The sequence below is a fragment of the Labilibaculum sp. DW002 genome (assembly GCF_029029525.1).
GTDB lineage: Bacteria > Bacteroidota > Bacteroidia > Bacteroidales > Marinifilaceae > Paralabilibaculum > Paralabilibaculum antarcticum.
Genome location: NZ_JAKJSC010000011.1, coordinates 1 through 115,343 on the forward strand (window position 1 = coordinate 1; position 115,343 = coordinate 115,343).

The following is a 115,343-nucleotide window of genomic DNA, read 5'->3' on the forward strand; positions in this document are numbered from 1 at the left end:
GATGGAGCTTCGTAATCCAATAAAGATCCATCTTTTACCAAGATCTTATCGCCTACAATTTCATATGCTGCATCAACTGGCATGCTGTAAGTAAAGACAGTTCCTGCATCAGCATCGGTTCCACTTAAAACGTAAGCTTCAGTGCCATTTGCTGAATTCTCTGGAATTGTATTGTTCCCATCAGCTAATGCTGGAGTATTATCATTTACTGGTGAAAGATTGATCGTAATGGTAGCATCACTTGAATTTGTTCCATCACTTACTGTTACCGTTAGAATTCTTGTTCCGTTAGCAGCTCCTTCGTAATCCAATAAAGATCCATCCTTTACAAGGATTTTATCTCCTAATATTTCATAAGCTGCATTAACTGGCATCGAATAAGTAAATACAGTACCAGCATCAGCATCTGTTCCACTTAAAACGTAAGCTTCAGTGCCATTTGCTGAATTCTCTGGAATTGTATTGTTCCCATCAGCTAATGCTGGAGTATTATCATTTACTGGTGAAAGATTGATCGTGATAGTCGCATCACTTGAATTTGTTCCATCACTTACTGTTACCGTTAGAATTCTTGTTCCGTTAGCAGCTCCTTCGTAATCCAATAAAGATCCATCTTTTACCAAGATCTTATCGCCTACAATTTCATATGCTGCATCAACTGGCATTGTATAAGTAAACACTGTACCCGCATCAGCATCGGCTCCACTTAAAACGTAAGCTTCAGTGCCATTTGCTGAATTCTCTGGAATCGTATTGTTTCCATCAGCTAATGCTGGAGCGTTATCATTTACCGCAGTGATTGTGATTGCTAAAGCTTGAACATCCGTATGGTTCACATCATCTTTAACAGTAACAATAACATCATATACATTATTAGCTCCAGTATCTTTTTTATCTTCAAAATCAGGACTTGATTTGAATACTAAAACACCAGTTGCTGTATTTAATGTAAATAATGAAGCATCCACACCTGTTAAAGCGTAAGTTAAACCGCCGCCATTTTCTGTTTCTCCATCTCCATCTGTTGCATTCCAATCAATAACATTTGCAGTTCCATTTTCCGCATAATTTATTGACGCAGTAGGATTACTTGAATGATTCGTGATTACCGGAGAATTGGTATTAACACTTGTTACTGTAATTGCTAAGGCTTGAACATCTGTTGCACTATTAGCATCTGAAACAGTTACAATAACGTCATAAACGTTATTTGCTCCAACATCTTTTTTATCTTCAAAATCAGGACTTGACTTGAACACCAAAATACCAGTTGCTGCATTTAATGTGAATAAAGAAGCATCTGCACCTGTTAAAGCGTAAGTTAAACCGCCGCCATTTTCTGTTTCTCCATCAGCATCTGTTGCGTTCCAGTCAATAACATCGGCCGTTCCGTTTTCCGCATAATTTATTGATGCAGTAGGATTACTTGAATGATTCGTGATTATTGGAGAATTAGTATTTACACTTGTTACAGTAATTGCTATAGCTTGAACATCAGTTGCACTGTTAGCATCTGAAACAGTTACAATAACGTCATAAACGTTATTTGCTCCAACATCTTTTTCATCTTCAAAATCAGGACTTGACTTGAACACCAAAACTCCAGTTGCTGAATCCAAAGTGAACAAGGCTGCATCAACTCCCGTTAAAGCATAAGTTAATCCACCGCCATTTTCTGTTTCTCCATCAGCATCTGTTGCGTTCCAGTCAATAACATCGGCCGTTCCGTTTTCCGCATAATTAATTGATGCGGTAGGATTACTTGAATGATTTGTAATTACTGGAGCATTATCATTTACCGCTGTAATAGTAATTGCCAAAGCCTGAACATCAGTTGCACTGTTAGCATCTGAAACAGTTACAATTACATCATATACGTTATTTGCTCCAGCATCTTTTTTGTCTTCAAAATCAGGACTTGATTTGAATACCAAAACACCAGTTGCTGGATCCAAAGTAAACAAGGCTGCATCAGCTCCAGTTAAAGCGTAAGTTAAACCGCCGCCATTTTCTGTTTCTCCATCAGCATCTGTTGCATTCCAATCAATAACATCTCCAGTTCCATTTTCTGCATAATTAATCGCTGCAGAAGCATCACTTGAGTGATTTGTAATTACTGGAGCATTATCATTTACTGCTGTTACTGTGACTGCCAAAGCTTGAACATCAGTTGCACTATTGGCATCAGAAACAGTTACAATTACATCGTATACATTATTGGCTCCTGCATCTTTCTTGTCTTCAAAATCAGGACTTGATTTGAATACCAAAACTCCAGTTGCTGTATCTAAAGTAAACAAGGCTGCATCAGCACCAGTTAAAGCGTAAGTTAAACCGCCGCCATTTTCTGTTTCTCCATCTGCATCTGTTCCGTTCCAGTCAATAACATCAGCCGTTCCGTTTTCTGCATAATTAATTGATGCAGTAGGATTACTTGAATGGTTAATAATTACTGGAGCATTATCATTTATCCCAACAACTGTTACTTTTATATCTTCAGAATCAAAATGTCCGACAGCATCTGTTACAGTTACAGTTAAATTATAATCATTATCTCCTCCATTATCTCCTGGAATCTCATAGTCTGGTCCAAGTTTAAAACTCAAATCTCCAGTCGATGGATCAATATTGAATAATAAGGCATCAACTCCGCTAATTGAAAATAATTTCGTATCACCTGAATCATCATCTGTTGCAGTTACCGTCTCAACAAAAGTTACACCTTCATTTATAGTTTTATCAACTGCTGTAATTACAGGCGTATAAATATTGGCAACAAGAGTTTTTTGATTTTGTGGATTCAAAGTTGCAACTGAGGTTAAATACAATTCCCCACTAGCACTATAATTGTACTCACAAACCATAAAACGATAATCCGTATCTGCTAATAAATTATTTACAACAACAGACGAGCCATTACCATTATATATGCAATACCATCCAGTAGAACCAATTTGATCTCCTAATTCAAAACCAAGATTAGCCGTGTATGTTATTCCATCGACAGCAAATGGCTGACCACTTGTTGTTTGTTTTGCAAATACAACTCTTTTCACACCATTACCATCCGTCCAATCTAATTTCATTTCAGAAGATGTAACATCTGAAAACAAAATATTTGTTGCTTGTACATCAGGTGTAACACCTAGTGTGGCTTGATTTAGTGGATTGGTTGCTACAGTTCCATCAATATATTCATGATCATTCACGTAATCCGCAACCATCACTCTATATTCTGTTGACGGATCTAAACCGTTTATACTCACAGAAGATCCCGATCCTTCATATACACAATACCAACCACTAGTTCCAATCTGAGCTCCTGATTCAAATGTAGAATTTGATGAGTAAGATACTCCATCAACTGGCATGGTAATATCCGTAGTTGAGCTCGTTTGCTTGACAAAAACCTGTCTTGCTGTACCATCACCATCTATCCACGCAATATCCATATCTGTGGTTCCAACATTACTGAACACAATATGATGAGCTGGACTTAAATTTGATGTTTTAACGGTATTTGGATTATTAGTATTTGTTACAGTTACGTAATTTTCATTTCCATCGGAACCAAAATATTCCAACACCATTACTTTATAATCTGTATCAGAAGCCAAATTGGAAACATCAACAGTAGTACCTGTTCCATTGTAAATGCAATACCATCCACTTGTTCCAATAGGATCACCTAAACCAAAAGAAGCATTAGCAGAATAAGTTACATTATTTACTGGAGTAGGAGTACCTGCAAGAGTTGGTTTTATGAATGCAAGTCTACGAGTACCCGTTCCATTTGTCCAATTAACTGTCATACTATTCGCAACAACATTAGAAAAACTAATATCTTTCGCTTGAACAACAGTAGCAGTTCTTTGGTTCATTGGATTATCTGTTGCTGTATCAGTATTGTAAATTTCTCCTGTACCACCAACATTATACTCACATACCATTACCTGATATTCAGTATCTTCGGTTAAACCAGTTACAACAACAGACGAAGATGACGCACCATTATACACACAATACCATCCTGTTGAACCTATTTGAGTTCCAGATTCAAATATCGTATTTGCGGTATAGCTTGCATTGTCAGCAGGTAAAGCAGAACCTGAATTTGCCTCTTTTACAAAAACAACTCTTTGAGATCCATTCCCATCGGTCCAATTAATTTTCATTGCGGATTGGCCAACTTCTGAAAACCTAATATTAGTAGCTTGTACTGTTGGTGCTGTTGCACTTAAGCCTGGTAAAGGAAGAGTTTTAGATCCGCCACTCACAACATTACAATACCACCATGTATTTATTGTTCTCTCATTTCCGTAAGATGCAGCATTCCAAGTATGTGCTGGAGACGAAGCACCATTGAGTTCTCGTTTTGTTGGATCACCCGTAAGATCGGAATCATCCCAAAATAACTTGACTATATAGCCATTAGAAGGACGAACTTGTGAGACAGTTAGTCCATTATATAGATATTCCGCATCAAATGTCGGAAAGTTACTTCCCCCATCTGTATAAGAAACCACAAAATTCAAATTATAACCATCAGGCAAATTAACATCGCTCCCTTGTCCATCTTTACCATCCCATGGAATAGCTCTTACATATGGAGCTGTTTCACCAGGTTGAGGAATTACATCGTAAACCAATAAACGATCCTTAGTACCACTGGCGTTATCAAACTGAGGAGTAACCGTAGAACCCTGAAGGTTTAATAAAATATTATAACTACCAGATTGAGTTGACTCCACGTTGAAACTAAACTTATTAGATCCAGATGCTGCAGTTCTTGTGATTGTTGGAACAGAAGCAAAATCACCAAATTCGGCACTTGGCATAATTTCTTGAGGTGGAGGATTTAAGAATACAGGAAAAGATGGTTCTCCCTGATCACCTGCAACAGATTTTCTATCTTCCTCTAAATTGCCTGATGTCCCAGGCCCTTTATCATTATAATAAACCGAAAACACATAAGGTCTAAAATCGGATCCACTATAATCCACTTTAGAAACAAAACCATCAGTTGAATAGGCATATAAAGTAGCTTCAAAAGAATCATTAGAATTCCAACCTCCCATATTAAACCACCATATCATCGACCAAACACGGCCTTTTTGAGCAATTCCAGGGCTCCCTGTTGTTGCAACAGTAATATCCCAATAATTTTGATTATTTCCATCATCAAACTCAAGGTAATAATTACCTGAAGGAGAACCTGCCGCAGGTACATATATCTGTTCCTGAGCTCCAGAACCTGTTGAATACCCGTCCGATGGATCATTTTGCGTTTGTTCAGGACCAGCTATTATCTCACTTCTAACAGTTCCATTAGCTATAGTTGTATTTGAATAAACTAAATTCCCATTAGGATCATATATTTTATAAGCCTCTCCAGCAGAACTCCATCCAAAATAAACAACTTCAATTGCAGGGTTTTTAATATAAATATTTAACCTTCTATTTTCAGGTCCACCTGCCCTAGCCCACTGATTTTTACCAAAATTAGTTTGGACATCATTTGGAGTATCATTAACTAACTCTCGGAACCCTTCAGCGTAAGAAGAGTTCAAATTACTTACTAGCAGAACAGCTACAAGGAATATGTAGGTAAATAGTCTTTTTATATCTAATTGTGAGTAAATTTTTCTCATAGTATATAGATTATTTTTCTATAGATTTTAATTCAAAGTCAACTCTACGATTGAACTTGTGCCATTCTTCTTCTGATTGAGAATCTATCTTGTTTAAAGGTTTTTCTTCACCAATCACTCCCATATCAATTCTATCTGCTGAAACTCCTAACTTAAGGAGTACTTTACGAGCACTTTTCGCACGATTTTTCGCCAATCTTTTATTGTATCGGTTCGATCCTCTAACATCAGTATTTGCCATAACAGTTACAGCCATATCTTCATGTTTTGATAATAATTCGAACAAATCAATAAGAATTTTATTAGCCTCACTTGTGATTTCATGTTTGTCGTAATCGAAGTAGATTGGAGGTAATGATTCTGGCAAAGCATCAACTATTTCCTCAACAACAGGAATCGAAGTCAAATAGTAAACATGCTTCTGTTTAGCATCAAAAAGATCACTATAAAAGCTTGTATCCTTACTCACAAAACCTTCTCTTGAAATATGCAGATCGTAATTCTCTTCTCGAGTAATTTCCTTAGTATAAGAAAACGTTTCTGAATTAAAGTCTAAAGATGAATCTACCTTATCATTAACAAGAATCTCATCTGCAGCAATTAGCTCATGAGTTTCTGCATTCAAAATCTGAATTTCAACGTCATTTGTTCCAGCAATTGCGAATTGATAAATATCATCATCCCCTTTACCGGTTCTTCTATTAGATGAAAAATATCCTTGATTACTATTGGCATGCATTACTAATGCAAAATCATCAGCCTCTGAATTTACAGGTGCTCCTAAATGCGTTAATTCCGTCTCATCCGAAATTAAATCGGCTACATAAATATCTAAACCACCCATTCCTGCGCGACCATTCGAGGCAAAGAACAAGGTATTTCCATTTACATGAGGAAACATTTCATTTTCAGATGTATTAATCTTTTTGCCTAAATTAATTGGCTTGGTCCATTTCCCATTTTTCAAAAGAGATTTATAAACATCCGTTCCTCCAATACCTCCTGGCATATCAGAAACGAAGTAAAGAGTGTTCCCATCTGCACTTAAGCTAGGATGACCAACCGAATATTTATCGCTATTAAAAGGAAATTCAGCAGCAATTTTCCAATTGTCATTTTCCTTTTCAGCAATGAAAATTTTCAAATTATTTACACCCTTTTCATCTCTATTCAGTTTTCCTTTGAAATAATTACTTCGGGTAAAGAACATCTGATTTAAATCTTTCGAAAAACAAACAACACCTTCGTGGTATCTAGATCCTATTCCTTTTGCAAATCGAATAATTTGCTCTTCTGCTATAGTATCCTTAGTAAATTGAAAAAGTTCAAGAAAATACTGACCATTCCAACCATATTTATCTGAACGGAAACTTTTACTCTTTCGTCCCGAGCTAAAAATTACTTTATTACCATATAAGGCAGGTGCAAAATCAGAGTAGCTTGAATTAAAATCAACTTCATTAATTGCACACTTCAATTCAGTCAAGTCAACTTTTTCAAGCATTTCCATCTGCTCAACAAGACTTTTTATTTCTTCTTTATCTGAATCTACCTTTAAATATTCTTGATAACATTTTTTTGCCAAACGATATTTTCCGTTTTCTCTTGACAAATCACCATATAAAATCCAATCAGAATTTTCATGACTAGAATTGTTAGTTAGTAATTCATAAAATTTAAAGGAGTTATCATTATCACCAATTTTGTGGTACGATTGAGCTAATCTTCTTTGCACATGTACAACAGAAGAATCTTTTTTTAATGCATGTTCATAATACTCGACAGCTTTTAAGTAATTAAACTGGTCGAACTCCTTATCGCCCATGAAAACTGATAACTTTTGAGAAAAAGCAGTATTTGAAGCAATGCAGATTAAAAGAATAAGTGTAAATCTTTTGATCATATATAATTCTATTTAGGTCGGGGATTAAAAATAACGTGGAGACTTCAACTTTTTAGAATTGAAGACAATATCATAACTCAAAGAAATCTCATGAGATCCATCACTACGACCAGACAATTTAGAAATTGCAAAATCGTAAGAATATCCTATTCGAAGTTGGTTGGTAACATTCACTTGAGCAATAGCTGCTACAGAATCTTCATTTCGGAATGAAGTTCCTAACCACAAACGATCAACAAATATTGCCATCAAAGAAATATCGTATGATAATCGTGATCCTTGGGTTGCTTTTACCAATATGGAAGGCTTCAATTTCATGAATGGGTTTATATCCATTAAATATCCAGCAGTTAAAAAATAATGTAATTTCCCTCTATCCAAAGTTGATTTGGCCAAATCGCCTCCTTCAACATCAGTTTGTATAAGTCTAGGAATAGAAAGACCTGCAAAAAAACGATCGGAATATAAAAAAGCTCCAACTCCAAAGTTTGGAATTACGTCTCCATCAATATTATTTAATAGTAAAGGGTCGTTTTGATCTACCGCTTTTGCATCCAACAAGTCCACTTTATAGTGTGCTAAACCAGCTTTTAAACCTAAATTTAAAAACAACGATTCACTCAACTGCAAACGATAAGATAAGTCAACTCCAACATCTGTGTTCTTTTCTGGACCCAACTTGTCACTTTCTACAGTTAGACCTACACCCATATTAAAAAATGTAATTGGACTATTAATTGAAACAGCAGAACTTTCAGGAGCTCCGGCAATTCCGACCCATTGTCGGCGAGCAATTCCAAGTATTTGTGTTGCTCCTCTAGAACCTGCATATGCAGGATTAATTGCTGAAGGATAGTTTAAGTATTGGGTGAACATTTTGTCCTGTTGCCCGTAACTCATACTAACACTCCCTAACAATAAGAACAAAAAGGGTAAAAGTTTTTTCATATAATAGATTTGTTTGGTTTTTCTTAATCAATTTTATGGATAAGGATCAGTTTAACCTCCTTTCCTTCTCTAAATATAACTCATAAGCTAAGTTGCTATTCTTACAAATTCTGCAGACATCACACAATAGTGATATTTTTTTGAGAAGCACAAATATACTCCCCAAAAACCTATGTATATAAGGCATTCAAAAGAATATGATTAATGTCATCTTAAACCTGATTAGATCACGTCCCAACTCAATAAACAGATTCAAAATCTTCCAATAACTACTCAAAATGTGAGTATTATATATCATAAGTTGTCAGCGATCATAAAACATAGACAAACAGAACACTTTATTTGACCAAAGCCACTTAAACTAACTACTGATGAGCTGTAAAAAATGCACTAAACAAAGACTGTGTCGTAAATAATTTTAACACTCTTTTTTTAACGAGTTCGAAAATACACTACATATTAAAAGAAAAGAAAACAATGTTCTGAAGGGAGTGATAGCTGTTATGAAATAACATTATTCTGTTCTTAATTTTTCTATAAAAAATAATCGTAATGGGAAAAACCTCATTATATTTTTCTTTTTTTTAAAACGAGACACAATGGCACAAAAAAAAGGAATGCCTTACTGACATTCCTTTTTTTTGATCTACCCATTAAGATTATCCAATATTTATTCGATTAATTAAATCATTTCGATAATTTTTTCCAATAGGAATGTCTTCTCCTTCAATTACCACACTCTGATTGTTGATACTATCTAAAAAATTCAAATTAACAACATAGCTACGATGTGTTCGAAAGAAATTTGAAGGCAACTTCTCCATTAAAGAGCTAATGCTTCCCCTGTGCACAAAGTGTTTCTCCTTTTTGTTATGAATCTCAACGTACACATGATCACTTTTCAAGTAGAGAATATCTTCAAACTTAATCTTATGGAAAATATTTTTAGTCTTAAAAAAGAGTGCATCCTTTACAATCACATTTTCCTCTTCTGCTTCTTTGCTCTTTTTACTGAAATTATAAAGAGCGATTTCGATGGAGGTGTACAAATCATCCTTATTGAAAGGCTTCACTAGGTAAGCTGGTGGTTCTGCCCTCTTGGCCTTTTCGATGGTAGCTGGATCAGCATTCGAAGTCAAGAATATGAATGGAATATCATATTCTTCTTTAATAGTCCAAGCCAAATCAACACCATCCTTTTTCCCTGCCAATTGAATATCCAAAATAGCTAAATCAGGTTTTTCGTTCTCTATCGTTTCAATAGCTTCGCTATAATTAATAGCTGGCTCTAAAACCTCATAGCCTAAATTTTCCAAAATATCGCAAATATTATCTGCAATAATTATCTCATCCTCAACTACTAGTATCTTTACTTTACTCATAATACACATTAATTAAGAAGTTTCTTTTCGAGTTGCAGTATCTTTAAAATAAATAGTAAATACAGAACCATTATCAAAAGTATATTCAGCTTTTCCATAAAGCTGTTTACTCAGGCGACGAACCAATTTTAAGCCTAACGATTTCGATTTTTCAAAGTTATAATCATCAGGCAATCCTAAGCCATTGTCTTTTATTGAGAGTTTATAATAATCCTGATTGTGTTCCAGTTTTATACTAAGCTGTCCAATATCCTGTTTTGTAAATGCATATTTAAAAGCATTGGTTAATAGTTCATTTACGATTAAACCTAAAGGCACTGCAGTATCAATATCGAAATTTACATCCTCCATCTCAATGCTATGCTCAACTTCTTGTTCTATTTGGTTACCACTACTAACTTGAACCACTAATTGTTCCAAATAATCTTTAAATGAAATGCTCTCTAAATGTTTATTCTGATATAGATTTTGATGAATCAAAGCCATGGCTTTCATTCTTGTTTGTCCATCGTTAATGGCAACAAGTGTGGCTTCATCATCAATACTATTAGATTGCAAATCGAGTAAACTGGAAACAATCTGAAGATTATTCTTTACCCTATGGTGGATTTCTTTTAGCAGAAGCTCCTTCTCAGAAAGTGATTCATTGATTATAATGTTCTTCTCGTCTAACTCCTTTGCTTGCTTTTTCCTTCTTCTAGCATAGATAAAAATAAAGATTGCAGACCCTAATAGAAAAACAGCAATGAATCCAATGATTATAAGCGCCCTATCTTGCTCTTGAATCTCTTGTTGATGTTTGTACTTTAATTCTAGATCCAATTGGACTCGAGCCAAGCTATCATTAAGCATTTGTTGATCGTATTTAAACTTTTCATCGAGCCTTGTAAATTCCTGAATCTTTTCTTCGCTCGAAATACTATCTCTAAAACGTATGTGTTTTTCCAAAGTTTCATAAGCCTTCTTGGTCATACCAAGCTTATTATAAACATCTGCTAATGGATATGTAATGTTTTTAATCTCTTGATAATAGCCTAGTTCTTCAGCGAAACCTAAGCCCTCTTCCAGTATTGTTTTAGCTTTTTCATACTGATTGGTTTGTAAATACGATCTGCCAAGAAAAAATATACCATCGGCATATTGAATATTTGATTTGAATTTTTCCGAAAGTGCAATTTTTTTAATGCTATATTCTATTGTTTTTTCGTAATTGGGAGTCTCCAAAGTAAAATGATAATATGCTAAAACAGAATAATATCCAATCATCCCTTTTTCATAATTGGCTTTCTCATAAATTGTTTTAGCCTTTTCTAACGTTTCTAAACCAAGCGCAACATTCCCCTCATCAAAGTACAACTCCGAAAGGTTATTATATAAGACTCCTAAATTCTTTGATCCATCAACTTTTTTGTAGGCTTCAATACCTTTTAAATACACCTCTTTTTCTTTTGGCTTATTATTGGTTTCTCTATATATTAAGCCCATAGAATTATATGTACTACCTATTCTTGAATGATCGTCAAGTAGTCTAAAAGCATTAATGGAGTTCTGCATATTTTTTAATGCATTTACATAATCCAGTCTATGGTAATATATCCTTCCTAATTTATTACTTACTATGCCATACCATAAAGTATCCTCATTAATTTGAAGTAAGCTTATAGATTTTTCGTAATACTTAATGGAAAGCTCAATTTCGCCAATACTTTTATATATCACAGCGATTTTAACATTCATTTTACCTTGCATCGAAAAATCTTCTTCTGATTCAAAGATTTTTTCTGCCAATTCAAAATGGTAAAGTGATGAATCTTTCTCTCCTTTTGTAGAATAATATTCACCATACAAACTTTCAGCTTTTCCAATATATAAAGGAAGCTTATTATCAGTTGAAATTTTATAAAACTTTTGAATTTCTAGATATGAGGAATCTAATTTTTTAGCGCGTATATCTCTTGATATATCAACATACGATGCTTCAACCAACTCTTCTACAGACTGATTTTGTGCGAACAGAGAAGTTGAAGATATATTCAGTATGAATAATAAGAAAGTTAAATAAACATTTATACTGTATTTCATAGAGTAGAATTCTTTGATTTAAATTTATTAAAAAGCAACACTAAGCATTAAGAAATCTCCTTACGTGTCTCAGTATCTTTAAAAAAGATTGTAAAAACAGAACCATTATCAAAAGTATATTCAGCTTTCCCATAAAGTTGCTTACTGAGGCGACGAACCAATTTTAAGCCAAGTGATTTCGATTTTTCAAAATTATAATCATCAGGCAATCCTAAGCCATTGTCTTTTATGGAGAGTTTATAATAATCCTGATTGTGTTCCAGTTTAATGCTAAGCTGTCCAATATCCTGTTTTGTAAATGCATATTTAAAAGCATTGGTTAATAGTTCATTTACAATTAAACCTAAAGGCACTGCAGTATCAATATCGAAATTTACATCCTCCATCTCGATGCTATGCTCAACTTCCTGTTCTATTTGGTTACCATCACTAACTTGAACCACTAATTGTTCTATGTAATCTTTAAATGAAATGCTCTCTATATGTTTGTTCTGATAAAGATTTTGATGAATCAAAGCCATGGCTTTCATTCTTGTTTGTCCATCGTTAATGGCAACAAGTGTCGATTCATCATCAATACTATTAGATTGCAAATCGAGCAAACTGGATACAATTTGCAAGTTGTTTTTTACACGATGATGAATCTCTTTTAGAAGAACTTCTTTTTGGCTATCGGTTTTCTTCTTCTGTAAATACAAACGATAAATGAAAAATAAACCTAAGAATACAACAACTAACAGACTAAGATAAAGTCGCGAAATCATTTTCTCTGATTTCAACTTTTCCTGATGAAGTTTCGCTTCATTCTCTTTCTCGATATTAATTATCTGGAGCTCTTTATCATGTTCGAATTTGGCTTCTAACTTGGCTACTTTTTCGATATTATCCTTATTAAGAATGCTATCTTTCAAAGTATAGTATTCATCTAGATGTTCATATGCTAACCTATAATGCTTTTTCCCTTTATAAGCTAGTGCTTTCAATGCTACAATATCTCTGTTAATTTGTAGGTCTTCATAATCCCTTATTAAATCACTTGCAATATTTAAGTATTTTAATGCACTATCCCATTGTTTAAGTTCTGTTTTTATTCGACCTAATGCAATATTAACTGCAACCTTTTCTCGAACATGATGAGTCGATTTAAGATTATTTAATGCAGTTATATAGGTTTTTTCTGCTTTTGAATATTCTTTTAATTTGGTATATGCTTCACCCATATTTAAATTCGCTAAAGCCAATGAGTTAACATCCTTTGTCGTTTTGTTGATTAACGCAATAGCTTTGCGCGAATAACTAATACACTCTTCATATCGCTTAAGATTTACAAGATCTTGTGCAATATTTATATAGCACTCCCACAAACCTACCAAATCATTATCCTTAGCTCTGTACTCAATTGCTTTTAGCTCCGACTCATACGATTTCTCATAACTACTTGTACTACCATATAAAAAAGCAGCATTATGATATGACAGACCAATCAACTCGTTATCCTTCAGTTTCAATGCAATTTCTAAAGTCTTATTTTGATAATCTATTGCTTTATCTGTATCTCCTTTATGATGACATATCACCACAATATTACCATAGAGTTTAGCTAACTGCCTCAGATTTTTTAGCTCTTTATACAATTCTATAGATTTCTCATAATACAACTGCCCTTTATCCAAATCTCCTCGATTCACATTCACGGCACCAACCGACATGTAGGATTGAGCAATATAACTTTTATCACCAATTTCCTTATTCAATTCTAAACAACGGTTCGCCATTATTAATGCACTGTCCAAATTCTGCGTCATAAAGTAATACCTGCCATAATTGCTAGTCGCTTTAGCCAAACCTCTTTTATAATTACATTTTTCTGCATACTGATGAGAAAGTTTAGTATGTAAAAATGCAGAGTCAGCATTTTGCTTAAAATACTCTTGTGCAATATTATAATGCAAGTCAGTTCTAACAGAATCTATTTTTGTTTGGCTCAACAACAAATACAAGCTGTCTATTTTATGATCTGATTGAGCTTTAATTGATGCAATATGGAGTAGAAATAGAAAAAGTATGAATTGTAATTTTTTCATAAATAGCGTGGATAGATCTGGTTACAATTAATTATGATTATTCTATTTCTCTAAGAGAATTGATAGTTTTACAATTATAATCCTCTGTTAAAGCTTTTTAATTGTTCTTAATAAAGAATTTATAACATTCCTGATTTTGCTCTTATTTTAAGTCGCCAAACATAGTGATAAAAATCAAGAGCTAAACACACATTTCCATTAAACAAACTATCCATTACACCAATGGCATTAGCAAAATTAAAATCTTATTCTCTCACTAAATAATACTTATATGCTAAGCGGTTATTTCAGCTTATTTAACGATCATACGAGGATGAAGTTTTTTTCATGAAAATCAAGTATACAACCCATTTCGATCTAACTTGAGTTAACAAAAAAAGCGCTAAGCTTTATAGGCTAGCACTTTAAATAACGTATTGAATATTACTATATATAAAGTTCAATCTTTTTCGTTTTTTCTGTTTCCGATACAAAATAAAACCAGTGATTAAAATCCATAAAATGCTAATCCCAGCCAACGGAACAAATAAGATATAAAACCTTCCAAAGATGTATTGATATATCCTTCCGGTATGAATTTCCAAGCAAAGATTCCATAAGGACATTGGAGAATCTTGTATCATCATTGGCATTTGTGAAAAACCACTATTACTGCTTAAATTTCCAGCTCCAAGATTGTAATCAAACAATATTTCATTCCCATTCGAATCTTTTAAATAACCCGCAATTGGATGCGCAGAAATTGGAGGTCCCATTGTTCTAACTGGCACATGTGGCTTCTTCGTTATATAATCAAACACAAGACCTTTTTCTGGTATCCAATAAAAAATACCACTAAAAGAACCAACTATGTAATTTCCTGTACTTGCTTTCTCGAAAACATTAACACCCATTACTGATATTGGAGGCTGAACTGCATAAGAAATCGGAGCACTTGCAAAATGATCATCTGTAAAATACACCCTCTCATTAGTAGCTAATAAAATTCGATCAAGCTCTTCATCGTACATTATTCTTCGCAACTGATCAAACCAAGGATTTGAGCTATCAAGATGTGTAAATGGTATTTTTGCAACACGATTAGTTGCGATAGCAATCAATAATGGTGGACGCAAAAACATCCCCGTAAGAGTGATTAACAGCAAAAAAACAATCAACCAATTTCCAAAATGATTGTGCCACTTTAAATTAAACTTTAAAAACTGCACTTTACCTTTCAAAGTTTTCCCTTTTTGCTTTAGAGATTTTATCCATTTCGGATAAAAAAAATAGACCAATCCGCTAAAACACAAAAAGATGAAAATTAAGCCAATAAAATCAACAAACAACTTTCCTACAACACCAAATGCTTCTCCACTATGAATCTCCCACAAAGTTTTAAACAGGCTTATCTTATTGTCGTAATCTTCTGAAGGTGGTAATTCTACAAGTTCAAAACCAAGTTCTGTCCTCTTTAATAAATGAGAACGAGTTAAAACGTATAATTGATTCTTAATTTCTACCAAATCAACCACACGTTGTTCTGATATAGGCAAGTCAATTTGTTCCCATTTTTCAGTTTCCGAATCTTGAAGAAATAAACCAAACAAACCTCCAGCAAATACTTCTCCGGATTTTAGTTTGATCAATTTTTCAATCTTACGATTATCAATCCCATCCTTAAAGCCCAGATTGTAATCCTGAAATGATTTGAAGTTATCTGTTGTTTTCCATACTCCAATATTACCATATATTAAGGCTGTATCTCCATTGATCTTAACAGCCGATTTAACGGCAGCCTTATTCCAATTCACATACTGATATTCACTTCCCAAATAGTCACGATCTACATCTACAGATGAGAACAGGCCTCTATGATTCATTACAATACCTGAAATTGCAAACAGAAAAACAAAAAAAGTAAGAGCCAAAGATGGCCACTTATGGTATTTTTTAAAAAATGAAATTGTCTTATTTCGACTCATATCAACAACTTAAAATAGAAATTCTAAGATACAAAAACTGCCTAACGTAGAATATATAGTATCCACATCAGGCAGTAATTATTCACTTAACCCTAAATTTTAATAAAACATTCCGATAGTTCTTCTCCTCTATCTCTCTTCACAATCGGAATGTTTTTACCTTTTATATTCTTAATTTAAAAACATTTTCATGTCCTCATCTACAGTACCAATTCCACCAATTCCGAATGTATCGATTAACACCTTAGCTACATTTGGAGAAAGGAAAGCTGGCAATGTTGGTCCCAGGTGAATGTTCTTAACACCCAGTGAAAGAAGAGCTAGCAATACAATAACAGCTTTTTGCTCGTACCATGCAATATTGTATGCAATTGGTAATTCGTTGATATCGTTTAGTTCAAATACTTCTTTCAATTTCAATGCGATAACAGCTAATGAATAAGAGTCGTTACACTGACCTGCATCTAATACTCTAGGAATACCTCCGATATCACCAAGCTCAAGCTTGTTGTAACGGTACTTAGCACAACCTGCAGTTAAAATTACAGTATCTTGTGGTAAAGCAGCAGCAAATTCTGTATAGTAATCACGCCCCTTCATGCGACCGTCACAACCTGCCATTACAAAGAACTTACGAATAGCTCCCGACTTAACAGCATCAACAACTTTGTCAGCCAATTGCATAACTTGGTTATGAGCAAAACCACCTACGATAGTTCCGTTCTCAATCTCTGTTGGTGCAGCACATTTCTTAGCTACTTCAATAATTTCAGAGAAATCTTTCTTTCCGTTCTCATCAGCATCAACGTGCTTGAATCCCGGGAAACCAGATGCTCCTGTAGTATATACTTTATCTTGGTATGTTGAGTTTGCTTTTGGAGGAACAATACAGTTAGTAGTAAACAAGATAGGTCCATTAAAAGTTTCAAACTCTTCGTTCTGCTTCCACCATGCATTTCCGTAGTTACCTACAAAGTGCTCATACTTTTTGAATGCTGGGTAGTAGTTAGCTGGTAACATCTCAGAGTGAGTGTAAACATCAACACCTGTTCCTTCAGTTTGCTTCAATAAATCTTCCATATCCTTAAGGTCGTGACCTGAAATTAGGATACCTGGCTTGTTAGAAACTCCGATATTTACCTCAGTAATTTCCGGGTTACCATAAGCAGTTGTATTTGCTTCGTCAAGAGTTGCCATAGCAGTAACACCATTAGCACCACACTCCATCACAAGAGCTACTAAATCGTCAGCACTTAATGTATCATTAGTAGTTGCTTGTAAAGCTTTTTGCATGAATGCATACATTTCAGCTTTCTCAAGACCTAAATTATATGCATGCTCAACGTATGCAGCAAAACCTTTTAATCCGTACATTAATAATTCTCTCAATGAACGAACATCTTCGTTTTCAGTAGAAAGAACACCAATAACACGAGCTTTTGCATCAAAATCATGCTCAGCATCAGCAGTCCAAGTTGCAGAATGATGTAGGTTATCAAACTTAACACCAGCAGCCTCAGCTTGAGTTTTAATCTCTTCACGTAGTTTTAAACCTTCGCGAATTGCAGCAACAAATTTTACTTTGTCGAAGTTGGCATTGGTAATAGTCATAAACAAACCTGTCATGATGAAGTTGTTTACTTTATCATTTTCAACACCAGCTTCGCGAGCTTTAGTACTGAAAACTGAAATTCCTTTCATCACATACATCAATAAATCTTGAATATTTGCAACCTCATCGGTTTTACCACAAACACCTTTTACTGTACATCCAGTTCCTTTTGCTGCCTCTTGGCACTGATAACAAAACATAGCCATAATTTATTTTTTTTATAGTGTTATTATTAGAGTTTTCAATTTACAAAATCAATGGGAAAAAGACTACTAATATTTGAAAGTATTATTCCCTTTCGACACTACAAATATGCGGTAAGATATTAGCAAAAAGTGTAACGAATGTTACAAAGCGAAAAGTTTTTAAGAGTTTTTTATCTTTTATTCTTAATTGTAAAAATAAAAGATCATCATAGATGATTAGTACAAAGAAAAAACCCAATCGAAATTCGATTGGGTTTATATTTTAAAGTAGTTCTTTACAATTACGTTTGAGTTCTTCTTTCAGCTCGCATTTACATTTGATATAACTGGCTAATTGTTTTTCAGATAAAACATCTTTCATTTCAACTTCCTTTCGCAACAAACTATCTCTTACTGCTTGCATACAAGTAAATCCTCGCTTCTCTATCGTTAACCGATCAATTTCTTTTTCGTATTTCAGATTTAAAATCTCAACCTTTGCAATCTGCTCTGCAGATAAATCTAACTTCTTCTCCATCCAAGATGTAATTAGATTCGCTCTTTTTACTGCAGCAGAATTATTTTTGGCACTCACCGTAAAACTCAACAACACCAATAGTAGAACTAAACTTCTAGCTATAATCTTCATACATTTATTTTTAATTTTCACTAAAATCAAGACATATATTAGAACGTCTAATTCTGCGAAAAGTTTTAAGAACACTGGAAATTTAAATATTTTTAACGACTTCTGCAACCATTCATCATTTTAACAAACTGCTATTCAACCAATAATAGCTTTTTTGTATTAATTAAAAATAAGGAAAATCATATCCTATTTTTTAAAATTTAATTAATAATTTAGACGTCCTTTTCACATCTAAAGCTATCATCAATAACAAATAGCTCTCAAAAGTGATTCAATCAACAATATATTTACATGAAATCAATTGATATTTACCCCAACACAGAAGCTTTCATTTTTGATTTAGATGGAACATTAGCTGACACTATGCCATTGCACTTTCAAGCATGGACAAAAACAGCAGAAATCATGAACTTAAAATTTAGCCTTGATTTTTTAAAGAGTTGCGCAGGAATGCCATCGGCAAAAATTATCAATTTGCTAAACGAGAAAAACAACCACAAGATTGATCCACAAGAATTCTCTAATCTGAAAGAAGAGTTTTTCACAAAGGATATGCATAAAATTAAAAAAATCTCAGCGGTTACAGATTTGGTGTACAAATACCATGGAAAAATACCAATGGCGGTTGGAACTGGTGGCAAACGAACCATTGCATCGGAAACATTACAAATCTTAGGGCTAGACAAGTACATCCCTATTTTGGTTAGTGCAGACGATGTTGAAAATCACAAACCAGAACCAGAAACTTTTTTAAAATGTGCAGAACTAATGGGCATCTCTCCTAGGAATTGTCAAGTGTTTGAAGATGCCAACTTAGGCTTTCAAGCTGCTAAGGCTGCAGGTATGATGCTAACAGATGTTACTCCTTTTTATTAGAATCAATTAAAACAAAAACATGTTCAAAAAATTACTGTTTGTTCTTATGGTGGCTCTCATCGCCATTTCTTGTTCTCAAGAAAAAAAAGAGTACACAATTGCCTTTTACAATGTCGAAAACCTATTCGATACAATTGACGACTCAAATACTTGGGATGAAGATTTTACGCCAAATGGAAAACTAAGCTATACTGCAGATCGATATCAAAAGAAACTTGATAATCTTTCTAGTGTAATTTCATCCATTAATACAAATACTCCTCCAGCAATCATTGGTCTTTGCGAAGTTGAAAATAGAGCAGTTCTAGAAGCCTTAACCAAGCAACCTAAGCTCGAAGGTGCTAATTACGGAATTGCACATACAGACAGCCCCGACGGACGAGGCATTGACTGCGCCCTTCTATACAATAAAGATGATTTCAACTATATTGGTCACGATGTAATTTCGATAAATTATACTTGGGAAGAGAAATACAAAACACGTGATATTCTTCATGTTAAAGGTACCCTTGCAAATAGCGACACATTACATTTTTTTGTAAACCACTGGCCTTCAAGAAGAGGTGGATTACAAGTGTCCGAGAAAAAACGTGTGTTTGTTGCTGAACAACTTCGATTAGCAGTAGATAGATTACAAGACAAAAATCCACAAGCAAAAATCATCATCATGGGTGACTTTAATGATGAACCAAACAACAAGTCTGTAACAGAAGCTCTTCTCGCAAACAACAATAAGAACACCGAAAATCCTAAAGCCCTTTACAACTTAATGTATGATCTTCAGCAACAAGGTAAAGGAACTTACAGCTATAAAAACAATTGGAATATGCTTGACAATTTAATTGTTTCAAACAGCCTTATCAACAATCCTGATGGTCTTCAAACGAATCATCAAGCTGGAAGAATCTTTACTGAAGAGTGGATTTGCTACGAACCTAGTGAAGGCGTTTTTCTTCCAAGCCGTTCGTATGCTGGTCCGAAATACTTTGGAGGTTACAGCGATCATTTCCCTGTCTATTTTCAGCTAAACAAGAAATAAAAAAACGAACTTTTAAAAACAGCTGATTACCATTCGTAATCAGCTGTTTTTATTTTAATAAGATCATGATTTCATCATTTTCAATTCAAAAATTACCATGGTTCATATTGTTTCTATACTTTAGCATTTCAGAGGAGAATTTATTCAAAAGTGCTGCATGGAATTTAAGATAGAATCTAAATTTCAACCTACAGGCGATCAACCAGAAGCTATCAAACAATTAGCAGAAGGATTGAACGATGGTCATCCATTTCAAACACTTCTTGGTGTTACCGGATCGGGTAAAACTTTTACTATCGCAAATGTAATTAAGGAAGTCCAGCGTCCCACTCTGGTTTTGAGTCATAACAAAACTTTAGCTGCTCAGTTGTATGGAGAGTTTAAAAACTTTTTCCCAAATAATGCAGTGGAGTATTTCGTCTCCTATTACGATTATTACCAACCTGAAGCATACCTTCCTGTTACCGGAACTTATATAGAAAAAGATCTTGCCATAAATGACGAGATTGAAAAACTAAGATTAAGTGCAACTTCTGCCCTACTTTCCGGGAGAAAAGATGTCATTGTTGTATCATCGGTCTCTTGTATTTATGGTATTGGTAATCCGGAAGATTTCCATGCCAATGTTCTTGAACTAAAACAAGGTCAGCGCGTTTCAAGAAACAAGCTTCTATTATCATTTGTTGATGCCCTTTATTCGAGGAATGAAGTAGAATTTGAGCGAGGTAACTTTAGAGTTAAAGGTGACACTATTGATATATTTCCCGCATATGCTGATTTTGCTTATCGCATCACATTTTGGGACGATGAAATCGATGAAATCTACTCATTTGATCCAATAAATGGACAGATGATTGATCGATATGATAGAATCACTATCTACCCGGCCAACATTTTTGTAACTAGTAAAGATAAGGTTCAGAATGCCATTAAGATGATTCAAGATGATATGGTTGCTCATGTTGAATACATGAAAAGCATAGGAAAACACCTTGAAGCCAAAAGAGTTGAAGACAAAGTTAATTTCGATCTGGAAATGATTCGAGAACTAGGATACTGCTCTGGTATTGAGAACTATTCTCGATATTTTGATGGCAGGAAAGCAGGAACACGTCCCTTTTGCCTTATGGATTATTTTGCTGATGATTTTCTTGTGGTAATCGACGAAAGTCATGTTACCATTCCACAAATTCGGGCAATGTATGGTGGTGACCATTCGAGAAAAGTTAATTTGGTTGATTATGGCTTCCGATTACCATCGGCTCTAGACAACCGCCCTCTAAAATTTGAAGAATTTGAAGCTTTAAGTTCTCAAACAATCTATGTTAGTGCAACTCCGGCTGATTACGAACTAGAAAAATCGGAAGGTGTTGTGGTGGAGCAAATTATTCGACCTACCGGACTTCTTGATCCACAAATTGACGTCCGCCCAAGTTTAAATCAAATTGACGATTTAGTTGCAGAGATTCACAAACGTAGTGAAATAGACGAACGTGTTTTAGTTACAACCTTAACTAAAAGGATGGCTGAAGAGCTTTCGCAATATTTTGCTGATTTAAACATCCGTTGTCGTTATATTCACTCTGATGTAGATACACTTGATCGAGTAAAAATCATGGAAGATCTTCGATTAGGACTCTTTGATGTTTTGATTGGTGTCAATTTGCTTCGTGAAGGGCTCGATTTACCCGAAGTTTCTCTGGTAGCCATATTGGATGCTGACAAGGAAGGTTTTTTACGATCTACCCGAGCTTTAATTCAAACCTCAGGTCGTGCAGCTCGTAATGTTAATGGTTTGGTTATTATGTATGCTGATAACATTACCAAATCGATGAAAGAAACAATCGATTCAACCAATTATAGAAGAGAAAAACAATTGGCATATAACGCCAAGCACAATATTACTCCAACTCAAATTAACAAAGCTCAGAAGAGTATCATGGATATAGCTGAGAAAAATGAGGAGCAAGTCGCCTATGCTGGTCCTGAGGCCATTGAAATCGCTGCTGATCCAGTGGTACAATACATGAGTAAAGAAAGTCTTGAAAAATCTATCGCGAGAACAAAGAAATCAATGCAGAAAGCTGCAAAAGAGCTAGATTTTCTTCAAGCAGCTCAATTTCGTGATGAAATGTACAAACTTCAAAAACAACTTGAAGAAAAGAAATAAAAAAAAAGCAGTTTCGAAAGAAACTGCTTTTTTTATATCGTAAAGGGAAATTGATTATCCCAAATAAGATTTCAATAATTTACTTCTTGAAGTATGTCTTAATCGTCTAATCGCTTTCTCCTTAATCTGACGAACACGCTCACGTGTTAAACCAAACTTCTCACCGATCTCTTCAAGAGTCATTTCCTGAATTCCGATTCCAAAGAATAATTTAATAATATCGCTCTCTCTTTCTGTTAGAGTAGCTAGTGCACGATCGATCTCTCTTGTAAGCGATTCGTTCAACAAACTACGGTCAGCGATTGGTGAGTCATCATTAATCAGTACGTCAAGTAAAGAATTATCTTCTCCATCAACAAAAGGTGCATCTACTGAGATGTGACGTCCTGATACACGAAGCGTATCAGCAACCTTATCAGCAGGAAGCTCAAGAGTATCAGCCAACTCTTCCGGAGATGGTTTTCTCTCATGCTCTTGTTCAAATTTAGAAAAAGCTTTGTTGATTTTATTCAAAGACCCTACTTGGTTCAATGGTAAACGAACAATACGAGATTGCTCAGCCAAAGCTTGCAAAATCGATTGACGGATCCACCATACCGCATAAGAAATGAATTTAAAACCACGAGTTTCATCGAATTTTTCAGCAGCCTTAATCAAACCTAAGTTACCTTCATTAATAAGGTCAGGTAGACTTAAACCTTGATTTTGGTATTGTTTAGCTACGGAAACAACAAAACGTAAATTGGCTCTAGTTAACTTTTCTAAGGCTCTTTGATCACCTTTTTTGATGCGTTGCGCCAATTCAACTTCTTCTTCTACAGTAATAAGATCTTCTTTACCAATCTCTTGCAGATACTTATCTAGTGAAGCACTTTCGCGATTAGTAATTGATTTTGTTATCTTTAATTGTCTCATAGTCCCTTTTTCAACTCGAAATATTGCGCAAAATTAGCTCTTTATTAATGAAAGTCAAATTTATTGTCTCTATTATTCGAATTTATATTAATTTCCCCATTTAAAACCCCCTATTCTTTACGATTCAAAGAAAATGCATAATACTTATGCGTTCCATTGGGATAAATACCCGAAATAAATACCCCCTCATCCTTCACAGATTGCAGAGCTTCTCTAACATCTGACACTTTATAAATTGGAGTTTCATTTATTTTATAAATAATAAAACCCTCCTTTATGTTTTCTTCCTTAAATTTACCGCTTCGCAGATTCTTCACCCTCACGCCTCTATTTATCTGAAGCTTATTTTTATCTTCTGATGAAATCGGCTCAAATTCAGCACCTAAAAAATCAAGGTCAGTTGCCTTTAATACCTCAGTATTACCAAGTCTATTACGTAAGATGATATCAATTTGTTTCTTTTCTCCGTCTCTTTTTATCAAAACACTGATTTCATCTCCTGGATGATACTTACTAACTTGTTCTTGTAGCTCAGCACTAGAATTTACGACTTTTCCAGCTACATCCAATATAATATCACCAGTTTCTATCCCTCCTTCTTCAGCAGCTCCATCAGCATTAACACCAGCAACATACACGCCTTCTATCTTTTCAATTTTAAATTCATCTGCCAAATTAGCATCAACAGTTCTTATCGAAACTCCAATAAATGCCCTTTGCACCTCACCATACTTCTTCAAATCGCCAATCACTTTTTCAACTATCGTAACTGGTATTGCAAAAGAATATCCCGAATATGATCCTGTTCTTGATTCTATAGCGGTATTGATACCTATTAACTGACCTTTTGAATTTACCAGGGCTCCTCCACTATTTCCCGGATTAACCGCTGCATCGGTTTGTAAGAATGATTCGATGCTCATTCTCCCTCCCATTATGCCAATATTTCGAGATTTAGCACTGATAATTCCAGCCGTAACAGTAGACGTTAGATTAAACGGATTCCCTACTGCGAGAACCCATTCTCCTAACTTCAAATCATCTGATTTCCCTATTTCCATTTCTGGAAACTCTTCACCTTCTATCTTCAACAAAGCCAAATCAGTAGAAACATCTTGCCCAATTAATTTAGCATTAAAAACCCTTTTATCATGCAATACAACTTCTATTTTATCCGATTGTTTCACCACATGATTATTGGTTACAATATAACCATCATCAGAAATAATTACACCCGATCCAGAACCTAAGCTTTGTTTTGGTTGGGTTCTTCGACCTTGTTCTCCAAATAAAAAATCGTAAAACTGGTTTCCCTGATAATTTTCACGAGAATATAATGTTTTAACATGCACTACTGACTTTACTGATAACTCTGCAGCATAAGTCAAATCAACTTGCTGTCCCGAACTTGTTGGCAAATTTGCCATCTGAACAGTTGGCGATTCTTGAACGGTTATAATTCTTTCTTTCTTATCAGTAAAAAAAACAAATAATAAAACGGCGATTGCTCCACCTAAAATAGCAGTGAATAATTTTCCCAAAAACGATTTTACCATCATCTTAAAACTTTATTTAATGAATAACTTATAAAACTCCACACCTCACTAATGTAACTAGAATACAAACTATTGCCTAAAAAAAATTACAAAACTCAAGAAGTCAGATTAAAAACAATCTCAAAGTCCTGCTCTTGATCCAATTATTTTTATTTTCTTAGTATGCCAAACTAGCAATTAAAATAAGGTGAGTACATTTATACAAGTGTAACGATATAACTTAACAAGTGTTTTACATTTTATTGGTATTTAACACTTCTTAACAAGAATTAAAATGAATATTAAGTTTTCTAAATACCAGGGAACTGGAAATGACTTTGTTCTAATCGATAATAGAGAACAACTTATATCTCCAGATAATTTTTTATTATTTGAGAAACTTTGCGATAGACGTTTTGGCATTGGTGCAGATGGATTGATGTTACTAGAGAATGCAGATGGTTTTGATTTCAGAATGAGGTACTACAACTCAAATGGAAAAGAAGGCAGTATGTGCGGCAACGGTGGAAGATGCATTATTGCATTTGCTCATCATCTTGGAGTTATTGCAGATAAAACCAAATTTATAGCCGTTGATGGAGAACATGAAGCGGAAGTTCATCAAAGCAATGAAGATATAAAAGTGAGCCTTAAAATGATCGATGTAAGCACAATTGAATTTGGAAAAGATTTTTATTTTTTAGATACTGGCTCACCTCACCTTGTCAAATTCATTGATCAACATGAACAATTCGATACTTTCACAGAAGGCAAAAACATAAGATACAACGATCGTTTTAAGGAAGTTGGTACGAATGTGAATTTCGTTTCCTTACATCAAGATCATATTCAAGTAAGCACCTATGAAAGAGGCGTTGAAGATGAAACTTATTCTTGTGGAACTGGTGTTGTTGCTTCGGCAATTAGCTCTAGCTTTAAAACGAATAGCGACAAGTTCAAAATCAAAACCAAAGGCGGAAATCTTGAAGTTCATTTTGATAAAATTAATGAACAAAGCATAGAAAACATTTGGTTAATAGGACCTGCTACCCATGTATTTGATGGTATTCTAAAAATATAAAAGGTGAACTCTCCCGTATGAAATTTATTCTTGTTAAACTCTTTGAAGACAAAAGTATTTCAAAAGTATTTTTAGTTTCTCTTTTGGGTATTTCCTTGCTCTCCATTTCCATACTCGGATTATTTTGGATTCAACAAGCCAATGAAAAGTTTAAACAAGAATCGAAACAAATTCAAGAAGATTTTTTCAAAACTCAAGAAAAAACACTTCTACAAGAAACTCAAACACTAATCAATTTCATTGAAAATGAGAGAGAACAAACCAGAAACTCATTAAAAGATCAAATCAGTAAAAAAGTTTACGAAGCTCATACGATCGCAACAAACATCTACAATAGTTGCAAAAATGAATTAAGTCAGCAACAAATTCAGAAATTAATTATTGACGCCTTACGACCAATAAAGGACAGCGAAGAAGATGGTTTTTTCTTTATCAACAATTTAAATGGAACCGTTTTAATGGATCCAGAGAAGCCAGATTGGGAAGGAAAGAATAAGAAATTAATACTTGACGTATACGGAGTTCCGATCATCAAGAAAGAAATTGAAATTGCCAAAAAATATGAACAAGGATTTACCAACTATTCTTGGCAAAACGAGAATGGAAATAAAATACATCCCAAAATTTCATTCATAAAAGTCTTCAAGCCTTTTAACTGGTATATTGGATACACCAAAAAAGTGGATAACCACCTTCAAAAAATAAAAGATCAAATCTTATCAAAGATCACAGAAATGAGATTTGATGAAAATTTCACGATTATAGTATTAAGCTTTGATGGTACTTGCCTAGCCCACACTCAAAAAGAAATTGTAGGTCAAGATCTATGGCGTATTAAGGATGAAAATGGAAAAAAAATTACGCAAGAATTTATCAGTCAAGGCACAAATGAGAAAGGTGGTTTTATTCGTTACCAGGATCCTTTTATAGCAGGGAATGAAGAAAGCAAATCAAAACTAATGTATACGAAATCCTATAAAGATTGGCAATGGGTCATAGGAAGTGGAATACATATAATGGAATTAAAAAATGCAATTCAAAAACAAAAAGATGAATTAAAAGCTAGTGTAAATAGCTATTTTATAAAAGCAATCTTAATCTTCCTATTATCTGGTCTTATAATAGTTGTAATCACGCGCTTTGTTGTGCAAACCAATAAATCAGGCTTGAAAATCTTAAGCCAATTTTACAAGGATGCCCTTACGGAATCTCAATTAATTGATACAAGTAAATTGCATTTTAAAGAGTACAAAACACTGGGTGAACATGCCAATCAGATGATTCTAAATAGAAAAAAAATAGAACATCAGCTAAACATTGAAACCGCTTACTTTGAACAACTCTTTGAAAATTCTCCTGAGGCAATCGCAATCACCGACCATGAGAGCAAAGGGATAAAAATAAACCGACAGTTCACCAAACTATTTGGATACACTACAGAAGATATTTACGGTATTGTTATCGACAACTTACTTGCTGACGAATCAAAACAAAGTGAAGCAAATAACATTAACGAAATCACGTCAAAAGGACAACTAATCGAAATAGAGACAGAAAGAAAATGTAAAGATGGAACTCTTATTGATGTTTCCATTATGGGCAACCCGATAGAAGTAGCAGGAGAGCAAATAGCAATATTCGGTATCTACAGAAATATTACAGACCGTAAACATTACGAAAAGCACCTTAAGGAAGCAAAAAGCAGAGCAGAAGAATCTGACAATCTAAAATCTGCTTTTTTGGCAAACATGTCGCATGAAATAAGAACACCAATGAATCACATTCTTGGCTTTACTGATATCATGAGTTCTACACAAATAGACGAATCTGACCGACAAGAATATGCTGGATTGATTAAGCAAAGTGGCACCAACCTACTGCAGCTTATTAATGATATGATTGACCTATCTAAAATCGAGTCTAAACAAATAAAACTTCACAAATCAGAGACTTCGGTTAACACATTACTAGCCTCTTTGTATGAAAAACACTACTCGTACAAGAACACAAATCAGAAGGAAAATTTAATTCTTCAGGTTCAAAAAACCTTGAGTGATGAAGATTCAATTATTTTTACCGATGCAGGTAGACTAGAACAACTTCTTTCAAACTTAATCGAAAATGCCATAAAATTTACGAAAACAGGAATTGTTGAGTTTGGCTATCATTTAAAGGACCGAACAAATATAGAATTCTATATAAAAGATACAGGCATTGGCATCCCTGAAAAATCACTTAAAGATATTTTCCAAAGCTTTAGACAGATAGATGATTCTGACACAAGAAAATATAGCGGAACGGGTTTAGGCCTAACCATAACTCATCGACTTACAGAAATTCTAGGAGGTAGCATAAGAGTTGAATCTGAGGTAGGTAAGGGAACCTGCTTTTTCATCACGCTTCCCTACATAAAAAACAATCAAGATCTAAGAAACACTGAGCTTATCTCGAAAGAGAATTACAATTGGAAAGGCAAAAATATTTTAGTGGTTGATGATGAAAAAAGCAATTTCACTTTCTACAAAGCAAGTTTAGCTAAAACAAATGCAGACGTTTTATGGGCCAAAAGTGGACATGAGGCTATTAATCTGTGTAATGAGAACAAAATTGATTTGGTTTTAATGGATATTCAAATGCCAGAAATGAACGGCTACGACGCAACGAAAAAATTAAAAAATATTCATTCACAGATTCCTATTATCGGCAACACAGCATTCTTTCAAAAAGAATACAAACAAAAAGTAATTGCCGCTGGATGTGACGATTACCTTACCAAACCAATAAAAATACCCAAGTTACTAGATTCTATCAATAAACAACTCATTAAGAACTAATCCCACTTGGTTTTTAACTGATCATGTTTATAATTCTGAATGTATTTTAATGCGTCTTTATAATTGTTTTCAAATCGATAAAACTCACGATAATCTTCTTTCGCAAAATTCTCCTGATAAGTTGTCTCAAATTGGTTTCTCAAACAATCATAAAATCCATCCGTATTGATAAATACAATTGGTAAATTATGATATCCCAATTGCTTCAAGGTGATGACCTCCAATATTTCTTCCAAAGTACCAAATCCACCTGGCAATGCAACAAAAGCATCCGACTTATCTCTAAGCACTTTTTTACGTTCAGCCATGTCTGGAGTAATGATTAATTCATCCAGAAAATCTGCAGAAATCCCATACTCCTCTATCAATTTAGGAATTACACCAATCACCTTTCCTCCAGCTGATTTTACAGCTACAGCAACTTCATTCATCAAGCCAACATTGGTTCCACCATACACCAAACCATTATGAGCTTCTCCAATTGATTTTCCCAAATCCCTAGCTTCCTGAAAAAACTTTTCATCCACTGAATTACTGGATGAACAAAACACACAAATATTCATTTAAATCGATTTTAATTAGCAATTAAATGTATTCAAAAATTACCTAATACAAAGACTAAATCGTCCTTAAATCTTAAGAAATAAAGCAAAAAAAAAGCCCTTAAGATAAACTTAAGGGCTTTCGTTTAGATATTATGAATTAAGCATCAATATTGGCATAAGTGGCGTTCTCTTCGATAAACTCACGACGAGGTGGTACCTCATCTCCCATTAACATAGAGAAAACACGATCTGTTTCAGCTGCATTCTCAATAGTTACCTGACGAAGCGTTCTAACTTCTGGATTCATTGTAGTTTCCCAAAGTTGCTCGGCACTCATCTCTCCAAGACCTTTGTAACGTTGAATATGCATAGAAGATTCTTTTCCTCCACCCCATTCTTCAATCAATCTTAAACGTTGATCCTCGTTCCAACAATATTGCTGATTCTTACCCTTCTTAACTAAATACAAAGGAGGAGTAGCAATATATAAGTATCCGTTCTCGATTAATGATTTCATGTAACGGAAGAAGAAGGTCATAATCAAAGTTGCAATGTGACTACCATCGACGTCGGCATCACACATGATTACAATCTTGTGGTATCTCAACTTTTCAACATTAGCTGCTTTGCTATCTTCTTCGGTACCTATAGTAACACCTAAAGCTGTAAAGATATTCTTAATCTCATCACTTTCGAAGACCTTATGCTGCATTGCCTTTTCAACATTCAAGATTTTACCTTTAAGTGGTAAAATAGCTTGAAATTGTCTGTCACGCCCTTGCTTAGCAGTTCCACCCGCCGAATCTCCCTCGACAAGGAAAACTTCACAGTTAGCAGGATCTTTATCAGAACAGTCAGAAAGTTTTCCCGGAAGACCAGAACCTCCTAGTACAGTTTTACGCTGAACAAGTTCTCTTGCCTTACGGGCTGCATGACGAGCCGTAGCCGCCATAATAACCTTCTGTACGATGGTTTTAGCATCCTTTGGATGTTCTTCAAGGTAATTGGTTAAAAGAGCACTCACAGCCTTATCAACTGCAATACTAACTTCTGAATTACCTAATTTAGTTTTCGTCTGTCCCTCAAATTGAGGTTCTGCAACTTTTACTGATACAACAGCAGTTAAACCTTCACGGAAATCATCACCTGAAATATCAAATTTCAGTTTTGATAGCATGCCTGATTTATCAGCAAAAGATTTAAGCGTTCTCGTTAAACCTCTACGGAAACCTGTTAGGTGAGTACCACCCTCAATCGTATTAATATTATTCACATACGAATGAATATTTTCCGAGAAAGAAGTATTGTACTGCAAGGCAATCTCAACCGGAACGTCATTATTATCTATAGAAACATGAACCGTATCTTCAATTAATCTCTCACGAGTATTATCCAGGTATTGAACAAATTCTTTTAAGCCTTCTTCTGAATAAAATGATTCAGAACGAAACTCTCCATTCTCATCAACATCTCGTTTATCTGTAAGATTCAATCGAATCTCTTTATTTAAGAAAGCAAGTTCTCTTAAACGTGCAGCTAAAATATCGTATTTATACTCTGTTACTAGGAAAATTGAATCATCTGGCTTGAAAGTAATGTTTGTACCAGTATGATCAGTTTCACCAATCACTTTAACATCAGCAAGAGGTTTACCTTTCGAGTACTCTTGCAAATATATTTTTCCATCACGATGAACTTCTGCTTGCAAAAGAGTAGATAGTGCATTTACACAAGAAACACCTACACCGTGCAAACCTCCAGAAACTTTATAAGAATCTTTATCAAACTTACCTCCGGCGTGCAATACAGTCATTACAACTTCTAAAGCCGATTTATTTTCCTTTTCATGAAGTGCTGTTGGAATACCACGCCCATCATCTTTTACAGTAATAGAATTGTCTTCATTAATGAAAACTTCAATATTGTCACAATGTCCAGCTAAAGCCTCGTCAATAGAGTTATCTACAACCTCATAAACCAAGTGATGTAGTCCTTTTACATTAACATCGCCAATATACATGGAAGGGCGCTTACGAACCGCCTCTAAACCTTCTAATACCTGAATACTATTTGCTGAATAGTCGGCATTTTTTTTATTCACATTTTCTAAATCACTCATTTATCAGATCTTTAGTTTCAATCAAAATACGAACCAGTAACTAAACAATGTAATGGTTCATTTTCAATCTTATATTCTAATATTTTTATTGTACAAAATTCTTTTTACTCCTAGGATTGTTTTTATTTCCCAAAGGCGATTAAAAAGAGCAACCACACAAAAGCCAAAAAGCTTTATTAATCAACATCTTACCACCAATAAAAAACCCAAAAGAAAAAGTTAAACAAAGATAATAAAAATGATGAAAATACGAGTAGGAAAATCTATAAAAATCGTGCATTTTATCATATTTTGACAAAGCGATTTTTCAGTAGTAATTAAAGTGAAAATAGCGACCCCTTATGTTTACAATTGAATCGAATTTCGTCTTCGCGGTCTTTTCATCTTAAAACGAATAATAAAATTCTTGACTTGAGCTCCCTCAGAAGTTGTTCCATATTCGTGAAGCTCAAATAATGTGGTTACATTTTTGAAATTTTTTGGCATGGCTTTCCACATTCGATAAAACACTACCTGAACATTTTCCATATCCACATCGTCAAGCTTAATTTTAAGCACTTCCTTGCCTTTTGGCAATGCAAATACACTTACACCATGTTTTTTCCAGCTAATGGACTCTTCAGCCGCAAAAGACATATTTAAAGTATCCCTAGTGATGTCAAATAAATAAGTAATTCCCATTTCAGAATCACCAAATTCCATCAAAATCTCAAGAGGCTTCTGATCGTTATTTACAGATAACTTCCAACGTTCATCTTCTTGCGCATTTATATTGCCAACAAATGCAATGAAAGCAAATGTAAATAGTAGTATATATTTAGTTTTATTGGTCAAATTTAAATTCATAAACTCCGTATGTATTTAATAATAATATTAAATGTAGCAAAAAGCGTGCAAAAAACAATTTGCAAAAATAGTTAAAATAAAAAAGGATGCTCTATTTAAAGAACATCCTTTACAATACGGTGATTTCTTTTTTTTAAAATACGACTTTAATTCCTAATAGGAAATTAAGTCTCTGAGAAGGATATCCATCCCATTGGTAATATTTATCAGCAAATAAGTTATTCACTTTCCCAAAAGCTGTAAAATGCTCGTTTAAACGATAATTTGCACCAATACTAAGGTCATATACAGCATCAAGATTTTTTGTTACGCGATCGACTATAACCGTACCTCCAAAATCATTTACTTCATAAGAAGCAACACTTCTCTCTCCCAATACACTAACCCCAGCTTGAAAACTTAATTCTTCGCTAAACAAATAAGAAGCATTTACATTCATTTCAAATTCAGGCTTGTACCAAGCTTCTTCTAGAGCATCCATGCTATAACTATTGTACCAAACAGAAGAGTTCAACTGTAACTTATCGGTCCAACCAATGGTTACTTCAGCTCCTAATCGAAGTAAACTGATATCATCCTGTTCAACAGCAAATTTATTCGTATTACGAACTGCAACTCCTCCAGATACTGCCATTAAATCTGCATACCTAGTAAAAAAGTATTGATTTTCAACATCACTGTATTCTGCAGATAACTTAAATGATGCATTGGACGAAAGACTTCCTTTCACTCCTCCAAACAGACGATATTTTGTATTCGTAGGACTAACATACAAACCAGAATAAACAAATGGATTTTCATCCGCAATATCGTTATACTTGTTCATATTTAAGCCTCCATCAAGACCTGCAAACAAGGTCAAAATTTCATCAACAGCCTCATAATCCATAGAAATATTAGGATACAATTTTGTTTCTGAATCATCTCCCATTGCTAAAACAGCATCAACCCCTAAAGTCACATTAAGTGCATCTGATTGCAATGAATATTTTGGGCTCAAAGTCCAAACCATCGTTTGTCTGTCTTCAAACTCATCAAAACTAGAAACATATAAACCATCAGTCGCAAAATAGTCAAACTCTGAAGTCAAAGACCAAAGTCCTTCACCTCTTTTAATTTTAGCCTCTGCTTTAATCAATAAGTCATTCTCAGCAACTTCGAAATCATCTCCAAAATGCTCGTATTCCAATCCAATGCCAAAATTTAATCGCTCTTGATCTTTAAATGTTGTTTTAAAATCAGCATTTAAACCAAAGCGATCTTGCTTCTGGCTGTCATAATCAAAAAAACTACTTTGATTGACAAATTTATCGCCATAATAATTATAGCCTTTGTGGCCGTAGTAAACTCTACCAGAAAGTTCACTATCATCTAAATATATTTTCCCGTAAACTTCAGCCAACTGTTCAGTCCAATCTGGCTTTGCATCTTCTCCATTTTCTAATTCAACTTTTCCGTTGGTAGAATAATGCCTAATATGCACACCTAAATCAGAAGTTTTAGATCTTTGATTGTTGTAACGATAATCCCCGAAAAGGGTCGCATAATTACCACCAGCCAAAGTTAAAGCATGACTGTTAACTGATTGCAATGGCTCACCAACAATTCTTGCAGCAGGAATTAAAGCTGGAGAAAAACCAACCGATAAAGGCTTGGTCTGAATAAAATAATTAAAAGAAGGCGTAAATTTAGTCGTATCTACAAGCGTTGGCAACTCACCAATTCTCTTCGATTTATTAATTTTAGGCTGGTAGGTTGTTTTTACCTTTACCTCTTTATTTAAATCTCGTTCTTCCTGGGCATAAGAGATTGTACATGCAAAGCTGAATATTACAGCCGACAATAGGAGCTTTTTGAACATTGCTTTCTTTATTATATTTTAATTATTCTATTTCCTCTTTACTTAGCATTTCTTCCAACATCATTTTCTCCTCATCCAAACCTATAGAATCCGATTCTACTGATGCGTTTTCGAATAGCTTTTCACTCTCGGTGTGATCTGCACCTTCGAACTGAACTTTTACTTCTTTATTGATAATCTTCTCTTCGGCTTTCTTTTCAGCAGCAAGTAAAACATTTAATTTTTCTTGCGCTCTTTCCAAAATCCCGTCCTCTTTCGAAGCATAATTATCAACTATACTTTGTAAGGTATATCTAGCCTGAAAGGCATCATCTTTCTTTAAAAACACATCCGAAAGTAACAGAAAGCTCTCTGCCAACCAATAATGATGTGGAGAATTCATTTCGATAAACTGATTGATTTCTTTTTCGGATAAATCGTATTGCATCTTATCAAAATACAATTTAGCCAATCGATATTTCGACTCAGCACCTTCTGTTGTTTGCGTTTCTTTTGCCAAAGCTTTAAAATCTGCAAGAGCTAAACTTTTATTTGCCATAGCTAAGTATGACTTAGCTCGTTTGTATTTTGCTTCTCGAATTAACTCTTCCTCGGCTTTGGTTATTTCTAGAACCACTGCCACTGCTTGAACCGTATTCTTATACTCTTCCAAAGCATATACAGAGCGCATGTAACCGATTTTTCCCAAGCTAACATTCTCTGGAATTTCAGCCATTTCATTCAATCTAGAGAACTGTGCTTTTGATTGCACGAAATTCTTTTTGCGATAATTCAATTGCGAGGCAGCCACCAATGCTTTTTCGGTAAACAAATTGTTTGGCTGATTTAGCACTTGTTCGAAACCTAATAAAGCCTCATCTAAATCATCCTGATTTAGGGCGGCATCGGCTTTGTAAAACTGTGCATTTAAGCGGAACATTCCATCTGGGAATTGACTTAAATAATCGCCCAAAGCATTAATTCCACGCTCTGTTTCGCCCGACATGTACAATCTTTCGGCAGATATGTATGACAAAGAATCTTTCTCTGAACTACGAATTACCCCTCCACCTTTAAAGGACTCTGCAAACGCAAAATACTCGTTTACATTGTTCATGTCCACATACACATTCTTTAAGCCGGTAAAAGCACTTTTCTTTTCTTCGCTTTGCGGATATTTTAAAACTACCTCTTTGTAAGACTCAATCGCCTTCGGATAATTTCTTGCATTGTAATTTAACTGTCCCAATTGCAATAATGATTTCGGAGCGAAACTACTTTTCGGGAATTTGGTAGCCAATTCTCGATATATTGAAACTGCAGCAGATTCATCATTCAACTTCACTTTTGCTTTTGCCAATTCATACAAAGCATCATCTAAATATTCCGATTCAGGATAATTTGTTCTTAGTTGTTGCAGTAAACGTGATTTCTCAGCAGACTGACCAGTTAAGCCAACAGACAATGCTTGTTGATACAAAGCATAATCGGTATCCCAGTTATTTGCTGAAGCCGCTTTTCCATAATACTCGGCAGCATGATTGTAATCTCTATTCAAAAAGAAACAATCGCCAATTCGGTTACAGGCATCAGAAACAAAATTACTTTTACCATCGGCCTGATTCACAAATTTACGGAACCAATCGGACGCTTGTTCATACTTATCTTGCTCGAAATTTGCATAGGCAATGTTGTAGTAAGCACGCTCGTAATATCCTGAAGAACCAGAACCTGGTGACAATATAAACGCATCGTAGAGCTTTGTTGCTTTTTCAAAATCGCCCAAGCGATAATTTGCTTCGGCTTTCCAATAAACACATTCTGCAGCAATTTGAGAATTGTATATTTTATATTCCAACGCATTGTCGAAAGACTTTATCGCAGTAACGTAATCCAACTGCTTCATTTGCTCTAAACCACGCAGCCAAGAAACTCTTTGATATGCCTTTTTAATTTGTGGGGTTTTGTTGCTGATCTTATTCATGGAAGCCAATGCATCGCCATAATTTTTGGTGGTCATGTACACTTTCACCAAATAATCGTAGGCTTCATCATTACGATCAGAATTCGGGTATTTTTGCAAATAGGCATCGAAAGCCTTTATGGTTTCATTGAATGGCGAATAAGACAATTCATAAGTCAACTTCGCGTAATTGAACAAAGCATCTTGCTGCATGTTCTCGTCAAAATCCATTCTTGAGGTAGCAGAGAAAGCCGCTTTAGCGCCATTTTTATCACCCGATTGCAAATAACAATCTGCCAAACAATAATTGGCAACCATTAGCAATTCATCATCCTTGCCGCCTACTCTTTCAAATTGAACTACTGCCTCGGCAAACTGCTTTTCTTTGTACAAACAGTATCCGTAAGCAAATTTATCTTCTCTAGACAAACTCTTTTTTCCTTTATCCAGAAATGGAATTGCTTTTTTGTACTCTTTTAACTGATAATGCGATAAACCAATCATTTTAGCAATCTCAGCACTTCTTTTTACCGAAGCATCATCTAAAAATTGTGGTGCATAATCAATCACCTCATTGTACTTCTCTTGCAGATAATAAATTTGTGTTATATAGTAAGGTACTATTGGCTTAAAAGTTTTATTCTTTGTCAGTTTTTCGAAACCATTTAAAGCGGTTTGATAATTCTTATTCAGGTAAGCAATGTGTGCGTAGTAATAATTTGCTGGCGCATTGTATTCTCCCGACACATCGATAATTTCAAACAGATATTTACGAGCTTCTTCCAATTTTTCACGTTGAAAATAGGCGTACCCCATTTTAAATTGGTACTCGGTGCGTTGATCAGTGGTTAACGAATAAACATCAACTTTTTTGAACCACTGCAAAGCTGTTTTGTATTTTTTACTTCTGTATTGCTGTCTTCCCAATTGAAAATAGGCAGCTTGTTTTAAATTGCTTTCCGGATTCTTTTTAATAAAGGCTTTCATTTCTTGCTCGGCCTCGGGGCGAAACAATTCAATTGAACACCAAGCCATGTAAAAGGAAGCTTTAGTCGATCGGTCGGAATAAGAATCGTTCTCTTTCTTTAGAAAATCAGCAAACTCATGTCTTGCTCCACCATAATTTTTATTTTGGAACATTTCCATGGCCGACTGCCAAATCTGGTTACTACTCTTGTGTGTTAAGGATTTTTGGGCCTGAGCGGTAAAGCTCAAACATAAAAAGAGAAGGGATGCTAACATCCACAAACTAAATTTATTTCTCATACTACTTTTCGTGTGTAGGTAAAAAAAAGTTGATTATTATGACCATTAGGGAACTGACTTTCTAATCTATTTCCAAATCATAAAATCAGGCTTAAAGATATAAATAATCTGCAAGCTTATCGTAATTCAAAACGGAGGAAAGAAAGAAAAATTGCACGCTTATTTGATAAAGAAAATGTGCAATAAGAAAGCTTCTGCTGAAATAATTTTTTAGATTTGTATGTCGACACACAAATTGAATATTCTAAAAAGCGAAATACATGTCCGAATCTGCTATCATTGAACTTAAAAATGCCATAATCCGTCAGGCGGATAACATTATTTTAACTGATGTAAGCCTTGAAATAGGAAAAGGAGAGTTTGTATACCTAATTGGTCGGGTGGGAAGTGGAAAAAGTAGCCTTCTGAAAACTTTATACGCCGATTTACCTTTAAAAGATGGATCAGGAAAAGTTGTTGGTTATTATTTGCCAATGATTAAAAACAAGCAAGTCCCTTTTTTGAGAAGAAAAATTGGCATCATCTTTCAGGATTTTCAATTGCTTACAGATAGAAATATTGAAGACAACCTACTTTTTGTGCTAAAAGCAACTGGCTGGAAAAATTCAAATGATATTAAATCCCGGATTTCTGAAGTTCTGGAAAAAGTAAAAATGAATAATAAGGGGTATAAAATGCCTCACGAACTTTCAGGTGGAGAACAACAACGTGTGGTTATTGCGCGTGCGCTCTTAAATTCTCCTGATATTATTCTTGCTGATGAACCTACTGGTAATCTGGACCCGGAAACTTCTGATGATTTGGTTAAATTACTTCATGATATTAGTAAAAGTGGCAAAACCATTATTATGGCCACGCATCAGCATGATTTATTAAAGAAATTCCCTGCACGTACCATCGAATGTAAAGACGGTAAAGTTATTGAGCTTTTTAATCCTGATACCGACGAAGAAGAAGAAATCGAGTTGGATTAGAAACAGCCTTTATCACTCCATACCCCTAAAAGGGCTTTCAAAAAAAATACAATTTTAATAATTTGCGAGATAATACGCCATATAACAAAGAGTTTGAACAGCTGAAGTTAAAACACAGCTTACTGTTTCCTATGGCTTTTTTGTTTTTAATGTGGGCGGTTAAAATTTTTGAGTGGGGACTTGGTTTAGACTTTCATTTTCTAGGTGTATTTCCTCTTCATGCAAAGGGATTAATTGGCATTTTAACAAGTCCATTAATTCATAAAGATTTTAGCCATCTAATGGCCAACACGGTTCCTTTTGCCGTTCTTAGTTGGGGGATTTTTTATTTCTATCGCCCACTCTCCTATCGAATATTTATACTTTGCTACCTAACTTCGAATATTTTGGTTTGGATTGCAGCTCGGGAGGCTTACCACATTGGAGCAAGTGGTTTAGTTTATGCCTTTGCTTCTTTTCTATTTTTTAGTGGTCTATTCCGAAACTACTATAAACTTATAGCTATTTCGTTTGTTGTAGCCTTTTTGTATGGCGGTTTATTTTGGGGCATATTCCCTGTTCTTAAGGATGTATCCTGGGAAGGTCATTTATTTGGTGGCTGTTCTGGATTAATTTATGCCCTCGCATTCCGAAAACAAGGCCCTCAAAAACCCAAAGTTATTTGGGAAGATGATGATGAAATTCCTGAAGAAATTTGGAATTCGGAATTACTTGAAGGTAAGGAACAGTTGAGGAAGTGAGTTCAAGTAACAAGGAATTAAGCTCCAAGTTATAAGGCAATATGGCTAAAGGAGAATCTCAATGCCCAAGCTTCAAGTTGAAAGAAAAACATTTAAGTCAAAATAAAAAACCTCACTCTTTCACTCTCCTGCAAGAGAAAAAATCAACTATACTCAATTACATTTTAGAATAAACGCTTACAGGTCTTCGACTCTGTCAGGTTTAAAAAATGGCATTCTAGCAAAAGCCAGAACGCCATTCTTCTAATTCTTTATATTTTCTCGAAACACCTTATTTCTTATAATATTTCATAGCTTCTGGCAAAAATGCTCTTAGATTCTGAACACGGGTATCATCAGCAGGATGGGTTGATAAAAACTCAGGAGGCTTCTGCCCTCCACTCTCTCCCATACGCTTCCAAAAATCAACTGCAACAGCTGGATCGTAACCTGCCATAGCCATAAATATAAGCCCCATTTTATCTGCTTCTGTTTCATGAGATCTTGAAAAAGGCAACATAACTCCAACATTCGAAACGGCTCCAAATGCAGTCATCCAGATTTGTTGCGTTTCTGCCGGCTTTTCATTCACAAGTACACTCAAACCAGTTCCCAAGGCTTGAATTCCCATTTGCTGACTCATTCTTTCATTTCCATGTCGAGCTATTGCGTGAGCTATTTCATGTCCCATAACCACAGCTAAACCTGCTTCTGTTTGGGTATAAGGTAAAATTCCTGTGTAAAATACAACCTTACCACCAGGCATACACCAAGCATTAGGTGTAGCATCTTCAACTAAATTAAATTCCCAGGCAAAGTTTGCAATACGATCGCTCATACCGTGCTCGTTCATAAATTGTTCTACTGCCTTGGCAATTCTTGCTCCACAAGATTTCACCATAGCAGATTGCTCTTTGTTTGCAGATAACTTGCTTTCCGATAGAAAAGTATCGTACTGTGTTAAACTCGTTGCAATCATCTGATTCTCCGGAAAAAGATTCATTTGTTTTCTTCCGGTAATTGGTACCGTAGCACAAGCTGCTGCAAACAATAAAAATCCTGTTATTAGGATGTTACGCATGTTTTTTTTCATGGTATTGGTATTTTGATTTTTAGTTATTTTTCTTTCTTTTTAATTGCTTTGCTTACAGAAATGAGCCTTAAATCCATCAAACTTCTAACACAAAAACTCCTCTAGCTACCCTGAAGGAGAGAATTCAACTGCTTATTCACAATTACCGCAAACTATTTACTGATCATTGTTCACTGATAACTGTGCATTGATCTCTGACAATTGTTTTAGCACGTCATTTGCATTTGTAACTGGTAATTTACAAGTTTTATTTTTACAAAGATAGAAAGTTGTTTGCCCATTTACATAACGATTTTGCAGCAAAGGCAAATTACTTTCCGTATTACTCCCAGAAATCAAGACATTGGGCAAAAATAATTTTTCGATTTGTTCTTTCTGCTTACTAGCATCCTCGCCTACAACCACTATTTCGATTGGCGGATTTGCAAACCAAAAATACAATTGTCCCCAATTAGAGTGATATGCTACAGACTTCTCTAGGCGGCTTTTCACATTCAAGAGCATCTGTTCGGCACGTTTTACATATCTCGTTTTTTCGAGGTAAGTTCCCACCAAAAACAGACTTTTGGCAATGGATGAGTTAGACGATGGAATTACATTGTCAATTAGCTCCATTTTACGTGCAATTAATGCCTCATCTTTGTCAGAGGTGTAAAAGAACATTCCTGATTTATCATCTGTAAAATGAACTAACACATGTTCGATCAATTGGTTGGCTTTGCGCAGCCATTGTTCGTCGAAGGTAGCCTGATAAAGCGCCACAAATGCTTCTATGGTAAATGAGTAATCGTCTAAAAAAGCATTAATTTTTGAGTTGCCGTTTTTGTAATTACGATGTAAATGAGCTTCGCCTTTCCAAAGGTATTTTTGTATGAAATCTGCATTTTTTATCGCTGCAGCGAGATATTTTTCATTTCCCAAAGCTTTGTAAGCATCAACATAGCCTTTAAGCATTAGTGCATTCCAGCTCGTTAGGGCTTTATCATCTAATCCAGGGCGAATTCTATCAGCACGCTTGTTTAATAATGCTGCTCTGCCCTTTTCCAGTTTCTCATCCAATTCCTTTTCTGATATTTTATACTTCTTCGCCAATCTATTCTTATCAGCAGATATCATTAAAATATTTCCTTCTTCCCAATTGGCATGATCTGTAATGCCATAATATTCACAAAACAAATCGGACTCTTCCTTTAGTAGAGCTTCGACTTCGGCTTTTTCCCAAACATAAAATTTACCTTCTACACCTTCGCTATCAGCATCAAGTGAAGAATAAAAACCTCCTTCAGGCAAAGTCATTTCTCGCTCAACAAAGTCTATACTTTGCTCTATCAACTGCTTGTACTCAGGAATTTTTGTTAATTGATAAGCTTCGGCATACAAACTGATTAACTGACCGTTATCGTAAAGCATCTTCTCAAAATGCGGCACTTTCCATATGGCATCGACCGAATAACGGGAAAAACCACCACCTACCTGATCGTAGATTCCGCCCATCGCCATTTTATCGAGCGTAAGCGTTACATGATCTAGTGCCGATTGGTCTTTGGTTTGATGATAATATCGCAGCAAAAACTGCAAAGAATTGGGCAATGGGAATTTTGGCGCTCTGTTATTTCCCCCTTCCCGAGTATCAAAATCCTGTTTCCATTGACGATATGCTTTTTCTAAATCAGCTACAGTAAAATCGGAAGTCTCTGCTTTTAGCGTAATGATTTCGTTTTCACGGATTCCATTCGCAATTTGATCGCCCACTGATTTAACTTTCTCAGATTCGGTAAGCCATGCATTTTGAATTCCTTGCAATACTTTTACCCAATCGTTCGGTCGAAAATAAGTACCACCGAAAAATGGTTTTCCATCGGGCATGGCAAAACAATTTAAAGGCCAACCTCCACTACCAGTCATCATTTGCACGGCATCCATATATATTTGATCAATATCAGGACGTTCCTCACGATCGACCTTTATGCAAACGAAAAATTCATTCATGATTTTGGCTATTTCCTCATTTTCGAAACTTTCATGTTCCATTACGTGACACCAATGGCAAGCAGCATAACCAATGCTTACCAATATTACTTTATTTTCCTTTTTTGCTTTTGCCAAGGCCTCTTCACCCCAAGGATACCAGTTTACGGGATTGTGTGCATGCTGAAGCAAATATGGACTGTTCTCTTTTGCTAAGTTGTTGGTATGTTTGTGATTCATATTTTCCTTATGATTTTGGGCGAAAACAGTGCTATTTATCATCAATACGATGGCTAAAAAGGCTAAGACATTTGCATTTCTTACTGTTTTCATTCCTCTCCTAATTTTTTACTTGATTAGTAACAATTAAAGATAGAAATTATTTTTAATCATTTTAAATAAGGATAGGCGAATTCATCAAACTTATTCTACTTAGATGAAATATAGAAACAGATCCTACTTAATGGTAGAGAATTATTGTGATAACGAATTGTAACAATTCAAATAACAAACTACACAAAACCAATTAAACTTATCTAAATCAAATTTTTATAAGTAATTTTAATCGACTTACTTGGCCTATTGATAATAACCAACTTTATTGTCCACAAAACTTACATGATCATTTTAATTAAGCGTTTATTTCAGAACAATATGAGACCACTAATTTTCATTTTTCTATTAATTACTTCCTTTTCAATACATGCACAACCTGCCATAAGCTTCACTTTTGATGACGGCACGATGCAGGATCGTGGTGATTTCAAATTTGAAGATTGGAACAATATGCTCCTCAACTCACTTGATGACGCAAACATCAAGGCTGTTTTTTTTGTAAAAACCAAAGACAAGTCAGGTGATAAAGGGCAATATCTGATTAACTCGTGGAATGATAAAGGACATAAAATTGCTAATCACTCTTATTCTCACCCAAATTTCAATAGCAATAAAAATAGTGCGGCTAAATTTAAAGAAGAGCTAATAAAAGCCGATTCATTAATCAGCAAATACAGCAACTATACTAAATTGTTCAGATTTCCTTATCTCAAAGAAGGAAAAGGTCAAGAAAAAATCGATAGTATTCGTAATATTATGAAAGAACAAGGCTATCAAAATGGATATGTTACAATTGACGCATCAGATTGGTATATTGATAGTCGATTACGAAAAAGATTAAAAGAAGACCCAAAGGCAGATCTTGAAGGGTTTAAAAACTATTATTTGCAGCACTTGTTTGAACGTGCTTCCTTTTATGAAAATCTTTCATTTGAACTAAGAGGTCAACACATAAACCACACCCTTCTTTTGCATCACAATTTGGCAGCAGCGTTATTTTTGGATGACTTAATTGACATGTTTAAGTCTAAAGGTTGGAAAATAGTATCAGCTAATGATGCCTATACTGATTCGATATATAACGAAACACCATTTTATGCTGGAGAAAGTTTAATTTGGAGCTTAGCCAAAGACTCAGGTAAATTTGAGGAAAAACTTAGATATCCTGCTGAGGACAGTCGATATGAAAAAGATAAAATGGATCTACTCGGATTATAAAACCGAAAAAAAATCCCTGAAATTGAATTCAGGGATTTAGTATTAAATATTCTTATTTTTCTAGCAATACCAAATTGTCAACAAAATCTTCATCACAGCGTGTTCCATAAGGATCAATGGCTATGTATTTTGGAAGTTCATCGACTATCAAGCTAATTTTCATTCGCTTTTTATTGATTTGATGCGATTCTAAATACAAAATACCATTCTCCTCATTTGCTGAACTAGGATGTTTCGAGAAAAGTCCTACTGCAATCGGTTCATTAATTTGAATTTCTTTAAGACTCCCATCTACTTGCGTTTCGAATCGCTTCGATTGAAGATTAAGATTAATCTCATACTTTCCACCTTCTAACTGCTTATAATTTGTGTCTTCTACAGACAAATCGTAAGTAATCACACGTTTAAACCAATCATCAATTAAAACATGTTGCTCAGTTGGAGTCAAATGATAAAGATCATTAATGAACTCGAGCGTATTGGCTTCGAAAACATCCTCATTTCGATGTCGGTCTGTTATGCTGCGCAAAACAGAATTCAATTTCTCTTCACCCAATAAATCACGTAATGCTAACATGATGGTATAGTTTTTTCCATAAGAAATATAGCTCTGTCCATCGACTATATACAAGGGAGGTTCAGGAGTTGAGGCATAAGCTCTACCTCTAAAATATCTGCTATTAGCATTTTGACTCAGCTGCCAAATGGCACTTTTACCATACATTTTTTCCAGGATAACCGCCTCGGTATACTTGGCAAAACCTTCTATGAATACAGAGCCACCCTCCACCATTTTCGGTATTAAAGTATGTCCCCACCACTGGTGAGAAACTTCATGAACAACTCTTTTTGCCACCAAATTGAAATCCTCATCTTCTCTGGTATCAACCAAATACAATCGATCTTCAACCATACTAATGACCCCAGGATGTGCAAAGCCACCAAATGACCAATGTCCTGGAATTTCAGCCATTCGAAGATGATCGAAAGGGTAATCTCCAAAATTCTCAATACAATATTTTAACGCTTCCTTTGTACTTTCCGAAATGTCTTTAAGATTATATTCATGGCCCTCATGATAATACTGCTCTAAGCTGATTCCCATAAACTCTTCCTTTATGGTAGCGTATTTAGCAGAAAAATAAGCCATAACTGGTAGAATTTTATTCTCCGTTTTATAGTGATAATAATTCCTACCATTCTCAGTCCACTGTTTCAACAGCTTTCCTGAGCCAATAGCAATCTCATCAGCTCGAGTTGATATAATTGTTTCATAATCAATTCGGCCAAAATCCACTTCAACCAAATGTAAGTGTTCATCTTCAACACCTTCCTCTTCAATACGAGGTAAGCCCCTTTTCTCTCTTTCGAAATTGTTCGATATTTCAAGACTATTACGATAAGTTAGGATAGGCTCAAAACTTCTATGCATTATATAAGAACCATTGGCTACAATCTCTTGCGATGCTTCATAGCCTTTTAATGTCTTATGAATTTCGTACTTGAACTTGACCTCTTGCTGAGCTTTAACAGGCTCGTTGAATTCAAACAAGTAAGTTCCGAAAAGGGAATCATGCTCAACTAGCTTTGCATTTTCAAGTTGAATAGAATGCATAGGCTCTTTTTCTGTTATAAAAAGCATAGCTATTGGATGATCATGCTTGTTCTTTAGTATATTATTGGCCTTGACGGTATAGCGTTGTTCCTTTGGGTACAAATCAACTTCAGTTTTCATAGAAACATGATAAAAACGATCCATATCATCATACTTCTTAAATTTACGTTCGTAAGCTTCCTTATAATCAAGAACTTCTGCAGACGAGTAATAGTCGTTCAACACATTCATATTGTAGTAAGTGGTACCCCCTGATGCAAACAGAACAATACAAAACAAAGCCAGAATTGTAATTTCCCATTTTCTCCAATTGGAGCGTGCTTGTATGAAATAAAAACGAAAGTTTGTTGCAACACCTCTCTGCCAAAGCTTAAAGGATATCAGTGATAAAATACTAGCCAAAACAAACCAATACAAACTCAAATGGCTGAATAGAGTTGATTCACCAGAATACCCTGTCATATTGTTGTAAGACAATCTTGGCAAGAAACCAAATCGCAACATATCATGCTCTAAACCAACCTTTGGAGCGAGGAAGCTTCCTAAAATAATTAGGCCTGTAACACCCATCCCCAAGTATTTATTCCTGAAAAGACTCTGAATGAAAAGAGCCATCATACTAAAAATGATTAACTGTGTTCCATTGTAATAAAACATAGACAGGTATTGCCCCAACTCAAAATTGTAATAGCCTTTTGAGATTTGAAATCCCAAAGCGACAATAATTCCAGAAGCAATTAATAAAAGAGGAAGCATGATCAATGCAAGAAGTTTTGACGAAAATAAAACCCAATTTGCCACTGGTGTTGCGTCTAAAATTCCATCAAAGTTGAGACTTCGTTCTCGCCAAACCAATTCTCCACTATAAAAAATAATAAGGATAAAACTTAAGATGGACAAAGGATCAGCAAAAAGATCTATGAGTAAATTACTTAGTGGGTACAAACTATCATTGTAAGCTCCCCCCTCATTTATAGTTGAATTAATCTCCATAAAAACAATAACTAACCAGATGCTAATAACACCTATAAAAGGCAAGCTTTTAAAGACACCACTCAGTTCTATTTTCAGCAAAGAAAAGAAGGAAGCACGCTGTGACTTCTGCCCTACAATGGCTTGAATCGGCCTATATTCTTTCGTTTTTTCTGGCTTATCAATCACCACAACTGCCTTCTTCACTTTTTGACTCATCTGCCTAAATGAAAACAAAAAATAAGTTCCAAATAAAACACAAGTTGTAAGTGCAATCCACAATATTCGATTCCACATATACAAACCTGTGAAAGATAAAAACTGAGTATTCTTTTGAAAAGGCGTCCAAAATTGTGTTTGTTCAAAGAATGCGGCAATACCGAATGGATCTGCTAGTGCTGCAAGAGCCATACCTTCAGGTGTAGCTGGAACAGACTGAGCCATAAGTGGAGAGTTCAAAAATAGTGAACTAATCATGTAAAGCATGTAGATGAAAATGGCAGATACATAAGTTGCCAAATTACTCTTACTAAGCGTACTTGTTGCAAAAACTAAGGCTGAACATACTAGAATATTGGGTACTACAATAAGTAACCAGGCCCTTACATAAGTTAACATATGAAATTCAGCCACTCGTTCTGGATCTAAATCCGAAAAAGTTACCGATACAGCATAACCTATTAAGAATGGGGTGAAAGCGAGTAAACTACTCACAAATACACCTAAGTAACGGCTCCAAAAGAACTGCCATTTCTTTATGGATGTACTGTAAATAATATTTTCCATATTGAATCGTCTATCGCGAAGCATGCCACTAATGGCAAAAAACATTACAATAAAAACACTACCTAAGCTGATTAAGCCTGTGAAAAAATTAATCTGATAAGTTGAATTAAAATCAACATTGGCTGGGGCAAACCCCTGACGACCCGCTAGAATACCCATAAAAAAGAAAAGGCCTGCCAGTAGAGGAAAAACGCGCTGTTTTAGCTGATAAAAAGCTTCGAAACGTAATAATTGAGATATCATATCTTAGACAGTTTTTAAAGGTGAGTTTGTTTGAACAGTAGCAAAGTAGAGGTCTTCCAAATTTGGATCTATGCTATTAAAACCTTTCTCAGGGATGGAATCCGAGATTACTCGAATTTGTGTTTCTCCTGATACCAGTTTTGTCGAAATAACTTTAAAGGCTTTGTGATAGGCATCAACATCATCCTTTTTTATCATCTTGCTCCAGATTTTACCTTTTAGGCCTTTAACCAATTCAGAAGGATTCCCCTGCGCAACAATTTCTCCTTCAGCAAGAATTGCCATATTCTTGCACAAATCACGAATATCTTCAACAATATGAGTTGATAGTATCACAATTACATTCTCTCCTATCTCACTAAGTAAGTTCAAAAAACGATTTCGTTCTTCAGGATCTAAACCTGCCGTTGGTTCATCAACAATAATGAGCTGAGGATTGCCAAGTAAAGCCTGTGCAATACCAAAACGTTGACGCATACCACCCGAAAATGTATAAACGGACTTTTTGCGATGCTGATACAAATTGGTTTGTTGCAATAATGCTGTCACTTGATTCTTACGTTCCTTTTTATCGATTATGCCTTTAAGTACAGCCAAATGATTGAGTAGCTTTTCAGCAGATATTTTTGGATATACTCCAAATTCTTGAGGTAAATAACCCAGATTCTTTCTTACCTCTTGAGGCGAATTTATAATATCAACATCGTTAAAATTTATAGCTCCTGAGCTTGGCTCTTGCAGAGAAGCAATTGTTCTCATAAGGGATGATTTTCCAGCTCCATTAGCACCCAGTAAGCCAAACATACCATTACTGATGTTTAATGATACTCCATTCAAGGCTTTAACACCATTTGGATAAATTTTAGATAGGTTCTCAATTCTTAATGTATTCATGAGTTTGTGATTTTAAGTTTGATTTCGAGTAAACTTATCATCAATCAAAATACCTTACTAATATAGATGTCACATGGCTTTCTTTTTGAGCCATACAAGTGCAAAAATCTCATGAATTGGCTTGAGTTAAAAAACAATGGTGTTGGTGTCATTTCCCATAGTGTTTGTCAATTAACTTGTTCGTCAAACATTTCATTCCTATTTTCGATGTATGATAGATTTTATTAAGAAATACAAAGCGTTCGGAATCGGCTTATTAATAATCGTTCCTATAATTTTGATTCTGCACCAAATTAAGTTTATACTTATACCTGATGATGCTCCAATAGAAATCTTTCTGGTTTTTACTTTTTGGTGGTTCATGATCTCGCTCCCTATTCACAAATTAGATTATCTGAAAAAGAATAAGCGTACCATATATAAGATTGGTGGTCTCATGCTACTTTTTTTTGGTGCTATGATCGTTGACTCAAATATGAGAATGCCCGACAACCCAATAACTTTCCTTCTTCTACTGATATTTCTATTGGGAAGTATATACATTCTCACCCCTGTTTTCTTTACGAAATATCTAAAATTAATCCTTGCTATATATGTGAGCGCCATGCTTTACTTCACTTATGTGCGCTTGTTTTCAGGTGATTTGGAAACTTATCGTGAAGTCAGAAAAGGAATGGCTATCAGTTTCTTTTTTATTCCAATTCCATTGTTTATTATTCTTTGGTTGTTTGAACAATGGAAATGGTTAAAAACCTTACAGGCTGATAAGTCCAAAGCAGAATTAGCCTTACTCAAGACACAAATCAACCCCCATTTCTTTTTTAACACTTTGAATAATCTGTATGCCTTAACAGTAAAGAATTCGGATCAGGCTCCAGGTGTTATCTTAAAGCTATCGGAAATGATGCGCTACACAATTTACGAAGGCAAAAAAGAGTTCGTACCTCTTAAAGATGAAATCGAATACTTAAACAATTATATTGATTTACACAGGATCCGTTACCACAAAAGCGTAGACATACAATTTAACTCTACCGTTGATGAAAATATGAAAGTTGCTCCATTAATGTATATTATACTATTAGAAAATGCTTTTAAACACGGGATTGAAAGCATTCGAGAAGGAGCATTTCTTCACATGAACCTAGAAAATATTGATAATACAATCCACTTTAGCCTTTCAAATAATTTTGAAATCAACGAAAGTGAAGAAAAAAAGGGAATTGGATTAGCCAATCTAAAACAAAGACTTGAATTGATCTATCCGAAAAAACATGAACTAAAACTCTCAATAAAAGATAATATCTTTAAAGTAGACTTTAAAATTCAAGTTACATGATTAAATATATAATTGTTGATGATGAACCACTAGCACACGACCTTATTGAGGGTTTTTGTGATATTCTTCCACATTTGCAGTTGGAACATCATTGTTACGATGCCTTGGAAGCAATGCAATTCTTAAACAACAATCAGGTAGATTTGATGTTTCTGGATTTGAACATGCCAAAATTAAGTGGGTTTGATTTTCTTCGTACACTTAGCAATCCTCCAAAAGTGATTGTTACAACTGCTTACAAGGAATTTGCTTTAGATGGTTACGAATTAGATATTGCTGATTATTTACTAAAACCTTTCAGTTTTGAACGTTTACTTAAAGCTGTTAATAAGGCAATTGGAGATAATTCACAAAGTACCACATCAAATAATAGTGCTGAGATCACAAACCCATCACACGCAGCAAACAAACGTTTTTTTGTCAAAGGAGATAAGAAATATCATCAGGTAGATTCGGAAGATATTTTATTTATTGAAGCCTATGGTAATTACACCAAAGTCTATTTTAAAGAGGAGATGATTATCAGTCATGAAAAAATATCTTACTACGAATCCATATTAGACAATCAACATTTTATGAGAGTGCATAAATCCTTTATAGTGGCACTTGACAAAATCAAATTGATAGAGGGAAATCGAATTTCAATTAATGAGCATGAAATTCCGATTGGTCAAACCTATAAGAGTTTGGTAAGTAAACTCTACAATTCCTAGTTTAAATGAAATACCACTCCATCTTAATAAAATAAAAGGACGCCTACAGCGTCCTTTCTTCATAGTATAATTTCTATTCACTTTTGAGTTTATCTATTTTTTGCTTGTACATGTCACGGCCACTAATTTCGTAGGCTATTGTAAGCTCTTTGATTGCATTTTCCACATCATTTTGAGCGATATAATACTCAGACATAGAGTCGTGAGCATTGGCACTTTTAGGGTAATATTTGATCGCCATATTGAAAAAAGCATACGACTTTTTCATTTGTCCAAATTGCATGTACATGTAGCCACCCATATTAAAAAGCTCTTCATCTGCTGGCGGCGTTAGATAACCAAAATGTTGGGTCAATTTTTCTTCACGCTTCTTTACAAGTACTAACAATTCAGCCAATGGGGTTTCAGGATTGCTAAACATTTGGCCCGATTCAAGTTGATACCAATCAAATAGAAAGAGCAAACCATCGCGCATTGATGGTAAAGGAACTGTGCCGTGTAAATCGTTGGGATAGCTTTTCCATGCGAAACTTAATCCATTCTGTTTTTGTGTCTCGATAAAATTCGAAAAATCAATAATAGAACGTGCAAAGAGCGTAAATTCTGTAGTGTCTTGCATCACGTTTTCTAGTGTAATTTCAGCATTTTGCATGTGCAATTGCTCTGCAGATAAGCTTACAAATAAAGATTTACCCTTAAAACTCTCCGACTGCAATTTTGCTTTGGCCTGTTTCAGTAATTTTTGATTATCCCAATCGAGGCTTGGATCTATTGCAATGTAATTCACGAAAAGGTGTGGATGATTTATTAAGGCATTAATGGTGAACAATCCTCCAAAAGAATGGCCAATTAATGTTCTGTAGGACGTAGTAGCGAATTTACTATCAACGTAAGGAATCAATTCTTTTTCGATAAATTGAGTAAAGTTTTCGGCACCACCATTTTCATTATTATAAACGGCGCCACGTCTTGTTTCAACTTTTGATGTGGTTAGATCTCTCGTTCTATTGGTTTGATTTGAAATACCTACCAATATCATATCTGGCAAATAATTCCCCCAATAATTGTTATAAACGGTAGCCAAAGAATTGAATTGGACACTACCATCTAATAAGTAAACCACAGGATATTTTCTACTTCCATCTGCCTTGTAGCTTTCGGGAAGATTAACCCAAATATCGCGTTTTTCATCTAGAATCTTAGAATACAACTTATCGGGTTTGCCGATTTCAACCAAATAGTTTCGTTTCGATTTGCTTTGTGCTTCGGATTGATAAATGCCTGCCCAAGATAGTAGCATAGCAATTATTAGAATCATATATTTTTTCATGTTGATTGTGCTTAGTTGAAGTGATTTTTGTTCTAAAGAGTTTCTTTCTTTTGTGCCCAAATGAGAAGTATAATGCCCAATCGACCGATTAAGAAAACACTCATTCCAAAAGCAGGAACCAAAAGAGATATTTCTAATCCTCCTGCAAAAACCGAAGGATCAACATTGCCACCCGTTCTTTGTAATGAATCAAAAGCACCTATCAAGCCAACAATCTGACCTAAAAAACCAAATACAATTGCAAACAAACTGATTGATGAGATCAAGCGAATAATTTTCTCAACATCGCCCTTTTTCAAGAAAGCTTTGGCGATTAAAATCAATGTTAAAATTAATATAAGCAACAGAGGATACATAAATACAGGGCCTCCTTCGTGTAAACGAGTAAAAAGATGTGACATAAAATGATTTTTAAGTTTAGATCTCCACGAATATATAATTTAGACCCATTGAAATATTTTTTTTGCGATGATTCAAAGGTTTACGTCCTTGTTTAACCGATTAATACCTATTTTTATAATAATGACATTTCAAGGTTGAATCCCGTCTTAATTAAGTCATTCATCTTAATTACATGTTCAGAATGAATAAAAATCCTATTTTGCATTCATGAATTTAATTGAATTATTAAGAAAAATAAAATTTGTACCCTTACACATGCTCTTCTGGGGAGGTGTTTGGTTGTTCTATATCTATTTTTTTGGTTTTAATTCAGCTAACCAGCCTTACGTTATCTGGTTTTCGAACATCTTGGTGCCTGTTACTATCGTCACAACTTATTTTGTTATTTACTTCTTAATTCCAAACTATCTACTTAAGAAAAAACATTGGTACTTTTTGCTATATGGCATATATACCCTAATTGCCTCAGCATATCTTATAACCATATCTATGTTTTTGGGATTCATGTTTAAAACGGAGTTGAATACGGATCTTATGCCTCCTTTAAGTAAAAGCCTACCATTTATTTTAATCGGTGTGTATTTAGTTGTCGCCTTAGTTTCAGCATTTAAACTCTTGCGGCACAATTACGAAAGCATAGAGAGAAACAAATCTTTAGAGAATAAAATACTGGAAGCCCAACTTCAAATTAAAAATCAGGAACTGCAATATCTGAAAAAACAGATTCACCCACATTTTCTTTTCAATACCCTGAATACGATTTACGGCTTTGCTTTGAAACAGTCAAAAAGCACACCCTTGATTATTTTAAAGCTCTCAAACCTCTTAGACTATATCCTCTATCAAATAGAAAAACCAAAGGTTAGTTTGAAGGAAGAAGTTTTACACATTGAAGAATACATTGAATTGGAGAAAATGAGATTTCAAGATAGTTTGAAAGTGAATTTCAAATCTCAGCCCATTCCCGATACCATTCAAGTAACGCCCATGCTACTCATTCCTTTTGTAGAAAATGCCTTTAAACATGGGCAAATTATTGATGGCTTTTTAAGGGTTGATGTCGAGATCTTTTTAAAGAATAACAGCTTGAATTTTTCCATTAAGAATACGATTCGAAGTACCGATGAAAAGAAAAGTATAAAGGGTATAGGACTTGACAATATTCAAAAAAGATTACAATTGTTATATCAAGATCAATACCAATTAGAAATTGAAAATCAGGACCATTGGTTTTCCGTTAACCTGATGGTCAATAATTTAAACGCCTCGATAAATGACTAAACTTATTAATTGTTTGATTGTTGATGACGAACCTGTTGCGCGTGAAATTATAGAAAATCACTTGCGGAAAATTAGTCATATTCGCGTACTGGCATCTTGTAAAAATGCCATTGAAGCTTTTAAAGAAATTAGTGCCCATCAGGTCGATCTGATTTTTTTAGATATCAATATGCCCGAAATATCAGGTTTGCTCTTTGCTAAATCCATCAATAAAAATATTAAAGTCATTTTTACCACTGCCTATCGTGAATATGCCGTCGAAGGATTTGATTTGCAAGCCGTAGATTATTTATTAAAGCCTATCTCTTTTGATCGCCTCTTGCAGGCTGTCAACAAATTCATGGGCGAAAGCACTCCAATACAAACAGATATATCAGCTGAAATTATCGAAGAAAAAAGTGATTTTATTTTTGTTCGCTCAGATCGTAAAATGATAAAACTTAATTTTTCGGACGTGAACTATATTGAGAGCTTTAGTGACTACATTAAAATTCACTTGGATGATAAAACCATTCTAACACGTGAAACGATCAGTAGTATTGAAGCCAAACTTCCTCAAAATGATTTCTTAAGGATTCATCGTTCCTATATTGTTTCTTTTTCCAAGATTGAGTCATTTACAAACGAATGTATTGAGGTAAAAAACAAAACACTACCGATAAGCCGAAGTTATAAAAATGACGTAATAGCCAGACTTAGCATGAAAAATTAATCTCCTTCCCTAATTATATATTGTTCTTGGTTTAAAGACGATCATGCTCAAAGTATAAACTTTTTCGGTTTACTTTTTTTGCAGTTTGTTTAGAGATATTTTTTATTCGAACTTCATGAACAAAACTTGTACGACAAATGTTCTTAGTGTAATTATATGTTTATCTTAGTTACGGAACTAAATAAGATTGTTCATTTTTTTCGTTAAAAATAATCGAATGTTTAAAATCGGCAAAAGTTTAAATATTGTCATAATTAGCTTACTAATCATGAGCAATTCCTTCATCAGTTGTACAATGCAAAAATCGGTTGTTGATAAAACAGTAGTTAAAGAGTTAGATATTGAGCGGTATTTGGGCACTTGGTTCGAAATTGCTCGCTACGATCATAGTTTTGAGCGCGGACTTGTTGGCGTTAAAGCAAATTATTCCATGCGACCTGATGGTAAAATAAAAGTAGTAAACAGCGGGTATAAAGGAAATCTTTCGGGTGAATACTCCGAAGCCATTGGTAAGGCTAAAATTCCTGATCCTTTGAATGCTCCTGGAAAGTTGAAAGTCTCATTCTTTTGGATCTTTTATGGGGATTATTTTGTGTTCGACTTAGAGGAAAATTACAAATGGGTAGTTATTGGGAGTAGTACTGATAAATACTTGTGGATTTTGAGCCGTAAACCTCAAATGGAAAAAGAAGTATACAACGAGTTACTTGATCGATTAAAAAAACGGGGCTATGAGGTTTCTGACCTAATAAAAGTAGAGCAAAAACCTTTGTAAACAATTCAATACTTAACACTATGCATATAAAAAGCATTCTCATAAGCTACCTCTTTACTTTCATCGTTTTTTTAATGATAGACCTACTATGGCTTGGCATTATTGCTAAAAACCTCTATCAAAAATACCTTGGGAATTTATTATCTGATAAAGTAAATTGGACAGCAGCATTTATCTTTTACTTCATATATGTTGCTGGAATTTCAATTTTTGCAATTTATCCAGCAATTCAAAAAGGTTCTGCTTTTAACGCAATTTTGATGGGAGCATTATTTGGTCTTTTTACCTATGCTACTTATGACTTAACAAATTTGGCCACACTTAAGGACTGGCCAATAGCTATCGTTTTTATCGATATATTATGGGGAATAATTTTATCAGCAAGCGTTAGTTTATTAGGCTTTGTATGCTGTAAATGTATTAATTAATAATGAGCATGAGAAATATGGAAACACCCTTTGTTAACGGAAAACTCTTGTATTATGCTTTTATTGCAGGAGGAAATCAAATATTAAGAAATCAGGTCGAAATAAATAGAATAAATATTTTTCCGGTTAACGATAAAGATACCGGAACAAATCTCGCCTCGACCGTTCGTTCGGTTATCGACAATATAAAACCTCACAAATCATATAAAACAACAGTAGGTAACATTGCTGATGCAGCATTAATAGGAGCCCGAGGGAATTCAGGTGTTATTTTTGCACAGTTTCTCTATGGTTTAAATCGGGAAACTTTGAACAAGCCTATTATTACCTTAAGAGAATTTGTTGAAAGTGTAAAGAAATCGATACCCTATATGTACGAAGCCATTGCAAATCCTGTTGAAGGAACCATGTTAACGGTTATAAAGGAGTGGTCTGATTTTTTGGATAGTAAAAAGGATGCCATTTATGATTTTGCTAATGTTATAATTGATTCTTTCGAAGTTTTGGAAAAATCGTTGGCAGAAACGAATACAAAATTGAAGGCATTGAGCAAATCAGATTTTGTAGATGCAGGAGCAAAAGGTTTTGTATTGTTTATCGAAGGGGTTATCAGTTTTATTAAAAACAGAAACATTCGGAACTTGGTCGTTGATTCTTCTGAAAACGTTTCACTTGTTCATATTAATAAACTAACAGAAGAAGAAATTACCTACCGTTATTGTACCGAGGCCATCGTAAAAAATATAAAGCACAGCCAATCGGAACTTCAGAATTTTCTGAGTCATAATGGCGATTCTGTCGTTGTTGCTGGTTCGGAAAGTCTCTGTCGTATTCATGTCCATACCCATAAACCAGCCGAACTTTTTTATTATTTAAAAGAAATGGGAACCGTTACTTTCCAAAAAGTGGATGATATGGTTCGACAACAGGAAGTTATAAGTAAACGAAAATGGAATATTGCACTGGTAACCGATTCAACCTGTGATTTGTCGCAGGAATTAATTGATTATTATCAGATTAATGTGCTACCCATTAATTTGAACTTTGGCGATAGCCATTATTTGGATAAGCTTACAATTCAGCCCAGTCAGTTTTATAATATGCTGGAAACTGAAGCTGAATTTCCTCAAAGCTCGCAAATAAACGAACAAGCTTTTACAAATATATATTCGCATTTGGCTTCGCATTACGATGCTATAATTGCTGTGCATTTGAGTAGTGAGTTTAGTGGAACTTATTCGAATAGTGTGAAAGCAAGCAAACGCATTTCAAAAGAGTTTGGCAAACCGATTCATGTTATCGATTCCAAAAATTTGTCGGGAGCCTTAGGTTTACTTGTATTAAAAGCGGCTAAAAATATCGAATCCGGACAGTCTGTGGAATATATTACAAAGACCCTTAAGAAAGATGTAAACCAATCTAAAATATTTGTAAGTGTTCACGACTTGCAATCGATGATTAGGGGAGGGAGGGTCTCTAAGCCCAAAGGGATTATAGCTCGCACTTTAGGTTTAAATCCCGTTATTTCGATGGATGAAAATGGAAAGTCGCTATTGTTTGGAAAAACCTTTAGCCAGCAAGCCAGCTTGAAAAAAATATTTAGGCATATTAAAAAAATAGGTCGGGAAAAAGCTTTATGGAACTACATTATTTTGCACGCAAACAATACTGATGGCGCCCAACTTGTGGAGGTAAAAATGTTTGAGATTACAGGAAAATATCCGGTATCGGTTGTCAATATTTCTCCGGTTATTGGTATGCATGCCGGTAATGGTGCCCTCGCTGTTTCCTTACTATTTAATTCTTAATATTCTACGATAATGACCTTATTTCTACAAGCATCCTTAATTATTTTCGTCTTTGTAACTCTCTTATGGATTTGGAGTGTGTTTATAAAGAATGTAAGTATTATCGACATTTTTTGGGGCTTTGGCTTTGTGCTGGTTAATGCCTTTTATGTATTTAATTCGGGTGAACTAAATACCAGAAAGATATTGCTTTTAGTTTTAGTTAGTATATGGGGGCTAAGGCTTGCCTTTTATCTTGCCTGGAGAAATATAGGAAAAGGAGAAGATTTTAGATATCAGGAATTCCGAAAAAACTATGGTCCGAAACGTTACTGGTGGTTTAGTTTTTTCCAAACCTTTCTGCTGCAGGGAATCTTAATTATGATAGTGTCTTTACCACTTTTGGGTGTTCAATCCAGTATGACAAAGGGAGATCTTAATCTGTTGGATTATATCGGAATTGTGGTGTGGCTTATTGGTTTTGCCTTTGAAGCTGGAGGCGATTTTCAGTTGGCACGCTTTAAAAGTAATACAGCAAATAAAGGGAAAGTCTTAAATACAGGCTTTTGGAAATACACGCGCCATCCGAATTATTTTGGTGATTCAGCAGTGTGGTGGGCCTATGCCATTTTTAGTATAGCAGCTGGTAGCTATTGGCAAATTATTGGTTCTGTTATTATGACTTTACTGATAATTAAGATATCGGGAGTGGCTTTACTCGAAAAAACATTGAATACGACTAAGCCAGAATATGAGGAATATGTTCAAAAAACAAGTTCTTTTTTACCATGGTTTCCTAAAAAATAAAAACTAATGGACTTTGTTAGCAAAAATATATGGTTTATACTTTTTGTACTATGGGGGCTTCCTTTAGGCTATTACAGAAGTAAGTTCCGAAAAATAGTTTATCAAACCGATAGCTGGACGATAAATATCAAACCCGTTTTCCGGAAAGAAATTAGAGCGCTTTTTGGAAATATCTACCCAGATAATCTCAAATACAAAAAGTTTAGAAATTTCTATCTGTTTTATCTGCTTATTTATGTGTTGCTATTTATCGCTTATTTAATTTTTGATGCAAAAACCGAAAAGATGAAAAAAATAGATGTAGGAAGTCAAGTGCCACTATTTGAATTAAAAGATCAGAGAGGTGAACTGTTTAAGATTGGTGAGGTATTGGGTAAAAAAAATCTGGTGATTTATTTCTACCCTAAAGATGATAGTCCTGGGTGTACAAAAGAAGCCTGTTCGTTTCGTGATCAATTTGAGGTATTTGCCGATGCCGATGCCATCATTATTGGAATTAGTGCCCAATCAGAGGAAAGTCATTTTGAGTTTGCTGAAAAGTATCGCTTAAATTATACCCTATTAAGTGACACAGGTAATAAAGTGCGCAAATTATTTGGCGTTCCTTCCAGTTTTTTCGGCTTAATTCCTGGTAGAGTAACTTATGTCGTAAATAAGGAGGGAAAGATAGAGTACCTGTTTAATTCCCAAATTCAAGCCGAAAAACATGTTGATGAAGCTTTACGTATTCTTCAGGAATTAAGATGAATATAACGATACAACTTACTTTTATACTGTTAGGCTACCTATTGGGAGCAATCCCTTTTGGCTATATCTTAACCCGATACCATACGGGTGAAAATATTATGGAAAAGGGTAGTGGTAATGTGGGGTCAACCAATGTGAAAAGAATTGCAGGGAAAAAGATAGCAGTCTTGACTCAACTTTTAGATATGCTGAAAGGATTCTTACCAGTGGCTGTTTGCTTGCTTCTTACCAATAATGAAGAGATTGTTTCAGAGTTTTATATTTACTGTGTTGCATTAGCCTCCATTCTTGGTCACGATTTCAGTATCTTCTTAAAGTTCAAAGGCGGAAAGGGTGTTAACACAACTTTGGGAGCTTCGGTTTTAATTGCTCCATTTTCTGTCTTTATCTCAGGAGCCATTTATTTTATTGTGAAATGGCGATTTAAATATGTTTCGCTGGCATCTATTATTCTTAGTATAACACTACCCTTAACTGAATTGATCATTCACGGATTAAGCTCAACATTTTATTATTTGTTAGTTTGCACAATTCTGATTGTTTTCTTGCATCGAACGAATATAGGTCGCTTGTTAGATAGACGGGAGCTTTCACCTTAAAAAGAACTATTATGGCATTTTATCAATTTCAAAAGGAACAATTTATTAAAGCTTCCCTTGAGGATATTTGGGATTTTATAAGTTCGCCACAGAATTTAAAGAAAATTACGCCTCCCCATATGGGCTTTGATATTCGCACACCCAATTTACCCGACAAAATATATGAGGGTATGATTATTAGCTATACGGTTCGTCCTCTTTGGGGTATTCCCACAAACTGGGTAACAGAAATAACACACATAAGGGATAAATCGTATTTTGTAGATGAACAAAGGGTTGGCCCCTATAAGATATGGCACCATCAACACATTATTATGCCTAAAGGAGATGGTGTATTAATGAAAGATATTGTGAGTTATCAGCCACCATTGGGCTGGATAGGGAGTTTAGCTAACACTTTGTTTATTAAAGATAAATTGAACGAAATTTTTGATTTCAGGACCAAAGAACTTGAAAAGATATTTCCATCCTTAGAAACTGTTTAAAAGAAAAAAGCCGCTGAGTAGAAACTCAACGGCTTTTGTATATCAGAAAAAAAAATTCTTATTTACATGCTTCTTGCAAGGCTTTAACCGCACCTTCTAGTTGCTGATCGATTCCTTTATCAATCTTACCCGGCATATTTTTAATGATAACTTCAGGAACAGTTTGATTGTTTTCCATCCATTCCCCTTTTTTATTCTTAGCACTTACAGGAACCGATCCCCAAAGTACTTTCCCATTTTGCAACATTTCCCATCCTGCAAAACTACAAGTTCCAGGAACAGGCATACCAATCATTTTTCCAATTCCTAAATCTTGATATCCACATGCAAAACAAGAGCCATCGCTATATTGAGCCTCTCCAACAAGTGCAACACTTGGCTTAGTCCATCTGTAGTTAGGTTCAAAACCTAAAACTCTGTCTTCAACAGCATAATCAAGAAAACGTACACCAGTCAAAAACATTGATAAGTCACCAACAAGGTCACCACCACCATTAAAACGAGTATCTACAATCAATCCTTTTTTATCAAAATACTTACCCATCGCTTTTTCGTAGATGTCACGATATTTACCATCACTCATTCCAGGTAAATGCACATAACCTAGCTTGCCATTACTCAATTTCTCTACATCAGCCTCATTCATCTTAATCCAACGATCATACAATAAACCACTTTCTTTTCTTAATGAAATTGGTTTCATTGTAATGTCCTGAGATTTTTTAGTTGCAGGATCGTAAACATGTAGCAGTGTAATTTGACCTGCTTTACGATTTAAGTATTTCGCAAAATCAACATTGCTATCTATACTAACACCATCAATATGCTGAATAATCATTCCCTTAGAGACTTTCAGACTCTGCTTGTCCAAAGGACCACCTTTCATGATCTCATCAATCTTGATTCCTTCTCCTTTGTAAGAGTAGTCAATAAAGATTCCCAATGAAGCTGTTTTATCTCCGTTAGACATTCCACCATAGTAACGAGCTCCACAGTGAGATACATTCAATTCTCCTAACATCTCTGATAATAACTCAGAGAATTCAAAGTCGTTACCTACCGAACCTAACTTAGCTTGATAATTTACCTTAAGAGCATCCCAATCAACACCATGGTAATCCGAAATGTAAAACATCGATTTTACTCTCTTCCAAACATGATTGAACATTTGCTGACGTTCTGCAGTTACATCAAGTGTCATTTCTCCACTAATCGAAACAGGCTTAGTAGATTTCGCAGCCAAATCAACCTTAGACATACTTCCATCAGCTAAAAGGAAAAGATTTTTCATTTTCTTATCCCAAATTAAGCTTCCACTTTTGGCACCTAATTTAATTAGCATTTTGGTTGCCTTTGTTCTTAATTTAGTTGTCCAAAGGTTATATCCCTTTTCAAACTTAGCCAGATAATAAAGATCTTCTCCATCTTTTGAAAGTACAGCATCTGCTAATTTTGCAGAATGAATGGTCAATCGTTTTTTACGATCTTTCAATCCTTCCCAATCGAATGTAAGCGTGCTATCTTTTTTCACCTCATCCTTTTTAGCATCATCTTTCTTCTTCGATTTTTTCTTATCCTTATCAACTTTTTTCTCAGCCTCCTTTTTGGCTTTTTCTTTCGCTTCTTTTTCTTTCTTTTCGATTTCTTTTAACAAAGCGTAATCATCCTTGCTCATGTTAAATCGATCCCAAGAATCTTTGGTAAAGAACATGGTATAAACATCCATTTGGCGAGAACCACTGTTGGCATATGAACGCAATCCGTGACGATCACTAAACCACAACATTTGCTTGCCACCATTTACCCAAATAGGACTAGCATCACCATAACCACTTTCGGTAAGGTTGATCATTTCTTGCTTTCCATCCGCCGAAATTAGAACCACTTCGCTATTGGCTAGCACTGGAGAATACTCTACCAATAACCATTTGCTATCTGGACTCCAAGAAAAATACTGATCGCCATCTCCCATGTAGAATAGTTGATCACCATTCATAATGGTACGGATCTTTTTACTCTCAATATTATAAATCTTCAATGATCTTTTGTTCTCAATAAAAGCGATCTCTTTTCCATCAGGAGAAAATTTAGGCTGATAATTTTCATTCTCGTTGACAATTACTGGCTCTTCTTTCAACAAGGTTGAAGCATAAAAATATGGTTCTGTATCGCTTACTTTTTTACTCTGATAAATTCCCCATTTGGCATTTCTTTCACTTGCGTAAAGAATGCTCTTTCCATCAGGAGAAAAGCTAACAAAACGTTCCTCTGCAGGAGTTGTTGTAATTCGCTTTGTCATTTTCGCCTCTACAGAAGAAACAAAAACTTCTCCTCTAGCAGTATAAGCAATCTCTTTTCCGTCAGGAGAAACAGCCATTTCTTTCACATTTCCTCTTACCGAGATAATTTGCTCGTTGTTGTTTTTTCCTTCGGTGTTGATCTTTACATTTACCTTTTGCTGATTTCCATCAGTCATGGTAAACAACTCTCCATTATGAGTATAGCAAAGCGCTCCGTTGTTTGCCATACTTAAATAGCGAACCGGATGCATTTTGAAATCAGTTATCTGTTCCTTGTTAGCAGGATTATCCAATGCCAATTTATGAACATTAAAACATCCACTTTCTTCGCTTAAATAATAGATACTCTTTTCATCAGTACTGTAAACAGGATTTCTATCTTCACCATTAAAACTAGTGATCATCGTGTGTTTATTCGCCTTTTTATCGTATTTCCAGATATCACGCGTAATGGCAGAAGTGTGATGCTTACGAAATTCGTTTTCACCACCTTTTTTATCATGATAAATCATTTGATTACCATCCTTACTCACCTGAATATCTTCAGCAGGAATTGTCCAAATTTGATCAACACGTCCTCCATTGGCAGCAACCTGATACAACTCTGGTTGCGATCTTGTTGGGTATTGACGATGACTGGCTGCATCTAATCTTTGAGCTCCAAAAATCACATTCTTGTCATCATTGCTAAATGAATATGGATATTCATTAGTTGAATGGTAAGTTAAACGCTTGGCTGCTCCACCATTTGCATTAATCACAAAGATGTCGAAGTTTCCATATCGCTCCGATGCAAAAGCAATTTTGCTTCCATCGTGACTCCAAACTGGCATAAAATCGTGTGCTTTATGAAAGGTAAGTGGGCGCGCTTCGCCTCCTTTTGACGCTACCAAATATAGATCTCCCTTGTTGGCAAATACAATCTGTTCTCCATTCGGAGAAATTGCTGCATAACGTATCCATTCAGCATTACCGATAGCCGAAACGAATCCGCTCAATAATACAGCGAATAGTAAAATAAAAGTTCTTTTCATTAGTGTGTGTGTCTTGTTAAAAAATACAGACAATAGAGTGATTTGTTAAATTCTAGTGCCTGAGGATAAAATTAGATAAAAATTTAAACCTAATGTTTTAAAGGCACAATTAATCGGGCTTTCTTTGATGTGTTATTGAATTTTGGTGTGGAAATTCAGCTTATAAAGCTATAAAAATTTCAAGAAGTATAAGCACAAATGTAAAATAAGAATATCACGAAATACCTTTTTGGAAATTCGTTGGACAATACAAAAAGCTTTACCACAGAGAAAATAAACTGAACAATCCATTAAAAATAATCACCACAGAGAGCACTGAGCTACACAGAGAAAAAAAACACTAAGAAAATCAGAATCCGCAGGATTCAAATGTTTATAGGACGAATAATACAATATGAACATATGACCCCGATGGGGTCAAATATCCTCTTTCCCACCAAATGCTATAAACATCAAATCCCTCTGGGATTACCACAAAGGACAAAGAAAATAGTTAACCACCAAGGCAAACAAAGTACAGCACGAAGAACACAAAGGAAATTAATTGTATTGTCCAAACAAGCAAGTATGGAATGAGCAACGCAGGTGGGGAACCCATAGGTGAAAATGATGACAAAAAAGAAATTCTGTGGAGTGAGGAACGAACTACACTATTATTTCTTTTCATCATTGATCCGTAATGGGTCACCGAGAGCTCTCTCCTAGTCCCGAAATCTTTCGGGATTGTTTACTTTTCATCAATGTACCGAACAAAGTGAGATCATGAATGCCCGTGAAAATTATGAATGAATCAAAAGTAAAAGTCTGTCCAACTTGAGGACAAAATAAAAGGTATTACTGCAAAGCAATACATTCACCACAGAGGGCACTGAGGAACACAAAGAAAAAAAATTAACCACAAAGGAAAATGAAGTACATCACGAAGTAACTCAAAGGGAATAATTGCACGACCCATTAAAAACATTTACCACAGAGAGCACTGAGTTACACAGAGAAAAAAAACACGCTAAGAAAATCAGAATCCGCAGGATTCAAATGTTTATAGGACGAATAATGCAATATGAACATATGACCCCGCTGGGGTCAAATATCCTCTTTCCACCAAATGCTATAAACATCAAATCTCTCTGGGATTAGCAAAAATCACAGACAAATTTCTGACAATATTCTCTAATTGTACTTGGTTACAATTTCATCAATTTTAGATAGGTCTTTTTTGATCCACTCTGCTAGAAAGTATTTATTAGCTTCCTCCGTCATCTCCATAGCCAATTGTTTAATTCTGTCTATATTTTTTTGATTTGGAGTTTGTGTCTGCAATTTATCGTATGCAATTACTAACTCTTTTTTTGCACTAAATTGATCTAAGGGTGTTAGAATAGCATGCTTTAGCATCTCATCAATTGTGCTGATCACAGCTTCATAATCTTTAAAGTCATTTAGAATACTAATTTTAGTATCATACGCCGAATTATATTTGGGTCTGTTCTCAATATATTTATTAACAAACTCCAAGGCTTTATCTTTATTCCCAAGATTACTATAACAAACGGCAGTCAATCTATTTTTTTTGGCAGATTCAAGTGTCGAACTTTTTGCATATTCGATTAAAGCCCTATAATACTCATTATCACGTTTCTTTTTCCCACCAAAACTCTCTCGATGCCATTTGGAAAAAGCTAACTTGCTATTTAAATCTTTTAAAGCTTGGCTAGCTTTCGCTTCTTTAAAAACAGAAACCTTTTCACTTGCAATATCATATTCTAAGAACTGTCCTAATCCAGCTAATCTTTCAGCATATGAGAAATATATTTTATTGTTCGTGTTATCCATAATGCAGCTCTTAACAGTCATGTCATTATTTATGCCAATGTAATATGGATCATGCTCTAGGTGATAGTATTCAGTTGACGACACCATTTTGTAAGCTTTCTCAACTAAATTGTTATCGTTAATTTTCTGATTGAGTTCTTTCAATTTATCTTCTCTAGCGATATTCCAATCTTTGTGCTCACTAATAGAACTATATTCAAATCGTCCTTCATCAGATAATGAAAGATTGGTAACCGCTATCATATTGTCTTTCATGTCATTTTTAATCATCCTACCGCGTGACAATTCATAAACAGCTGCCAAATGATCTTTTTTACTCCCTACTGTAATGAACCAGCCATGAGTACTATAAGTTTTAAATAGTTCATCCACTTCAGATAATTCGTCGGCATTCTCCATTACCTGTCTTAATTTATAAGGCATTGGCATATCGATGCTGTAATCACTTCCTTTTTTCCCATCTGGAACGGAGCTATAATTGCTATTAATTGACATACTCAATCCTTTATGGTTCATACCTGTGTAGGCTGCAGGATAACTTACAAATGACAATATTGTGCTTGGTATTTTTCCTTTACGATGATAATTTACAATCAGTGGGTAATGAGTAAATATTTCAATATTTGGCCAATCTAAATTCCGGCCATGAATAATTCCCTCTTCATTTTTTAACACGAAAGAAGTACAACTGATATCGAAAAATAGTTGTGGAAAATAAGCCATTGTTTTTACTTCTCGAATATTCAAATCACAACCTGCTGCCATTCCCTCTAATTCTTCAATAAATTCCCTTGGCATCCTTTTCTCTATCTTTCTAATTTTAGATTTCAAAACTTTTTTAGCAATCCATTTTTTCAAAAAGAATTTCCCAACAAAAGAATCTATAATGCTATCAACTTTTACATCCAAATCAAGAATTTGATCGTTCATCAGAACTCCATATTGCAGCCCCATTTCAAACGACTCCCCTTTAACCGTTAAAAAAGGCACTCCTTCTTTTACAAACAAGCTTCCTTCATGAAAAGTTCTTACACCATTGTTCTCCTCATATTTATACTCTTGCGAAAAAACAAGTCCGGAATAAAAAACACAAATAAGAAGTAAGAGTAATTGCTTTATTTTCATGGCAGTTAAAATGATATTGAATGAATAGTAAAAAAACACAATAGCTAGTAAAAATCACATGTTTTCAAATCGATTTCATTGTAAATTTATAAGATTGAAAACATACATAATAAACCTAAGGTGTAAATGTACATAATTTTATCCCTGAAGACGAAAACCCAATGGTTTTATAATAGAATACAACAAAATCTCCCCTCTATTAAGCCGTATTTATCGATGCATGTACACAGGGCATTTCTATTTTTGTATTACAAAAGCTACACAATTAATAAAAAGAAGATATAATGAGTAAGAAGTTATTTATTGTTGCATTAGTACTGATGCTTGTAAGCAATCATAGCATTGGTCAGAAGAAATACAAAGCCGACTGGGAATCTCTAAAAACTTATGAGATACCACAATGGTATAAAGATGCTAAATTTGGAATTTTCATTCATTGGGGCCCAACAACAGTACCGGCAAACAATGCGGAATGGTACGGATTTCATATGTGGAACGAAGGTGAAGTTGATGCTCTTGGAAATCCAAGTAAAAAAGCTTCGAGTGCCTACAATTTCCACAAGGAAAACTTTGGTGACCCTGCCGAATATGGATACACCAAATTCATTCCAGAATTTAAAGCTGAAAATTTTGACCCAAAAGAATGGATTGACCTGTTTGTTGAAGCAGGAGCAAAATATGTTGTACCCGTAGGAGAACATTGCGATGGATTTGCCATGTACAATTCAAAAATTACACGATGGAACTCGGTAGAAATGGGACCAAAAAAAGATATTGTTGGTGAACTGTTCTCGGAAGCACGAAAACAAGGTTTAAAAGTGGGTACTTCTTCGCATTATGCTTACGGTTGGCACTGGTGGACTTACAAAGACAAATTCGAAACTACAAATCCTGAACTAAGAGATTTTTATTGGGATGCTCACGATCGTTGGGAACCTGCATCAAAAGAATGGGTGAAAAATTGGTACAACCGCACCATGGATATGATGACGCAATACCAACCTGATCTATTATGGTTCGACCTTGGATTTTGTGAGCCTGCTTATGAAGATGCCCGCAAAAAAATACTAGCCAATTACTACAATCAAGGTTTGAAAAACGATCAGGAAGTTGTATTGAACTACAAAAACATCCAATGGAAACCGGTACCTGATGGTGCTGCAGTATTGGATTTGGAAAGTGGAAAGCTTGACAGAATCCGTAAAGATGTTTGGCAAACGGACATGAGTTTAGGCGGCTGGCGTTGGGGATATTGTGAGCCTTATGAAATGCGAGATGCAAGTAATTATATACAAGACCTGATCGATATTGTAAGTAAAAATGGCGTTCTATTGCTAAATGTTGCTCCTAACAAACATGGCGTTATTCCTGATGACCAGAAAGCAATTTTAAGAGATATTGGGGGATGGTTAAAAGTAAATGGTGAAGGAATCTACGAAAGTGTACCGTTTACCGTTTTTGGACAAGGACCAACTAATGCCGAGATGCGCATTCATGCAAACATACACGAAAAAGGTTTTACTTCAGATGATTTCCGTTATACCCAAAACGAACAGAATATCTACGCTTTTTGGATGAAAGCAGACGATAGAAAAGTAATTTCCTTGGATGCATTTGGTTCTGAAAATCGAATCATTAATGATGCCATTAGCAAGGTAAGTCTGTTAGGATACGATTCCGAAATAAATTGGATTCAACAAAAAAATGAGTTGGTTATTCAACTACCTGCAAATTTTTCATCTAAAAACCCTCCTTGTTTTAAAATAGAACTGGAAGCAATGCCAAGTGATATTTTTAATACCAAAAAATAAGAATACGAGGAACTAAATTCCCAAAACAATGTAACTAATAAGCTCAGATTAAAAATCTGAGCTTATTTTGTTTTAAAATCTCAACTTTCTTTATGGGAAACTGAGATTACACGATCCATTAAAAGCATTCACCACAGAGAGCACCGAGGAAAACAGAGAAAAAAGATATAACCACCAAGAAAAACGAAGTACAGCACAAAGAGCACAAAGGGAATTATTACACGATCCATTAAAACAATCACCACAAAGGAACACCGAGCTACACAGAGAAAAAACACGCTAAGAAAATCAGAATCCGTAGGATTCAAATGTTTATAGAACCAATAATGTAATATGAACATATGACCCCGATGGGGTCAAATAACCTGATTTCTCTAAATCCTATAAACATGAAATCCCTCTGGGATTACCACAAAGGACAAAGATCATAGATAACCACCAAGGCAAACAAAGTCCATCACGAAGAACACAAAAAAATTAATTACACAATCCATTAAAAACAATCACCACAGAGGCACCGAGGGACACAGAGAAAAAACAAAGCTGCACTAAGATCCGCATTAGAAAAAAAACACGTTAAGAAAATCAGAATAATGGAGCGTTAAAAAAACTGGCATGTTTGAGGAACGTTAGACACGAATCCCGATTTTTCGGGACCAGCGAAGCTGGGTGGCTAAAAGGACGAGTTCCAGGTTTTAGCGAAATGATCTGATTTTTAGTGATTTTTTCTTCTGCGGTAGATTTTTGTTTACTTTTCATCAATGTACCGAACAAAGTGAGATCATGAATGCCCTTGAAAATTATGAATGAATCAAAAGTAAAAGTCCGTCCGACTTGAGGACAAAGCAAAAGGTATAAAACCAAGATGAATAATTGCGCTATTCCTTAAAAACAATCACCACCGAGAGCACTGAGGAACACAGAGAAAAAAGTTTAACCACAACGGAAAACGAAGGACAGCACGAAGTAACACAAAGAAAATTAACTGCACGATCCATTAAAAACATTTACCACATAGAGCACTGAGGAACACAGAGAAAAAAATAACCACCAAGGCAAACAAAGTCCATCACGAAGAACACAAAGGAATTAATTACACAATCCATTAAAAACAATCACCACAGAGAAGCACTGAGCTACACAGAGAAAAAAATAACCACCAAGAAAAACGAAGTCCATCACGAAGAACACAAAGCAAAAGGTATAAAACCAAGATGAATAATTGCGCTATTCCTTAAAAACAATCACCACCGAGAGCACTGAGGAACACAGAGAAAAAAGTTTAACCACAACGGAAAACGAAGGACAGCACGAAGTAACACAAAGAAAATTAACTGCACGATCCATTAAAAACATTTACCACATAGAGCACTGAGGAACACAGAGAAAAAAATAACCACCAAGGCAAACAAAGTCCATCACGAAGAACACAAAGGAATTAATTACACAATCCATTAAAAACAATCACCACAGAGAAGCACTGAGCTACACAGAGAAAAAAATAACCACCAAGAAAAACGAAGTCCATCACGAAGAACACAAAGCAAAAGGTATAAAACCAAGATGAATAATTGCGCTATTCCTTAAAAACAATCACCACCGAGAGCACTGAGTTACACAGTGAAAAAACACGCTAAGAAAATCAGAATCAGTAGGATTCAAATGTTTATAGAAACAATAATTTAGTATGAACATATGACCCCGATGGGGTCAAATAACCTGCTTTCTTCAAATCCTATAAACATGAAATCCCTCTGGGATTAATTCACTACCCAAAAGTGTTAGTGCGAAAATAAAATAAACCTACGATAGCTTTCAAAATCCCTATAAACACTAATCCGTATCAATACACGCCTTTTCCGTATCATGAGAAAAGGCTTCCGTATCATTAGAATTACTTTCCGTATCACATGTTGAGGCTTCCGCATCACTGGAAAGTCTTTCCGTATCATAAAAAACACCCTTCCGTATCACGGGGAAGTGCTTCCGTATCAATAAGGATATACTTCCAAATGATACGGAAAGCAATAATTAGCGTACGGATAAAATGATTGATGTAACGGAATACAATTCTAGGCGAACGGAACATTATCTACGGGTAACAAAAATACTATTGAACGATACGGATGAATCCACCTCACGTACAAGCATAAAAAATGGAACGCATTTCTGCCCTCCAAACTCTTATATTAATATAGGTGTGAATGTCTATTTACATTTGCTCTGCGGTAAGCAGATAAACGTTCTCTATTGTACTTGCTACTATATACTTTGCGTTTTTCATCATTATTTCGGAACACAAACTGGCCATAAGATCGAATTTCATCTACGAGTTCTTTGCACAAGGTGTAAGCCTTGTCTCTGGTCAACTTCAAATCATCTGCGAAATACATTCTGCCATTAATATCTCCTAACAAACTACCCATTTCGTCGGCCATTTGAGTAGCGGTATCCAATTCTGCCAAGTCAAAATTAATGGCTTGTAACAATTCTGCATTTTCCCTTCCCAAGACTGCTAAATTTGCCATATCTTGAATCATATCCGCCTTTGATTTCCCTTCCTTAATTCCATTCAACTTTCTTAGCAAAAATTCATTGCCTCTAAATGCAAATCCCATGTAATCAATCAATTTACTGCGAAGTTTATGCATTTCAGGAGCTTCATTTCGCCACCACTCTTCACGTTTCTGCTTTTCGGTTTTCTTGGTTTCCCAATTCGATTGTGCAGTTCGTAAAGCTCCGGTTAGCGATAGCAAACGATCCAACTTTAAAACATCAAAATTAACTTTTTGTAACAAAGGTAAATCGATACTTGCATGAGTATGCAATGCCTCTGCTTCGTTAATAAAAACCTTGTAGGGTATTCTGCAATATTGAATTTTTTCTTCAGCGACTGCTGTAATTTCTTCCAGATGATCTAGTAAGTTTTGTTGATCTGACATAATAATAAACTTAGACTATAAATATTCCCTCACCCCACTAATCTAACCCTCAAAATGATTTTAAATAACTGTCACAACCCCACAACCATTTTTTTAATAAGAATAACGAAACTAATCAATTATAGTTAAACAATAAAACTTTTCCTCACACAATTACAAGTAATAAAACAAAGACAACACATCTACTTACAAGAAGTTATTATACCTCATCCATAGCCTTTTCAGCTTCCACAACCAGTAGCACACCTAGAAATTAAACCAATGACAAACAAGTCTATCACACACAATTGACACGACAATACAAAACAGTCTAAAACCTACTATCTCGACTCTAAAAGGGTAAATAGTAATCCTTTTTATGATTTCTTGATTTGCTTGGGAAAGATTAGTACTTTCAATGGCTATTAAATATAAAAGGTGCACATTACCGCCCTATATGGGTCGAGTATTACACTTTTACTTGTGTCTAATTAAGGTCGACGAAAACTAAATTGCGAACAAATAAATGTAAAATGGATATTGATTTTAAACAATGGCAGTATTTTCAAAGTTTGGAAGATGATTTTATTAGAACTCTGCGGTTTGTTGAATTAGACTCTTCAAATTTAGAAACTCACTCTATTGAATTTTCAAAACTACTTTTACTAATTGGTGCAGAATTCGAATCAGTTTCAAAAGAGTTAATTAAAACAGTCGATCCTGAAATGAAAGTTGGAGATATTGCAGAAATTAAGGGTGGAATACTCACAAACTTTAAAAAAATCTGCAAGAATGAAGTTAGAATCAGCAATTATAAAATGACAATTTTTCCATTTGAAAATTGGGATAATGGCGGACAACTAGATTGGTGGAATTCTTATAACAACCTTAAGCATAATAGACTTAAAAATTTTGAAAATGCTAACCTAGGAATGACTCTAAATGCAATTGGAGGTTTATTGATTGTATTAGTTTATCTCTATAGGTATAGAAATGAATTCAAACATTTAATGACAAATAATGATTTTATGGCAACAGATGGAATGGGACAAAATTATGTTGTTCTGTCGAATAAAGACATTGCCGATAAGATAGATAATAACTAAACACAAGACAGTTATGAATAATACAAAATTACTATATAGCTCCAAATATCCATTTGTTGCATACTTGTGTTGTGTGTTGTTTTTCCTTGCCATATTTTATTTCTCTTATCACATAATTTTTGGAGAAATGCCAATTCTGAGTGGAATAGTGTATACCATAATTTCCTTATTGGGTATTGAGATAATGTTTTGCAGTCATTCTGGTAAGGTTGAACTTACCAACAATGCACTAACCGTAACCTACTTCTTCCCTTGGTATGAAAATACAACCTATAAATTCAGAAAGATTAAGAATATTGAAACTAGTAGTTTCTTAAAATACAGGCCTTATTCAATTGTATACTTTGAAGATGACAAAGATAATAAGTACTCCTTTAAAATAACTACAAATAATGGTTTCGGACAGGGTATTGAAAAGTTGGAAGATATTATCAAATCAAAATATGGGCTTTATTGAGGATTGAAAGATAAAAATCACGTGTGCACAATAAAAGTTAAATTGTCATGGGCACAGAAGACCAAAAAACTAAGAAAAACCAATAAACGCAAAAAAAGCAGACTAACAATATGAGACTGATTCAAATTATTTTAATAATATTCATTTTTACTTCTTGCACTACAAAAGGAAAAAAGAATAATTCCGAAACAAGGCAAGTGAGTCTACCAGAAAAAACAGCTATACCTGACACTCAGAAAATAGCAGATCATAAGCCTATAGAAGTTAAATCAAAAGAAAAAATTAGTCTTTATTTGAATGGCGTTTACGAGTATGTTTATCCAAATAACACTGATAACTTAAAGGAAAATCATTATTTAGCTTTTAAGAAAACAAAGAATATAACTGAAGGATGGTATTACGGAACATCAGATGAATTTGATAAAGCTAGAGAAGGTTATTTACCTGGTTTTTTTGTGTCTAAAATTCGGAATTTATCTACACGTGGAGATTCATTATTTTTTGAAATTACAACAGGATATAATAAGTGTTTTTCAAAGTCATTCCCTATAGGAATAATTGATAGCACAGAGATAATTCAGACTAATGAGAAATGGAATGATTTTGAGGCAGACCATGATTTAAAATATGCTGGAAAATTAGATGGTTTAGAAATTGAAATGTTTGTCGATGGTGAATTAAGAAAATATAGAAAGCGAAAAAATCGTTTTCATATTGGAATAGACAATTTTGATGAAAATAAATGCCTATCCGAACCATTGATTGCCTTAAGTGAAAACATAGAAAATTTAAACGATTCCATCATGTTTAATTTCTTAAATACCTTTAGTGTAATATGTGCAAATAATATAGAATTTAGCCAATGGAGTAATGAATTACTTTTTAAGGTGATGGATAAAGAACCAGCTTTATTTGTGAAAATATTATCTAATAATATTGAATTACTGGACACTTCTGCAATTTACAGAGAAATGAGAGCTCCACTGTATGATTTGATCGATGTTAATTCTATAAGTCAACAGATATCGATTCTTGAAATAGAAAATGATTTAAAAGAAGATCTAATGAAAAAACTAGCAGGCAAATAATTAATGAGCCCAAGAAACTAAGCAAAACCGTTAGGCAAATATTTAAAAAGAAAAAACAGCCCACCTAATGTTAAAAAGAATCAGCATTCAACTATTACTGAGCACTACTTTAATTTTTTCCGGTTTTGGATTGCAATTTTGTAAAAATTCATTCTTGACTAATTTTGGTTTCATAATATTATCGTTAGGTTTAATTGGTCTATTTATTTGCCCAATAATAAATCATATTAGAAAGCAGAACAACACAAAAGCATTAGGTTGGTATTTAATCATTTTTTCGGTTGTAAATATTATTCGCCATTTTGAAGACTGGTATATTTTGATGCATCTACAAGAATTTATTGAATCAGCCTATTTTAGAAGTCATTATATTTACGCTACTGGACTATTTATTTGGCTATTAGCATCAGCTTATGTTTGGACTGTTTCTATCAAGTTTGTTCGAGTGAATTATACACTAAGTGACATTTTCAAAAATAATAGGACGAAAATTTTATTAACCATTCTAATTATTCTTTTCGTTTTAGAAATTCCTATATTTAATTGGCATGGTGACTTTACAGGACAAATACATGGACATTCATTTTGGAATAATAATCATATACACTGATAAACAATTACTAACAAAAATAGAATTGTTATGGCCGTTGGTCCCAAAGTCCCCATATTGATCGTTGAGTTCAATTAGTCTCAACGTATCTGGACCAGCAAACCAATTAAACTTATCTTGATCAAAGTATAAATTATTAAGCACAAAGAATATGAAAAAAAAGAACTGGACAATCCGGCTGGGAATATTTCTGATTATTTTCTGTATCCCATTTTTTCTATTTATAGCTATTATGCCATTTCTCGAAATGGAAGCTAAAACCAAAATTACGCTCTCAACCATATCTTTAATAATTGGTGAAATCTTATTTTGGTCAGGTGGAATACTGGTTGGCAAAGAACTTTTTGGAAAATACAAATCTTACTTCAACCCTAAAAACTGGTTCAAAAAAGAAGATCAGGATAAGGAATAATACACCCGCTAGCAGGGGATTTAAGGAATAGAATGATGCTAAAGCAAAACTAGGAATATTTTAAATTCAGTTGGCTAAAGCCAAACTGCAATAGATAAAAAAACACAAAGCATTTACTGATGCAAGTAGAAAACAAGAATATTTATTACTCTTATTTTCAGTTATGCGCAATTAAAAAGACATTAACAATGAGATACTTCTTAATAGGAATTATTATTTGCATCACTTCAAGTTGCAAATGGTCTAATGCAGAATTAGGCAAAAATTATTTTTATTTAGACAAAGACGAAGCTATTGATGTTGGCTATCCTGGTGGTGCAATTATCTACAAATCATCTGAAAAATATTATTTCAAAAACATTATTATATCAGGTGATGTGCTTAAAGTAAATTCTGACAATGATTTCATCATTGTAAAGCAGAGACCCAAGAGCGAAACAGATAAGACATATTATTACATTATTGAAAAGAAGGGTGACATTGTTCATGGTCCTTTAAGTTCTGACTCTTTAAGCCTTATGAAAAAAATGTTTGAAGTAAAACTAGAATTATAACTACACAAAACAATTTAGCATCATCATAGTAATCCTATTAAAGATAATCAGAAATGAAATTAAACATTTTTCAATATTTGATTTTTACATTACTGATTTCAGCATGTGCAAACCAAGAAAAAGAATACGGCTATGTTGAAAAGGGAAAAGACAGTTTGCAAGTTTCACTCCAGATAAAAGACTTTAATAACTATGGTAATTTAGTTGATCGCATTCGCCAAATAACTTGTAACGATAGCATTCCTACAATTGTTATTAAAAATAATAATCTCGTACGAAACATACACCTTTCAGAAAATTGCGAACCTATAAAATTTGATCCTAGAGGCAAACACTATATTACTTTCGTTCAAGGAAAAGCCTATCACAATAAATGCTCAAAGGAAATCAGTTTAGATTCATTAAAAAGCATATTAATCAACGACTTCTCCTACTTTAGAACATCTAATAAATCAGAAGAACCTAATAGCTATTTGGTAATTATAGAATCAAAACGAAATGGAAATGTTAATGGAATTGAAAAATTCTTAAACGAACTAACTAATGAGTTTGATGAATTAAATACAAATCTAAACTTGAATATTTCATTTTGGGAAGTTGTTCCTCATATACCTCCTCCTCCTAAAATCTAAACTGTATTAAAATAATATGCAATTTCCTTAATTACAAAGGCGACTCATAATTCAAAACCACAAAATCGAGTATTTTAGCAGCCAAGCTAGCTGTGGTCATATCTCTATCGAGGGATGGATTTAATTCTGCAATATCGAAAGCAATTACCTTTTTCGTTGCGAACAAAAAACTCAGCAACTTAAACACAAAATAAGGCGTAAAACCCAGTGGAGATGGCGCACTTACACCTGGTGCATAAGCCGACGAAAAGCCATCCATATCTATTGTAATGTAAAGGTAATTATTGTTCGCAATGATTGGGGCCAACTTCTTTTTTAGGCTCTCCATTTCTATTGCCGATGATTCACAATCGTAATTAATCGAATAATTGATGTGCTCCCTTTCCGCGATATCAAACAGTTCTTTTGTGTTGGATTGTTGTTGAATACCGATCGCATAATAATCTACATTCTCGCCTTTTTCATGATATTCTGAAATGATCTGATTGAAAGGTGTTCCCGAATTACTCTTCCCCTCAACTGGACGAAGGTCGAAGTGCGCATCGAAATTAATGATGCCTACCCTCTGCTTTTTAGAATCCTTAATCGCATCACGAATTCCCATGTAATGTGCATAGGACATGTCGTGCCCTCCACCAATTCCAATAGGGAATATATTCTCTTTTACGAGATCAGAGATGGCATTGGCAAATAACTCCTGACTTGCTTCCATATCATCATCATTACAGATAATATTTCCTGCATCAATTACTCGTTTGGCTTCAAAATGGATGGGTAGCTTAGCCAAGCGATCGCGAACTGCTTTTGGGCCTTCATGAGCACCAATTCGACCTCGATTTCTTCGAACTCCCTCATCACAAACATAACCCAAAAGTGCTATATCAATCTTCTCTGCATTTTCTGGCTGGTTTTTTAAATCATCCCAGTTTACAAATTCAATTTGCTGATGCCAGTATTGGTTTCCCATGTCTGGATTTGATTTTCTACCTTCCCAATATCCTTTTTCTGCTGGACGATATTCAGCATTAATATCCATTTTATCCACAAATTCTAACTGTTTATTATGAAATGAGCCTGTCGAAAATTTTATTGTTATCCTAATCCCGAAAGCCATTGGGATGTCGTAGAATACTGAATATTCAGCTTTACGATATTTCTCCTTGTTCTAAAACCGAACGGGCTTTTACTTTTCTCCTTAGATGAGAAAAGTAAACAAAAGAATCAAGTCAATCGGATACTGTTCACCATTCCAAATCAACAAAATACCACGACTCGCGTCCGATTGACAAATCCCGCATGAAATTTCTTACTAAAAAAGCAATAAGATCGCTTTACAAATACATCTAAACCAATTGGGTATATATGAAATTGGTTCAGGAAATTCCTGAACCAATTCTATTTTCATTTATCGAATCTATTCCTTAAAAAAGGTCGTTCAGTAAGTTGTCTTCAACTAGGTTTGGAATGGTAACTTTCAAACTAGGTGTACGTTCCATCTCGCGCTTAATAGCGAACATAGCTTCATCGTTACGAGCCCATGAACGACGTGCAATACCATTATTTACATCGTAAAATAACATGCTTTTCAGGCGAGCATCAGCTTCTGGAGTTCCATCAAGTAACATTCCGAAACCTCCATTAGATACTTCACCCCAACCTACACCACCACCATTGTGGATTGATACCCAAGTCGCACCTCTAAAGCTATCTCCAATCACATTGTGAATAGACATATCAGCCGTAAACTTAGATCCGTCGTAAATATTTGATGTTTCTCTGTATGGCGAGTCAGTACCACTCACATCATGATGATCACGACCTAAAACAACTGGTCCAATTTTACCAGCAGCAATGGCGTTATTGAAAGCTTCAGCAATCTTAGAGCGTCCTTCAGCATCAGCATATAAAATACGTGCCTGAGAACCAACAACCATTTTATTTTGCTTTGCCTCTTTAATCCAAGTGATGTTATCTTGCATCTGCAATTGAATCTCTTCTGGAGAATTCTCCTTGATCTCCTGTAGAACTTGCATCGCAATCTCATCAGTCATATCCAAATCTTCTGCTCTACCCGATGCACAAACCCAACGGAATGGTCCGAAACCATAGTCGAAACACATAGGTCCTAAAATATCCTGAACGTATGATTTGTATCTGAAATCGATACCATTATCAGCCATAATATCAGCACCAGCACGAGAAGCTTCCAATAAGAAAGCATTTCCGTAATCGAAGAAATAAGTTCCTTTAGCTGTATGATTGTTTATAGATGCAGCCTGACGACGAAGTGAAGCCTGTACTTTTTCTTTGAATACTTCCGGCTCTTCACGAATCAAACGGTTGGCCTCATCAAATTCAACATCAACTGGATAGTAACCACCAGTCCATGGAATATGTAGCGAAGTTTGGTCAGAACCAACGTGAATAAAGATATTCTCTTTATCGAAACGTTCCCACACATCAACCACATTACCAATAAAGGCAATAGATACAACTTCTTTAGTTTCCTGAGCTTGTTTTACACGCTTAATTAGATCGTCCATATTGTCAATCAATACATCAACCCAACCTTGCTCATGACGCTTAGTAGCTGCCTTAGGGTTCACCTCTGCACCAATTGTGATACATCCGGCAATATTACCCGCTTTAGGTTGAGCACCACTCATACCACCTAAACCGGCAGTTAAGAAAATCTTTCCACCAGGAGTCTCTCCTTTTTTCAAGATTTTACGGAAAGCATTCATCACCGTAATTGTTGTTCCATGAACAATACCTTGTGGACCAATGTACATGAAAGAACCTGCAGTCATTTGCCCGTATTGTGAAACACCTAAAGCATTGAATTTCTCCCAATGATCAGGCTTCGAATAGTTAGGTATAACCAAACCATTTGTAACAATTACTCTAGGCGCACCTTTAGATGATGGAAAAAGCCCCATAGGATGACCTGAGTACATATGCAATGTTTGCTCATCAGTCATCGTCGCCAAATATTCCATAGTAAGTAGGTATTGCGCCCAGTTTTGGAACACAGCACCGTTACCTCCATAAGTAATCAACTCCTCTGGATGCTGAGCTACAGCAGGATCCAAGTTATTTTGCATCATCATCATGATACCTGCAGCTTGTTGAGATTTAGCAGGATAATCTTGAATTGGACGAGCGTAAATTTTATATTCAGGCTTGAATCGGTACATATATATACGACCAAAGTCTAATAACTCCTGTGCAAATTCAGCGGCAAGTTCTTTATGCCAAGGCTTTGGAAAATAACGCAAAGCATTACGAATAGCCAATTGCTTTTCCTCTACTGATAAAATATCCTTTCTCTTTGGTGCTCTATTAGCATCCTTTGGATAAGCCTTCTTTGCTGGTAATTCAGATGGAATTCCTTGCAAAATCTGTTCTTGAAATGTCATCTTCTAAGTCTTATTATTTCACAACAAAAGCTCTGTTCTTTACAAATTCTATCATTGCATTGATATCATCTTTCAACACACGATCATCTTCCAATTTCGCAACCTTACTTCTAATGATTTTGAAATTCTCGGTCATGATATCTGAAAAATGATTTGGGCTTCTAAACTCTAAAGCTTGAGCCGCATACATCAACTCAATTGCAAAGATTTTTTCGATATTACCCAAAATCTGATTGAATTTACGACCAGAAATAGATCCCATAGAAACGTGATCTTCCTGTCCTAATGAAGTTGGAACACTATCGGCTGATGGAGGGAAACAAAGTGATTTGTTTTCTGTAACCAAAGCTGCTGTTGTGTATTGAGGAATCATGAAACCTGAATTTAACCCACCACTTGCAGTTAACAAACGAGGCAAACCAAATTTTCCTTCTAACAGTAAATAACATCTTCTATCAGCAATATTACCCAGCTCTGAAGCTGCAATAGAACCGTAATCAAGAGCCATAGCCAACGGTTGTCCGTGGAAGTTACCACCTGAAATTGCTTCTGTATCGCTTAATACAATTGGGTTATCAGTTACTGAATTAATTTCAGTCTCAACAACACCAGCTACATAGTTAATTGCATCTTTTGATGCACCATGAACCTGTGGCATACAACGGAATGAATAAGGATCCTGAACACGCTCACAATCGATGTGGCCTGCTAAATTCTCCGAATTCTTCAATAGCATACGCATGCGTTCTGCTACCTTAATATTTCCTTTGAAAGGACGAATTGAATGCAATTCTGGTTTGTATGGCGCTGCACTTCCTTGGAAACCTTCCAAGCTCATTGCTCCAGCAACATCTGCTAGGTCAAGAAGGTACTCCATTTTGTGCAATCCACGAATGGTGTGAGCCAAAATAAACTGCGTTCCGTTAATCAATCCCAAACCTTCTTTAGCTTCTAAACGAATAGCCTCTAAACCATGATTTGCCAATACTTCTTTCGCTGGAACGATATCTTTACCCATCCAAAATTCACCTTCTCCTAAAAGAGGTAAAAACAGATGAGACAATGGTGCTAAATCTCCAGATGCACCTACAGAACCTTGCTCAGGAACAACTGGTAATAAATCATTTTCAATAAAGAATAGAATACGTTCAATTACTTCGATACGAACACCCGAGAAACCTTGAGACAAAGCTTGTACTTTGCAAATCATCATGATTTTCGATAACTCTTTACCAATTGGGTTACCAACACCAACAGCATGAGTAATCAATAAGTTCTCTTGCAGTTTACTTGTTTCTTCAGGCGAAATTTGAGTATCGCATAAAGGTCCAAATCCAGTATTGATTCCGTAAACAGCTTTTTCAGATGCAGCCATTTTTTCAACTTTAGCTCTGCACTCGTTAACTTTGCTAATTGCTTCAGCAGTTAAACCAGCTTTTAGCTCCCCTCGAGCTATCTGAATTGTCTTGTCAACAGTTAGTTGATCTATTCCGTATTTAAACATAGTTCTAGTAGATTTATTTTTTAACAAAGTTATTCGTAATTTTGATACCTAACAATACTAGTTTTGTCAAGATTTAATAACTATGAGTAATCAAATAGAACTTCGTCATTATAAATACTTTCTCGCTTTAGCCAAAGATTTACACTTTAGAAAAGCTGCTGAGCGACTTTATATATCCCAGCCTGGTCTAAGCCGACAGATTAAACAAATGGAGGAAGATTTAGGCATCAACCTTTTTGAAAGACACAATAGAAAAGTGGAATTAACCAAAGCTGGCTTGTATTTACAAAACGAATTAACCAACACTTTTAAACGATTAGATGATATTATAGATCATGCTAAATTACTAAACGATGGTATGGATGGTAACCTAAAACTAGGCTATGTTGGATCGGCTATGCAATTGGTTATTCCCGAACTTCTTTTGAAATATAAAAATAAACATCCCAATGTCCTTTTCAATTTGAATGAAATGGATAATGATAAACAAATTCATGCCTTGCTCAATCAGGAAATTGATGTTGGCTTTGTAAGAATGGAGCGAGTGCCAAGAGGTATTGAAATCCAACCCGTTTTTGAAGACACTTTTTCATTGGTTTTACCTAAAGATCACCCATTAACAGAATCGAATTTTAACGATCTATCACAAGTTAAAGATGAATCTTTTATTCTATTTGACTCTTCGTATAGTGAATCGTATCACGAAAAGGTGATGCAAATATTCGATGAGAGTGGCTTCTCTCCTCTCGTTTCGCACAATACAGTTAATGCGAGTTCTATTTTCAGACTTGTGGAAAATAATTTTGGGATATCCATTGTCCCAACCTCTTTGCAATTGGGTTATGATATGGATGTGAAATTTATTGAATTAACAGAAATACCACAACGCACGACTTTAAAATTGGTGTGGAATAGTGTAAATACCAATCCAATTTTAGAGAAGTTTCTACATTTAACAAAGCTCTAATTTGAGGATATACTTAGCATTTCAGAAGAACATATTCATTGCAAATTCCATTTCGAATTCAGGATGATGAGCCAGTTCAATATGCTCTGCCTTCTCTAAAATAGAATTGGTGTAGTTTGTAAAATCATCACTTAAAGCATGTAAAACAGCTCCGGTTCCAGAGGTATTCCCGAGCATCACTATTTTGCCAAGCACCGCTTCTGGCAATAGACCAACTGTTACGGCACTTTCAGGATTCATATAATTTCCCAAACCTCCTGCAATGTAAACTGCATCGAGATCCTCAACACTAACATTAGCGGTCTGTAAAATGATTTTCACACCTGTAATAATCGCACTTTTTGCCAATTGAATTTCTCTAATATCTTGCGGTGTAATTACCACCTTCTCTCCAGTTCCAGATTCATTTTCAGCAGCCAGAACAAAGTCTTCTTTTAGTTCTCCGTCTGTTAAGATGACATTCGTATTCAATAAATAGGCAACAATATCGAGCAAACCAGAACCACAAACGCCTATTGGTTTCTCATCGGCAATGGTTTGATAGTCGTCACCTGTAAATACAGAAATAGCTCCATCAAAAGCACCCATACCACAAGAGATATTTGCTCCTTCGAAGGCTGGTCCTGCAGCGGTAGTGCAAGCATATATTTTTTCTGGTGTAACGATTGCCATCTCCCCATTTGTTCCAATATCAATAAACAGGTAAGTTTTAACTTCTTTGGGAGGATTTAGCGAGGCAAGTCCTGAAACAATATCTGCTCCTACATAAGCCGAAATTGATGGCATTAAGTGAACGATCGCATTAGAATTAGCCTGAATATTAAGTTCTGAAGCTGGAATACACTTTTCCGCTGTAAAATTAGGCACAAAAGGAGCCAAAGCGATTGGAGTTGGATCGATTCCTGCAAGCAAATGCAACATGGTTGTATTCGCCGAAACGGATAGTTTCACGATATTCTCAATAGCGACTCCTTCAGTAGTCGTAAAAATTTCTATTTCTTTATTGATCGCATCTACCAATTCCTTTTGCATTTGATCAAGTCCAGCTTGCGAAGAACAAAACTGAATGCGACTGATCACATCTGCTCCAAATTTTGCTTGTGGATTGCTAATTCCTCTGGTTCTCAAAATACCGCCGGTAATTAAGCTGATCCAATAAAACACGATGCTAGTTGTTCCAATATCCATAGCTAAGGAAATTGGATATGCTTGCTCCATTGCGAGAGCATTTGGTTTTACAGGAATGCGGACAGTATATTGATTCTGATTGGTTAAAACCTTCTCTTCAATCTCATTTGGTAAACTTAGCTCAATATCCGTATCGGGATAATACAAACATGAGTTTACGAAGCCAATATTTTTAATCTTCACGCGACATTTTCCACATGTACCATTTCCTCCGCAAGGTGCAGAAATAGAAATATTTTGTCCCTGAAGTATCTGCATCAAACTATCGCCAACCTCATAGGATATGGTTTCAATTTTTTTGCTTCGATGTAAATATATAATTGGCATTATCGTTCTTTTTTTACATTTCGGTACAAACAATTCACACTGCCACATTTATGGCATTCGTGCTTGTGGAAATCTACGTTTTCACCTATCCCAATGATACCGCTAACCGATTTCACAGGATGCATTAAGCAAGAATCACTCAATTGGATACCACAAATGTTATCTGGAAAAAATGAAAACAATTTTTTCTGCTCAGCCACATTCCAATCGCAATAACCAGGGCTGTATCTATTGGTAATTTTCCATCCCTTTTCTTCACACTCAAGCTTCAGTAACTCTTGTACCTTATCCATTGCTTTTTCAACCATCACAGTCCCCAAAACATCAACAAGATATCCTTCCACTAAATCCCCTTTATCGAATAATTCTTTTGAACGCAAACTAACTTCCGAACCCGCCGAACAGACAAAAAAAGCAGCTTTCTCCATATTTTGATAATAGCCAGCCACTTGCTCGCCTACTGAAAATACTTCTCCGCCAATTTTCACAATTGGATTCTCTACACAAGAAGAAGGTGCCACCACATAAGCTCCTCTAACATTTGCTTTGGTATCTAAATCGGTAATTTCTGCTTGTAAAAATTCTGAATAAGAAGGCATATCCTCGCCAACGTGGGCAATAAATTCTACATCTTCAATGCGAATGTTTAATTCCAATGCACTAAAGTGATATTCTCTTATTTGCTGATTATTTGTCGTTTCCTTTTCCACCAATTGCTATTTTCTAACGAATCAATTATACTAATTAATTAAATGCTTTTTAAAGATTTTTCGAAGCTCACTTACCGTTAAACCATGCCCAAAGGCAATCAATTCTGATGGCCCAACATATTTCTCCAAGTTCTTAATTTCAATATTTTCATAGACACAATGAATAGAAACAACGCTTCCATCACTCAAATTCAAATATCCTTTTATTCGAGGACAAGTCTTCGTTAATTCTTTCAGAAATTCAGTTAAACCAACTTCCGAGATCTTATCATGTGTACGTAAAACACAAGCATTGATATCTGGTCGCCCTTCTGACTCTTGGCCTAAGTATCTTTTGGCTGCATTTCCTTTGTCAATTTCATTAACTGCCAAAGCTTTCCAATCTACTTTCGCAAAACTTGTTGGTAGAATCTCCGCATATGGATTTAGCTGTTTTAGAGCTTTATTAATCTCACTTAAATCCTCATCAAGCAAATCTATTTTATTAATGATAAGCTTATCAGCCACCATTATTTGATGCCTAAAGCGAACCAACATGTTTAGTCCTTTAAAGAAATTTGACGCATCAACAAGGCTAATAATCTTATCCAAAACAATTTTGTCTTTTAAGCCTGGCGATTGCAATAACTCAATAACACTAATTGGATCTGCCAATCCGGATGCTTCCAAAAAAATAATTTCAGGTTGATATTCTGCAATCACTTTTTGCATGTTTCTCTCAAAGTTACCCAATTGACAAACACAAAACACCGAACCATTGTTTATTTCAACAAGCTTAAAATCCTCATTCGATTGCTGCAATTCTTTTCCATCGACACCCGAAGGAGCAAACTCGTTTTGAATAACAGCAATTCGTTTACCAGAGGATAACTCACTTAATAAATTACTAAGCAATGTTGTCTTCCCACTCCCTAAAAAACCTGTGATTAGATTAAAATAAACCATACAGTTCTCAATTCCTTAAAAATGGTATAAAACCCGATTCATTATCTGAATCGGGTTCATATGCTAAAAATTATATCATTCTAATTTTTACTTGCTAAATAGCCTTCAATTTTTGCCTGAATATCAGCAATAGGAGGAATTTGAGAAATAAAATCAATATTTCCATCCATTACAATAGTTGGTAGGTTTTTCACACCTAAACTAGCCATCATTTGAACGCCTTCCATCTCTTTAATACGATGCTCTTTGTAAACCACTTTATCACCGTAAGATTCTGTAGCACGTGCAACAGCATCCACCATGTATTGACATGGTGCACAAGAAGATGAATCCAAAGTAATGATATCAATGATCACCTTTTCCTTATCCCAATGATTAGACAAATCAAGTAATTCTATATTTGAAGCAACTGCCTCTGAAGCTCTCAACTCTCCTTGAAGAATTTCATCGTGTACTAATTCTGCAACAGCAATTAGATTCTCTTTTGGTGTCTCCATTGCTAAATCGCAACCAGGAGCAAGAATAAATCCTTTTTTACCACCAATATCCATGCAATCAAGAGCATCTCTGCGAGAAGCATCTTCGTCACCCATTAACAAGGCAACTGTTAGCTTAATGTTACCACCAAAACTCACATTGTGTTTCAATGACATATCACGAACAAAATCCAAAGGAATATTCTCATCAATAGAGATATTGTCTGGCTTTGTTTGACACATTACTTCAATATTTTGCTGCGCATTACCACACACAAAGAATGAACTTAAAGCATCTGCTTCACGAATCGAATCGTTAATTTCCTTTACGTAAGGACTAACAAATGTTTCGAAACTCATTGGATCGATCTGACTTGTCATCGGATCAACAATTGCAATAATATCAGCACCTGACTCAATGTAATTCGTAGCCATCATTTTTGCCACATCAGTAGCAAAACGCATTAATTTGTGCGTCTTCTCTGGCTCCATCATCATTTGCATGAAAATGTCGGTACCCAATAGGTGCAAAGCCAGTGTAAAAGGACCAGTAATCAGGCCATACAATGCTAAATCTGGATGCTCTTCTCTCAACTTTCGAGTTGTCTCCATTACCAAGGAAATTCTTCCTTCGCAGGCACATGGTACTTTTAAATCATCAAGAGTCTTTCCTTCCATTAAAGGATGAGAAATAACTGCAGGAGGGTTGTCATCGGCCCAAGCCAATTTACAACCTAATGCTTCTGCTTCAATTTGCAAATCAAAAGCAACAGGAATTCCATCAGGATTATACAATTCAATAGATTTGTTTACTCCTTCTACAATTTTATCACTTGATTGAAGAAATTCTGTTGCCGTAAGTCCAATTAGTTGGCCAGCATGTGCTCCAACAAAAGGAACCCAAGGTATTCTCTCCACCTCTTCAAGGCGCATTGCCTTTTTTATTAATTCTAATCCTTGCATGGGGTATATTTTGTCTTTTGTAAGTCGATTAATCAACTTAGCTATAGTTTATTAATTATTTATGATGCCAACGAATTCAAAAACTCAACCACTCCTTGTGGATCTGGCTTGTAACTATCCGCACCAATTTTTTCCGAGAAGTCCTGAGTAATAGGAGCTCCACCAATGCAAATTTGACGATCAGGGTTGTGTTTTTTAACGATTTCAACAATTTTTTGCATGTTAGCCATTGTTGTTGTAAGCAATGAAGAAAGGCCAATTACACTACCAGGATGTTTCTCTGCAGTTTCAATAAATTGCTCAGCTTTCACGTCTGTACCTAAGTCGATTACCTCATATCCGTTACCTTCAACCATCATGGCAACCAAGTTTTTACCGATATCGTGAAGATCTCCTTCTACAGTTCCAACTACAAATACACCTTTTCGTTCAGCGGCTCCAGAAGAAAAGTATGGTTTTAAATGATCCATTGCAGCACTCATCGCTTTTGCGCTCATTAAAACTTGTGGAACGAATACTTTGTTCTCGCGGAACTTAATACCCACTTTTTCCATTCCAACCATTAAGCCATGCTTTAATATTTCACCAGGTTCTATGCCTTCGTCAATCGCTTGTTTTGCATATTCATCAGCACCATCTTGACCTTTCATTGTTGGTGGATAAGGAGAAGCATTATTAATCTTTCCAAATTCAACACATTCCGCTAATTTCTCTAACAATTCATTCATAACTAATTACTTTATCAACTATAATTACCACTAGGTTTCTCTAACAATTAATTTTGGCTGTATAATAATCTGCTTGCCAATTAAATTTGAAGTTTCATTAATGAGCTGTCCAATCTTATTTGCCATTTCTTCATATTGACAATCAACAACCGTTATTGCTGGTGTAAAAAGCTCACTCAATTCGGTATTACCATACGAAACAAGTCTAATTTCTTCTGGTATGGAAAAACCCCATTTTTTTAATTTACCGATTAACCTTACGGTAAGAGAATCTTGTATTGCAAGTACTCCCCTAATGTTATTTCCCCTAAAAAAGTCAACAGACAAATCATTTATATCAGCTGAATGAAACAGTTTTCGATCTGGATATTTCATTTCTAAAATCATCTCGAATGTTTGTTTCATATGATCAAATACAAGGTTTCTCCCTTGCCATCTCTCACTGCTTAAAAGCAAATAATTTCCTTTTTCTTCCCATTCAGCTAAATAATCAACCGCTCTGGTCACACCCAGATCATAACTTTGAATCGCATAATTAAAATAAGAACCTGCCATTGTATTATCCGCCAAAACAATTTTCGTTTTACCCGGATTCAACCTTCTGTAAAACTCTCCTGTAATTGACTCGTCATAATTAGGAACAATAATAATTGCTTCGTACCCTTTCTGAATGAGCTGACCAATAGATCTCATTTCCTCATCAGGATTATTATAGTGCAGAAAATACTCCAGCTTCCTACCCGAAAATTGAGCTTGTTTACTTATTTCAGAAATCAACTGCTCAATATTTGTTGAATAAAAAGGAATAACCATTCCCCACTTTTTCACCATTGAAGTAACTCCGTTTATAAAAGTTCCTCTTCCAGGTTGAGAAATAACTAAATTTTCCGCAATCAGAGCTTGTAACACCCTCTTGGCTGTCTCTCTCGAAACCTGATGGCGACTCATTATTTTATTAATAGAATCAATTTTTGCCCCAGGTAAATATTCCTGCGAAATAATCCTGTTTCTATAAAACTCAATGAGCTTTTTATAAATCGGTATGTGTCCTCTCAGATTCAAACTTCAAATTTATATGGTTTAAAACTACATGTTATTTTTGTGCCTACCAGCACACACCATCACACTTAATCACATATCATCACACTTCTGATTAAAAGACTTTCCATCTCTTATCCGTTTGTTCAATAGCCAAATACAAAAATTATATAAGTCCACCCATTTTTCGATACTGTTCTGGTGAACAATCACTTATCTTTTTAAAGATACGAGTGTAATATTGCTGGCTGTTAAAGCCTGTCTCTTCACTAATTTTCTTTTGAGACATTGTAGTGGTAATTAAAAGCTCCTGTGCTTTTTCAATTCTTTTGCGATTAATGAATTCCATTGGTCGCATGCCAGTAATCTTTTTGAATTGTCTTGTGTAATGATCGGTGGAACAACAAGCCAAGTTGGCCAATGCATCTATTCTAATTTCTTCATACAAATGGTTTGAGATGTATTCGAAAGATTTTTTAATAAACGATTGCTTCTGTAACTGCAATACTTCCGCGTTGTCACTATTAATAAAACGAGAAAACAATTGCTTGATAATTCCCTCTGTTTCCAATTGAACATTATTCGGACGGTGCTCCATTTGATTCTTCTTCCAACTACTTTTCTTATAAACATTCGGGTCGGAATGTTTCAAACATAAAGTCGGATTAATTTCCAAAAGTCGTTCGAATAAATGCAAATCAATTGGCATTGCTTTCACTTCTTGTGTGATCGCTAGTTGATCAAAAATTTTTAATCCATCGGGAAGAGAATGAGAAAAATGAAGATAATACTGGCTAAGCTTCTCAACGCAATGGTAACCGCAGAGCGTATAGCTGGGCACTAAATACAAATACCCAGGTTTCAATTTTATCATGTTATTATCTGGTAAAATATAGCCTTCTCCTTCGGTTATTAAATAAATTCTTGAAAACGGACTTATTATATTAGAATAATTCCATTCCTGACCTACAGCACATTTTGCGGTGTTGTAAACCTGTATGTTAACTTTATCAATTAGCCCTGGTGATATCATTTTTTATGGTTTTACAAATCAAAAATAACAAAAGAGATCGGAAATGTACAAATGACTACCGATTATTTATTGAATAAGCAAAAATTGATATCTAATTTTGAATCATCTAATCATCAGGCATAACAAGCCCTTGTTAGGTTTTATTCCATATTATAACAAAGTAGACAATGAATTCAAAAGAACGAGTTTTTGCAACAATACGAAGAGAGAAAGTTGATTATCCTGCAAGTTGGTTAGGTCTTCCGGTACCACCAGCCTTACCAGCATTATTTGAACATTTTAAAGTGTCGAATACCGACGAATTAAAAAAATGCATTGATGATGATGTTTGGCCAATACTTGTACCCTATAATAATGCACCTCATTACGATGTTGGCTGCGCCCTTACTTTTGCGAAAGAAGAAATTGAAAATGGATCGCAAGATGAGCGAACATTAACTGCTCCAGGCTTTTTTGAAGGGATGACAGATCCAAAAATGGTTGATACATTTCCATGGCCAAATCCTGCCGATTTTCTAGATGTAGAAAAAGCTGCAAAATTAGTTGAACAAGCTCCCGATGATTATTTTAAAATGGGAATTATGTGGTCGGCTCATTTTCAAGATACCTGTTCGGCTTTTGGAATGGAAGATGCTCTTACCACCATGATGATGTATCCTGAAATGTTTCAAGCAGTAATCGATAAAATTACAGACTTTTACCTTGACCTTAACGGCCGATTTTATGAAGCAACCAAAGGAAAATTAGACGGTGTGTTAATTGGAAATGATTTTGGTAGTCAAACTGCCTTAATGGTTGATCCATTTATGTTGCGTGAGTACGTATTTCCAGGAACAAAAAAGTTAGTTGATCAGGCAAAAAGCTACGGTTTAACTGTATTGCATCACTCTTGTGGATCAATATTCCCTATTATTGATGATTTATATGAAATGGGCGTAGACATTGTTCACCCAATTCAAGCCCTAGCAAGCGATATGAGTGCAGAACATTTAAGTGGAGAATTTACATCTAAAGCATTTTGTGGTGCAGTTGATGCTCAAGAATTATTGGTTCATGGAACACCTGAACAAATCACTAAACGTGTGCATGAATTGAAGAACGTTTTCCCAACAGGCTTGATAATTTCACCAAGTCATGAAGCAATTTTACCAGATATTGCACCAGAAAATATCGAAGCACTTTTTAAAGCAGTGAAAGAATAATTACCCTTGACAAGGCGTCTAAATTAAGAACGATATCCTTACTTTGGATTCCTAACCCTTACACCTAATACTTAAATAACAAATAATGATTACACCAAACCCGATATTTGGAACTGGCCTACATGCGATAGGTGGTATTTCTGCTGCAAGTTGTTACATGCCATTCGAAAAAGTAAAAAACTGGTCTTGGGGCGTATTTTGGATCGTGCAAGCTCTTTTTGCATGGCTTCTTATGCCTTTAGTGATTGGCTATTTTACCATTCCTGATTTATTTACCGTATTGTCTAAAGCGCCCGCCTCAGTATTTTGGCCAGCCTTATTGCTAGGGTCAGTTTATGGCTTTGGTGGCTTGTCGTTTGGCTATGCCATTCGGAACATTGGCTATTCATTAACCTATACAATATCAATTGGAATTTCGGCTGTTTTAGGCACGGTAATTCCTCTGATTCTAAATGGTCAATTAATCGAACAATTTACCAAAGTTGGTGGCGACATTGTACTTTTGGGTATGATTGCATCTATTTTAGGTGTTGCCCTTTGCGGTAGAGCAGGCTTCTTAAAAGAGAAGTTTATATCTTCAAAAACAAAGGGAAAAGGGAGTACGTTCAATATGAAAAAAGGTCTAGCATTGACCTTAGTAGCTGGATCCTTATCGGCAATTTGGGGCGTATCTTTAGAGGTAGGACAACCAATTTCAGATATCGCTGCAGAGCATGGTGCTGGTCATTTTGAAGGAAATGCTAAATTAATCGTATCCTCTCTCGGATGTTTACTTACGAATCTTATTTGGTTTGGAATTGTAACCTTCAAAGATGGCTCAATTAAAACATTATTTTCGATTAAGGAAACTGGAACGAAAAGATACCTGAGCAATTTTTCACTTTCCGCCTTAGCAGGATCATTATGGTACATGCAATTCTTCTTTTACGGATTAGGTCATGTACGCATGGGCTCCTTTCAATTTTCAAGCTGGGTTCTGCACATGTCAATGTTGATATTTTTCAGCTATATCATTGGCGTATTAATGAAAGAATGGAAAGATGTTAACCGAAAAACATATATCGTTCTAATTATTGCCCTTATTGTTTTAGTCATATCGTTTGTAATCATGACTTACGGAAGCTATATCGGAGAATTAGCGAACGGATCGCATTAAATAGAAAAAATTAAAGAACCAATCCTCGGGTTGTTGAGATAAAGTTTGAAATGTTCTCAAGGTTTCAAATTCTACTCTTAGCAACCTTTTTTTTTTGTTTAAACATCAATTTTACATCATACACGCACCTTTAATAAGCCAATAATCAAACAGATCCGTTTAAAAATAAGAAAATCATAAATACATCTTAATCAGACCTTAAAAATGTATAGCTTTGTCGCTGCTTAAAAAACATGGAGAGTACTTGTACTTTCTGCAGAAAGTTAAGTGTTTATCCCATTAGAAAATTTAGAAAGAATACCTATGAAGCGTATCAATGCATACAAGAAATTATTTGATGTAGATCAAGATACTGATCTTAAGAAATTAAAGTCAAAATATAGAAGTTTAGTGAAAGAATGGCATCCTGATAAATTTCAATCTGATGATGAAAAGTTTGCTGAGGCAGAAGTGAAAAGTCGCGAGATTATCGATGCTTACCACTTTTTAGTTAGCATTGCTCCAGAAACTATTGAAGCAAACCTAGAAGAATATACTGCAACAACCACAGAATCGGGTATTGCTGATTACAAGCACAAAGGTTTATTGCTAGAAATTTCATTTTTAGATGGTACTACCTACGAATACTTTGGTGTACCAAAAAATGTATTCAACAAATTTATCAATTCAGATAAGCAATATCGTTTTGCTAAAAGAAGCATTTTCAATACTTACACGTATCGTAAATCGAAAAAGGATGCAGTAGCAGCCTAAACTATACTCAATGCGGTTCATGATCTTAAATTCTTATAAGATCATGAATTGCATTAGATCAATCTCTCCCGAATACAAGTTTAGTCTGTTTTTAACCATCCAGTAATGCTTAACCTTGGCTGATGGCTCAGTAAAACTTCATGCAGAAGTTCACTACTCTTAAAAAAGACACATTTCCCATTAAGTGGCGTAATCTTTTGTTGGTGATTCGAATGATGAATACACAATTCTCCACCATCGCCCAGTTTCCAATCCACATTTAAGTACATGATCATTGTGAAGGCTCTCCCCTTGTTATTCACGAACTGATCGAGATGTTTCTTGTACAAAGTCCCCTTTTCATAAAGAGCATAATGAAATTCATATCCTGTTATTCCTGTATAACAAGTTCTATTTAGGTAGTCAATAAAACGATCCATCAATTCAAAAAAGCTGTCTTCATGTTCGTCTTGATGTTTAGGATCGAGCCAATAGATTTTATCGCTACGGATTGACTTGTTGTGGATCAAATCGGTTTTGTTTCCGATTCCCGCTGTCTGCATTTGATTATGCGACAACAGATTTAATAAATTTCCTTTGAGCTTAGAAGCCAGAGCCTCGCTCAAGAAATTATCTGTTAAGCCAACATTATTGTCTAAATATGTGCTGACCAAATCCTCGAAAGTTGTATTCAATTGAATGAATTAATATGTATGCGAAACAAATTCGCTGAACAACAAGGTAGACTATTAAAATGAGACTATAAGCTAGTCACCCCACTATTAAAGAAAGTTGATACCACCACCCCAAATAAAATCTAATCATTACTTTTCAAATCAAATATTATTGATAAATTTAAAAAGAAGAGATTTTAGAGATATTAAAAAACTAGAAATTTAGGATTATGAGTTTTGGTGGTTCAGTACAAGCAATGATTGTTTCGATTAAAAACAATGCGAGAAATAGGACAAATGTTTTTAAAAAAGGTAAAAATGAAAACGAAACTGCTCACATTCATAAGAATTCTTTACAATTCAAAACTGTACCTGCTGATGAATTAGAGATCATTAAAAAAAACATTAGAGAAAAAGCCCAAAAGGAAAACAAAAAGCGACGAATTATAGCCGGTATTATCATCATCCCCATCCTCGTTGGTATATTCTTTACTGTTCGATATAAAATAAGTCAGTATACTAATAAAGTGGAAGACCGCAGATCATACGAATCTTCTGTTGTTGATGACAAAACAGATCGTTTATTAAAAGACAGCAACTATTGGCTGAAGAATGGTAATTACCTCAACGCAAAAAAATTACTGTATAAAGCTTATCAAATAAATCCTGGAGATTATCATATCAATTATGCAAATGCGAATGTTTACGTTTTAGATTGTGTTGAAAATGGTGTTGGGTGTAAATCAGCAGACAGAATGGTTAATGGCATGATAGAAAAGTATGGTAATGAAGACGAGTTACTCGCATTAAAGTCACTTCTCGAACAAAAATAAACTTACCGCCAACCTTCTTTGTTTACTTACTAAATAGTTTTTACTTTACGCAAAACAGCTTAAAATGAAAACAAACCTACTAGAAAACTTCTCCAAGATCAAAGACTATTTTTCGCCAAAGGTAATTGGTGAAGTGAATGATGCCTACGTTAAAATTGCCAAAATAAAAGGCGATGAATTGCCATGGCACGATCATAAAAATGAAGATGAGTTGTTCTTTATAATTGAAGGGAATTTATTAATGGAAGTTGAAGGTTTAGAGCCTTTCGAGATGGCAACTGGAGACCTATACATTGTTAAAAAAGGAACACAACACAGAGTATCCTCAAAGGAAGAATGCAAAATAATGCTTATCGAAAACAAGACTACGGCTCATACTGGAGATGTTGAATCTTCAATTACCAAAAATATTAAAGATCAGTTATAATGAGAAAGGTAAAACTATATATCGCCATGAGCTTGAATGGCAAAATAGCTAGAAAAGGTGGAGAGGTAGATTGGCTTGAAGCAATTCCAAATCCTGCACAAACAGATTATGGATACGAAGCATTTTACAATTCTATTGATACTACAATCATGGGCAAAAAAACCTATGATCAGATCATGAGTTGGGGAATTGATTTTCCATATGCAGGAAAAAAGAATTTTGTTTTTACCAGCCAGACAGATGAAAAGAACACGGAACATGTAAGGTTTTTGACGGAAAATCAAGTCGAAACAATTAAGACTCTTAAGAATCAGGAAGGTAAAGATATTTGGCTAATTGGCGGAGGAAAAATAAATAGTTTGCTTATTGAAGAGAACCTAATTGATGAAATAATTATTTTTGTAATGCCAATTATCTTGCCAAATGGCATCGCTCTTTTCGACACTTTTCTTACCGATAAAGCAATCAATCTTAAAGCGACCAAGTCTCACTCTTCAGGTGTTGTAGAGTTAAAATACGAATTGAATCAATAGCTGAACTAAAGGAAAGAATCATCAGTTAGTATAGGCAATTCACCACCATTAAAATTCACCCGAAGCAAAAGGTAAAATGACTATAAATAAACTTTTTTGCTTCTCATTTGTTTTACTAATATGATAACACATATTTTACTTGTCCACCTACTGATGAATACAAACACATTGAGCATCGCTGAATTCAATTCGAATAGCAAACTTTCTAATTGGCAGATTGTAAACGATGTGGTTATGGGAGGAAGATCAGAATCTGGTTTTTACCTAAATGAAGAAGGAAACGCTGTTTTCAAAGGCTATGTTTCGCTCGAAAACAATGGTGGATTTTCAATGGTGAAAAATATCTTTCCTACTATCGAGGTAAATGAATTCTCAAAAATACTTCTTAAAATTAAGGGAGATGGTAAGCGATATCAATTTAGAGTAAAATCGAATACAAACGAATCTCATTCTTACGTCTCACATTTTTTGACTTCAGGAGAATGGCAAATAATTGAGATTTCTTTATCGGATCTATATCCTACTTTTAGAGGGCGAAAACTAAGCATTCCAAATTACCCAGGTCAGCTATTAGAGGAAGTTGCCATATTGATAGGCAACAAAAAAACAGAAAGTTTTAAGCTTGAAATAAAGTGGATATCTTTGAAATAACCCCTTACATTGGCAAGTAAAAATAGATACCCAAGCCATTTGTGAATATGATATTCCCATACAGAGAATGCTCCAAAAACACTGCATTTAAAGATTTATTGCGAAGATAGGTGTAAGAAAAAATTAGACTGCCAATAAAGGTAAATATTAAGGCCAGCCAATTTCTAAAAATAATGTGTGCCAGAGCAAAACAAATCGCATTGATCAATAACATTACCAAAGGATTAGAAAACAAGCTTTTATAGCGATGAAAAAAGAATGCTCGAAATATAAACTCTTGTGTGTAGGCTGACCAAATTGGATAAGAAAGAATTACTGTTAGCCAAATCCAAAAATTATTCCTTGGTAAATGGAAAAATACATCTGCTCTGAAAACATAAACCCAAAGTGAACTTACGATTAGAAGTGCAAAGCCTTTAAATAAAAACTCTTGCCAAGGATAATCACGCTTAATCTTGAGAATATTACGATCGAAATTTTTGTCTTTATAGATAATAAACAGACAATAGATAAATACCAGAACCAGTGGAATAGCTTTATGTACTGGTATCAGCTCGTAAAAATACAAGACTGGAATTACCAGAAACATGAAAATCATTTCTATCCACAGGTACAGTTTCTTCATCTTAAAATCCAATAAAAAAGAGAAATCATTATAGAATTCGATAATAAGGAAGGAAATCCTTATTAAGACTCGTTCTATTTAATTTACAGTTTTTTAATGAATTTTGTTTCAAAAAAACAGGTATTATTTAGGAATGAAGGTTTTTTGATGATAAACGAATAAACTCTTTTAATAATGGCCCTAAAAACAGGGTAAACGACATGATTTAAGTTGTCATATGAGCAATAAAATCATCAATTGCATTAAAATTAATTTCCGATTGACTTTCTTTTACACCAACAATTTTGCGAACAATTATTTTTTCGATCCAATTCATCTCCGAAAAAAGAAATTCTCCACCTGTAATAGCCGTTGCCTTTGCATGTTTTATCAAGCTCTCTGGATAAGCTGTTTCGAATTGTTTTAAGGCAGGATCTCCTTTATACATGCACGAGAGGAACAAACCAATTTCTTTTTGAAGTAATAGATCTAAATTGAGCTTACAAAAAGCTTGAATTTTTTTTTGAATAGCTCCTGCATGTATAGATCCTCCAATAACAATTCTATCAAATTCCTCCAAATTAGGAAGAGATGTTGTATTGATATTAATTAATAGATATTCTTCTCCCAACAAATTTTGCATTCGCTGAGCCACTTTTTCTGTGGTACCATGTTTCGACTGATAAACAAGAAGTCCCTTCATTCCAAATAATTAAGAAGCTTTACGTTGTGCTTTTCTCGCTGCAATAATCAACAAATAACCAGCAATTACTGGACCGTAAGAAACAATGTAATATCCTTTTACATCAATCCATTGAAAATAAGTTCCCAGTGTAATTACACCACCAATAATCATTAAAGTCCATCCAATTAAACGCATCTCTCGTGCTTTTAATTTACCAGGCTTTTTAATATCTCCGTTCAATATTCGATTGTCAATTTCACGAACAACATTTTTGATCATTTCCTCTTCAACATTCTTATCGGCTAGTTCTTTTCTAATTTGTGAAAAATCCATGCCTTCTATTTTTTTCTGGTGATAGGAATCAACCAAGCTTTTAAAATCTTTTTCCATAATTCTTAAAGTCCAATTATAAAAACAAATTTACTTACAAAATCTTGTATACAAAAACAGGCTCCTTAAAAAGAAGCCTGTTTAATTATCTTATTAAAAATAAAATCTAAGAATAAATTTCTTTTTTAGATGCGATTAATGTATTTTGAAGTAATGAGACAATTGTCATCGGTCCTACTCCACCAGGAACTGGTGTAATGAATGAACACTTAGGAGCCACCTCATCAAAATTAACATCACCAATAAGTTTCCAGCCAGATTTTGTCTTATCAGACTTAATTCTGTGAATTCCAACATCAATTACAGTTGCACCATCCTTAACCATATCGCCAGTTAAGAACTCAGGCATACCCAAGGCAACAATTATAATGTCAGCCTCACGAGTAATTTCAGGAATATTCTTAGTACGACTATGGCAAAGTGTAACTGTACAATCACCATGAGATGCTTTACGAGACATTAGAACACTCATTGGCGTACCTACAATATTACTACGACCAATAACAACACAATTTTTACCTGAAGTCTCGATCTTATATCTTTTCAACAACTCTACAATACCCGCTGGAGTAGCTGGTAAGTATGTCGGAAGGGTCGCAACCATCTTACCTACATTCATAGGGTGGAAGCCATCAACATCTTTTTCAGGACGGATTGTTTCAATCACTTTAGATTCTGAAATATGCTTTGGTAATGGTAATTGAACAATTAAACCATCGATAGAATCGTTCTGGTTCACTTTTTCAATCTCAGCTAATAACTCATCTTCAGTGATTGCATCTTCAAACTTAAACTCTGAAGAATCAAATCCAACTTGATGACACGCTTTAACTTTAGCAGCCACATAAGTTTCGCTGGCACCGTCATGTCCAACAATAATAGCCGCCAGGTGAGGCTTTTTACCACCATTTTTAATAATCCCTTCAACTTCCGCAGCAATTTCTTGCTTTACTTCAGCCGAAATCTTTTTTCCATCGATTAATTCCATGGTCGTATCGTTTGCTATTATAAAAAAATGCCTGTCCACAAGAACAAGCATTTCTATTTATTAGTTATTATTTTCGGCCGCCCAGATTTCCCATCATTCGGGACATCTTTCCGCCTTTGGACATCATTTTCATTAATTTTCGAGTTTCATCGAATTGCTTAATCAAACGATTCACATCCTGAATATTTGAACCACTACCTGCAGCAATACGCTTACGTCGCGATCCATTCAGTAAAGTTGGATTCTCACGCTCCAGTGGTGTCATCGAATATATAATCGCCTCAATACCTTTAAAAGCATCATCATCAATATCAATATTCTTGAGTGCTTTTCCTACACCAGGAATCATTGATGCCAAATCTTTAAGATTACCCATTTTCTTAATCTGAGAGATTTGAGAAAGGAAATCATTAAAGTTGAATTGATTCTTAGCAATCTTCTTTTGTAGACTTCGAGCTTCATCAGCATCAAACTGCTCCTGTGCACGCTCAACAAGCGACACAATATCACCCATACCCAAAATACGGTCAGCCATACGAGATGGATGGAATACATCAAGAGCTTCCATTTTCTCACCTGTACCAACAAATTTGATAGGCTTGTTTACAACAGAACGAATTGATAAGGCAGCACCACCACGAGTATCACCATCAAGTTTAGTTAATACAACACCATCAAAGTCTAATCTATCATTAAACTCTTTGGCTGTATTAACAGCATCCTGACCAGTCATTGAATCGACAACGAATAAAATCTCAGAAGGTTTGATTGCCTTTTTAACAGCCTCAATTTCCTTCATCATTGTTTCATCAACAGCTAAACGACCCGCCGTATCGACAATCACTAAATCGTGACCTTTTGCTTTTGCCTCTTTGATAGCCACTTCAGCAATTTTTACTGGATTCTTATTATCCTTATCAGAATAAACAGGAACACCAATTTGCTCACCTAAAACATGTAACTGATCAATCGCAGCTGGACGATAAACGTCACCAGCAACCAACAGAGGGTTCATTGAACGTTTTGTCTTAAGCAGGTTTGCTAACTTTCCTGAAAAAGTTGTTTTACCCGAACCTTGAAGACCGGCAATAAGAATAACAGCAGGATTACCTTTTGTTTCAATATCTACATGTTCTCCTCCCATCAATTCAGCCAATTCATCATGAACAATTTTCACCATCAATTGATTTGGCTTCAATGAAGTTAGTACATTTTGTCCTAATGCTTTTTCTTTTACTGTAGCAGTAAACGACTTAGCGATTTTAAAATTGACATCGGCATCTAATAAAGCACGACGAACATCCTTTAAAGTTTCAGCTATATTTATTTCGGTGATCTTTCCATGACCTTTCAATATCTGAAAGGACCGCTCAAGTCTTTCATTAAGATTTTCAAACATTCTTTTCCGGATTTTTTTTAGTTCCCTGCAAAAATAAAAAATTCTGCTTAGTGATAAAGGGTATATAACAGAAATGTCAATTATTTTATCAAAAATCCTATAATTCTGATAAATCAAACATTTTCAGTCTATAAAAAGAGCGGATTTCAATTTAAAACCCGCTCTTCAAATTATTAATAAATATATCTTACATTCTTTCAGGAACGCCAATTCCTAAAAGATCCATACCACTTTTAATAATTCCTGCAACTTGTTTAGATAAAACAAAACGGAAATTTCTTAAATCTTCATTTTCCTCTTTATTCATAGGGAAATCGTGATAGAACTGATTGTATTCCTTAGATAAATCGTAAACGTAATTTGAAATCAAAGCTGGACTTGTTGCGTCACCAGCTTCTTTAATCACTACAGGATAATTAGCAATTACCTGAATAAGGTTAGATTCTTTTTCCGAAATAGAAAGGTCTGTAACCGCTAATTCTGGCACTTCAATTCCTGCATCAATTGCTTTTTTCAATACGGATTGAATACGTGTATATGTATACTGAATAAATGGACCAGTGTTACCATTGAAATCAATAGAATCCTTAGGATTAAACATCATATTCTTTTTAGGATCAACCTTCAGAATAAAATATTTCAATGCTCCCATTGCTACCTTATAATAGACATCCTCAGCTTCTTCTTTAGAATAACCTGAAAGTTTACCTAACTCTTCTGAAGTTTCACGAGCAGTATTAACCATCTCCTTCATCAAATCATCAGCATCAACAACTGTACCTTCACGAGATTTCATTTTTCCTTCTGGTAATTCTACCATACCGTAAGAAAGATGCTGAATTTTATCGTGCCACTCATATCCTAATTTCCCCATAACCAGAGAAAGAACCTGAAAGTGATAATTTTGCTCATTACCTACTACATAAATATGCTCATCAATTTTAAACTCATCAAAACGCTCGTAAGCTGTTCCAATATCCTGAGTCATATAAACCGACGTTCCATCATCACGTAATAATAATTTGTGATCTAAACCATCTGATTCAAGATTAGCCCATACCGATCCAGTCTCTTTCTGGTAAAGAACACCTTCTTCAAGACCACGCATAACGATAGCCTTACCTTGTTTATATGTATCCGATTCGAAATAAACCTTATCAAAATCAACACCCATTGTTTTGTACGTGATTTCAAAACCAGCTAATACCCAATCGTTCATTTTACGCCAAAGAGCAACTGTTTCTTCATCTCCTGCTTCCCACTTAACAAGCATTTCTTGAGCTTCAAGCAATAATGGAGCTTTCTTTTTAGCCTCATCAGTATCCATTCCACTAGTAACAAGAGTTTCAATCTCTTTTTTATATTCCTGATCGAACTTCACATAGTACTTACCTACCAGGTGGTCACCTTTAATTCCTGTTGATTCAGGCGTCTCTCCCTCACCAAAACGCAACCAAGCTAACATCGATTTGCAGATATGAATTCCTCTATCGTTAACCAAATTCACTTTGATTACTTCATAACCATTAGCTTTTAAAATCTGAGCAACAGAATAACCTAATAAATTATTCCTGATATGTCCCAAATGAAGAGGCTTATTGGTATTTGGAGAAGAATACTCAATCATTACTTTTTTGGCACCTTCAACTAAAGGAATAAAACCATAATTATCAGTTTTTACTGCCTCATTCAAAATTGAAAGCCAATAAGTATTATCAATAACCAAATTTAAAAACCCTTTTACGATATTAAAAGAAGGAATAGCTTCAATATTTTCTTGTAGATAATTTCCAAGATCGTTAGCAGTTTCTTCAGGTGATTTTTTAGAGAAGCGTAAAAATGGAAATACAACAACAGTTAAATCTCCCTCAAACTCGCGTCGGGTCTTTTGAATCTGAACACTTTCTTCTTCAACCTTCTGACCATAGCACGCACTTATGGCCTCTACTACTTTACCTTTAATAATACTTTCAATACTCATTTGGAAATTCTTTATTTCGAATTCAATTATTTACCAGTTAAATTGTAATAAGTCATCCGTACAGTTCATTTAAACTTGACGTATTCTAACTCATTTTAAGCAAAAAGCCCTATTACAATCGGAATGCGCAAAGATAATACGAATAAAATAAATAGCTGCCTACATTTAGAAAAAAGTCATTCGTAACCATACAAGCGGAATCCCTCAAATTACCAACTATATTTAACATCCGATTAAGGTACATTCCTTATCTTTGGAACTATTGCAAGGATTTATACTTTTGTCAAACTGCTTTATTTAAGTATTGAATATTTTATCCGTAACAACAAAAGCACTTTTTTTAAGTTAATACTGAAACGCCCAAGCCCTAAAAGAATGAAAAATATACTTTTTATCTTATTTTCATTATTCGTAAGTATACAATTATCCGCCCAAAGCCACCCTGATGCAGCCACATCTAAATCAAACAGCTCAAAAATTAGCCGTTTACTTTCTCGAGCAGAAAAAGATTTTAACGCTGATAATAAGGAGGCATTAAAACTAACTCTATTAGCTGCCGAAAAAGCCCTTAAAGATGAAAACATGGAGCAGTTTGCTAATGCGAACGAACTTTTAGGCAAAATTTATATTTACAGAGGGAATTTAGATAAAGCACAAAAATCCTTCGAAATTTTATTCAATTTTTGGGAGAGTATGCAAGATACTGCCAAAATAGGATATTGTTACGGATATTTAGGAGAACTCCATTACGCAAAATGTGACTACATAAAGGCTGACGAATATTATCAGAAAGGGTTCGAGCTTAAAAAACATATAAAAGATAGCATTAACTATAGCTACAATCTTAATGCTCTTGGAAATATTCGCCTTGAAACTTGTCGCTATAAAGAGGCATTAAACTATTATTTTGAGGCATTAAATCTCAACATTAAAAATAAAAGTGTTTCAGGTGTCTGTTATTCTCAAAATGGATTGGGAAACACTTACTTTGAAATGAATGATTTGGTTTCTGCAAAGAAATATTTCGAAGAATCATTAGCTACAGGCAAGAAGCATCAATTATACAAAAACATTGCTTATTCTTTAAATCAATTAGCCAAACTGCAAAACACTTTGAACAATAGAAATACTGCTATTGATTTGTATAATGAGTCGTTGGAAATAAGCAAAAAATTACAATCTAGAAATGGCATCGCCCTATCCTTCATGGGCATTGGAGAAATCTACCAGAGCATCATGCAAAATGATAAAGCTTTAGAATTTCATCACAAAGCTTTAAAAATATTTGAAGAAATTGATTCGAAAAAAAACATTGCTAGTTGTTACCTCAACATAGGAATGGTACTATATGAGTTAAAAGATCATGAATTGGCAAAAGAAAACTTTCGTAAATCTATTGAAATTAACGAGCTAATTGGATACTTAAAAGGCGCCGCAGATGGACACCGAAAATTAGGAAACACTCTTTATCAAGAAGAAAAGTTTGATGAAAGTCTTTTTGAGTACCGCAAGTCTCTTAATATTCAAGAATCTATAGGAAACCAAAAAGGAATCGCTTATTGCTACACGAATATTGGATTAGTATTTATAAAGCAAAACAAGTTAACCGATGCAGAACGATATCTTAATAAATCTATTGAGATTAATAAAAGCCTAGAAAATCATCTGGGTGTAGCCTCGGCATACAATAATCTTGGAGAATTGTATCGAGTACGTAAGCGCCCTCAAAAGGCAATTCAACACTTGCTTAAAAGCTATCAAATCACATCTGATATAGGTGCTATTGTACTGAAAGCCGAAAGTGCTAAAAACCTGTCTAAAATTTATTCGGATGAAAATAAGTTTGAAAAATCACTGTCCTATCATAAAGTTTATTTCGATTTATACAATCAGATGTTTAATGCTCAATTAGAGAATCGTGTTGGGTGGATTCAAATGCAAAATGAAAGAGACAAACGAATAAATCTAGAGAAGATATTTCAAAATGAAAAGGCTATTGAAAAAGAAAAGTTAAACACACAATCTCTGATCAACTCCTTTTTAATCGTAATCGTTATCCTTATTTTACTGTCCACAGCTCTTATTTATGGTCTTTACGTAGCAGTTAAAAAGTCGAATAAAAAGCTTATAAATGAGGTTGAAGTGAGGAAAAAAGCAGAATTTCTTCTTGCTGATCACCAAAAAAACCTAGAAGGACTCGTTAAAGTTAGAACTCTTGAACTTGAAAAAGCAAAAAATAAAGCGGAAGAATCGGACCGCTTAAAATCTTCATTTCTTGCAAATATGTCGCACGAAGTAAGAACTCCAATGAATGCAATAATTGGATTCTCAAAACTTCTCACAATGACTACTTCAGCAGAAAAGCAGCGTAATTACACAAGTATAATTAATGATAATGGCTACATCTTACTAACGCTTGTGAATGATATTATTGATATATCAATGATTGAGTCGAAGCAGTTGAAAATTAAAAAGCTCGTCTTCAAATTGCACCCTATGCTTCTTGAGTTAAAGAGTATGTTTGATGAACAAAAAAAGCTGGACAAAAAAGATCATATAGAATTCCGAATTGGTATTGCAGAAGAAATTAAGGAAATAAGTATCTACTCAGATCCAGTAAGAATTAAACAAATTCTAATCAACCTTTTAAGAAATGCATTAAAGTTTACAAATTCAGGTACAATTGATTTCGGAGTAGAATTGAATAATGAAAATTGCCGTTTCTTTGTAAAAGATACAGGAATTGGAATTCCCCCAGAAGAGCAAGATCTAATTTATGACCGTTTTAGACAGGCAAGTAATAATACCGTTGAACACGGAGGAACTGGATTAGGTCTTACCATTTCGAAAAGTTTAACTGAAATGCTCGGAGGTAATATTTGGTTTACCTCTCATCCGGAACAAGGCAGCCAATTCAATATTGAACTTCCTTTCCAAAATAATCCAACCCAGAACCAAACAAATAAGGCAATTCTAAACAAGCAAGTTGACCTATCTGGGAAAAACATACTTGTAGCGGAAGACACCAAATCAAATTTCCTATACATTAAAGAAGTGTTACGAAAAACAAATGCCAATGTAACTTGGTCGCAGGATGGTATTGAAACGGTAGAGAAATTTAAAACAACGAATTTCGATCTTGTTTTAATGGATGTCCATCTTCCGAACATTAATGGTTATGAAGTAACAAAAGTATTAAAGAGAAAAAAACCAGATGTCCCAGTTATTGTTCAAACGGCCTATGGATTCCAAGATGAACTAAAAAATAAAAAAGAATCAGGTTTTGATGCATTTATAAGCAAACCTTACACACAAGAACAACTTTTGGAAATTATTTTGCAAAATTTATCCTAGACAGCGGATAAGTCCTTGATACACGAAGGAAATTAGTATGCATTATTCCTTTGCCTGAGAATAACCCCATTCAAATGAAGGCAGCTGGAACGTATCGAAACTAAGAAAAATAAAGAGGTCTTTGTCTTTAAATAGACAATTTATTTGTTGAATTAAGAATTTCAGACTAATTTAAAGTTACTGAACAAGATTCACTAAAAAACGATTAGTAATGAAGATCAATCTTAACGGAAAATGGAAAAACCAATACAACTCTGTAATGGACTTAGCCATTATTGAAAACAGAGTAAGTGGTACATTTCAAACAGCAATTGGCCAACCCAGATTCGAGGAGAAATTTGAAATATCAGGAAAAATAAATTCCAATGTAATCGCATTTATGGTCGATTTTGGAAAATATGGATCTCTCGCGTGTTGGACTGGCAGATTTGAATTGGATGATCAAGGACCAGTAATCCACACCATGTGGCATTTATCTCAAAGCGAGGGCAGCGAAGAAGAACAGCTTGCCAAAGCAATATTAACAGGTGTTGGAACCTTTCGTAAACCATAAAAAAAAGAGGAGCTAAATTCTAGATTAGCTCCTCTTTTTTTTATCGATTTTACAAGATTATTCAATTATTTACCAACATCTAAATTATCAATGCGATCCAATAAGTCATGTGTTGATTTCAACAGTTCATCGTATACTACTTTGAAATGAGCCTTAACTTCTAAAGAAGTTTTTGCACTTGTTTTTTCATTAACTCTAGCGATATAATTATTTCTTAAACTTGCTGCCTCATTCATAATTGCATAAACATCTTCTGAATTTTTATTACCGAAGAATTCTATATGAATAATACCTCTCATTAAAATTTCATTTGTCAGAAAATTAATGTCTTTCTTAAAATCCCTTCTGCTTGCCATAGTTCAATTTTTAGTATTTGATTATTGCTAAAATACTAAAATAATAGCAAGAGGCTAATTCTCATTAACAATAATTTCAATTTTAAGGTGGCAATTCAAAAGCTTACTTTAATTGACTTATTACTTAAAAGATTATTCTTGTTCATATTGGATATTGCTCGTAAAACCAGTTTATTTGTAAGTAAATCTGCATAACAAATAGAGGTGGTTGGATATGAGCGAATGTTACCGATATATTTTTCTTAAAAATGAAAAACTAAAACCTTCAAAAGAATTTAAAGATGAATTCTTACTTAGAGGTTCTGCCCTTTATGAAGTAATTCGCGTTGTATCTGGAAAACCCGTTTTCTTAAAAGATCATTTCCAACGATTAAGCAATTCTGCAATTCAAATAAAAGAACAAATTTGGTATACTTTTAATCAAATCGAGGATCAAATTGAAAAGTTAATCCAAATAAATGATGTGCAAAATGGCAACATCAAACTTGTTTTTCATATTGATGGATTGGACAAAAACTTTTTTGTCTACTTCATTAAACATTATTACCCAAAACCAGAACAATATCTAAATGGGGTAAGGACAATTGTTCACCATGCAGAAAGACCACTACCTAATGCTAAAGTTTACAATCACAGCTTACGATCAAAAACGAACGATATTATTAGAGATGCTGAAATATTTGAAGTATTACTCTTAAATTCGGTGGGTAACTTGACAGAAGGAAGTCGGTCGAATCTATTTTTCATTAAAAACAATGAATTACATACTGCCTATGACAGTGAAGTATTAAATGGAATTGTGCGCAGTAAAGTTTTAGAAATTGCGGAAAGATTGAACATTCCCATTCGTAAATCACATCTAAAATATGATGATTTAGCGAAATATGATGCAGCCTTTTTAACAGGAACATCTTTAATGATTCTACCAATTAAAAAGATTAATTCGATTAGCTTCTCTCCTTCTCATGAAATAATTAATTCCTTATCCGAAGGTTTTAATAAATTAATTAGTGATTATTTACAATAACTCTTGAAGCTTTCGGAAAACCTATTTCAACTTTTGTTCCACAAGGAAATTCACTATCATCAAAAAGATCTTCTATCGAATAGGAATAAACTCGGCCATTATCCAATACTTTATTTAATAGCTTTATACGATCTCTTGTAATCTGAAGTGTTTTATGATGATTACTAATGTTACTATCCTGATGAAATCCTTTAGATTTTTGACGACCAATACCATTGTCTTTAATAGTACATTTCAAATAGCCATCACTCTCGGCTTCAAAACTTAAGGTCAACTGCCCCTTTTCTTTACTTCCTGATAACCCATATTTAATTGCGTTCTCGATAAAGGGTTGTATCAACATTGGAGGTAACAAGTATTTGTGGGGCTTAATCGAGTTATCAACATTTATTTTGTACGCAAACTTATCGAAAAATCGCATTTGTTCTAATTTCAGATAGTGCTGCAGATAGTTAATCTCATCTGCTAAAGAGATAAAATCTTTATTCGCATTATTGATATTTTTACGCAAAACCATTGAAAAATCGGATAAATAATCTAATGCATTTTCCGTATTTTCATCTAAAATATGACTCTGAATTGAATTCAATGCATTAAAAATGAAATGAGGATCCAATTGATTCTGAAGTGATTTCATTTTCAAGGCAATTACCCGATTAAATTGCTTTGTCCTCTCTTTTTCTTTTCTTCGTACAATTCTAACATATGTATTGCCAGTCAGTAAAATTAACAAAATTAGCAGTAGGCTTGCTAAAATAATAAACCACCAGGTTTTCCACCATCGAATTTTCATTTGAATCGTAAAAGAAAATGGTATTATTTCAAGATCACTTAACTGTCTACCCTCAATTCTTAAAACATAGTCACCACCCGGCAAATGAGAATACATTGCTTTTGTATCAGTGGTCCAATCCGACCAAGTTTTATCGTATCCTTCTAACAAATATCTATATCGAACATTCGAAATATTCTGGCAAAAATCCATTCCAAAATTAAAGGTGAGATCGTTTTCAAAATACTTAAAAGCAACAGGCTCAATTGGAGTATTCGTCCATTGGTCGACCTCTTCTTTTTTAGGCATCCATTCCTCGTTATGCACGAGAATAGTTCTTAACCTTATCCTTGTTTTTAAATGATCTTGATCTGAAAAACGTTTAGTATCAATTTTTAATAGTCTACTTCTGGTTTGCACCCAAATATTTTGATCAGCATCAACAATCGATCTTTCACCATTCTGATCATAGTAACCATCATTCAAATTCCAAAATCGAAATTGCAGAATCGAATCTTGTTCCCAAGAATTATAATCAAACCGATGCACTCCTGTATTCGTTCCACACCACAATGAATTATCATCAAGTAACTGAAATCCTTGGATTGCAGTACCAACTACTCCATCTTCATTCCCTATTGTATCGATAACTTTTAAATCTGTATCGGTAATATTCAATTTGTAAATTAAACCATTGTTTCCAGCTACAATTAAGGTTGAATTATCAACTATAAGAAGATCATTTATTACATTATGAAACCCTGAATTATTTCGATTATAAATTGTGAACTGATTTTCTTGAAACTTTAAGATTCCTTTTTGTCTGGTCGCAATCCAAATGATATCCCCCTGGTTTCTCATTTTACTAATTTCGATTGTACTAGACTGTTCGAATGAATAAGAAGGTTTCTCTTCACATTTACCATCCTTCTTATTAAAACTTAATGTATTGTCCCAAAAAGATAAAATTTCACCGTCTTGTGTGAAAATAAATTCGCTAGCAGGCGTTATTCCAACAAATTGCAGTTGATAATTAGATGTATTGAAAGTAAAAAAACCTTTACTACTTGAAACCCATACGAGCCCCTCCTTATCAATCTGAAGTCTATAAAGTGAAAAATCTTTTAGATTCTCGACTTTACCTGCGCACTTAGCATAAAAATCTTTAGCTACAATTCGTTTTTTAATCTGCAAATCATTAACAATGATTAATTCATTTTTATTGGAAACAAGGATATTTCCATAAAAATCAGAAACTAAATCTTGACTTTCTGGATTTGTAAAACCGTTAAAGCCTGTTTGAATGTATTTAAAAAAACTATTTTCAACCTTAACCAACCCACAATTTTGGGTTCCAAACCACAAATCATTCTGTCCTTTTCTAAGAAAAATGGTATTAATAAAGTAATTGTCTAATTTATTCACAGCAGAGAAATCTACAAATGAATTATCTTGTAATTTTAATACCTTGCGTTTTTCTACTCCATTCTCATAATACCTCAATAAATAATAACTAAGAATTGCATTCTCTTCCTGTTCTATTACATCAGCAATTACTGAATTCTCTTTTGATAAATTCAAGCGAAAGGTCTTTTCTCCTCCTAATACTTTTTTAAGTTTATCTAAATCGTTTTGAATTCCTAAACTTACAATCGGAATTTCTTCGCTATCATTTTTCAGATAATCGCCAAATTTAATATGATAGATGAAATTTTCTTTTTGGCACTCACTACTCGTAATCAATTGATTATTAGCAGAACGAATTTTAAATATCGCCTTAGGATAGGTGGTATTCTTTGCTGTTAGCGATGATTCATCAATATTATATTCATACAAACCATCAGAAGTACCAAGCATCAATTTATTTGAAGATCCAATCGTTTGTAAATAATAAATTTCTCGCTCATTCTTTAAAGAATCAAATTGAATAATCGATAAACGATCTCCATCGAACTTAGAAAGTCCAAGTCCCAAACTAGAAAACCATAGATTTCCATCTGGATCTTCACAAATCGAATTGATTCGTTCTCCTTGCAGTTTTGTTAAGCCTTTTCTAAATTTGATATCTTCTCCTGTGAACTCATACAAACCAGCATCTGTAGCAAGCCACACCAATCCTCTAGAATCTTCAAATATATCAAACACGACATTACTTGGCAAACCATCCACCATCGAAAAATTTTCCGTTGTTTGAATGTTTGCCAATACTTTCGTAGATAATACAATTAGCATTATCAACACGTTAGCAAATATCTTTTGTTTGATATTCATTATGCAATTATAATAAATATGATTTAATAAAAATGATGCCAAATGTGCCAATTTCAACTTGACACATTCTTTTTCTTACAAGTGTGAAGATTCCATATTATTTTATTTAGCTTTAAATCGTTCTTTGAAGAATAACTATCAAGCAAATTAAGCTTAAGTTAAACTACTTGTAAGGTACACTTACACTCACAAAATGCAAACCACTGACTCTCATTATATAATACGATGAATAAGTATATAACAAAAGCTTTCTCAATGTAAATTTCATCGTTATGATACTACTTTTCACAAAAAAGTATGATTTGTTCTTATTATTTTATTTCTTTTGCGACAAGAATAAAGAATAGCATAAAATTCAATATATGAAGCATCCTTTTAATAAAGTGAATTTAAATAAGGCGATTAAAGAGTATCAAGCCAATCAAAATTTCATTCATACTGCTTTGCCAAGATTAAATATTCTCTTGGCTATTAAAAAAGAGCTTAAAAGCATTTCAAACTTAGAATGGGAGTTTGAATACAATCACACCAATGTAAATCAAAATGCTGTTAGAATTCAATTCAGAAATCAAATTAGCAATGATTTTAATTTCTTTTACGAAATACCTTTAAGCATGAATTTTGAATTAAGAGCATACCTCTCAAATTCAACCGTACATTTTCTTGATTTATACAATTTTCTAATTGATAAAAACATTATAAAGAAAGATCAGTTCGCACTAAAAGCAGAGTACCATACGATACCTCATTTCATTCTTAATACTAAAACAAAAAGATATGATATGTCAATTCTTAATCAGTATTCTCTTTCTGATGAAATCGATGATCAAATAATTGATAAAAAAGTAAAAGCTGATATCGAAAATGGATTTGATCAATTCAATTTAATTTTTGAAGAAATCATAAAACAATTCAAAATTTGAACTATTTTTAAAAAATGAGTCCTATTATAAAATCTAACAAATACAATAAACTAAGTATTAGCAAGGCATATTTCCTGCTATTTCTTGTACTTACTGTCACCTTTCTTCTTGGGATCGGTGGCATCTGGATTTATAAAGAAATTTCAGATTTTAATCAGGAATCGAAAAAAATAAGAAAAGAATTATTAAGTGATCAAAAGAAAATATTAACCAATAAGACTAAGGAGTGTCTTGATTTTATTGAATATCAAAATACACAATCAGAATCTAGAATAAAAAACAGACTTAAGAATTTTGTAAATCAGGCTCATGCCATTGCCTCAAACATTTACAATGAAAATAAAGGTAAATTATCTGATCATGAAATTCAAAAGAGAATAAAACAAGCCATAACGCCTCTTCGCTTTTCAAACGATCATGGATACATTTTTATAAATACCCTTGATGGGGTTGGTGTTTTATACCCTTTTTCCAAAAAGAAAGAAGGCCAAAACCTAATAAACCTTCAAGATTTAAATAAAAATTATCTTATAAAAAATGAAATTAACCTGATGCAATTTCAGGATGATGCATATACTAAATATGTAAATCCTAATAAGGTTGTTAATCAGTTTAATGCTTACACCAAAGTTTCTTACATTAAAAAATTCAAGCCTTACGGTTGGTATTTAGGATCTTTTGCCTTTCTCGATGATTTACAAGAAGAAAACCAGCGTGAGACCTTAATTAGAATTGACCAAATTAGTTTTGATGACAACAACCATTTTTTTGTGTATAAAAAAGATGGCACTTGTCTGTTACATTATGACACAACAAGTATTGGAGTAAATTATAGAGATTACAATGATAAATTCCGTAAGGCTAATGTGGAAAAAATATTAGCCTCTACAGTATCTCAAAAAGGTGGTTTCATTGAATATCAAAATCAATCTGAAAATGAAGGTTTAAAAATATCCTATATAAAAACGATTGAAGAATGGGATTGGGTTATTGGCGCTGGAATTTTCACTAAAGAAATAGATGCTGGAATTGAAATTGCACGTAATCATTTAAAAGAAAATGTGTATAAATACATCTATCAGATTATTCTGTTGGTTGCTTTTGCAATTATTATACTCTACATCACTTCGAAATTTATCTCAAAGAAGATGAATCGGAACTTTGTTTCTTTCAACAATTTTTTCCGAAAAGCATCAACTGAATCTCATAAAATTAAAACAGACGAATTATACTTTCCCGAGTTTCGAGACATGTCAATTACCATTAATAGAATGATTGACATTCGATCTCAAAAAGAAGAAGAACTTAAGGATGCAAAAGAACGCGCCGAAGAATCTGATCGTTTAAAATCGTCTTTTCTTGCTAATATGTCGCACGAAATTAGAACTCCAATGAATGCTATAATTGGATTTTCAGAATTATTACAAGAAGAAGACTTGCCATTTGAAACGAGACAACAATTTTTTAACCACATCAAAAATAGTGGCAATTCCTTGTTAAATTTGATTAACGACATTATCGATTTCTCGAAAATTGAGTCAGGTGAATTAAAAATTTCAAAAACTGTTTTTAACCTTAATGAAATGTTTGATGAGCTGCATCAGACTTTTATTAAAATTAAAACAGGAAAAGGAAAAGACCATATTGATTTAAAATTTACAAAAGGTTTAAGTGACCAAAATTGCATAATTTACACTGATCCTTTTAGATTGAAACAGATCATTACAAACCTTGTTGAAAACTCGATAAAGTTCACCGAAAAAGGTAGTATCCTAGTATCGTATCATTTAAATCAAACCGAACTTGTTTTTTCTGTAATAGATACTGGCATTGGTATTTCACAAGATAAACAGGATATTATATTCAGTCGCTTTAGACAAGCAGATGATTCTCATGCTCGTAAATATGGAGGAACAGGATTAGGCTTATCAATTTCTAAGAAATTATCTGAATTACTTAATGGAAAAATGTGGCTTGAATCAACTGTAGATATTGGAAGTAATTTCTCTATCAGTATACCATATCAATTGGATGAAAATCATGTCCCGACGGTATTAAATGATGATCTGTCGGATAAAAAAAAAATAAGTGGTAAGAAAATTCTTGTTGTGGATGATTACGAGGTAAATCTCACCTTATTAAAACAAATGCTGCAAGCTTCAGGAGTTGAAGTCATGGTATCTGAAAATGGGAATAATGCTATAAACCAATGCTCTAAGAACGATTTTGATTTGGTGCTATTGGATCTTCAAATGCCTGAAATAAATGGGTTTGATACTTTAAAACTAATTAAGAAGAACAAACCAGAAATTAAGATAGTAGCCCAAACAGCTTATGCTTTGGAAAATGAAAAGGAACAAATATTAAGTTCAGGATTTGATGGATACATTTCAAAACCAATTGTCAAAAAAGAATTAATGGACATCATTCACAAAATACTATAAACTAAAATCTTGGGCATTTTATTCGTCCAATCTGTCTTCTTTTTCTTGCACTGACTTCCATACAACCAGAACGAGATCTACGATTTCGAGGATTTTTAATCCGCATCATAAAAGCTATTTCATGAGCGCCTGCATTGGTATGAATTAATTTTGAAACTGTTTTATCGTAACTATAGGAAACTTGCCACCAATCTCTAATAATACCTAATTGAAGAATAATAGCATCATATTCCAATTCTAAATTATCACGATACCACATTCCATAAATGATTGATCCTTTGGAAACATACATCCCATAATTTAGTTGTTTATTCGTTCCTTGTTGTCGATATAGAAAGTTTGGTGCCAGACTAAAGTCTGCTTTATGCAATCCATATCTAAAAACGGGAACATTAACACCACAATGTAAAGTATATTTACGAGGCAGTTTAGAATAATCACTTTCGTCTTTAAACGATTCATCAGGCTCGGTTAAATGATGAGCAGCGAAACCTATAAACCAATTTTTATACGAAGCTATTAGGCCTGAAGAAAAATCGAAATAATTTCGATTCAAATGATCAATTGCACCTTCTCCTGTAAACGGATTTATTAATCCATTAATATAAAATTCATCCGTCTGATCTGGATAGGTAAAATTTGATTCATCTAACTTACGTTCGATAAAGGAAGCCTGAAAACCAGCCTTAATAGATAGTTTTTTAGAAATTCGCAAGGTATAGGCGTACATTGCACTTGCTGTTGTCGTACTTACGGTTCCATCTCCTTGTTCATCCTGCATCAGGTGAAGGCCTACACCACCACCTAAAACATCTACATACTGGTCATAGGCTACGCTATAACTTACATATGCTGAATTTAATTCAGGCCATTGGTTACGATATCCCAATCCTACTCTCGCGTCATAATCAGAGCCTGCAAATGCAGGATTTAAATAAATCTTATTCGCGTAGAACTGAGAGAACTCTACATCCTGTGAATACAGGTTTACAGAATTCAATAACAGTATAAAAAAGCCTATTATTTTCAGTTCTTTTCTCATTATCTAAATAAAGTTACCGTACCGTGCGCTTGCTCTTTTCCACCGTAGAAAATAATCCAAACGTAAACACCTATTTCTGATTCTTTTCCTTTGTAGGTTCCATTCCAACCATCATATTTTAATTCATTATTACCAACAATATCTCTTTTCACCATGAACATTTGTTCTCCCCAACGAGAATATATATACATTTCAAAATCGGAAACAAAACCTTTAAATACAGGATAAAAAATTTCATTAGGCCCTTTTCCATTCGGAGTAAACACATTTGGCACCACCATTTTTGGCTGAAGTAGTTTAGCAACTGCCGCTGATTGCGCTACACAACCAAATTTATTTGTTACCTCAACAGAATAATCTCCTGCCTCTTCAACTTCAATACTTCTCCAATCAGATCCTGTACTCCAACGATAGGCTGCATAACCCGATCCAGCATCTAGCGTTACAGATTGACCTTTATAAAAACTAAATGTTTTCGGACTTAATTCAACATCTGGCTTAGGATATACTTCAACATGAATTGTATCAGTTCCCATAAGGCCATAAATATCCCAAACACTTACTATATAATCACCTGTTTCGTTTACATTAATCGTCCTGGTTTTTTCCCCTGTATTCCAATCGTAGCTTTCCCAAGGTCCTGCATCAAGCATTAAAGCATTCCCTTCACATATTCCTACGCTACCACCTAAATCAATACTTGGAACTGGATTAACTGCAACTTTTACTTTACCATTTCCTCTACAACCATTTACATCAATCACGCCTACAGCATATTCCCCATCTTTATCTACTTTTAAAAATTGAGAACTCTCCTGGTTACTCCATTCATATTGTACATATCCGCTACCCGCATCCAATAAGAGTGTAGTTCCTTCTGCAATGACAGTATCTTGTCCTAAACTAACTTCAGGATTATCATGAATAAATATACTAATTTCATCCTGACCAATACAACCAAATTCATCCATTGCTCTAAGAATATATTCTCCCGCATCGTAAACATATATTTCTCGAACTTGACCACCAGGTATCCACTCTGTATGATATCCAGTAGGAGCTTCGATAATTAATTCTTCTCCTTCACAAATATATAGGTCTGGCCCCAAGTCAACCAAAGGTAAATCACGCACTATAACATCAACAGAATCTTGACCAACACAACCATTAATGTCAGTTATTTCAACTGAATAAATACCGCTAGTATTCAAAATTCTCGACTGTGATGTTACTCCATCATTCCATAAGAAACTAACTCCATTTCCTAAATCTATAGTAACAGATTCTCCAAAACACATATCAATTTGATCTGGCAACGGATTAACTGGAAGATGAATTACCTCAACATAAACACTATCAGATGCTAAACATCCATTTTCATTGATAATATCTAAAAAGTACCAGCCAGTTTCACCAGCATTGAGTGAATAATTTGTTTCTCCTGAAAGAATCG

At 34.5% G+C, this 115,343-nt stretch carries 86 protein-coding genes (1 of these 86 running past the window's edge); 40 read left to right on the top strand and 46 right to left on the bottom strand.

The genetic code is table 11. The features are described from left to right. The 9 genes from L3049_RS20775 to L3049_RS20815 all read right to left on the bottom strand — a co-directional run. The coding region (locus tag L3049_RS20775; RefSeq protein ID WP_275111759.1) for a hypothetical protein at positions 1–5,651 on the bottom strand (5,651 nt) is incomplete at its 3' end. Positions 5,652–5,661: 10 nt separating this feature from the next. Then, the gene (locus L3049_RS20780) at positions 5,662–7,554 is read right to left on the bottom strand and encodes an OmpA family protein (protein WP_275111760.1); all 1,893 of its coding nucleotides are present in this window, start codon (positions 7,552–7,554) and stop codon (positions 5,662–5,664) included. 24 nt (positions 7,555–7,578) lie between these two features. Next, entirely contained in the window at positions 7,579–8,502 is a 924-nt protein-coding gene (locus L3049_RS20785; RefSeq protein WP_275111761.1) for a PorP/SprF family type IX secretion system membrane protein, read from the bottom strand. A 659-nt stretch (positions 8,503–9,161) separates the two neighbouring features. Next, on the bottom strand, positions 9,162–9,884 hold the full coding sequence (locus L3049_RS20790) for a response regulator (protein WP_275111762.1): 723 nt from the start codon (positions 9,882–9,884) through the stop codon (positions 9,162–9,164). A gap of 12 nt (positions 9,885–9,896) precedes the next feature. Next, positions 9,897–11,966 (bottom strand): tetratricopeptide repeat-containing sensor histidine kinase, encoded by a 2,070-nt coding sequence (locus tag L3049_RS20795; protein WP_275111763.1) that lies wholly within the window; start codon positions 11,964–11,966, stop codon positions 9,897–9,899. A gap of 47 nt (positions 11,967–12,013) precedes the next feature. Beyond that, positions 12,014–14,050, bottom strand: coding sequence for a histidine kinase dimerization/phosphoacceptor domain -containing protein (locus L3049_RS20800; RefSeq protein WP_275111764.1), 2,037 nt, complete (start codon positions 14,048–14,050; stop codon positions 12,014–12,016). A 404-nt stretch (positions 14,051–14,454) separates the two neighbouring features. After that, positions 14,455–16,014 (bottom strand): PepSY-associated TM helix domain-containing protein, encoded by a 1,560-nt coding sequence (locus tag L3049_RS20805; protein WP_275111765.1) that lies wholly within the window; start codon positions 16,012–16,014, stop codon positions 14,455–14,457. 171 nt (positions 16,015–16,185) lie between these two features. Beyond that, positions 16,186–17,832 (bottom strand): hydroxylamine reductase, encoded by a 1,647-nt coding sequence (gene hcp / locus L3049_RS20810; protein ID WP_275111766.1) that lies wholly within the window; start codon positions 17,830–17,832, stop codon positions 16,186–16,188. Positions 17,833–18,094: 262 nt separating this feature from the next. After that, the gene (locus L3049_RS20815) at positions 18,095–18,460 is read right to left on the bottom strand and encodes a hypothetical protein (RefSeq protein WP_275111767.1); all 366 of its coding nucleotides are present in this window, start codon (positions 18,458–18,460) and stop codon (positions 18,095–18,097) included. 291 nt (positions 18,461–18,751) lie between these two features. Between L3049_RS20815 and L3049_RS20820 the strand changes: the two genes are divergently transcribed. From L3049_RS20820 to uvrB, 3 genes are all read left to right on the top strand, one after another. Then, positions 18,752–19,336: an HAD family hydrolase gene (locus L3049_RS20820; RefSeq protein WP_275111768.1), complete on the top strand. Its 585-nt coding sequence runs from the start codon at positions 18,752–18,754 to the stop codon at positions 19,334–19,336. Positions 19,337–19,355: 19 nt separating this feature from the next. Beyond that, on the top strand, positions 19,356–20,375 hold the full coding sequence (locus L3049_RS20825; RefSeq protein WP_275111769.1) for an endonuclease/exonuclease/phosphatase family protein: 1,020 nt from the start codon (positions 19,356–19,358) through the stop codon (positions 20,373–20,375). Positions 20,376–20,532: 157 nt separating this feature from the next. Continuing rightward, positions 20,533–22,545 (top strand): excinuclease ABC subunit UvrB, encoded by a 2,013-nt coding sequence (gene uvrB, locus L3049_RS20830; RefSeq protein ID WP_275111770.1) that lies wholly within the window; start codon positions 20,533–20,535, stop codon positions 22,543–22,545. Positions 22,546–22,599: 54 nt separating this feature from the next. Here uvrB and L3049_RS20835 read toward each other — a convergent pair whose 3' ends face one another. Then, on the bottom strand, positions 22,600–23,460 hold the full coding sequence (locus L3049_RS20835; protein ID WP_275111771.1) for a sigma-70 family RNA polymerase sigma factor: 861 nt from the start codon (positions 23,458–23,460) through the stop codon (positions 22,600–22,602). Positions 23,461–23,570: 110 nt separating this feature from the next. Further along, complete coding sequence (locus tag L3049_RS20840; RefSeq protein WP_275111772.1) at positions 23,571–25,019, bottom strand: S1C family serine protease; 1,449 nt, start codon at positions 25,017–25,019, stop codon at positions 23,571–23,573. 271 nt (positions 25,020–25,290) lie between these two features. On the opposite strand from L3049_RS20840, the gene dapF reads away from it, so the two are divergent. Next, on the top strand, positions 25,291–26,076 hold the full coding sequence (gene dapF, locus L3049_RS20845) for a diaminopimelate epimerase (RefSeq protein ID WP_275111773.1): 786 nt from the start codon (positions 25,291–25,293) through the stop codon (positions 26,074–26,076). Between the two features lie 17 nt (positions 26,077–26,093). Continuing rightward, positions 26,094–28,910, top strand: coding sequence for a cache domain-containing protein (locus L3049_RS20850; protein WP_275111774.1), 2,817 nt, complete (start codon positions 26,094–26,096; stop codon positions 28,908–28,910). Here the strand turns inward: L3049_RS20850 and L3049_RS20855 are convergent. The 5 genes from L3049_RS20855 to L3049_RS20875 form a co-directional block, all read right to left on the bottom strand. Beyond that, positions 28,907–29,473 carry an LOG family protein gene (locus tag L3049_RS20855; RefSeq protein ID WP_275111775.1) on the bottom strand — a complete coding sequence of 189 codons (567 nt, stop codon included), beginning with the start codon at positions 29,471–29,473 and terminating at the stop codon, positions 28,907–28,909. The genes L3049_RS20850 and L3049_RS20855 overlap by 4 nt on opposite strands. Before the next feature lie 139 nt (positions 29,474–29,612). Beyond that, positions 29,613–31,574, bottom strand: coding sequence for a DNA topoisomerase (ATP-hydrolyzing) subunit B (gene gyrB / locus L3049_RS20860; protein ID WP_275111776.1), 1,962 nt, complete (start codon positions 31,572–31,574; stop codon positions 29,613–29,615). Between the two features lie 345 nt (positions 31,575–31,919). Then, the gene (locus L3049_RS20865) at positions 31,920–32,420 is read right to left on the bottom strand and encodes a hypothetical protein (protein ID WP_275111777.1); all 501 of its coding nucleotides are present in this window, start codon (positions 32,418–32,420) and stop codon (positions 31,920–31,922) included. A 133-nt stretch (positions 32,421–32,553) separates the two neighbouring features. Beyond that, positions 32,554–34,281 carry a TonB-dependent receptor gene (locus L3049_RS20870; RefSeq protein ID WP_275111778.1) on the bottom strand — a complete coding sequence of 576 codons (1,728 nt, stop codon included), beginning with the start codon at positions 34,279–34,281 and terminating at the stop codon, positions 32,554–32,556. A gap of 22 nt (positions 34,282–34,303) precedes the next feature. Further along, positions 34,304–37,489, bottom strand: coding sequence for a tetratricopeptide repeat protein (locus tag L3049_RS20875; RefSeq protein WP_275111779.1), 3,186 nt, complete (start codon positions 37,487–37,489; stop codon positions 34,304–34,306). Positions 37,490–37,749: 260 nt separating this feature from the next. On the opposite strand from L3049_RS20875, the gene L3049_RS20880 reads away from it, so the two are divergent. Both L3049_RS20880 and L3049_RS20885 read left to right on the top strand, forming a co-directional pair. Next, positions 37,750–38,463, top strand: a complete 714-nt coding sequence (locus L3049_RS20880) for a cell division ATP-binding protein FtsE (protein ID WP_275111780.1) — start codon at positions 37,750–37,752, stop codon at positions 38,461–38,463. A 62-nt stretch (positions 38,464–38,525) separates the two neighbouring features. Next, positions 38,526–39,203 (top strand): rhomboid family intramembrane serine protease, encoded by a 678-nt coding sequence (locus tag L3049_RS20885; RefSeq protein ID WP_275111781.1) that lies wholly within the window; start codon positions 38,526–38,528, stop codon positions 39,201–39,203. 271 nt (positions 39,204–39,474) lie between these two features. On the opposite strand, the gene L3049_RS20890 is transcribed toward L3049_RS20885, so the two are convergent. Together L3049_RS20890 and L3049_RS20895 are read right to left on the bottom strand one after the other, a co-directional pair. Then, entirely contained in the window at positions 39,475–40,275 is an 801-nt protein-coding gene (locus L3049_RS20890; protein WP_275111782.1) for a M48 family metallopeptidase, read from the bottom strand. A gap of 156 nt (positions 40,276–40,431) precedes the next feature. Beyond that, complete coding sequence (locus L3049_RS20895) at positions 40,432–42,576, bottom strand: thioredoxin domain-containing protein (RefSeq protein WP_275111783.1); 2,145 nt, start codon at positions 42,574–42,576, stop codon at positions 40,432–40,434. 321 nt (positions 42,577–42,897) lie between these two features. Here L3049_RS20895 and L3049_RS20900 point away from each other — a divergent pair, with 321 nt between their 5' ends. Continuing rightward, the gene (locus tag L3049_RS20900) at positions 42,898–43,797 is read left to right on the top strand and encodes a polysaccharide deacetylase family protein (RefSeq protein ID WP_275111784.1); all 900 of its coding nucleotides are present in this window, start codon (positions 42,898–42,900) and stop codon (positions 43,795–43,797) included. 52 nt (positions 43,798–43,849) lie between these two features. Here the strand turns inward: L3049_RS20900 and L3049_RS20905 are convergent, their stop codons facing one another. Next, positions 43,850–47,413 carry an ABC transporter permease/M1 family aminopeptidase gene (locus L3049_RS20905; protein WP_275111785.1) on the bottom strand — a complete coding sequence of 1,188 codons (3,564 nt, stop codon included), beginning with the start codon at positions 47,411–47,413 and terminating at the stop codon, positions 43,850–43,852. A 3-nt stretch (positions 47,414–47,416) separates the two neighbouring features. Further along, a complete protein-coding gene (locus tag L3049_RS20910) occupies positions 47,417–48,307 on the bottom strand; it encodes an ABC transporter ATP-binding protein (RefSeq protein WP_275111786.1) in 891 nt (296 codons plus the stop codon). A gap of 211 nt (positions 48,308–48,518) precedes the next feature. On the opposite strand from L3049_RS20910, the gene L3049_RS20915 reads away from it, so the two are divergent. Further along, positions 48,519–49,646 carry a sensor histidine kinase gene (locus tag L3049_RS20915; RefSeq protein WP_275111787.1) on the top strand — a complete coding sequence of 376 codons (1,128 nt, stop codon included), beginning with the start codon at positions 48,519–48,521 and terminating at the stop codon, positions 49,644–49,646. Continuing rightward, on the top strand, positions 49,643–50,359 hold the full coding sequence (locus L3049_RS20920) for a LytR/AlgR family response regulator transcription factor (RefSeq protein ID WP_275111788.1): 717 nt from the start codon (positions 49,643–49,645) through the stop codon (positions 50,357–50,359). The genes L3049_RS20915 and L3049_RS20920 overlap by 4 nt, the downstream gene beginning before the upstream one ends. 73 nt (positions 50,360–50,432) lie before the next feature. Here L3049_RS20920 and L3049_RS20925 read toward each other — a convergent pair whose 3' ends face one another. Both L3049_RS20925 and L3049_RS20930 read right to left on the bottom strand, forming a co-directional pair. Continuing rightward, positions 50,433–51,689: an alpha/beta hydrolase-fold protein gene (locus L3049_RS20925; protein WP_275111789.1), complete on the bottom strand. Its 1,257-nt coding sequence runs from the start codon at positions 51,687–51,689 to the stop codon at positions 50,433–50,435. A 32-nt stretch (positions 51,690–51,721) separates the two neighbouring features. Further along, a complete protein-coding gene (locus L3049_RS20930) occupies positions 51,722–52,090 on the bottom strand; it encodes a MotA/TolQ/ExbB proton channel family protein (protein ID WP_275111790.1) in 369 nt (122 codons plus the stop codon). Positions 52,091–52,298: 208 nt separating this feature from the next. Here L3049_RS20930 and L3049_RS20935 point away from each other — a divergent pair, with 208 nt between their 5' ends. From L3049_RS20935 to L3049_RS20975, 9 genes are all read left to right on the top strand, one after another. Then, positions 52,299–53,372, top strand: coding sequence for a sensor histidine kinase (locus L3049_RS20935; RefSeq protein ID WP_275111791.1), 1,074 nt, complete (start codon positions 52,299–52,301; stop codon positions 53,370–53,372). Next, positions 53,365–54,084 (top strand): LytR/AlgR family response regulator transcription factor, encoded by a 720-nt coding sequence (locus L3049_RS20940; protein WP_275111792.1) that lies wholly within the window; start codon positions 53,365–53,367, stop codon positions 54,082–54,084. Before L3049_RS20935 ends, L3049_RS20940 begins: the two co-directional genes overlap by 8 nt. A 268-nt stretch (positions 54,085–54,352) precedes the next feature. Beyond that, positions 54,353–54,859, top strand: a complete 507-nt coding sequence (locus L3049_RS20945) for a lipocalin family protein (protein ID WP_275111793.1) — start codon at positions 54,353–54,355, stop codon at positions 54,857–54,859. A gap of 20 nt (positions 54,860–54,879) precedes the next feature. After that, the gene (locus tag L3049_RS20950) at positions 54,880–55,287 is read left to right on the top strand and encodes a DUF2177 family protein (protein WP_275111794.1); all 408 of its coding nucleotides are present in this window, start codon (positions 54,880–54,882) and stop codon (positions 55,285–55,287) included. A gap of 8 nt (positions 55,288–55,295) precedes the next feature. Then, positions 55,296–57,095 carry a DegV family protein gene (locus tag L3049_RS20955; protein ID WP_275111795.1) on the top strand — a complete coding sequence of 600 codons (1,800 nt, stop codon included), beginning with the start codon at positions 55,296–55,298 and terminating at the stop codon, positions 57,093–57,095. A gap of 12 nt (positions 57,096–57,107) precedes the next feature. Further along, entirely contained in the window at positions 57,108–57,881 is a 774-nt protein-coding gene (locus L3049_RS20960; RefSeq protein ID WP_275111796.1) for a DUF1295 domain-containing protein, read from the top strand. A 285-nt stretch (positions 57,882–58,166) separates the two neighbouring features. Then, positions 58,167–58,628 carry a peroxiredoxin gene (locus tag L3049_RS20965; protein WP_275111797.1) on the top strand — a complete coding sequence of 154 codons (462 nt, stop codon included), beginning with the start codon at positions 58,167–58,169 and terminating at the stop codon, positions 58,626–58,628. Next, the gene (plsY, locus tag L3049_RS20970; protein WP_275111798.1) at positions 58,625–59,227 is read left to right on the top strand and encodes a glycerol-3-phosphate 1-O-acyltransferase PlsY; all 603 of its coding nucleotides are present in this window, start codon (positions 58,625–58,627) and stop codon (positions 59,225–59,227) included. Before L3049_RS20965 ends, plsY begins: the two co-directional genes overlap by 4 nt. Positions 59,228–59,238: 11 nt before the next feature. Beyond that, positions 59,239–59,712 carry an SRPBCC family protein gene (locus L3049_RS20975; RefSeq protein ID WP_275111799.1) on the top strand — a complete coding sequence of 158 codons (474 nt, stop codon included), beginning with the start codon at positions 59,239–59,241 and terminating at the stop codon, positions 59,710–59,712. 58 nt (positions 59,713–59,770) lie between these two features. Here L3049_RS20975 and L3049_RS20980 read toward each other — a convergent pair whose 3' ends face one another. Together L3049_RS20980 and L3049_RS20985 are read right to left on the bottom strand one after the other, a co-directional pair. After that, entirely contained in the window at positions 59,771–63,046 is a 3,276-nt protein-coding gene (locus L3049_RS20980; RefSeq protein WP_275111800.1) for a S41 family peptidase, read from the bottom strand. A gap of 1,170 nt (positions 63,047–64,216) precedes the next feature. After that, positions 64,217–66,004 (bottom strand): C45 family peptidase, encoded by a 1,788-nt coding sequence (locus tag L3049_RS20985; protein ID WP_275111801.1) that lies wholly within the window; start codon positions 66,002–66,004, stop codon positions 64,217–64,219. 284 nt (positions 66,005–66,288) lie between these two features. On the opposite strand from L3049_RS20985, the gene L3049_RS20990 reads away from it, so the two are divergent. Beyond that, positions 66,289–67,815 (top strand): alpha-L-fucosidase, encoded by a 1,527-nt coding sequence (locus tag L3049_RS20990; protein WP_275111802.1) that lies wholly within the window; start codon positions 66,289–66,291, stop codon positions 67,813–67,815. 2,189 nt (positions 67,816–70,004) lie between these two features. Here the strand turns inward: L3049_RS20990 and L3049_RS20995 are convergent. Beyond that, positions 70,005–70,757 carry a hypothetical protein gene (locus L3049_RS20995; RefSeq protein ID WP_275111803.1) on the bottom strand — a complete coding sequence of 251 codons (753 nt, stop codon included), beginning with the start codon at positions 70,755–70,757 and terminating at the stop codon, positions 70,005–70,007. Positions 70,758–71,269: 512 nt separating this feature from the next. On the opposite strand from L3049_RS20995, the gene L3049_RS21000 reads away from it, so the two are divergent. From L3049_RS21000 to L3049_RS21030, 7 genes are all read left to right on the top strand, one after another. After that, a complete protein-coding gene (locus tag L3049_RS21000) occupies positions 71,270–71,842 on the top strand; it encodes a hypothetical protein (RefSeq protein ID WP_275111804.1) in 573 nt (190 codons plus the stop codon). Between the two features lie 13 nt (positions 71,843–71,855). After that, positions 71,856–72,299: a hypothetical protein gene (locus L3049_RS21005; protein WP_275111805.1), complete on the top strand. Its 444-nt coding sequence runs from the start codon at positions 71,856–71,858 to the stop codon at positions 72,297–72,299. Between the two features lie 110 nt (positions 72,300–72,409). Next, a complete protein-coding gene (locus L3049_RS21010; RefSeq protein ID WP_275111806.1) occupies positions 72,410–73,387 on the top strand; it encodes a hypothetical protein in 978 nt (325 codons plus the stop codon). Positions 73,388–73,454: 67 nt separating this feature from the next. Then, complete coding sequence (locus L3049_RS21015) at positions 73,455–73,997, top strand: hypothetical protein (protein ID WP_275111807.1); 543 nt, start codon at positions 73,455–73,457, stop codon at positions 73,995–73,997. 151 nt (positions 73,998–74,148) lie between these two features. Next, positions 74,149–74,409, top strand: a complete 261-nt coding sequence (locus L3049_RS21020) for a transporter suffix domain-containing protein (RefSeq protein WP_275111808.1) — start codon at positions 74,149–74,151, stop codon at positions 74,407–74,409. Positions 74,410–74,597: 188 nt separating this feature from the next. Next, positions 74,598–74,963, top strand: a complete 366-nt coding sequence (locus L3049_RS21025; RefSeq protein WP_275111809.1) for a hypothetical protein — start codon at positions 74,598–74,600, stop codon at positions 74,961–74,963. Between the two features lie 53 nt (positions 74,964–75,016). After that, positions 75,017–75,595, top strand: a complete 579-nt coding sequence (locus L3049_RS21030) for a hypothetical protein (protein ID WP_275111810.1) — start codon at positions 75,017–75,019, stop codon at positions 75,593–75,595. 31 nt (positions 75,596–75,626) lie between these two features. On the opposite strand, the gene hutG is transcribed toward L3049_RS21030, so the two are convergent. The 3 genes from hutG to hutH all read right to left on the bottom strand — a co-directional run bounded on the left by hutG (position 75,627) and on the right by hutH (position 80,518). Beyond that, a complete protein-coding gene (gene hutG, locus L3049_RS21035; RefSeq protein WP_275111844.1) occupies positions 75,627–76,631 on the bottom strand; it encodes a formimidoylglutamase in 1,005 nt (334 codons plus the stop codon). 385 nt (positions 76,632–77,016) lie between these two features. Beyond that, entirely contained in the window at positions 77,017–79,014 is a 1,998-nt protein-coding gene (locus L3049_RS21040) for a urocanate hydratase (protein WP_275111811.1), read from the bottom strand. Between the two features lie 13 nt (positions 79,015–79,027). Then, positions 79,028–80,518 (bottom strand): histidine ammonia-lyase, encoded by a 1,491-nt coding sequence (gene hutH / locus L3049_RS21045; protein WP_275111812.1) that lies wholly within the window; start codon positions 80,516–80,518, stop codon positions 79,028–79,030. Positions 80,519–80,600: 82 nt separating this feature from the next. Here hutH and L3049_RS21050 point away from each other — a divergent pair, with 82 nt between their 5' ends. Beyond that, entirely contained in the window at positions 80,601–81,485 is an 885-nt protein-coding gene (locus L3049_RS21050; protein WP_275111813.1) for a LysR family transcriptional regulator, read from the top strand. A gap of 21 nt (positions 81,486–81,506) precedes the next feature. Here the strand turns inward: L3049_RS21050 and L3049_RS21055 are convergent, their stop codons facing one another. From L3049_RS21055 to L3049_RS21085, 7 genes are all read right to left on the bottom strand, one after another. Further along, a complete protein-coding gene (locus L3049_RS21055) occupies positions 81,507–83,000 on the bottom strand; it encodes an ASKHA domain-containing protein (RefSeq protein WP_275111814.1) in 1,494 nt (497 codons plus the stop codon). Continuing rightward, entirely contained in the window at positions 83,000–83,710 is a 711-nt protein-coding gene (locus L3049_RS21060) for a vitamin B12 dependent-methionine synthase activation domain-containing protein (protein ID WP_275111815.1), read from the bottom strand. Before L3049_RS21060 ends, L3049_RS21055 begins: the two co-directional genes overlap by 1 nt. 30 nt (positions 83,711–83,740) lie before the next feature. Then, positions 83,741–84,655 (bottom strand): CobW family GTP-binding protein, encoded by a 915-nt coding sequence (locus L3049_RS21065; protein WP_275111816.1) that lies wholly within the window; start codon positions 84,653–84,655, stop codon positions 83,741–83,743. A gap of 80 nt (positions 84,656–84,735) precedes the next feature. Next, a complete protein-coding gene (locus L3049_RS21070) occupies positions 84,736–86,094 on the bottom strand; it encodes a uroporphyrinogen decarboxylase family protein (protein WP_275111817.1) in 1,359 nt (452 codons plus the stop codon). A 59-nt stretch (positions 86,095–86,153) separates the two neighbouring features. Beyond that, a complete protein-coding gene (locus tag L3049_RS21075; protein ID WP_275111818.1) occupies positions 86,154–86,822 on the bottom strand; it encodes a corrinoid protein in 669 nt (222 codons plus the stop codon). A 30-nt stretch (positions 86,823–86,852) separates the two neighbouring features. After that, the gene (locus L3049_RS21080) at positions 86,853–87,884 is read right to left on the bottom strand and encodes a GntR family transcriptional regulator (RefSeq protein ID WP_275111819.1); all 1,032 of its coding nucleotides are present in this window, start codon (positions 87,882–87,884) and stop codon (positions 86,853–86,855) included. Between the two features lie 142 nt (positions 87,885–88,026). Next, positions 88,027–88,893 carry an AraC family transcriptional regulator gene (locus L3049_RS21085; protein WP_275111820.1) on the bottom strand — a complete coding sequence of 289 codons (867 nt, stop codon included), beginning with the start codon at positions 88,891–88,893 and terminating at the stop codon, positions 88,027–88,029. Positions 88,894–89,060: 167 nt separating this feature from the next. Between L3049_RS21085 and L3049_RS21090 the strand changes: the two genes are divergently transcribed. The 3 genes from L3049_RS21090 to L3049_RS21100 all read left to right on the top strand — a co-directional run bounded on the left by L3049_RS21090 (position 89,061) and on the right by L3049_RS21100 (position 92,004). Then, entirely contained in the window at positions 89,061–90,095 is a 1,035-nt protein-coding gene (locus L3049_RS21090) for a uroporphyrinogen decarboxylase family protein (RefSeq protein ID WP_275111821.1), read from the top strand. Positions 90,096–90,180: 85 nt separating this feature from the next. Continuing rightward, positions 90,181–91,251: an L-rhamnose/proton symporter RhaT gene (locus L3049_RS21095; protein ID WP_275111822.1), complete on the top strand. Its 1,071-nt coding sequence runs from the start codon at positions 90,181–90,183 to the stop codon at positions 91,249–91,251. 303 nt (positions 91,252–91,554) lie between these two features. Continuing rightward, complete coding sequence (locus tag L3049_RS21100; RefSeq protein WP_275111823.1) at positions 91,555–92,004, top strand: KTSC domain-containing protein; 450 nt, start codon at positions 91,555–91,557, stop codon at positions 92,002–92,004. An 80-nt stretch (positions 92,005–92,084) separates the two neighbouring features. Here the strand turns inward: L3049_RS21100 and L3049_RS21105 are convergent, their stop codons facing one another. Continuing rightward, positions 92,085–92,678: a 2OG-Fe(II) oxygenase gene (locus tag L3049_RS21105; protein ID WP_275111824.1), complete on the bottom strand. Its 594-nt coding sequence runs from the start codon at positions 92,676–92,678 to the stop codon at positions 92,085–92,087. A 209-nt stretch (positions 92,679–92,887) separates the two neighbouring features. On the opposite strand from L3049_RS21105, the gene L3049_RS21110 reads away from it, so the two are divergent. From L3049_RS21110 to L3049_RS21125, 4 genes are all read left to right on the top strand, one after another. Next, positions 92,888–93,490 carry a hypothetical protein gene (locus L3049_RS21110; RefSeq protein ID WP_275111825.1) on the top strand — a complete coding sequence of 201 codons (603 nt, stop codon included), beginning with the start codon at positions 92,888–92,890 and terminating at the stop codon, positions 93,488–93,490. A gap of 64 nt (positions 93,491–93,554) precedes the next feature. Next, complete coding sequence (locus L3049_RS21115) at positions 93,555–93,917, top strand: cupin domain-containing protein (RefSeq protein WP_275111826.1); 363 nt, start codon at positions 93,555–93,557, stop codon at positions 93,915–93,917. Further along, the gene (locus tag L3049_RS21120; RefSeq protein ID WP_275111827.1) at positions 93,917–94,450 is read left to right on the top strand and encodes a dihydrofolate reductase family protein; all 534 of its coding nucleotides are present in this window, start codon (positions 93,917–93,919) and stop codon (positions 94,448–94,450) included. The genes L3049_RS21115 and L3049_RS21120 overlap by 1 nt, the downstream gene beginning before the upstream one ends. 153 nt (positions 94,451–94,603) lie before the next feature. Then, positions 94,604–95,101 carry a CIA30 family protein gene (locus L3049_RS21125; protein ID WP_275111828.1) on the top strand — a complete coding sequence of 166 codons (498 nt, stop codon included), beginning with the start codon at positions 94,604–94,606 and terminating at the stop codon, positions 95,099–95,101. A 4-nt stretch (positions 95,102–95,105) separates the two neighbouring features. Here L3049_RS21125 and L3049_RS21130 read toward each other — a convergent pair whose 3' ends face one another. The 6 genes from L3049_RS21130 to argS all read right to left on the bottom strand — a co-directional run bounded on the left by L3049_RS21130 (position 95,106) and on the right by argS (position 101,148). Then, the gene (locus L3049_RS21130; protein ID WP_275111829.1) at positions 95,106–95,726 is read right to left on the bottom strand and encodes a CPBP family intramembrane glutamic endopeptidase; all 621 of its coding nucleotides are present in this window, start codon (positions 95,724–95,726) and stop codon (positions 95,106–95,108) included. Positions 95,727–95,931: 205 nt separating this feature from the next. Beyond that, positions 95,932–96,408, bottom strand: a complete 477-nt coding sequence (locus tag L3049_RS21135; protein WP_275111830.1) for a flavodoxin domain-containing protein — start codon at positions 96,406–96,408, stop codon at positions 95,932–95,934. A gap of 9 nt (positions 96,409–96,417) precedes the next feature. Then, entirely contained in the window at positions 96,418–96,780 is a 363-nt protein-coding gene (locus L3049_RS21140; protein ID WP_275111831.1) for a hypothetical protein, read from the bottom strand. A 106-nt stretch (positions 96,781–96,886) separates the two neighbouring features. Further along, positions 96,887–97,768, bottom strand: coding sequence for a bifunctional 5,10-methylenetetrahydrofolate dehydrogenase/5,10-methenyltetrahydrofolate cyclohydrolase (locus L3049_RS21145; RefSeq protein WP_275111832.1), 882 nt, complete (start codon positions 97,766–97,768; stop codon positions 96,887–96,889). 67 nt (positions 97,769–97,835) lie between these two features. Then, entirely contained in the window at positions 97,836–99,167 is a 1,332-nt protein-coding gene (ffh, locus tag L3049_RS21150) for a signal recognition particle protein (RefSeq protein ID WP_275111833.1), read from the bottom strand. Between the two features lie 187 nt (positions 99,168–99,354). Continuing rightward, positions 99,355–101,148 (bottom strand): arginine--tRNA ligase, encoded by a 1,794-nt coding sequence (gene argS, locus L3049_RS21155; RefSeq protein ID WP_275111834.1) that lies wholly within the window; start codon positions 101,146–101,148, stop codon positions 99,355–99,357. Between the two features lie 375 nt (positions 101,149–101,523). Between argS and L3049_RS21160 the strand changes: the two genes are divergently transcribed. After that, positions 101,524–104,502: a tetratricopeptide repeat protein gene (locus L3049_RS21160; RefSeq protein WP_275111835.1), complete on the top strand. Its 2,979-nt coding sequence runs from the start codon at positions 101,524–101,526 to the stop codon at positions 104,500–104,502. A gap of 211 nt (positions 104,503–104,713) precedes the next feature. Beyond that, on the top strand, positions 104,714–105,055 hold the full coding sequence (locus tag L3049_RS21165; RefSeq protein WP_275111836.1) for an avidin/streptavidin family protein: 342 nt from the start codon (positions 104,714–104,716) through the stop codon (positions 105,053–105,055). Between the two features lie 65 nt (positions 105,056–105,120). On the opposite strand, the gene L3049_RS21170 is transcribed toward L3049_RS21165, so the two are convergent. Then, a complete protein-coding gene (locus L3049_RS21170) occupies positions 105,121–105,411 on the bottom strand; it encodes a hypothetical protein (protein WP_275111837.1) in 291 nt (96 codons plus the stop codon). A gap of 214 nt (positions 105,412–105,625) precedes the next feature. Here L3049_RS21170 and L3049_RS21175 point away from each other — a divergent pair, with 214 nt between their 5' ends. Beyond that, positions 105,626–106,438, top strand: a complete 813-nt coding sequence (locus tag L3049_RS21175) for an aminotransferase class IV (protein ID WP_275111838.1) — start codon at positions 105,626–105,628, stop codon at positions 106,436–106,438. Here L3049_RS21175 and L3049_RS21180 read toward each other — a convergent pair. Then, positions 106,419–109,442 carry a sensor histidine kinase gene (locus tag L3049_RS21180; protein WP_275111839.1) on the bottom strand — a complete coding sequence of 1,008 codons (3,024 nt, stop codon included), beginning with the start codon at positions 109,440–109,442 and terminating at the stop codon, positions 106,419–106,421. The genes L3049_RS21175 and L3049_RS21180 overlap by 20 nt on opposite strands. Before the next feature lie 401 nt (positions 109,443–109,843). Here L3049_RS21180 and L3049_RS21185 point away from each other — a divergent pair, with 401 nt between their 5' ends. After that, on the top strand, positions 109,844–110,404 hold the full coding sequence (locus tag L3049_RS21185) for a hypothetical protein (RefSeq protein ID WP_275111840.1): 561 nt from the start codon (positions 109,844–109,846) through the stop codon (positions 110,402–110,404). 14 nt (positions 110,405–110,418) lie between these two features. After that, positions 110,419–112,848: a cache domain-containing protein gene (locus L3049_RS21190; protein WP_275111841.1), complete on the top strand. Its 2,430-nt coding sequence runs from the start codon at positions 110,419–110,421 to the stop codon at positions 112,846–112,848. Between the two features lies 1 nt (position 112,849). Here the strand turns inward: L3049_RS21190 and L3049_RS21195 are convergent, their stop codons facing one another. After that, positions 112,850–113,890 carry a PorP/SprF family type IX secretion system membrane protein gene (locus tag L3049_RS21195; RefSeq protein WP_275111842.1) on the bottom strand — a complete coding sequence of 347 codons (1,041 nt, stop codon included), beginning with the start codon at positions 113,888–113,890 and terminating at the stop codon, positions 112,850–112,852. Continuing rightward, on the bottom strand, positions 113,890–115,343 hold part of the coding region annotated (locus tag L3049_RS21200) for a T9SS type B sorting domain-containing protein (RefSeq protein ID WP_275111843.1) (this coding region is incomplete at its 5' end). 963 nt of the annotated region lie beyond the right edge of the window; 1,454 of 2,417 annotated nt are visible. The genes L3049_RS21200 and L3049_RS21195, both read right to left, overlap by 1 nt.

Excerpts from the sequence above, each read along its gene's own strand:
- L3049_RS21075 (WP_275111818.1), bottom strand. The coding sequence starts at position 86,822 with ATGAATGAATTGTTAGAGAAATTAGCGGAATGTGTTGAATTTGGAAAG.
- L3049_RS20925 (WP_275111789.1), bottom strand. The coding sequence starts at position 51,689 with ATGAAAAAATATATGATTCTAATAATTGCTATGCTACTATCTTGGGCA.
- L3049_RS20980 (WP_275111800.1), bottom strand. The coding sequence starts at position 63,046 with ATGAAAAGAACTTTTATTTTACTATTCGCTGTATTATTGAGCGGATTC.
- L3049_RS20940 (WP_275111792.1), top strand. The coding sequence starts at position 53,365 with ATGACTAAACTTATTAATTGTTTGATTGTTGATGACGAACCTGTTGCG.
- L3049_RS21110 (WP_275111825.1), top strand. The coding sequence starts at position 92,888 with ATGAGTTTTGGTGGTTCAGTACAAGCAATGATTGTTTCGATTAAAAAC.
- L3049_RS20900 (WP_275111784.1), top strand. The coding sequence starts at position 42,898 with ATGAGACCACTAATTTTCATTTTTCTATTAATTACTTCCTTTTCAATA.
- L3049_RS20955 (WP_275111795.1), top strand. The coding sequence starts at position 55,296 with ATGAGAAATATGGAAACACCCTTTGTTAACGGAAAACTCTTGTATTAT.
- L3049_RS20880 (WP_275111780.1), top strand. The coding sequence starts at position 37,750 with ATGTCCGAATCTGCTATCATTGAACTTAAAAATGCCATAATCCGTCAG.
- uvrB (WP_275111770.1), top strand. The coding sequence starts at position 20,533 with ATGGAATTTAAGATAGAATCTAAATTTCAACCTACAGGCGATCAACCA.
- L3049_RS21010 (WP_275111806.1), top strand. The coding sequence starts at position 72,410 with ATGAGACTGATTCAAATTATTTTAATAATATTCATTTTTACTTCTTGC.
- L3049_RS21160 (WP_275111835.1), top strand. The coding sequence starts at position 101,524 with ATGAAAAATATACTTTTTATCTTATTTTCATTATTCGTAAGTATACAA.
- plsY (WP_275111798.1), top strand. The coding sequence starts at position 58,625 with ATGAATATAACGATACAACTTACTTTTATACTGTTAGGCTACCTATTG.
- gyrB (WP_275111776.1), bottom strand. The coding sequence starts at position 31,574 with ATGAGTGATTTAGAAAATGTGAATAAAAAAAATGCCGACTATTCAGCA.
- L3049_RS21055 (WP_275111814.1), bottom strand. The coding sequence starts at position 83,000 with ATGCCAATTATATATTTACATCGAAGCAAAAAAATTGAAACCATATCC.
- L3049_RS20895 (WP_275111783.1), bottom strand. The coding sequence starts at position 42,576 with ATGAAAACAGTAAGAAATGCAAATGTCTTAGCCTTTTTAGCCATCGTA.
- L3049_RS21095 (WP_275111822.1), top strand. The coding sequence starts at position 90,181 with ATGATTACACCAAACCCGATATTTGGAACTGGCCTACATGCGATAGGT.
- L3049_RS20915 (WP_275111787.1), top strand. The coding sequence starts at position 48,519 with ATGATAGATTTTATTAAGAAATACAAAGCGTTCGGAATCGGCTTATTA.
- L3049_RS21000 (WP_275111804.1), top strand. The coding sequence starts at position 71,270 with ATGGATATTGATTTTAAACAATGGCAGTATTTTCAAAGTTTGGAAGAT.
- L3049_RS20790 (WP_275111762.1), bottom strand. The coding sequence starts at position 9,884 with ATGAGTAAAGTAAAGATACTAGTAGTTGAGGATGAGATAATTATTGCA.
- L3049_RS20870 (WP_275111778.1), bottom strand. The coding sequence starts at position 34,281 with ATGTTCAAAAAGCTCCTATTGTCGGCTGTAATATTCAGCTTTGCATGT.
- L3049_RS21100 (WP_275111823.1), top strand. The coding sequence starts at position 91,555 with ATGAAGCGTATCAATGCATACAAGAAATTATTTGATGTAGATCAAGAT.
- L3049_RS20840 (WP_275111772.1), bottom strand. The coding sequence starts at position 25,019 with ATGATGGTAAAATCGTTTTTGGGAAAATTATTCACTGCTATTTTAGGT.
- L3049_RS20820 (WP_275111768.1), top strand. The coding sequence starts at position 18,752 with ATGAAATCAATTGATATTTACCCCAACACAGAAGCTTTCATTTTTGAT.
- L3049_RS21165 (WP_275111836.1), top strand. The coding sequence starts at position 104,714 with ATGAAGATCAATCTTAACGGAAAATGGAAAAACCAATACAACTCTGTA.
- L3049_RS20865 (WP_275111777.1), bottom strand. The coding sequence starts at position 32,420 with ATGAATTTAAATTTGACCAATAAAACTAAATATATACTACTATTTACA.
- dapF (WP_275111773.1), top strand. The coding sequence starts at position 25,291 with ATGAATATTAAGTTTTCTAAATACCAGGGAACTGGAAATGACTTTGTT.
- L3049_RS21140 (WP_275111831.1), bottom strand. The coding sequence starts at position 96,780 with ATGGAAAAAGATTTTAAAAGCTTGGTTGATTCCTATCACCAGAAAAAA.
- L3049_RS20985 (WP_275111801.1), bottom strand. The coding sequence starts at position 66,004 with ATGAAAATAAAGCAATTACTCTTACTTCTTATTTGTGTTTTTTATTCC.
- L3049_RS20910 (WP_275111786.1), bottom strand. The coding sequence starts at position 48,307 with ATGAATACATTAAGAATTGAGAACCTATCTAAAATTTATCCAAATGGT.
- L3049_RS20890 (WP_275111782.1), bottom strand. The coding sequence starts at position 40,275 with ATGAAAAAAAACATGCGTAACATCCTAATAACAGGATTTTTATTGTTT.
- L3049_RS21170 (WP_275111837.1), bottom strand. The coding sequence starts at position 105,411 with ATGGCAAGCAGAAGGGATTTTAAGAAAGACATTAATTTTCTGACAAAT.
- argS (WP_275111834.1), bottom strand. The coding sequence starts at position 101,148 with ATGAGTATTGAAAGTATTATTAAAGGTAAAGTAGTAGAGGCCATAAGT.
- L3049_RS21070 (WP_275111817.1), bottom strand. The coding sequence starts at position 86,094 with ATGCAAGGATTAGAATTAATAAAAAAGGCAATGCGCCTTGAAGAGGTG.
- L3049_RS21120 (WP_275111827.1), top strand. The coding sequence starts at position 93,917 with ATGAGAAAGGTAAAACTATATATCGCCATGAGCTTGAATGGCAAAATA.
- L3049_RS20795 (WP_275111763.1), bottom strand. The coding sequence starts at position 11,966 with ATGAAATACAGTATAAATGTTTATTTAACTTTCTTATTATTCATACTG.
- L3049_RS21185 (WP_275111840.1), top strand. The coding sequence starts at position 109,844 with ATGAAGCATCCTTTTAATAAAGTGAATTTAAATAAGGCGATTAAAGAG.
- L3049_RS20805 (WP_275111765.1), bottom strand. The coding sequence starts at position 16,014 with ATGAGTCGAAATAAGACAATTTCATTTTTTAAAAAATACCATAAGTGG.
- L3049_RS21005 (WP_275111805.1), top strand. The coding sequence starts at position 71,856 with ATGAATAATACAAAATTACTATATAGCTCCAAATATCCATTTGTTGCA.
- L3049_RS20875 (WP_275111779.1), bottom strand. The coding sequence starts at position 37,489 with ATGAGAAATAAATTTAGTTTGTGGATGTTAGCATCCCTTCTCTTTTTA.
- L3049_RS20815 (WP_275111767.1), bottom strand. The coding sequence starts at position 18,460 with ATGAAGATTATAGCTAGAAGTTTAGTTCTACTATTGGTGTTGTTGAGT.
- L3049_RS21195 (WP_275111842.1), bottom strand. The coding sequence starts at position 113,890 with ATGAGAAAAGAACTGAAAATAATAGGCTTTTTTATACTGTTATTGAAT.
- L3049_RS21145 (WP_275111832.1), bottom strand. The coding sequence starts at position 97,768 with ATGGAATTAATCGATGGAAAAAAGATTTCGGCTGAAGTAAAGCAAGAA.
- L3049_RS20965 (WP_275111797.1), top strand. The coding sequence starts at position 58,167 with ATGAAAAAAATAGATGTAGGAAGTCAAGTGCCACTATTTGAATTAAAA.
- hcp (WP_275111766.1), bottom strand. The coding sequence starts at position 17,832 with ATGGCTATGTTTTGTTATCAGTGCCAAGAGGCAGCAAAAGGAACTGGA.
- L3049_RS21115 (WP_275111826.1), top strand. The coding sequence starts at position 93,555 with ATGAAAACAAACCTACTAGAAAACTTCTCCAAGATCAAAGACTATTTT.
- L3049_RS21020 (WP_275111808.1), top strand. The coding sequence starts at position 74,149 with ATGAAAAAAAAGAACTGGACAATCCGGCTGGGAATATTTCTGATTATT.
- L3049_RS20780 (WP_275111760.1), bottom strand. The coding sequence starts at position 7,554 with ATGATCAAAAGATTTACACTTATTCTTTTAATCTGCATTGCTTCAAAT.
- L3049_RS21175 (WP_275111838.1), top strand. The coding sequence starts at position 105,626 with ATGAGCGAATGTTACCGATATATTTTTCTTAAAAATGAAAAACTAAAA.
- L3049_RS20935 (WP_275111791.1), top strand. The coding sequence starts at position 52,299 with ATGAATTTAATTGAATTATTAAGAAAAATAAAATTTGTACCCTTACAC.
- hutH (WP_275111812.1), bottom strand. The coding sequence starts at position 80,518 with ATGTTTAAATACGGAATAGATCAACTAACTGTTGACAAGACAATTCAG.
- L3049_RS21085 (WP_275111820.1), bottom strand. The coding sequence starts at position 88,893 with ATGATATCACCAGGGCTAATTGATAAAGTTAACATACAGGTTTACAAC.
- L3049_RS20825 (WP_275111769.1), top strand. The coding sequence starts at position 19,356 with ATGTTCAAAAAATTACTGTTTGTTCTTATGGTGGCTCTCATCGCCATT.
- L3049_RS21040 (WP_275111811.1), bottom strand. The coding sequence starts at position 79,014 with ATGACATTTCAAGAACAGATTTTGCAAGGAATTCCATCTGAATTACCA.
- L3049_RS20920 (WP_275111788.1), top strand. The coding sequence starts at position 49,643 with ATGATTAAATATATAATTGTTGATGATGAACCACTAGCACACGACCTT.
- L3049_RS21130 (WP_275111829.1), bottom strand. The coding sequence starts at position 95,726 with ATGAAGAAACTGTACCTGTGGATAGAAATGATTTTCATGTTTCTGGTA.
- L3049_RS21025 (WP_275111809.1), top strand. The coding sequence starts at position 74,598 with ATGAGATACTTCTTAATAGGAATTATTATTTGCATCACTTCAAGTTGC.
- L3049_RS21190 (WP_275111841.1), top strand. The coding sequence starts at position 110,419 with ATGAGTCCTATTATAAAATCTAACAAATACAATAAACTAAGTATTAGC.
- L3049_RS21050 (WP_275111813.1), top strand. The coding sequence starts at position 80,601 with ATGAGTAATCAAATAGAACTTCGTCATTATAAATACTTTCTCGCTTTA.
- L3049_RS21015 (WP_275111807.1), top strand. The coding sequence starts at position 73,455 with ATGTTAAAAAGAATCAGCATTCAACTATTACTGAGCACTACTTTAATT.
- L3049_RS20990 (WP_275111802.1), top strand. The coding sequence starts at position 66,289 with ATGAGTAAGAAGTTATTTATTGTTGCATTAGTACTGATGCTTGTAAGC.
- L3049_RS20800 (WP_275111764.1), bottom strand. The coding sequence starts at position 14,050 with ATGAAAAAATTACAATTCATACTTTTTCTATTTCTACTCCATATTGCA.
- L3049_RS20995 (WP_275111803.1), bottom strand. The coding sequence starts at position 70,757 with ATGTCAGATCAACAAAACTTACTAGATCATCTGGAAGAAATTACAGCA.
- L3049_RS21135 (WP_275111830.1), bottom strand. The coding sequence starts at position 96,408 with ATGAAGGGACTTCTTGTTTATCAGTCGAAACATGGTACCACAGAAAAA.
- L3049_RS20930 (WP_275111790.1), bottom strand. The coding sequence starts at position 52,090 with ATGTCACATCTTTTTACTCGTTTACACGAAGGAGGCCCTGTATTTATG.
- L3049_RS21090 (WP_275111821.1), top strand. The coding sequence starts at position 89,061 with ATGAATTCAAAAGAACGAGTTTTTGCAACAATACGAAGAGAGAAAGTT.
- L3049_RS21065 (WP_275111816.1), bottom strand. The coding sequence starts at position 84,655 with ATGGTTTATTTTAATCTAATCACAGGTTTTTTAGGGAGTGGGAAGACA.
- L3049_RS21125 (WP_275111828.1), top strand. The coding sequence starts at position 94,604 with ATGAATACAAACACATTGAGCATCGCTGAATTCAATTCGAATAGCAAA.
- L3049_RS20855 (WP_275111775.1), bottom strand. The coding sequence starts at position 29,473 with ATGAATATTTGTGTGTTTTGTTCATCCAGTAATTCAGTGGATGAAAAG.
- L3049_RS20960 (WP_275111796.1), top strand. The coding sequence starts at position 57,108 with ATGACCTTATTTCTACAAGCATCCTTAATTATTTTCGTCTTTGTAACT.
- L3049_RS21030 (WP_275111810.1), top strand. The coding sequence starts at position 75,017 with ATGAAATTAAACATTTTTCAATATTTGATTTTTACATTACTGATTTCA.
- L3049_RS20975 (WP_275111799.1), top strand. The coding sequence starts at position 59,239 with ATGGCATTTTATCAATTTCAAAAGGAACAATTTATTAAAGCTTCCCTT.
- L3049_RS20945 (WP_275111793.1), top strand. The coding sequence starts at position 54,353 with ATGAGCAATTCCTTCATCAGTTGTACAATGCAAAAATCGGTTGTTGAT.
- L3049_RS20850 (WP_275111774.1), top strand. The coding sequence starts at position 26,094 with ATGAAATTTATTCTTGTTAAACTCTTTGAAGACAAAAGTATTTCAAAA.
- L3049_RS20835 (WP_275111771.1), bottom strand. The coding sequence starts at position 23,460 with ATGAGACAATTAAAGATAACAAAATCAATTACTAATCGCGAAAGTGCT.
- L3049_RS20905 (WP_275111785.1), bottom strand. The coding sequence starts at position 47,413 with ATGATATCTCAATTATTACGTTTCGAAGCTTTTTATCAGCTAAAACAG.
- L3049_RS21180 (WP_275111839.1), bottom strand. The coding sequence starts at position 109,442 with ATGCTAATTGTATTATCTACGAAAGTATTGGCAAACATTCAAACAACG.
- L3049_RS20950 (WP_275111794.1), top strand. The coding sequence starts at position 54,880 with ATGCATATAAAAAGCATTCTCATAAGCTACCTCTTTACTTTCATCGTT.
- hutG (WP_275111844.1), bottom strand. The coding sequence starts at position 76,631 with ATGGATATTAATGCTGAATATCGTCCAGCAGAAAAAGGATATTGGGAA.
- ffh (WP_275111833.1), bottom strand. The coding sequence starts at position 99,167 with ATGTTTGAAAATCTTAATGAAAGACTTGAGCGGTCCTTTCAGATATTG.
- L3049_RS20785 (WP_275111761.1), bottom strand. The coding sequence starts at position 8,502 with ATGAAAAAACTTTTACCCTTTTTGTTCTTATTGTTAGGGAGTGTTAGT.